Origin of the sequence: Candidatus Weimeria sp. HCP3S3_B5 (assembly GCF_052064335.1) — a bacterium.
Lineage (GTDB): Bacteria > Bacillota > Clostridia > Lachnospirales > Lachnospiraceae > Weimeria.
Map to the genome: position 1 here is coordinate 1 of NZ_JBQHVU010000007.1, position 115,343 is coordinate 115,343.

Annotated in this window: 100 protein-coding genes, 1 other RNA gene and 2 pseudogenes; 92 read left to right on the top strand and 11 right to left on the bottom strand. The window is 45.7% G+C overall.

Translation table 11 applies throughout. The features are described 5' to 3' along the window. The first annotated feature begins 37 nt into the window (after positions 1 to 37). The 18 genes from ACTNCK_RS04735 to ACTNCK_RS04820 all read left to right on the top strand — a co-directional run bounded on the left by ACTNCK_RS04735 (position 38) and on the right by ACTNCK_RS04820 (position 16,363). Positions 38 to 1,768 carry a hypothetical protein gene (locus tag ACTNCK_RS04735; protein WP_441081264.1) on the top strand — a complete coding sequence of 577 codons (1,731 nt, stop codon included), beginning with the start codon at positions 38 to 40 and terminating at the stop codon, positions 1,766 to 1,768. Between the two features lie 94 nt (positions 1,769 to 1,862). Further along, entirely contained in the window at positions 1,863 to 3,134 is a 1,272-nt protein-coding gene (locus ACTNCK_RS04740; protein ID WP_441081266.1) for an HlyC/CorC family transporter, read from the top strand. Between the two features lie 49 nt (positions 3,135 to 3,183). After that, positions 3,184 to 3,837: a tetratricopeptide repeat protein gene (locus ACTNCK_RS04745; RefSeq protein WP_441081268.1), complete on the top strand. Its 654-nt coding sequence runs from the start codon at positions 3,184 to 3,186 to the stop codon at positions 3,835 to 3,837. 34 nt (positions 3,838 to 3,871) lie between these two features. Next, the gene (locus tag ACTNCK_RS04750; RefSeq protein ID WP_441081269.1) at positions 3,872 to 5,149 is read left to right on the top strand and encodes a dihydroorotase; all 1,278 of its coding nucleotides are present in this window, start codon (positions 3,872 to 3,874) and stop codon (positions 5,147 to 5,149) included. A 4-nt stretch (positions 5,150 to 5,153) separates the two neighbouring features. Beyond that, positions 5,154 to 6,077, top strand: a complete 924-nt coding sequence (gene pyrF / locus ACTNCK_RS04755) for an orotidine-5'-phosphate decarboxylase (protein ID WP_441081270.1) — start codon at positions 5,154 to 5,156, stop codon at positions 6,075 to 6,077. Positions 6,078 to 6,095: 18 nt separating this feature from the next. Then, a complete protein-coding gene (locus ACTNCK_RS04760; RefSeq protein ID WP_441081271.1) occupies positions 6,096 to 6,875 on the top strand; it encodes a dihydroorotate dehydrogenase electron transfer subunit in 780 nt (259 codons plus the stop codon). After that, the gene (locus tag ACTNCK_RS04765) at positions 6,875 to 7,783 is read left to right on the top strand and encodes a dihydroorotate dehydrogenase (RefSeq protein ID WP_441081272.1); all 909 of its coding nucleotides are present in this window, start codon (positions 6,875 to 6,877) and stop codon (positions 7,781 to 7,783) included. Before ACTNCK_RS04760 ends, ACTNCK_RS04765 begins: the two co-directional genes overlap by 1 nt. A 9-nt stretch (positions 7,784 to 7,792) precedes the next feature. Continuing rightward, a complete protein-coding gene (pyrE, locus tag ACTNCK_RS04770) occupies positions 7,793 to 8,470 on the top strand; it encodes an orotate phosphoribosyltransferase (RefSeq protein ID WP_441081274.1) in 678 nt (225 codons plus the stop codon). Continuing rightward, positions 8,467 to 8,922 carry a VanZ family protein gene (locus ACTNCK_RS04775; RefSeq protein WP_441081276.1) on the top strand — a complete coding sequence of 152 codons (456 nt, stop codon included), beginning with the start codon at positions 8,467 to 8,469 and terminating at the stop codon, positions 8,920 to 8,922. Before pyrE ends, ACTNCK_RS04775 begins: the two co-directional genes overlap by 4 nt. Further along, positions 8,919 to 9,251 carry a hypothetical protein gene (locus ACTNCK_RS04780; RefSeq protein WP_441081277.1) on the top strand — a complete coding sequence of 111 codons (333 nt, stop codon included), beginning with the start codon at positions 8,919 to 8,921 and terminating at the stop codon, positions 9,249 to 9,251. The genes ACTNCK_RS04775 and ACTNCK_RS04780 overlap by 4 nt, the downstream gene beginning before the upstream one ends. Positions 9,252 to 9,265: 14 nt before the next feature. After that, positions 9,266 to 9,778 carry a 5-(carboxyamino)imidazole ribonucleotide mutase gene (gene purE, locus ACTNCK_RS04785; RefSeq protein WP_441081279.1) on the top strand — a complete coding sequence of 171 codons (513 nt, stop codon included), beginning with the start codon at positions 9,266 to 9,268 and terminating at the stop codon, positions 9,776 to 9,778. Between the two features lie 18 nt (positions 9,779 to 9,796). After that, on the top strand, positions 9,797 to 10,825 hold the full coding sequence (gene purM, locus ACTNCK_RS04790) for a phosphoribosylformylglycinamidine cyclo-ligase (protein WP_441081280.1): 1,029 nt from the start codon (positions 9,797 to 9,799) through the stop codon (positions 10,823 to 10,825). Further along, on the top strand, positions 10,819 to 11,532 hold the full coding sequence (gene purN, locus ACTNCK_RS04795) for a phosphoribosylglycinamide formyltransferase (protein ID WP_441081281.1): 714 nt from the start codon (positions 10,819 to 10,821) through the stop codon (positions 11,530 to 11,532). The genes purM and purN overlap by 7 nt, the downstream gene beginning before the upstream one ends. A gap of 10 nt (positions 11,533 to 11,542) precedes the next feature. Beyond that, positions 11,543 to 12,835 carry a phosphoribosylamine--glycine ligase gene (purD, locus tag ACTNCK_RS04800; RefSeq protein WP_441081283.1) on the top strand — a complete coding sequence of 431 codons (1,293 nt, stop codon included), beginning with the start codon at positions 11,543 to 11,545 and terminating at the stop codon, positions 12,833 to 12,835. A gap of 11 nt (positions 12,836 to 12,846) precedes the next feature. Continuing rightward, the gene (locus ACTNCK_RS04805; RefSeq protein ID WP_441081285.1) at positions 12,847 to 13,023 is read left to right on the top strand and encodes a DUF4250 domain-containing protein; all 177 of its coding nucleotides are present in this window, start codon (positions 12,847 to 12,849) and stop codon (positions 13,021 to 13,023) included. Positions 13,024 to 13,032: 9 nt separating this feature from the next. Beyond that, the gene (locus ACTNCK_RS04810) at positions 13,033 to 13,830 is read left to right on the top strand and encodes a hypothetical protein (RefSeq protein WP_441081286.1); all 798 of its coding nucleotides are present in this window, start codon (positions 13,033 to 13,035) and stop codon (positions 13,828 to 13,830) included. Between the two features lie 19 nt (positions 13,831 to 13,849). Further along, positions 13,850 to 15,802: an EAL domain-containing protein gene (locus ACTNCK_RS04815; protein ID WP_441081287.1), complete on the top strand. Its 1,953-nt coding sequence runs from the start codon at positions 13,850 to 13,852 to the stop codon at positions 15,800 to 15,802. A gap of 27 nt (positions 15,803 to 15,829) precedes the next feature. Next, positions 15,830 to 16,363, top strand: coding sequence for a hypothetical protein (locus tag ACTNCK_RS04820; protein WP_441081288.1), 534 nt, complete (start codon positions 15,830 to 15,832; stop codon positions 16,361 to 16,363). On the opposite strand, the gene ACTNCK_RS04825 is transcribed toward ACTNCK_RS04820, so the two are convergent. Then, a complete protein-coding gene (locus ACTNCK_RS04825; RefSeq protein WP_441081289.1) occupies positions 16,350 to 16,847 on the bottom strand; it encodes a CYTH domain-containing protein in 498 nt (165 codons plus the stop codon). The genes ACTNCK_RS04820 and ACTNCK_RS04825 overlap by 14 nt on opposite strands. A 59-nt stretch (positions 16,848 to 16,906) precedes the next feature. Here ACTNCK_RS04825 and ACTNCK_RS04830 point away from each other — a divergent pair, with 59 nt between their 5' ends. The 9 genes from ACTNCK_RS04830 (at position 16,907) to ACTNCK_RS04870 (ending at position 24,467) form a co-directional block, all read left to right on the top strand. Further along, entirely contained in the window at positions 16,907 to 17,458 is a 552-nt protein-coding gene (locus tag ACTNCK_RS04830) for a DJ-1 family glyoxalase III (protein WP_441081290.1), read from the top strand. 89 nt (positions 17,459 to 17,547) lie between these two features. Next, positions 17,548 to 18,897, top strand: a complete 1,350-nt coding sequence (gene tig, locus ACTNCK_RS04835) for a trigger factor (protein WP_441081291.1) — start codon at positions 17,548 to 17,550, stop codon at positions 18,895 to 18,897. Between the two features lie 22 nt (positions 18,898 to 18,919). Then, positions 18,920 to 19,507 (top strand): ATP-dependent Clp endopeptidase proteolytic subunit ClpP, encoded by a 588-nt coding sequence (gene clpP, locus ACTNCK_RS04840; protein ID WP_441081293.1) that lies wholly within the window; start codon positions 18,920 to 18,922, stop codon positions 19,505 to 19,507. Positions 19,508 to 19,509: 2 nt separating this feature from the next. Beyond that, the gene (gene clpX / locus ACTNCK_RS04845) at positions 19,510 to 20,817 is read left to right on the top strand and encodes an ATP-dependent Clp protease ATP-binding subunit ClpX (RefSeq protein WP_441081294.1); all 1,308 of its coding nucleotides are present in this window, start codon (positions 19,510 to 19,512) and stop codon (positions 20,815 to 20,817) included. Beyond that, complete coding sequence (gene yihA / locus ACTNCK_RS04850; RefSeq protein ID WP_441081296.1) at positions 20,814 to 21,419, top strand: ribosome biogenesis GTP-binding protein YihA/YsxC; 606 nt, start codon at positions 20,814 to 20,816, stop codon at positions 21,417 to 21,419. The genes clpX and yihA overlap by 4 nt, the downstream gene beginning before the upstream one ends. Positions 21,420 to 21,491: 72 nt before the next feature. Continuing rightward, positions 21,492 to 21,983, top strand: a complete 492-nt coding sequence (locus ACTNCK_RS04855; RefSeq protein WP_441081297.1) for a MarR family winged helix-turn-helix transcriptional regulator — start codon at positions 21,492 to 21,494, stop codon at positions 21,981 to 21,983. Continuing rightward, positions 21,949 to 22,833 (top strand): substrate-binding domain-containing protein, encoded by an 885-nt coding sequence (locus ACTNCK_RS04860; protein WP_441081298.1) that lies wholly within the window; start codon positions 21,949 to 21,951, stop codon positions 22,831 to 22,833. The genes ACTNCK_RS04855 and ACTNCK_RS04860 overlap by 35 nt, the downstream gene beginning before the upstream one ends. A 165-nt stretch (positions 22,834 to 22,998) precedes the next feature. Beyond that, positions 22,999 to 23,523: an adenine phosphoribosyltransferase gene (locus ACTNCK_RS04865; protein ID WP_441081300.1), complete on the top strand. Its 525-nt coding sequence runs from the start codon at positions 22,999 to 23,001 to the stop codon at positions 23,521 to 23,523. Between the two features lie 11 nt (positions 23,524 to 23,534). After that, positions 23,535 to 24,467 carry a nucleotidyltransferase gene (locus tag ACTNCK_RS04870; protein WP_441081302.1) on the top strand — a complete coding sequence of 311 codons (933 nt, stop codon included), beginning with the start codon at positions 23,535 to 23,537 and terminating at the stop codon, positions 24,465 to 24,467. Here ACTNCK_RS04870 and ACTNCK_RS04875 read toward each other — a convergent pair. After that, positions 24,453 to 25,112, bottom strand: a complete 660-nt coding sequence (locus ACTNCK_RS04875; protein ID WP_441081304.1) for an HAD family hydrolase — start codon at positions 25,110 to 25,112, stop codon at positions 24,453 to 24,455. The two genes, ACTNCK_RS04870 and ACTNCK_RS04875, sit on opposite strands and share 15 nt — an antisense overlap. A gap of 5 nt (positions 25,113 to 25,117) precedes the next feature. Beyond that, on the bottom strand, positions 25,118 to 26,014 hold the full coding sequence (locus ACTNCK_RS04880) for a LysR family transcriptional regulator (protein ID WP_441081305.1): 897 nt from the start codon (positions 26,012 to 26,014) through the stop codon (positions 25,118 to 25,120). A gap of 255 nt (positions 26,015 to 26,269) precedes the next feature. On the opposite strand from ACTNCK_RS04880, the gene ACTNCK_RS04885 reads away from it, so the two are divergent. The 3 genes from ACTNCK_RS04885 (at position 26,270) to ACTNCK_RS04895 (ending at position 30,160) form a co-directional block, all read left to right on the top strand. Further along, complete coding sequence (locus ACTNCK_RS04885) at positions 26,270 to 27,262, top strand: serine O-acetyltransferase (protein ID WP_441081306.1); 993 nt, start codon at positions 26,270 to 26,272, stop codon at positions 27,260 to 27,262. 81 nt (positions 27,263 to 27,343) lie between these two features. Further along, positions 27,344 to 29,074 carry a GspE/PulE family protein gene (locus ACTNCK_RS04890; protein WP_441081308.1) on the top strand — a complete coding sequence of 577 codons (1,731 nt, stop codon included), beginning with the start codon at positions 27,344 to 27,346 and terminating at the stop codon, positions 29,072 to 29,074. Between the two features lie 27 nt (positions 29,075 to 29,101). Further along, complete coding sequence (locus tag ACTNCK_RS04895) at positions 29,102 to 30,160, top strand: type IV pilus twitching motility protein PilT (RefSeq protein ID WP_441081310.1); 1,059 nt, start codon at positions 29,102 to 29,104, stop codon at positions 30,158 to 30,160. Positions 30,161 to 30,529: 369 nt separating this feature from the next. On the opposite strand, the gene ACTNCK_RS04900 is transcribed toward ACTNCK_RS04895, so the two are convergent. Next, on the bottom strand, positions 30,530 to 31,891 hold the full coding sequence (locus tag ACTNCK_RS04900) for an MATE family efflux transporter (RefSeq protein ID WP_441081311.1): 1,362 nt from the start codon (positions 31,889 to 31,891) through the stop codon (positions 30,530 to 30,532). Between the two features lie 171 nt (positions 31,892 to 32,062). Here ACTNCK_RS04900 and ACTNCK_RS04905 point away from each other — a divergent pair, with 171 nt between their 5' ends. From ACTNCK_RS04905 to ACTNCK_RS04935, 7 genes are all read left to right on the top strand, one after another. After that, a complete protein-coding gene (locus ACTNCK_RS04905; protein ID WP_441081312.1) occupies positions 32,063 to 33,166 on the top strand; it encodes an FIST N-terminal domain-containing protein in 1,104 nt (367 codons plus the stop codon). Between the two features lie 14 nt (positions 33,167 to 33,180). Further along, positions 33,181 to 34,152, top strand: a complete 972-nt coding sequence (locus tag ACTNCK_RS04910) for a methyl-accepting chemotaxis protein (RefSeq protein ID WP_441081313.1) — start codon at positions 33,181 to 33,183, stop codon at positions 34,150 to 34,152. Positions 34,153 to 34,295: 143 nt separating this feature from the next. Beyond that, positions 34,296 to 34,925, top strand: a complete 630-nt coding sequence (locus ACTNCK_RS04915; protein ID WP_441081314.1) for an esterase — start codon at positions 34,296 to 34,298, stop codon at positions 34,923 to 34,925. Positions 34,926 to 34,944: 19 nt separating this feature from the next. Beyond that, a complete protein-coding gene (locus tag ACTNCK_RS04920) occupies positions 34,945 to 35,313 on the top strand; it encodes a Rid family detoxifying hydrolase (RefSeq protein WP_441081315.1) in 369 nt (122 codons plus the stop codon). A gap of 5 nt (positions 35,314 to 35,318) precedes the next feature. Then, the gene (gene ispH, locus ACTNCK_RS04925; RefSeq protein ID WP_441081316.1) at positions 35,319 to 36,170 is read left to right on the top strand and encodes a 4-hydroxy-3-methylbut-2-enyl diphosphate reductase; all 852 of its coding nucleotides are present in this window, start codon (positions 35,319 to 35,321) and stop codon (positions 36,168 to 36,170) included. Continuing rightward, on the top strand, positions 36,158 to 37,237 hold the full coding sequence (gene rpsA / locus ACTNCK_RS04930) for a 30S ribosomal protein S1 (protein ID WP_441081317.1): 1,080 nt from the start codon (positions 36,158 to 36,160) through the stop codon (positions 37,235 to 37,237). Before ispH ends, rpsA begins: the two co-directional genes overlap by 13 nt. 64 nt (positions 37,238 to 37,301) lie before the next feature. Beyond that, positions 37,302 to 38,075, top strand: a complete 774-nt coding sequence (locus ACTNCK_RS04935; protein ID WP_441081319.1) for a CheR family methyltransferase — start codon at positions 37,302 to 37,304, stop codon at positions 38,073 to 38,075. On the opposite strand, the gene ACTNCK_RS04940 is transcribed toward ACTNCK_RS04935, so the two are convergent. Further along, positions 38,076 to 39,044, bottom strand: a complete 969-nt coding sequence (locus tag ACTNCK_RS04940; RefSeq protein WP_441081321.1) for a ribonuclease H-like domain-containing protein — start codon at positions 39,042 to 39,044, stop codon at positions 38,076 to 38,078. It abuts the gene before it with no gap. Between the two features lie 89 nt (positions 39,045 to 39,133). On the opposite strand from ACTNCK_RS04940, the gene ACTNCK_RS04945 reads away from it, so the two are divergent. From ACTNCK_RS04945 to ACTNCK_RS04975, 7 genes are all read left to right on the top strand, one after another. Beyond that, positions 39,134 to 41,689, top strand: a complete 2,556-nt coding sequence (locus ACTNCK_RS04945) for a hypothetical protein (protein WP_441081322.1) — start codon at positions 39,134 to 39,136, stop codon at positions 41,687 to 41,689. Between the two features lie 100 nt (positions 41,690 to 41,789). After that, positions 41,790 to 43,694 (top strand): acyltransferase family protein, encoded by a 1,905-nt coding sequence (locus tag ACTNCK_RS04950; protein ID WP_441081323.1) that lies wholly within the window; start codon positions 41,790 to 41,792, stop codon positions 43,692 to 43,694. Continuing rightward, the gene (gene glmM, locus ACTNCK_RS04955) at positions 43,691 to 45,025 is read left to right on the top strand and encodes a phosphoglucosamine mutase (protein WP_441081325.1); all 1,335 of its coding nucleotides are present in this window, start codon (positions 43,691 to 43,693) and stop codon (positions 45,023 to 45,025) included. Before ACTNCK_RS04950 ends, glmM begins: the two co-directional genes overlap by 4 nt. A gap of 109 nt (positions 45,026 to 45,134) precedes the next feature. Beyond that, positions 45,135 to 45,656, top strand: a complete 522-nt coding sequence (locus tag ACTNCK_RS04960) for a QueT transporter family protein (protein WP_441081326.1) — start codon at positions 45,135 to 45,137, stop codon at positions 45,654 to 45,656. Continuing rightward, entirely contained in the window at positions 45,653 to 47,419 is a 1,767-nt protein-coding gene (gene argS, locus ACTNCK_RS04965; RefSeq protein ID WP_441081328.1) for an arginine--tRNA ligase, read from the top strand. Before ACTNCK_RS04960 ends, argS begins: the two co-directional genes overlap by 4 nt. 1 nt (position 47,420) lies before the next feature. Next, complete coding sequence (locus tag ACTNCK_RS04970) at positions 47,421 to 48,491, top strand: GTP-binding protein (RefSeq protein WP_441081330.1); 1,071 nt, start codon at positions 47,421 to 47,423, stop codon at positions 48,489 to 48,491. A 9-nt stretch (positions 48,492 to 48,500) separates the two neighbouring features. Next, a complete protein-coding gene (locus ACTNCK_RS04975; protein ID WP_441081331.1) occupies positions 48,501 to 49,484 on the top strand; it encodes a TIGR03943 family putative permease subunit in 984 nt (327 codons plus the stop codon). A 258-nt stretch (positions 49,485 to 49,742) separates the two neighbouring features. On the opposite strand, the gene ACTNCK_RS04980 is transcribed toward ACTNCK_RS04975, so the two are convergent. Next, a complete protein-coding gene (locus ACTNCK_RS04980; protein WP_441081332.1) occupies positions 49,743 to 50,318 on the bottom strand; it encodes a hypothetical protein in 576 nt (191 codons plus the stop codon). A gap of 198 nt (positions 50,319 to 50,516) precedes the next feature. Between ACTNCK_RS04980 and ACTNCK_RS04985 the strand changes: the two genes are divergently transcribed. From ACTNCK_RS04985 to ssrA, 6 genes are all read left to right on the top strand, one after another. After that, a complete protein-coding gene (locus ACTNCK_RS04985; RefSeq protein ID WP_441081333.1) occupies positions 50,517 to 51,407 on the top strand; it encodes a sulfide/dihydroorotate dehydrogenase-like FAD/NAD-binding protein in 891 nt (296 codons plus the stop codon). Beyond that, positions 51,407 to 52,795: an NADPH-dependent glutamate synthase gene (gene gltA / locus ACTNCK_RS04990; RefSeq protein ID WP_441081334.1), complete on the top strand. Its 1,389-nt coding sequence runs from the start codon at positions 51,407 to 51,409 to the stop codon at positions 52,793 to 52,795. Before ACTNCK_RS04985 ends, gltA begins: the two co-directional genes overlap by 1 nt. 215 nt (positions 52,796 to 53,010) lie before the next feature. Then, the gene (gene secG, locus ACTNCK_RS04995) at positions 53,011 to 53,259 is read left to right on the top strand and encodes a preprotein translocase subunit SecG (RefSeq protein ID WP_441081335.1); all 249 of its coding nucleotides are present in this window, start codon (positions 53,011 to 53,013) and stop codon (positions 53,257 to 53,259) included. Positions 53,260 to 53,334: 75 nt separating this feature from the next. Then, positions 53,335 to 55,758: a ribonuclease R gene (gene rnr / locus ACTNCK_RS05000; protein ID WP_441081336.1), complete on the top strand. Its 2,424-nt coding sequence runs from the start codon at positions 53,335 to 53,337 to the stop codon at positions 55,756 to 55,758. Next, positions 55,718 to 56,191, top strand: a complete 474-nt coding sequence (gene smpB / locus ACTNCK_RS05005) for an SsrA-binding protein SmpB (protein ID WP_441081337.1) — start codon at positions 55,718 to 55,720, stop codon at positions 56,189 to 56,191. Before rnr ends, smpB begins: the two co-directional genes overlap by 41 nt. 124 nt (positions 56,192 to 56,315) lie before the next feature. Then, positions 56,316 to 56,658: a transfer-messenger RNA gene (gene ssrA, locus ACTNCK_RS05010) on the top strand. 228 nt (positions 56,659 to 56,886) lie between these two features. Here the strand turns inward: ssrA and ACTNCK_RS05015 are convergent. Both ACTNCK_RS05015 and ACTNCK_RS05020 read right to left on the bottom strand, forming a co-directional pair. Further along, the gene (locus ACTNCK_RS05015; protein WP_441081338.1) at positions 56,887 to 57,408 is read right to left on the bottom strand and encodes a hypothetical protein; all 522 of its coding nucleotides are present in this window, start codon (positions 57,406 to 57,408) and stop codon (positions 56,887 to 56,889) included. A 97-nt stretch (positions 57,409 to 57,505) separates the two neighbouring features. Beyond that, positions 57,506 to 58,411: a hypothetical protein gene (locus ACTNCK_RS05020; RefSeq protein WP_441081339.1), complete on the bottom strand. Its 906-nt coding sequence runs from the start codon at positions 58,409 to 58,411 to the stop codon at positions 57,506 to 57,508. Between the two features lie 506 nt (positions 58,412 to 58,917). Between ACTNCK_RS05020 and hflX the strand changes: the two genes are divergently transcribed. The 15 genes from hflX to leuD all read left to right on the top strand — a co-directional run bounded on the left by hflX (position 58,918) and on the right by leuD (position 79,086). After that, positions 58,918 to 60,141, top strand: a complete 1,224-nt coding sequence (gene hflX, locus ACTNCK_RS05025; RefSeq protein ID WP_441081340.1) for a GTPase HflX — start codon at positions 58,918 to 58,920, stop codon at positions 60,139 to 60,141. A 93-nt stretch (positions 60,142 to 60,234) separates the two neighbouring features. After that, a complete protein-coding gene (rbr, locus tag ACTNCK_RS05030; RefSeq protein ID WP_441081341.1) occupies positions 60,235 to 60,777 on the top strand; it encodes a rubrerythrin in 543 nt (180 codons plus the stop codon). Positions 60,778 to 60,815: 38 nt separating this feature from the next. After that, complete coding sequence (locus tag ACTNCK_RS05035; RefSeq protein WP_441081342.1) at positions 60,816 to 61,193, top strand: desulfoferrodoxin family protein; 378 nt, start codon at positions 60,816 to 60,818, stop codon at positions 61,191 to 61,193. A 136-nt stretch (positions 61,194 to 61,329) separates the two neighbouring features. Continuing rightward, a complete protein-coding gene (locus ACTNCK_RS05040) occupies positions 61,330 to 62,382 on the top strand; it encodes an SPFH domain-containing protein (protein WP_441081343.1) in 1,053 nt (350 codons plus the stop codon). Next, a complete protein-coding gene (locus ACTNCK_RS05045) occupies positions 62,382 to 64,148 on the top strand; it encodes a bifunctional homocysteine S-methyltransferase/methylenetetrahydrofolate reductase (protein ID WP_441081344.1) in 1,767 nt (588 codons plus the stop codon). Before ACTNCK_RS05040 ends, ACTNCK_RS05045 begins: the two co-directional genes overlap by 1 nt. Positions 64,149 to 64,165: 17 nt before the next feature. Then, entirely contained in the window at positions 64,166 to 66,589 is a 2,424-nt protein-coding gene (locus ACTNCK_RS05050; protein ID WP_441081345.1) for a homocysteine S-methyltransferase family protein, read from the top strand. A gap of 170 nt (positions 66,590 to 66,759) precedes the next feature. Continuing rightward, entirely contained in the window at positions 66,760 to 70,275 is a 3,516-nt protein-coding gene (gene nifJ / locus ACTNCK_RS05055) for a pyruvate:ferredoxin (flavodoxin) oxidoreductase (RefSeq protein ID WP_441081401.1), read from the top strand. A gap of 215 nt (positions 70,276 to 70,490) precedes the next feature. Further along, the gene (locus ACTNCK_RS05060; protein ID WP_441081346.1) at positions 70,491 to 71,933 is read left to right on the top strand and encodes a hypothetical protein; all 1,443 of its coding nucleotides are present in this window, start codon (positions 70,491 to 70,493) and stop codon (positions 71,931 to 71,933) included. Between the two features lie 4 nt (positions 71,934 to 71,937). Then, positions 71,938 to 73,611: a putative manganese-dependent inorganic diphosphatase gene (locus ACTNCK_RS05065; RefSeq protein ID WP_441081347.1), complete on the top strand. Its 1,674-nt coding sequence runs from the start codon at positions 71,938 to 71,940 to the stop codon at positions 73,609 to 73,611. A 23-nt stretch (positions 73,612 to 73,634) separates the two neighbouring features. After that, positions 73,635 to 74,261: a 4'-phosphopantetheinyl transferase family protein gene (locus ACTNCK_RS05070; protein WP_441081348.1), complete on the top strand. Its 627-nt coding sequence runs from the start codon at positions 73,635 to 73,637 to the stop codon at positions 74,259 to 74,261. Positions 74,262 to 74,500: 239 nt separating this feature from the next. Then, positions 74,501 to 75,022, top strand: coding sequence for an acetolactate synthase small subunit (ilvN, locus tag ACTNCK_RS05075; protein ID WP_441081349.1), 522 nt, complete (start codon positions 74,501 to 74,503; stop codon positions 75,020 to 75,022). Positions 75,023 to 75,068: 46 nt separating this feature from the next. After that, positions 75,069 to 76,094, top strand: a complete 1,026-nt coding sequence (gene ilvC, locus ACTNCK_RS05080) for a ketol-acid reductoisomerase (RefSeq protein WP_441081350.1) — start codon at positions 75,069 to 75,071, stop codon at positions 76,092 to 76,094. A gap of 86 nt (positions 76,095 to 76,180) precedes the next feature. After that, the gene (locus ACTNCK_RS05085) at positions 76,181 to 77,209 is read left to right on the top strand and encodes a glycoside hydrolase family 5 protein (RefSeq protein WP_441081351.1); all 1,029 of its coding nucleotides are present in this window, start codon (positions 76,181 to 76,183) and stop codon (positions 77,207 to 77,209) included. A 103-nt stretch (positions 77,210 to 77,312) separates the two neighbouring features. Then, a complete protein-coding gene (leuC, locus tag ACTNCK_RS05090) occupies positions 77,313 to 78,575 on the top strand; it encodes a 3-isopropylmalate dehydratase large subunit (RefSeq protein ID WP_441081352.1) in 1,263 nt (420 codons plus the stop codon). A gap of 25 nt (positions 78,576 to 78,600) precedes the next feature. Then, positions 78,601 to 79,086, top strand: coding sequence for a 3-isopropylmalate dehydratase small subunit (gene leuD / locus ACTNCK_RS05095; RefSeq protein WP_441081353.1), 486 nt, complete (start codon positions 78,601 to 78,603; stop codon positions 79,084 to 79,086). On the opposite strand, the gene ACTNCK_RS05100 is transcribed toward leuD, so the two are convergent. Together ACTNCK_RS05100 and ACTNCK_RS05105 are read right to left on the bottom strand one after the other, a co-directional pair. Next, on the bottom strand, positions 79,076 to 79,585 hold the full coding sequence (locus ACTNCK_RS05100; protein WP_441081355.1) for a DUF4364 family protein: 510 nt from the start codon (positions 79,583 to 79,585) through the stop codon (positions 79,076 to 79,078). The two genes, leuD and ACTNCK_RS05100, sit on opposite strands and share 11 nt — an antisense overlap. Beyond that, positions 79,585 to 80,748: an NAD(P)-dependent malic enzyme gene (locus ACTNCK_RS05105; protein ID WP_441081357.1), complete on the bottom strand. Its 1,164-nt coding sequence runs from the start codon at positions 80,746 to 80,748 to the stop codon at positions 79,585 to 79,587. The genes ACTNCK_RS05100 and ACTNCK_RS05105 overlap by 1 nt, the downstream gene beginning before the upstream one ends. Before the next feature lie 190 nt (positions 80,749 to 80,938). On the opposite strand from ACTNCK_RS05105, the gene rho reads away from it, so the two are divergent. The 10 genes and pseudogenes from rho (at position 80,939) to ACTNCK_RS05155 (ending at position 95,506) form a co-directional block, all read left to right on the top strand. After that, on the top strand, positions 80,939 to 82,687 hold the full coding sequence (gene rho, locus ACTNCK_RS05110) for a transcription termination factor Rho (protein ID WP_441081358.1): 1,749 nt from the start codon (positions 80,939 to 80,941) through the stop codon (positions 82,685 to 82,687). Positions 82,688 to 82,748: 61 nt separating this feature from the next. Next, positions 82,749 to 83,767, top strand: a pseudogene (gene plsX / locus ACTNCK_RS05115) (phosphate acyltransferase PlsX). After that, the gene (acpP, locus tag ACTNCK_RS05120) at positions 83,768 to 84,004 is read left to right on the top strand and encodes an acyl carrier protein (protein ID WP_441081359.1); all 237 of its coding nucleotides are present in this window, start codon (positions 83,768 to 83,770) and stop codon (positions 84,002 to 84,004) included. Between the two features lie 62 nt (positions 84,005 to 84,066). Continuing rightward, on the top strand, positions 84,067 to 84,753 hold the full coding sequence (gene rnc / locus ACTNCK_RS05125; protein ID WP_441081361.1) for a ribonuclease III: 687 nt from the start codon (positions 84,067 to 84,069) through the stop codon (positions 84,751 to 84,753). Positions 84,754 to 84,763: 10 nt separating this feature from the next. Next, on the top strand, positions 84,764 to 88,318 hold the full coding sequence (smc, locus tag ACTNCK_RS05130; protein ID WP_441081363.1) for a chromosome segregation protein SMC: 3,555 nt from the start codon (positions 84,764 to 84,766) through the stop codon (positions 88,316 to 88,318). Positions 88,319 to 88,339: 21 nt separating this feature from the next. Continuing rightward, on the top strand, positions 88,340 to 89,269 hold the full coding sequence (gene ftsY / locus ACTNCK_RS05135) for a signal recognition particle-docking protein FtsY (protein ID WP_441081364.1): 930 nt from the start codon (positions 88,340 to 88,342) through the stop codon (positions 89,267 to 89,269). A 63-nt stretch (positions 89,270 to 89,332) separates the two neighbouring features. Then, positions 89,333 to 90,544, top strand: coding sequence for a threonine ammonia-lyase (gene ilvA / locus ACTNCK_RS05140; RefSeq protein WP_441081365.1), 1,212 nt, complete (start codon positions 89,333 to 89,335; stop codon positions 90,542 to 90,544). A 2-nt stretch (positions 90,545 to 90,546) separates the two neighbouring features. Beyond that, positions 90,547 to 92,472, top strand: a complete 1,926-nt coding sequence (locus ACTNCK_RS05145; protein ID WP_441081366.1) for a DNA gyrase/topoisomerase IV subunit B — start codon at positions 90,547 to 90,549, stop codon at positions 92,470 to 92,472. Positions 92,473 to 92,495: 23 nt separating this feature from the next. Continuing rightward, a complete protein-coding gene (locus tag ACTNCK_RS05150; RefSeq protein WP_441081367.1) occupies positions 92,496 to 94,700 on the top strand; it encodes a DNA gyrase/topoisomerase IV subunit A in 2,205 nt (734 codons plus the stop codon). Positions 94,701 to 94,705: 5 nt separating this feature from the next. Beyond that, positions 94,706 to 95,506, top strand: coding sequence for a hypothetical protein (locus ACTNCK_RS05155; RefSeq protein WP_441081368.1), 801 nt, complete (start codon positions 94,706 to 94,708; stop codon positions 95,504 to 95,506). Between the two features lie 162 nt (positions 95,507 to 95,668). On the opposite strand, the gene ACTNCK_RS05160 is transcribed toward ACTNCK_RS05155, so the two are convergent. Next, positions 95,669 to 95,839, bottom strand: coding sequence for a ribbon-helix-helix protein, CopG family (locus tag ACTNCK_RS05160; protein ID WP_441081371.1), 171 nt, complete (start codon positions 95,837 to 95,839; stop codon positions 95,669 to 95,671). Positions 95,840 to 95,960: 121 nt separating this feature from the next. On the opposite strand from ACTNCK_RS05160, the gene ACTNCK_RS05165 reads away from it, so the two are divergent. The 17 genes and pseudogenes from ACTNCK_RS05165 to tagD all read left to right on the top strand — a co-directional run bounded on the left by ACTNCK_RS05165 (position 95,961) and on the right by tagD (position 114,840). Then, positions 95,961 to 96,689: a CpsB/CapC family capsule biosynthesis tyrosine phosphatase gene (locus ACTNCK_RS05165; RefSeq protein ID WP_441081374.1), complete on the top strand. Its 729-nt coding sequence runs from the start codon at positions 95,961 to 95,963 to the stop codon at positions 96,687 to 96,689. Beyond that, positions 96,665 to 97,699, top strand: a complete 1,035-nt coding sequence (locus tag ACTNCK_RS05170; RefSeq protein WP_441081377.1) for an LCP family protein — start codon at positions 96,665 to 96,667, stop codon at positions 97,697 to 97,699. The genes ACTNCK_RS05165 and ACTNCK_RS05170 overlap by 25 nt, the downstream gene beginning before the upstream one ends. Before the next feature lie 13 nt (positions 97,700 to 97,712). Next, entirely contained in the window at positions 97,713 to 98,579 is an 867-nt protein-coding gene (locus ACTNCK_RS05175; RefSeq protein ID WP_441081379.1) for a YveK family protein, read from the top strand. After that, the gene (locus tag ACTNCK_RS05180) at positions 98,579 to 99,343 is read left to right on the top strand and encodes a CpsD/CapB family tyrosine-protein kinase (protein ID WP_441081380.1); all 765 of its coding nucleotides are present in this window, start codon (positions 98,579 to 98,581) and stop codon (positions 99,341 to 99,343) included. Before ACTNCK_RS05175 ends, ACTNCK_RS05180 begins: the two co-directional genes overlap by 1 nt. A 184-nt stretch (positions 99,344 to 99,527) precedes the next feature. Next, a complete protein-coding gene (locus ACTNCK_RS05185) occupies positions 99,528 to 100,097 on the top strand; it encodes a leucine-rich repeat protein (RefSeq protein ID WP_441081381.1) in 570 nt (189 codons plus the stop codon). 284 nt (positions 100,098 to 100,381) lie between these two features. Then, positions 100,382 to 101,944 (top strand): sugar transferase, encoded by a 1,563-nt coding sequence (locus ACTNCK_RS05190; RefSeq protein WP_441081382.1) that lies wholly within the window; start codon positions 100,382 to 100,384, stop codon positions 101,942 to 101,944. Between the two features lie 190 nt (positions 101,945 to 102,134). After that, positions 102,135 to 103,340, top strand: coding sequence for a beta 1-4 rhamnosyltransferase Cps2T (cps2T, locus tag ACTNCK_RS05195; RefSeq protein WP_441081384.1), 1,206 nt, complete (start codon positions 102,135 to 102,137; stop codon positions 103,338 to 103,340). Positions 103,341 to 103,356: 16 nt separating this feature from the next. After that, entirely contained in the window at positions 103,357 to 105,024 is a 1,668-nt protein-coding gene (locus tag ACTNCK_RS05200; RefSeq protein WP_441081404.1) for a phospho-sugar mutase, read from the top strand. Between the two features lie 13 nt (positions 105,025 to 105,037). Next, the gene (locus ACTNCK_RS05205) at positions 105,038 to 106,375 is read left to right on the top strand and encodes a sugar phosphate nucleotidyltransferase (protein ID WP_441081386.1); all 1,338 of its coding nucleotides are present in this window, start codon (positions 105,038 to 105,040) and stop codon (positions 106,373 to 106,375) included. Continuing rightward, entirely contained in the window at positions 106,375 to 107,334 is a 960-nt protein-coding gene (locus ACTNCK_RS05210; RefSeq protein ID WP_441081388.1) for a type I phosphomannose isomerase catalytic subunit, read from the top strand. Before ACTNCK_RS05205 ends, ACTNCK_RS05210 begins: the two co-directional genes overlap by 1 nt. A 12-nt stretch (positions 107,335 to 107,346) precedes the next feature. Next, a complete protein-coding gene (locus ACTNCK_RS05215; protein WP_441081389.1) occupies positions 107,347 to 108,471 on the top strand; it encodes a glycosyltransferase family 4 protein in 1,125 nt (374 codons plus the stop codon). Beyond that, positions 108,468 to 109,391, top strand: a complete 924-nt coding sequence (locus tag ACTNCK_RS05220; RefSeq protein ID WP_441081390.1) for a glycosyltransferase family 2 protein — start codon at positions 108,468 to 108,470, stop codon at positions 109,389 to 109,391. Before ACTNCK_RS05215 ends, ACTNCK_RS05220 begins: the two co-directional genes overlap by 4 nt. Positions 109,392 to 109,552: 161 nt before the next feature. After that, complete coding sequence (locus ACTNCK_RS05225; protein ID WP_441081391.1) at positions 109,553 to 110,710, top strand: hypothetical protein; 1,158 nt, start codon at positions 109,553 to 109,555, stop codon at positions 110,708 to 110,710. Beyond that, positions 110,707 to 111,846, top strand: coding sequence for a CDP-glycerol glycerophosphotransferase family protein (locus ACTNCK_RS05230; protein ID WP_441081393.1), 1,140 nt, complete (start codon positions 110,707 to 110,709; stop codon positions 111,844 to 111,846). Before ACTNCK_RS05225 ends, ACTNCK_RS05230 begins: the two co-directional genes overlap by 4 nt. Positions 111,847 to 111,870: 24 nt before the next feature. Next, on the top strand, positions 111,871 to 113,319 hold the full coding sequence (locus tag ACTNCK_RS05235; RefSeq protein ID WP_441081395.1) for an oligosaccharide flippase family protein: 1,449 nt from the start codon (positions 111,871 to 111,873) through the stop codon (positions 113,317 to 113,319). 3 nt (positions 113,320 to 113,322) lie between these two features. Continuing rightward, a pseudogene (locus tag ACTNCK_RS05240) lies at positions 113,323 to 114,330 on the top strand (NAD(P)H-dependent glycerol-3-phosphate dehydrogenase); the annotation flags it as partial. Between the two features lie 60 nt (positions 114,331 to 114,390). Then, positions 114,391 to 114,840: a glycerol-3-phosphate cytidylyltransferase gene (tagD, locus tag ACTNCK_RS05245; protein ID WP_441081407.1), complete on the top strand. Its 450-nt coding sequence runs from the start codon at positions 114,391 to 114,393 to the stop codon at positions 114,838 to 114,840. Positions 114,841 to 115,343: the final 503 nt, after the last annotated feature.

A 115,343-nucleotide genomic window follows, 5' to 3' on the forward strand; every position in this document is an offset into this window, starting at 1 on the left:
CGCAGAAACCCTTGACACAGGGCATCCAACCAGCTAGTTGGCAGTCAAGCAGAACAAGGATAGGGTGTGTAGCCGAGGCTACTACTTACCCACACAAACTGATGAAGCCTCACATATAGACAAGGTTTCCAGGGATAGTCTGACAGAGGGATCAGTATGGACAGAGGAGGGATACTCTGCTCTTTTAGACCGGGCATTCAAGGCAGATGCCTACACCCAGAAATGGCATTTTTCAAATGACGATATAAAGGCCTCAAGGGAGCTTTTATATGGAAGTGGATCTGATGGAGCCAGGTGGCAGAGCAGGTTCATAAAAAACAGGGTATACAGTGAAATGCTTGCGGATAATGACAGGAATAAACCACTTTTTATAGAGGAGGGCCTCTCATCCTTAAAGGTGACATATGATCTGAAATCCGAGACAGACAGGATAGGTCTGACTTTGACATGCACGGATACGATGGAAAGGAAGACTATTTCACTTAACCGGGAAGCGGGAAAAAGGATGGCATCCTCAGTGATCATAGATTCCCTTCGCCCTGGGAAGAGATATGATGTCACAGCAGATCTCTACTACAGAGGAAGTTATTTAAGAACCATTTCAGGAAGTGCAAGGACGGAATCACTTCGAGCGCCAGGGTGCAGTATATCATCTGAGGACAGAGGTAAATGCTTCGAGGTAAGGATCTCAATAAAAGCCGATCAGTATGCAGAAGAATATATAGTTGAAGGACGAAAGTCTGGTAAGGACTCAGACTGGAGCCAGAAGGAAATCATAAGAAATACCGGTGACAAGGTCCTCACATTCAAAGAGACAACAGAAAAGGATGGCGTTTATCAGTACAGGATAAAAAGCAGAGGATCAAAATTAGGAAGTAAGGATCCTACGGAGGTAAGTGAGTATTCGAAGACTCTTGAGACAGGCTTTTTAAGGCAGCCGCAGATAAAGGGTATAGTTTCGGGATGCAGGTCCCTTGGAGTAGAGCCTGCTGATGATACAAGGGCTGATTATATACGTATTTTCTATCAGGCAGTCGTTGGTACTCTTATGCACTCGGATTTCAATGACAAGAAGAATATAGTGATCTCTGATCAAAGACTTAGGGATGGAGAAAAATACAGAATATGGGCACAAGCCTTTATCAGATCAGAGGACACAGGTCTTGTCTATGCCAGTCTTATTTCAGAGACAAAGGAGGGAATGACCCTTGATATAAGGTCTCCTGTGATCATAAGTACAAAACAGAAGGACATATATTCTGCAGCAGGAAACAGGATAGAATACTTTAGCGATCACCGTGCTGTTAAGACAGAGCTTTTTATCAGGAAGGTATTCCGTCAGAAGGGAGAAGAGGAGAGGATAATACTTGCAGGAAAGGAGCAGGATAGTGATACAGGTGAGTATCTACATTCGCCAGGTGAAAGCGGAGTATATTCTTATATGGTAAGGACAGAGTTTATGACTCTGGATGGAAAGAAATTTGATCTTGATTCAGACAGGATAGAGGCGGCCTATCTGCTCCCACAGCAGGCAATAGACCAGGAGATAAAGGAGGGAGATCAGAAAGAGATTTCACTCCTCCCGGATCAGGGCATAAGCGGATATATGATAATGATAGAAAGAGCTGATGGCTCAAAAAAGAAGGTTTATGTTCATGAGGGAGCAGAAGTCATTTCTATAAAGGCCACAGGAAATGACCTTGTCGTAAAAGGAAGATATCCGGTCATTTACTATAATGGAAAGGAGTACAGGGGAGAATGCGTATGAGAGTAAGGACTAAATTATTTTAAAAAGGATCGGTTTTGTGATATACTGTCTCCGATAAAGGTTTTCGTATTTTAAAGCGGTAAATGGAGACAGAATGATCGTAGTTCAGATAGTAATACTTGTAATCCTTATTGCTCTTTCAGGGTTCTTCTCTTCATCAGAGACGGCTCTTACGACAGTAAGCAGGTTTAAGATACGTACAATGGCAGATGCAGGAGATCAAAAGGCCAGGATGGTAGCTAAGGTGACCGGCAATACTGCAAAGATGCTTTCAGCTATACTTATAGGCAATAATATAGTTAATATTTCAGCATCATCTCTTGCAACAGTCATTTTCATGGATCTGTTCGGCAGTGCCGGAGCAGGAATAGCGACTGGAATAATGACCCTTCTGGTGCTTATATTCGGAGAGGTGACGCCTAAGAATCTGGCAGCGAGAAAGGCGCTTTCAGTTTCACTGAGGGTAGCAGGGATCATATACGCACTGACCATTGTGCTTACACCTCTGATCTTTGTGATGAACCATATAGTAAGCGGTATACTTTTCCTGATAGGAGCCAATAAATCAGAAAAGAGCCAGATGACAGAGGAAGAGTTCAGGACCATAGTAGATGTAGGAAACGAGAGCGGAGCAATAGAAAACGATGAGAAGGATTATATCAATAATCTCTTCGATTTCTCAGACACAGAGGTCAGGGAGCTGATGATTCCGCGGATCGATGTGACAATGATAAACGTAAACTGGTCATATGCCCAGATAAGGAACGTATTTATGCAGGATAAGTATACCAGGTTTCCGGTCTATGAGCAGGATACGGATCATGTAATAGGAGTCCTGAACATGAAGGACCTGCTTACGAGGGACGAAAGGGAGCCCTTTCTTATCAGAAAGCATATCAGAAAGCCATTCTTTACCTACGAATTTAAGAATGCTGATGACCTTTTCGATGAGATGAGGAAGAAAAGGATCCATATGGCCATAGTCTTAGATGAGTATGGATCAGTTTCAGGAATAGTTACGCTTGAGGATCTTCTTGAGGAGCTTGTCGGAGATATTAAGGATGAGTTCGATGAGACCGAGGAGGATGAGATAGTAGAGACGGGTCCCGGTGAGTATACGGTTTTAGGAAGCATGAACCTCGATGATTTAAGGGACGAGCTTTCCCTACCCTTTGAGTCGGATGACTATGATACGATAGGAGGATATCTGCTGGGACTCTTTGATCATCTTCCAAGAGTAGGGGAAAGCTATGTGACTAAGGAGGGCGTGATCCTTACTGCCTCAGTCGTCAGACGAAAGAGGATAATCAAGGTAAAGATCCGTATTCCGGAGGATAAGGAGACCAGGAAGGATAAAGATGAATAGTCAACAAGCCCTTTTATTCGGGGCTTGTTTTTGTTATAATTAGACTACTATGAAAAAATATAGCAGAGTAAGACTGATAACGGCAATGCTTCTTGTCACTATGTCCTTTACAGCTACCTCCTGCGGCAGGCAGAAGCAGCAGGATGAGTATAAAAGGCAGGGGATAGAGCAGATGGATACAAAGGAATACAGTAAGGCGCTGAAGAGCTTCAATAAGGCCCTTTCCCTTTCCTCCACGGTAGGAAGGAATGAGAAGGATATTGCACTTTATAAGGCTTCGGCCCAGCATAAGCTCGGTAAGAACGGGGATGCAATAAATACTATAAACGGCCTGATCGCATTTGATAAGGCGGATTACAGGCTTTATTTTCTTAGAGGCTTGATATATGCTGATATAGGAAAGCCCACTAAGGCTCTTGCTGATCTTAAGAAGGGCTGTGCTCTTTCAAAGAATAGCTCACTCTATGTAAGCGCCTACGAGACACTGATTTCACAGGGTATGGATAAGACCGCAGAGGATTTTTATCAGGAGATGCCAAAGGAGGCGAGGGCCCAGAAAAAGGTCATGAGGCTCAGGGTGATAGGCTATGAGAAGAAAGGCGATTTTGCAAGTGCGCTTCATTTTGCTAAAAGCTATCTGATCCAGTATCCTGATGATACGGATATGAAAAAGGAGGAAGCCTTTCTGAAGCTTCAGTCCTGATGATTTCATACAAGGCGGTTTTAGGAGAAGTACAATGAGATTATTGATTAAGAACGGACGGATAATCAATCCGGCAGACAGATTTGATGCGATTGCGGATCTTCTGGTAGAGGATGGAAGAGTAAAGCGTATCGCAACAGGAATTATGGATTCAGAGGCCGACTGTATAAAGGATGCAGAGGGCTGCTGGGTTATGCCGGGGTTTATTGATATGCATGTACACTTAAGGGATCCAGGCCAGACAGATAAGGAGACTATCGAGAGCGGATGTGATGCGGCGGCGGCAGGTGGATTTACGACTATAGTCGCAATGGCGAATACTTCTCCAGTCGTTGACAATCCGATTACATACCAATATGTGATCGACAAGGCTTTAAACTATGGCAAGGTAAGAGTCATGCAGGCAGGTTCGATCACAAAGGGCCTTAAGGGCGAGGAGCTTTCGGATATTGAGGGGCTTATGAGTGCCGGCTGCTTTATTTTCAGTGAGGATGGCAGATCGGTGATGGACTCCGCTCTTATGCGCAGGGCCATGGAGATCATAAGGGAGAATAACGGTATCATACTTGACCACTGTGAGGACAAGGCACTTGTAGAGGGAGGAGTGATCAATACCTCTGAGGCAGGAAGGCTTGGGCTCAAGGGCATTTCAAATGAAGTAGAGGATATAATAGCAGTAAGGGATATTATGCTTGCAAGAGAGACCGGAGTCTCGCTCCATCTGTGCCATTGCTCTACAGCCGGTGCGAGAGAATATCTTGCTTTGGCAAAAGAGAAGGGAATACATGTAAGCGGAGAGGTCTGCCCACATCATTTCACATTAAATGCCAGCAGCATAAAGTCCATTACTGAAACAGAATACAAGATGAATCCACCGCTCCGTACTGAGGAGGATGTCATGGCGCTTAGAGAGGGCTTAAGGGATGGGACATTTGACTGCATAAGCACCGATCATGCGCCGCATACCAGTGAGGAGAAGGAAAAGGACTTCACAAGGGCTCCTTTTGGTATTGTAGGCCTTGAGACAGCTGCTGCGCTTACGAACACTATCCTTGTCAGGGGAGGCTATCTGACTCCTATGGGTATGGCAGAGAAGATGAGCTGTAATCCTGCGAGGATACTTGGCATAAGTGGTGGAGATATAAGGATCGGCTCATGGGCGGATATAGCTGTCTTTGATCCTGACAGAAAATGGAAGGTGGATCCATCAGAGTTTAAGAGCAAGGGGAGAAATACTCCTTTTGAGGGCTGGGATCTTTATGGACAGGTTGTAATGACTGTAAGAAATGGAAAGATAACATCAGAAAGGTAAAAAAATGATAGGAAAGCTGATAGAAGAGATCAAAAAGAAGGGAGCTCCTATAGTAGTAGGACTGGATCCTAATCTGGTATTTATTCCGGAGTATATTCAGAAGGCAGCCTTCAGGGAAAGCGGAGAGACGCTTGAGGGAGCAGCAGGCGCAGTACTTGCCTTCAATCAGGAGATAATCGATGCCGTCTATGATCTTGTTCCTGCTGTAAAGCCTCAGATAGCAATGTATGAGCAGTTCGGCGTTCCAGGACTTTTAGCATATCAGAAGACTATAGAGTATGCTCATAAGAGAGGGCTTATAGTTATAGCAGATGTGAAGAGAGGAGATATAGGATCGACTTCGGAGGCCTATGCAAGGGCCCATCTTGGAAGGATCAGCATAGGGAAAAGGACCCTGCCGGTTTTTGATGCAGATTTCGCAACGGTAAATCCATATCTTGGAACAGACGGAGTAAAGCCGTTTATAGATACATGCATGGAGAACGATAAGGGTATTTTCGTTCTGGTAAAGACCTCCAATCCTTCAAGCGGAGAGTTCCAGGATCAGAAGATGGGAGATGCCACTCTCTATCAGAAGGTCGCAGATAAGGTGGAGGAATGGGGGAAGCCTTCAGTAGAGACTAGATATTCAGAGGTGGGCGCGGTTGTAGGCGCAACCTACCCTAAGATGGGCAATGAGCTAAGGAAGAGGATGCCGCATACCTTTATCCTTGTGCCAGGCTATGGAGCACAGGGAGCGACAGGTGCAGATCTCAAGGGCTTCTTTGATGAAAATGGAGAAGGAGCTATCATCAATTCCTCAAGAGGCATAATCGCTGCCTACAGAAAAAAGGAATATGAAAAGTACGGAGAAAGGAATTTTGCCGATGCAGCAAGAGCGGCAGTTCTTGATATGAGATATGACATCAGAACTGCACTTATGTCATAGGCAGCCGGAGAGGAAATTATGTCTGTAGAATTCAGAGAAAAGGAAAAAGCTGTTATCATCAGACAGGAGGAAGTGTCTGAGGGTATTTACAGCATGTGGATCAATACTCCCTCAGCTAAGAACGCGAGAGCAGGGCAGTTTGTAAATCTCTTCTGCGATGATTGCAGTAGGCTTATGCCCCGTCCGATCTCGATCTGCGAGATAGACAGGGAGAGAAGCTCGCTAAGGCTTGTATACAGGGTGTCAGGAGAGGGAACAAGAGAATTCTCGCAATATACCTCAGGCCATCAGATAGAGATGATAGGGCCTCTGGGAAACGGATTTCCAATAGATATACCGGAAAGAGATGTAATGGTGATAGGAGGAGGAATCGGGATCCCTCCTATGCTGCAGCTGGCAAGAGAGTTCCCTAAGAGCTGCAAGATAGTCCTTGGCTACCAGAATTTCCCCTTCCTTCTAAAGGAGTTCGAGCGGACAGGATCAAAGGTCTTTGTTGCGACCGAAAGTGGTAAATACGGCTTCAAGGGCAACGTAATAGAGGCCATAATGCAGAATTATCTTACCGCTGAGGTCATATATGCCTGTGGCCCGGCAGGCATGCTAAGAGCGGTAAAGAAGTTTGCTGAGGTCCGTAAGATAAGATGCTTTGTATCGATGGAGGAGAGAATGGCCTGTGGAGTCGGCGCCTGTCTGGGCTGTACAGTTGATACAGTAGACATAAATGACAGACTCAATGTAAAAAAGGCCAGAGTATGTAAGGACGGACCTGTATTTGATGCTTCGGAGGTGATGATCTGATGAAACCGGATATGACATGTGACCTTGGATTTGTAAAGCTTAAGAATCCGGTTATGACAGCCAGCGGAACCTTCGGCAGCGGAGAGGAATATTCCGAATTTTTTGACATAGGAAGGCTTGGTGCGGTCGTGACAAAGGGAGTTTCGGCAGTTCCCTGGGAGGGTAATCCGTCTCCCAGGATAGCCGAGACACACTCGGGAATGCTGAATGCGATCGGACTTGAGAATCCGGGTCTTGACAGGTTCCTGAAAAAGGATCTCCCTTTTCTGAAGAAAAGCAAAACCGCAATAGGTGTTAATGTCTGCGGACATACAGAGGAGGAATATCTTGAAGTGGTAAGGAAGCTTACTGACGAGGCAATATCCTTTCTCGAGATCAATATAAGCTGCCCTAATGTAAAGCAGGGAGCCCTTGCCTTCGGGACCGATCCTTCAATGGTAGAGAAGATCACGAGGGAGATAAAGGAAGCGACAGATAAGCCGGTCGTTATGAAGCTTACGCCTAATGTGACAGACATAAAGGAGATCGCAAAGGCAGCAGAGGCTGGCGGCGCAGACGGTATCTCTCTTATAAATACGATCACAGGAATGAAGATAGATATAGAAAGACAGTGCTTTGCCCTTGCCAATAAGACAGGAGGACTGAGTGGCCCGGCTATCCATCCTGTAGCAGTAAGGATGGTCTATGAGGCGTCGAATGCAGTAAAGATCCCTGTGATAGGCATGGGAGGAATAGAAAGCTGGCAGGATGCAGTAGAGATGATGCTGGCCGGAGCAGATGCAGTTGCGATAGGAGCAGCTAATTTTTATAACCCTGCAGCGGCACTTGAGATAATAGACGGAATAGAACGCTATCTGGACGATCATTGCATAGATAAGGTGAGCGATCTGGTCGGCGCGGTAAGATAAGGAGATATAATGGAACAGTATAAGGAAGACTTTATCCATTTCATGATAGACTGCAATGTCCTCAGGTTCGGTGATTTTGTTACCAAAAGCGGAAGGAAGACACCTTTCTTTGTAAATACCGGATACTACAGGACAGGTTCCCAGCTGAAGAAGCTTGGGCAGTACTACGCAAGGGCAATAGTTGACAGCTTCGGAAGTGACTTTGATATACTTTTCGGACCGGCATATAAGGGGATACCTCTGTCGGTAGCAGCAACTATAGCCTTAAGCGAGAACCATGGGATCGATGCAGGCTACTGTGCCAACCGTAAGGAGGCAAAGGATCATGGAGAGAAGGGAATACTACTTGGATCTCCGATAAAGGACGGCGACAGGGTCGTGATAATAGAAGATGTGACCACAGCAGGTACATCCATTAGGGAAACTTATCCTATAATAAAGGCACAGGCCCAGGCATCGGTGATCGGGCTGGTGGTATCGGTTGACAGGATGGAAAGAGGAAGCTCTGATAAGGCAGCTCTCGATCAGATAGCAGAGGAGTTTGATATGAAGACCACCTCTATCGTTACAATGGAGGAGGTCGTCGAATGCCTTTACAATAAGCCCTATAAAGGCAGCCTTATAATAGATGATGCGATGAAGTCAAGAATCGATGATTATTACAAGGAGTATGGCGCCGCAAGATGAGCAGGAAGAAATATGACGGAGCGAAAAAGGTAATAGGAATAATACTTTTCATCCTTTACCTTATCGCAATGTGCTACATCCTCTTCTTCATGGAGTGGCGGAGCAGGAATTTAGGAGGCGTGGTAAGATATAACGCGACACCGTTTCGAGAGATAAAGAGATATGCAGGACTGATAAAGACAATGCCATATGTGGCATTTACAAACCTTGCCGGTAATGTGCTGATATTTATGCCATATGGAGCTCTTATGACTTTTTTCCGTAGAAAGACAAGGGCAGTCATACTTTCAGTCACACTCAGCGGATTCTTTTTTTCCTGTGCGATAGAGCTTACACAGCTCTTTACGAGAGTAGGATGCTGCGATGTGGATGATGTGATCCTTAATACCATGGGGACGCTTTTGGGAAGCATAGTCTATTATATTCATTATCATCGGAGGAAAAAGAGATGAGCCGCGTTCAGCTGAAACGTAGGAAAAGAAGAGAGAGAGGCAATGTATCGGTAAGATCACTGGTCTGCGCTGGCATAGGTGCAGCAGGGCTTTTAGTAATTTTTACAGGGACATATCAGGTGGTGGCAGGAAGGCTTTCCCGCACAATGACAGGGATCACTATGATTTTCTTTGTTCTGAGTCTTGCAGCAGTATGCTTTGGAATAAGGTTCTTCAAAAGAGAGGGCTATTCTGCCTCATCAAGGTGGGCTGGAGTGATACTGCCGGTGGCGGCATTAGCAGGAAATGTTATATTATATGTAACAGGGTTACTTAAAGTATTACAATAGAAAGGATTATTAACATGGCACAGGTATCAGTAGTAATGGGAAGCGATTCGGATCTTCCGATCATGGCAAAGGCTTGCGGAGTTCTTGACGAGCTCGGCATAAGCTATGAGATCAATGTGATAAGCGCTCACAGAGAGCCTGAGGAGTTTTTTAATTATGCTAAAACAGCAGAGGAAAGAGGAGTAAAGGTGATAATTGCCGGAGCAGGGAAGGCAGCTCATCTCCCGGGAATGTGTGCAGCACTTTTCCCTATGCCGGTCATCGGAATACCTATGAAGACCTCTGATCTTGGCGGAGTAGATTCTCTTTATTCTATAGTACAGATGCCAAGCGGGATTCCGGTGGCAACGGTTGCCATTAACGGCGGAGTAAATGCAGGTATCCTTGCTGCAAAGATCCTTGCTGTATCAGATCAGGAGCTTTTGAAGAAGCTTAAGGCCTATGTGAATAATCTTAAGAAACAGGTCGAGGAGAAGAACGAGAAGCTTAATAAGATAGGTTACAAGGAATATTTAAAGGAACAGTAAGCCTGAGAAAGGAAGCAAATGGATTACAAGAATTCCGGAGTGGATATTGAGGCCGGCTACAAGTCAGTCGAGCTTATGAAGAAATATGTAAAGGAGACCATGAGACCGGAGGTCCTTGGAGGAATCGGTGGATTCTCAGGAGCCTTTGATCTGTCAGGCATCAGCAGGATGGAGGATCCTGTCCTCCTGTCAGGTACAGATGGATGCGGAACCAAGGTAAAGCTTGCATTCTTAATGGACAAGCATGATACGATTGGTATTGATGCAGTCGCAATGTGTGTAAACGATGTTGCCTGTGCTGGCGGAGAGCCATTATTTTTCCTTGATTATATTGCCTGTGGCAAGAACTATCCGGAGAAGATAGCTCTTATAGTAAAGGGAGTTGCAGATGGCTGCAAGCAGGCGGACTGTGCTCTTATAGGCGGAGAGACAGCCGAGCATCCGGGACTGATGCCAGAGGATGAGTACGATCTGGCAGGATTTTCGGTCGGAGTCGCAGACAGAAAGGACCTGATCACAGGCGAGCTGATAAGGGACGGAGATGTACTTGTAGGGCTTAAGTCTACAGGAATCCATTCAAATGGCTTCTCGCTTGTCAGAAATGTATTTGAGATGACAAGGGAATCTCTTGATACGGTTTATGATGAGCTTGGCGGAAAGAGTTTGGGAGAGGTGCTTCTTGCCCCGACAAGGATATATGTTCATGCGCTTAAGGCTATAAAGGCCGCAGGCGTAAGACTTCACGGGGTAAGCCATATCACAGGCGGCGGCTTCTATGAGAATGTACCGAGGATGCTGCATGACGGAGTAAGGGCAGTGATCAAAAAGGATTCATATCCTATGCAGCCTATCTTCCCTCTTATGCAGAAAAAAGGCAACATAGATTCTCATGTGATGTATAATACATTTAATATGGGAATAGGAATGGTCTTAGCTCTTGATGCAGCTGACGTTGATAAGGCAATGGAGGCAGCAAGGTCTGCCGGAGATGAGCCTTTCGTGATCGGAGAGATAGAGTCAGGAGAGAAGGGTGTCACACTATGCTGAGGATAGCAGTGCTTGTCTCCGGCGGCGGGACCAATCTTCAGGCCATAATAGATTCGATCGAGAGAGGAAAAAAGGGCCAGACAGGACTTTCAGGGCTCCTCGATAAGGATAAGGAGCGTACGGCCTCAGAGATCTGCGGATCAATGGAGGAGGGCGTCATAAATGATACCCAGATTGCTGTTGTAATAAGCAATAATAGCGATGCCTATGCATTAAAGCGCGCAGAGCTTTGCGGTATAAAGAGCAGATGCATTTCCCCTAAGTCATTTCAGGACAGGGCAGAATTCAACAGGGCCCTTCTCGAGGCGCTTTTGGAGGAAAAGGTAGATCTGATCGTTCTTGCAGGATTTTTAGTCGTGATACCTCCTGAGATAGTAGAGGCATTTCCTGACCGGATAATAAATATCCATCCATCCCTAATACCAGCCTTTTGTGGAAAGGGATATTACGGACTGCATGTTCACGAGGGAGTCCTAAGAAAGGGAGCAAGGGTAAGCGGAGCGACAGTCCACTTCGTGGATTCGGGAACCGACACAGGTCCGATCATAATGCAGAAATGTGTCTATGTAAGAGACGACGATACAGCCCAGACCCTGCAGAGAAGGATAATGGAGCAGGCAGAGTGGAAGCTTCTGCCGGGAGCTATTGATCTTATGGCCCATGACAGGATAAGAGTTTCTGACAATGTTGTTAAGATAGCCAGATAAAGGAGAACTGATGAAAGTACTTGTAATAGGAAGCGGCGGAAGAGAGCATGCAATCTGTGTTGCGGTTTCCAAAAGTCCAAGAGTTGATAAGATATATGCTGCGCCGGGGAATGCCGGTATCGCCTCAGTAGCAGAATGCGTACCGATTCCTGCAATGGATTTCAAGGGGCTTGTAGACTTCGCAAAGGAAAAGCAGATTGACTTTACTATCGTAGGAATGGACGATCCGCTTGTAGGCGGAGTAGTAGATGAGTTTGAAGCAGCAGGACTTAAGGTATTCGGACCAAGGAAGAATGCAGCCATACTCGAGGGCAGCAAGGCTTTTTCCAAGGATCTGATGAAAAAGTACGGTATACCTACAGCTTCATATGAGACCTTCACAGATCCAGAGGAGGCGCTGTCATACCTTAAGACAGCAAAGATACCTATAGTCTTAAAGGCAAGCGGGCTTGCTCTCGGAAAGGGAGTCTTAATCTGTGAGACCAGGGAAGAGGCCTTTGAGGGAGTAAGGACCCTTATGGAGGACAAGAAGTTCGGAGATGCCGGTGATACAATAGTGATCGAAGAGTTCATGACGGGACCGGAGGTCTCAGTCCTGTCATATACGGATGGAAAGACTATCCAGCTTATGAGCTCGGCGATGGACCATAAGAGAGCCGGTGACAATGATACAGGACTGAATACTGGAGGAATGGGCAATATAAGTCCTTCGCCTTATTATACAAAAGAGGTGGATGAGTTCTGCAGAAAGCATATCTATCAGAAGACAGTGGATGCCATGGCAGCAGAGGGAAGACCATTTGTTGGAGTGATCTTCTTTGGACTTATGCTTACTCCAGAGGGGCCTAAGGTACTCGAGTATAACTGCCGTTTCGGAGATCCAGAGGCTCAGGTCGTACTGCCGAGACAGAAGACAGATATAATAGATGTTATGGAGCATTGTGTGGACGGGACACTTGACCAGATAAAGGTTGAGTTCGAGGATAATGCTGCATGCTGTGTGATCCTGGCAAGTGACGGATATCCTGTTAAGTATGACAAGGGTTTCCCTATAACAGGACTTTCGGATCCTAGATTTGACAACAGGGAGTATTACTGCTTCCATTCCGGCACGAAATTTGCAGATGATGGAAAGACTATCCTTACAAACGGAGGAAGAGTCTTAGGAATAACAGCTGTTGGAGCTGATCTGGCCCAGGCAAGGGATAAGGCATATGCTGCTACCGAATGGGTTGACTTCAGTAATAAGTATATGAGGCACGATATAGGTCATGCGATCGATGAGGCTGCCTCAGGAAAATAAAGGAGATTTTTGTGGAACTACCAAAGGATCCTGCAATGCTTCTGTCAATAGTGAATATGCAGCTCAGGGATAAAGAGCCCGATCTGAAGATGCTTGCAGGCAAGTTCAGCATGAGCGAGGAAGAGATCAAGGCAAGACTTGGCGCTATAGGATATGAATATGATCCGGAAGTGAATCAGTTTGTCTGAGGGATACAGATGGCAGTCAGAGACGATATCAGAGAGCAATGGGAAAAGCAGAAAGGAAGCTCACTAAAGCACAGACTAGGCTACTTCATGCATTATTACCTGATCTGGGTCCTCGTGATAGCAGGATTGGCGATCTTTGCGGCAGTGCTTATCCATTCACAGCTGACAAAGAAGCCGCTTGCATATCAGGCTGAGATGATAAATACCGGCGCGGGTGATCAGGAAGCGATAGATGGGCTTATTCAGGAGCTTGCAAAGACAGCAGATATAGATATTTCGGCGAAGACCATAGAAATCAATGCGCATAGAATGCTGACCCCAGGAGGTTTGTATACCCAGCAGGATATAGGCAGCAATACAGCTATAAGCGCAGAGATGATGAAGGGAAGCCTCGATGCAATGGTCTGCGATGAGTGGAACTTCAGATATTATGTCAATCTGGCAAGCTTCTGTGATCTTAGAAAGGTACTTGGTCAGGACCAGCTTGAAAAATACAAAGATCAGCTTTATTATGTGGATATTACAGAGGTAAAAAAGCTTCAGAAAAAGACACAGGAATCTTCCGATGGAAGTAATGCTCTGGAGGAGGATCCGAATAAGGCAAGGAAGGAGGAGTCACTTGATTCCTTCGAAATGCCTGATCCGAATAAGATGGATGATCCGGTTCCTGTAGGAATAGTTTTAACTGACAGTCCTTACTTCAAGAAGAACGGGATCTATAAGGATACAGTCCCTGTATTCGGTATAGTAAACAACAGCAGACATATTATGACCTCAAAAAAGCTTCTTGATCTTCTTATGGATTAAGACCAGAGGGAGGAGCGATATGATCGGTATGATTTATACTCCGGGAAAGTATAATCTGAATTTTAATATAGCAGCATTCCTGATGGATGCGGTTATCCTTATTTTTTTCCTTAGCAGAAAGAAGGCCAGGGACAACAAATCAAGGCTTTTTGTCACGATCCTTGTCCTGATGATGACAGCAACTGTCGGACAGGACCTTGATGCCCTGATAAGGAACCGTATATGGATTACCGGTATGCAGGCAAGTACTGCGATTACTATACTGGCCCATTACTCAATGGAAACTCTGTACTATTTCATGGCTCTTTATCTGCTGCAGATACTTGAGAATTTCAGGAATGTCACCAGAAGGGACTTTGTCCTTATATCAATCCCTCAGATGATATTCACCCTGTTCGAGTTCGTTCCTCCTCTAAGGAAACTGCTTTATTTCTATAGTCCGCTCGGACTCTACAGACATGGTCCCCTGTATGGGGTTATATATTACGGATTAGTCATTGCCTATGTCGCTGTACTTGCGGGAATCATCATCTTTAACTGGAAGAACTTTGCCCAGAGAGACCTGAGATATGTGACAGAGGTTATGCTTGGATTTGTAGCGGCTATAATGATATCCTGCTTCAATGATCACCTTAGGATTACTCTCTTTCTTCAGTCACTATGTATGCTGATAGTTTATATCAACATAGAAAACGATATGCTGACATTCGAGGAGGGTACATCACTTATGAACAAGGCTGCCCTGATGCGGGAGACCAGGCTTCTGTTTGATGGAACCGACTATACCTCCTATATTATTTCTGTCCGTATCAGGAAGAATGACCTCTATGAGGTCACTATGGGAGAGGAGATAACCTCAGGCCTTATAAGGACCATAGGTAACTGGATGTCGCAGCTTTCCGGCGACAGGACTCATGTTTATCATCTTGAACAGCTGACCTATGCTGTTATGATGTTCAACAGTACAGAGGAGGCTGCGCTTGACAAGGCAGCATATATCCTTGACAGGTTCAAGCGGGAATGGATCTACAGGAATACATCGGCAGTATATACAGCTCAGGTTCTTATAGGATCGATGCCGTATGATATAAGCCGTATGGAACAGATGCTTGCTTTTGCAGACAGGGGATACGATGTGAAACTGCCTTCGAGCAAAGTGCTTTTTGCAGGAGAGGTCATGAAGTCGGATGCCAGAAGGACCATGGTCGAGGTGGCTGTAAACAGGGCTTTGAATGAGAATACCTTCGAGGTCTTCTATCAGCCTATATTTGATTCCACGACAAACAGGATACATTCTGCGGAGGCACTCGTCAGGATGAAGGACAAGGATCTTGGCTATGTTTCTCCGGAGGAATTCATAAAGATCGCCGAACAGGCTGGAATGGTAGGAAAGATCGGTGAAATAGTATTTGAAAAGGTGTGCAGGTTCATCTATGAGAATAATCCTAGAAAGCTGGGGATAGAGTTCATTGAGGTGAATCTTTCGACTATCCAGTGTATGGATACCAATCTCCCGGACAGGTTTGCCCGGATAATGGATAAGTACGGAGTTACATCCGATGAAATCAATCTCGAGATAACAGAGTCTGCGGTTATTAACAGTGAGTCTACAATGGAGAATGTACTTGGAAAACTTCTGGATATGGGATTTACATTTTCTCTTGATGATTTCGGTACAGGAAATGCCAACTATTCATACATTATGAAGTATCCGTTTCGGATCATAAAGGTAGACAAGAGCTTTCTCTGGAATTCATTCAAGAATCATGACAATGAGATCCTGTTCAATAATATGATCGAGCTGATACATGGACTGAGAAAGGAAGCGGTTGTAGAGGGAGTCGAGACGGAGAACCAGAAGAATCGTCTGGTAACAGCCGGGATCAGATATCTTCAGGGATATTACTATTCCAAGCCGGTCCATGAAGACGAATTCCTGAATTATGTCAGAAGATTCAACGGTGCAGCATGACAAGCTTTATAGAAAGAAGGAAGCATAATGAATCAGATTATTCCCGGAGAGAAATATAGGGATACAGGCGGAAGGCTTTATCAGGTGACCTGTACAGCCATTAGTGCCAGCGATGAAGGTGATCTGGTGATCATACAGCAGCTGTTCGGTGATTTTCTTAGGATAGCAGTTCCCAAGGATAGATTCCGGGAGAAAATGAAGGCGGCAGGCCATACAGGAAATGAGGCCCTTGTATCTGACAGCAGAAGCCGTTTAGAGTCAGAAACAGCCGGTGAAGTGGATGATGAGAAGGCTAAAGAGGATTCCATAGACACAGGGGAGGGATCACCTGAGCTTAATGATATGCTCTCCTTTCTCGACACTGATGATTTCGAGGAAAAATTCCGTATAGCAAAGCGGATGGCAGAGCAGAATGAAATAGATGATACTGTTCTTGACAATATGGCTGCATCACTCGACTTCATAATAGATGACGGCCCAATCGAGAATCGTATAGATGAGCTGCTGCATTGCATAGCCACCAGGAAAAGGTTCGAGACCACCAGGCTTAGGAATGGCTGAGTGACTGCGGGGCCCCGTAGAGAGAGAGGTCACTGTTGGAATAGCCTTTAATACCGGTAAGCTCACGCCCGAACCATTCAGGCGGATCATATGAGAGAGCACTCTTCTCGGAATCGAATTCTATCTCAGCATAGCAGAGCGGATCGAGATCCCCGTGGAAGATATCGAGCTCTATAGTAAGATCACGGCCTGTGGAGTCATCTCTGTTTCCAGACGGTATCAGATATCTGGTCTTTTCGATGATATGGCCGTCGCACTTGCCAAAAAGCTTCAGGCCGGCAGACTCAGGCAGAGTTACATTTATCTCTTCTCTTGAAAGCCCGCCGCTGTCCTTGTAGGTAAGGACATATTTTTCATTCTCCTTTCTTATTCTAAGAGCCGGTGAATGAAGGATATATCCCTGCTTCATAACAAGAGAGGGAAATGCGGTTATGTCAAAGGGAATACGATCCTTATCGATCATGAATTTGCGTTCTATTTCCATTGTGATGCCTCATCTGAAAATAATATTATCAATAATGATTATAATGAAAGGAGTCAGATATGTCAAAAGCAGCGATAATGATAGCCGATGGTTGTGAGGAATGTGAGGCTCTGATCCAGACAGACCTGCTAAGAAGGGCCGGGGTCGATGTGGATATGGTATCCATAAAGGCTTCAAGACAGGTAACTAGTGCAAGAGATGTGACCTTTATCTGCGACCGTACTATAGGCGACTTCGATGATGATGCATATGATGCAGTGATCCTGCCGGGAGGCATGCCGGGAACCCTTCATCTGAAGGAGGACTCAAGGGTAATCTCTGTGATAAAGAAATATGCGGCAGAGGGCAGGCTTGTTGCTGCGATCTGTGCAGCACCTACAGTTTTAGGAGCAGCAGGTGTCCTTAAAGGGAAAAATGCTACCTGCTTTCCGGGTATGGAAGCTGGACTTACCGGAGCCCATAAGAAGACAGATGAGGTAGTAAGGGACGGCAATGTGATTACAAGCCGCGGACTAGGAACAGCGATTCCGTTTGCTGGAGCCATAATAGAATATCTGTGTGGCAAGGAAAAGGCAGGGCAGATTCTAGGATCAGTAGTATATAAAGCTTGATATTTCATGTTCCCTGTGATAGAATATCTATTTGTCGCACGGGATTTTCATGCCCTGTGCATATAATATCCAGGAGGAATTAAGACAAGATGAGCGTAAAGGTAGAACAACTCGACACAAAAAATATGTCTAAGATGACAGTCACAGTTGATTCAGCAGAGCTGGACAAGGCCATCAAAAAGGCATATGACCGCACAAAGAACCGTATCTCTATCAGAGGCTTCCGCAAGGGACATGTACCGATGAAGGTAGTTGAGCAGATATACGGCGATGATGTCTTCTATGAGGATGCAGCCAATATCCTTATTGGCCAGGAGTATCCTAAGGCATATGAAGAGAGCGGTCTGGATATAGTTTCTTCCCCTAAGATCGATGTAGAGCAGATAGAGAAGGGCAAGGATTTTATATTCACAGCAGAGGTTGCCACAAAGCCGCCAGTCACACTCGGAAAGTATGATGGTGTCACAGTCACAAAGATCGACACCACGGTTACAGACGAGGATGTGGACAAGCAGGTTGAGGCTGAGCTTCAGAGAAATGCCCGCACGATCACCAAGGATGGTGCTATCGAGAATGGAGATACAGCTGTTATCGACTTTGACGGTTCAGTTGATGGAGAGCATTTCGAAGGAGGAAAGAGCGAGAACTATTCTCTCGAGATAGGGTCACATACCTTTATCGACAATTTTGAAGACCAGCTCGTCGGGCACAAGGCAGGGGATGAGTTTGATGTGAACGTCACATTCCCTGAGGACTATCAGGAGAAGAGCCTTGCAGGAAAGCCGGCAGTATTTGCCATTAAGGTCAACGAGGTAAAGACCAAGGAGATCCCGCAGCTCGATGATGAGTATGTTTCTGATACCACATCATTCGACACAGTTGATGAGTACAAGGCTGATGTGAAGGAAAAGCTTGAGAAGACCAAGGAGAACGAGGCAAAGCGCACCAAGGAGGATGAGGCTCTGACAAAGATCATCGAGAAGTCAGAGATGGATATTCCTGATGCAATGGTAGACACACAGGTCAATAATATAATAAATGACTACTCAAGAAACCTCGCCCAGAGCGGACTTTCGTTCCAGCAGTATCTCCAGTTCACAGGAATGACAATCGATAAGTTCCGTGAGCAGACCAGACCTGAAGCTGTAAAGAGGATCAAAACCTCTCTCTGCCTTGAGGCTATTGCTGAGAAGGAGGGCCTTGCTGCTACAGATGAGGATGTCGACAAGCGTATCGAGGATATGGCCAAGCAGTACAACATGAAGACAGAGGACTTGAAGTCCAATGTAACAGATGACGAGCTTGACACCTTAAAGGAGCAGATCAAGATAGAGAAGGCTGTTGACTTCGTTATGGATCATGTGAAGGAAAGAGCCAAGAGAAAGACCTCTAAGAAGGCTTCCGATGAGGACAGTCAGAAAGAGGAGTCAGAGGATTAATTAATAAAAGGAGGCAAAGCTAATGGCATCAATGCCTTATGTCGTAGAACAGAATTCAAGAGGCGAGAGGAGCTATGATATCTTCTCGCGTCTGCTTAAGGACAGGATCATCTTCTTAGGGGAAGAGGTCAATGAGACTACAGCCTCACTGGTTGTGGCACAGCTTCTTTTCCTTGAGTCAGAGGATCCGAATAAGGATATACATCTGTATATCAATTCTCCGGGTGGAATGGTGACTGCAGGCTTTGCCATCTATGATACAATGCAGTATATCAAGTGCGATGTATCAACGATCTGCGTAGGACTTGCTGCATCAATGGGAGCTTTCCTCTTAGCAGGAGGAGCAAAGGGCAAGAGAATGGCTCTCCCAAATGCTGAGATCATGATCCATCAGCCGTCAGGCGGAACGAAGGGCCAGGCGACAGAAATCGAGATCGCTGCAGAGAATATTTTAAAGACCAAGAAAAGACTCAATGAGCTCTTAGCAGCCAACACAGGAAAGTCAGTAGAGCAGATCGCTGCAGATACAGATAGAGATCATTATTTGTCTGCTGATGAGGCTCTCGATTACGGTCTTATAGATAAGGTCATCACCAACCGCGAGGAGTAATAATGGCAGGAAGAAAATATTCTAATGATATCCGCTGTTCCTTCTGCGGAAGAAGACAGAATGAGGTCAGGAAGCTGATTGAGGGTCCGAACGGTACCTATATCTGTGATGAGTGTATAGATATATGCTCTGAGATCATAGATGAGGAGTTCGGTGACGACTCCAGGCTTCCATTCAAAAGCATCGATTCGACAGAAGGAATGGAGATCAATCTTCAGAAGCCAAAGGAGCTCAAGGCCTTCCTGGATCAGTATGTCATAGGCCAGGATGAGGCCAAGAAGGTTCTTTCTGTAGCTGTCTATAACCACTATAAGAGAATTCTGTCAGGCAAGAAGACCGATGTCGAGCTGCAGAAGAGTAATGTCCTCATGCTTGGCCCCACAGGATCAGGAAAGACACTTCTGGCTCAGACGCTTGCAAGAGTTTTAGGAGTTCCGTTTGCGATAGCAGATGCGACTACTCTTACAGAGGCAGGCTATGTCGGTGAGGATGTGGAGAATATCCTTCTGAAGCTTATTCAGGCAGCCGATTATAACGTACCGAAAGCAGAGCTTGGTATCATCTACATAGATGAGATAGATAAGATCACAAAGAAGAGTGAGAATGTATCGATCACAAGGGATGTATCAGGTGAGGGAGTACAGCAGGCCCTCCTTAAGATACTAGAGGGTACCAATGCCTCAGTTCCTCCTCAGGGCGGGAGGAAGCATCCCCAGCAGGAGCTGATCCAGATCAATACTACCAATATCCTCTTTATCTGCGGCGGTGCATTTGAGGGTCTTGACAAGATAATAGAGTCAAGACTGGATACCAGACGTATAGGCTTTGCGACAAGTACATCGGATACAGCAGGCGAGGACAAGTCAGAGAGCGAGCTGTTAAAGCTTGCCCTACCTCAGGATTTCGTTAAGTACGGACTTATTCCTGAATTCATTGGAAGAGTACCTATAAATGTTTCTCTTGATCTGCTTAGCGAGGATGATCTGGTCCGTATTCTTACTGAGCCAAAGAACGCTCTGGTAAAGCAGTATCAGGCACTATTTGAGATGGATGGCGTTAAGCTTGAATTCGAGGATGATGCGATCAGGGAGATAGCTAAGAAATCTCTTGAGAGAAAGACAGGAGCAAGAGGCTTAAGGTCCATCATGGAAAATGTGATGATGGATTATATGTATGATATTCCGTCAGATGATGAAATCGACAAGCTTACTATCACAAAGGAGATAGTTGATTCCCATCTTCTGCTTGACCAGAAGATGGGAGAGCAGGACAGTTCATCTGACAAGGATAGCGATCAGGAAAGCGCATGAATATAAAAACCGTTGAACTTGAAACAGTCTGCGGGATTACCAGTGATCTGCCGGCGAATGTCCACCCTGAGGTGGCGTTCGCCGGCCGTTCTAATGCAGGGAAATCAAGTCTTATAAACTGCCTTATGAACAGGACAAAGCTGGCCCGCACCTCATCAAAGCCGGGAAAGACGCAGACTATCAATTATTATAACATAAATGATCAGATTTACCTTGTGGATCTGCCGGGGTACGGATATGCCAAAACCAGCCGCGAGACTGCAAAGGAATGGGGACGGATGATCGAAAGATATCTGACCAGCTCTTTGAAGTTAGCGGCTGTTTTTCTTTTAGTTGATATAAGACATGATCCGACAGAACAGGATCTTCAAATGATCAACTATCTTGCTTATCTGGGTATCGAGACAGTGGTAATAGCGACCAAGGCCGATAAGCTGAAACGCAGTCAGCTCCCGCGCGCTATAGAAAGGATTGAGCGCTTTATAGGGGATCATATCGAAATCAGGGATATAATAGTGCTTCCCTTTTCATCGGTGACAAAGCAGGGGAGAGAGGATGTCCTTGATATGATGGATCAGGTTATAGAGAATGAGGGTCAGTAGCTATTGATTTTTTAACAATTAAATGATAAAATAATTTTAATGATTTAGTTTGTTCAGAGGAGTCTGATGCTGATGGAATTGCAGGAAGAAATACATGATATATATTATAAGATTCGTCTGGGCCTTTCTCAGGCGGAAAATGCTGCCTGCGCAGCTTTTGATACTCTGACATCCGTAGAAAGGGTCAGCATGGAGACGATCACATCGCTTGGAAGCCCGACAGTAGCTGAGTTTGCAAGGGCTTTGAATATCTCGCCTCCAAATGCTGCCTACAGGGTTGCGGGGCTTATGAAGAAGGGCTTTCTGATGAAAAGTCAGGACAAGGAGGACAGGAGAAAGTTTTTCCTTGTGCCCAAAAAGAGGTATTTGCAGTATGTCAGGGCTAATGAGACCTATATAAGGGATCTGTCGGAAAGGATAAGGGAACGTTTTTCCGATGAGGATTATAACAGGCTCGTTGATATGCTAGGCATAATCGATAAAGAACTTATGGGCAAGAATGTGTATTCAGGAGAAGGGAAAACTAAAAATGGCACAGCAGAAGGACGCAGGTCTAAAGACTAGGGACAGGATAGGAGTTCTGTTCTACGGAGATGAGAAGGCAGATTTCTTTGACTCGGTAATAGAAGGGATCAAGGCGGTGCTGCCGTCTGTAAAGGCGGAGCCGGAGCTTGTTATCGGATTTTCACCAATGAATGCAGCCGCTCAGATCAGTATGATTGACGAGATGATGAAGAAGCCCCTGAAGGGACTTATCATTTCACCTATAGACGACGAGAAGGTTGCTGAAAGACTAAAGGCACTGTCTGTTAATGGGATTCCTGTCGTAACAGTCCATACCGATATAGCGGATTCAGGCAGGATAGCCTATGTCGGGACAGATCCATATAAGGCAGGGAGGGCTGCAGCAGCGCAGATGTGCCTTCTATGTGAGCCTAAGACAGAGGTCGGCATTGTCACCGGCTTTCACAGGATAAAGGGACATGAGCTCAGGATAAAAGGCTTCATGGATTATCTGGCTGAAAATGATAAGGCCCTTACAGTAGAGTGCATAGGTGAGTGCCGGGACGAGGATTACAAGGCCTATGAGCTGGTCCAGAAGATCCAGTCGGATCATCCGGGTATCTCCGCTTTTTTCTTTGCGACGACGGGCGGAGTATATGGCGGCTGCAAGGGAATATGGCAGATGACGACCAGGCTGTCCTTTCATGTCGTGACCTTTGATGTGTTCAAGGCCACAAGGGAGTTTATGAGAAAGGGACTTATAGATTGCGCCGTATATCAGAATCCGAAGCATCAGGGAGCACTGGCACTTAGGATTTTGACCAATAAGATCTATTCAAACGAGGATCCGAAAAAGGAGATAAACCTCTCCGAGCTTTCTATAAAGACAGCAGAATGCCTTTATCTGTAGGAATATCTTCTGTTAAGTGTTGACATGATCCTTGCAGATAAATAAAATAAAAGCATAGTACTTTCATTAGTCTATATGTTTTTCTGATGGAAACAGGAGGATATGAACGGGCATAAGGTAGAGGGTCACTATAGATAAGTGATCATTTCTGAAGGAGATTTTACAATGAAGAAGGTTGAAGATTACGTACGTACTATCCCTGATTTCCCGGAGAAGGGAATCATGTTCCGCGACATTACAACAGTCCTTAAGGATCCGGATGGCTTTGAGCTTGCGATAGACGAGATGCAGCATTTCCTTGAGGGACTTGATTTTGACGTTATAGCAGGAACAGAATCGAGAGGATTCATTTTCGGTACACCGATTGCGTACAATCTTCATAAGCCCTTCGTTCTGATCAGGAAGAAGGGCAAGTTACCGGCAGAGACAGTAGAGCAGACTTATGATCTCGAATATGGCACGGCCACGATAGAGATGCATAAGGACTCTATAGCTCCGGGACAGAAAGTGGTATTAGTAGATGATCTGATCGCTACAGGCGGTACTATCGAAGCAGCAGCTAAGCTTGTAGAGAAGCTTGGCGGCAAGGTGGTAAAGATGATCTTCCTTATGGAGCTTGCGGGTCTTGAGGGAAGAAAGCGCCTGAAAGATTATGATATCGATGCGGTGATCACTTACCCAGGAAAATAGGAGAAGATAATTTGAAGAGGATTTCTCTGGTAATAATGGCGGCGGGAATAGGTTCCCGTTACGGAGCAGGGATAAAGCAGCTGGAGGCTGTGGGAGCAGATGGAAGTATAATCATGGACTACTCTGTCCATGATGCGATCGAGGCCGGATTCAATGATATCATCTTTGTTATCAGAAACGATATAGAGGATGATTTCATGGAGATAATCGGCAGAAGGATCGAGAATATAGCTGGCCATAAGAATGTACATGTATATTATGTCAAGCAGTCGCTTTCTGCCCTTCCGGACGGCTTCAGGCCTCCTGAGGGCAGGGTGAAGCCCTGGGGTACAGGGAAGGCAGTCCTTTCCGGGGCAAGTCTTCTCGATAATCCATTTGCAGTGATAAATGCAGACGATTATTATGGCAAGGAAGCATTTCAGAAGGTTGCTGATTTCCTTAGGAACTCAAATGATCGTAATGAATACTGTATGGCAGGATTCTGCCTTGGCAATACCTTAAGTGACAATGGAAGTGTCACAAGAGGAGTCTGCAAGGAGACCAGAGACGGCTATCTGAGCTCCATAGATGAGATCACAGGTGTGCACAGGGATGGGGACAGGATTCTTTCTGACAGCGGAGCCCTGTCGCCAGATTCTCTGGTCTCTATGAATATGTGGGGATTTACAAGGGAATTTGTGCCTCTTCTTGAGGACGGCTTCAGGAAATTCCTGATAAGACTTCTGGAAAAGAAAACAGGGGACCCTATGAGTGATGAGTTCCTTATTCCTGTATTTGTTTCAGATCTGCTTAAACACAGGAAGATAAGGGTCAGGGTCTTACGATCAGATGACCAGTGGTATGGACTTACATTCAGGGAAGATGTAGAGCCGGTCAGGAAAGCCTTTGCTCATATGACAGAAAAGGGCATCTATAGACAGGAGCTCTATTCAGACCTCGATTAGGGGAATAATATCAGACAGGCTGTGCGCTACTGCGTACAGTCTTTTTTTCAGCTGATCGGAAGGATAAGTCAGATCAGGTACCATGCAGGTATCCATCCCGGCAGCGATCGCAGACATACAGCCATTAGGTGAATCCTCTACAGCAAGGCAGTCGGCAGGAGAGAGCCCGATGCGCTCCGCAGCCAGAAGATAAGGATCAGGGTGGGGCTTACCATGCTTTGCCTCATGAGCGCTTATCACCTGATCGAAGGATGACAGGAGGCCAGCCTTAGAAAGTCTCTCTCTTGCAGATTTAAGATTTGTAGCAGTTACTACGACAGCCATAAGCCCATTCTCGTGGCAGGCAGAAAGGACCTCGTTTATATCTGGCTTAAGTGGTACTGGGTGATCCTGTAAATAAAGGCTTACCCTGTCGGCGACGGTCCTGTGCAGGAGATCATAATCGACTGAGGAGCCGTGACGTTTCTGCATCAGGGCTTTGGAATCCTCGTGATTTAAGGAACGCAGATCCAGAGAATCCTGATAGGTGAAATCAGTCATTCCAAGTTCCTTAGAGCATGAGTTCCAGTATTTATTGTAGATACGCTCTGTATCTGTGATAGTACCATCCATATCAAAGAGGATGGCCTTCCATTTATTATTCATAGTGATTACCGTTTCTTCTCATCTTTTTTCATATATTCTGCGACAAAGTTTCTGATATGAGAGGCCATCTCTGTGGCAGCTGGAGACATGAAATCGTCAGATAAGGTGATGATCCCCAGCTTCCTGTAGTGTCTCGGATAGAGAGGGTAGATCTCCACATCCTTAGGCGGGTTAATAAGACCAAGACGGGGCATGAGCAGAAGACCAGTCCTGGCCTCTACCATGGCAATGGCTGACTGATCGTCAAGTATATGGCAGTTGGCTCTGACCTGAAGATGATACTCATCGAGATACTTTATAATGTCGATATCACAGCTGTCCTGCTGGATCACGAATGGCTGATCCTTGAGATCCTCAGGAGTGATCATCTTTGTAGACTTGGGCATATAGCCCCTGGGAACTACGGCCACCAGATCATCCTCTGTAAGCTCGGTGAATGGAAGTGAGTCAGATGCAGCCTCTGAGACTATACCCAGATCTATGGTTCCGTTTCTTACCCATTCCACGACATCGCTGTAGGAGCCCTGATATATCTCAACTGTGATCTGAGGATGCTCCTCACCAAAGCTTCGGATAATGTCAGGTATCCAGGCCAGGCATACTGAGTTGATGCAGCCTATGCTTACCTTTCCGGCGCCTAGCCCCTTCATCTGGGCAACAGCCTGATTCAGGGCATCCTCAGCCGAAACGATCTTCTGGATATAGGGGTTCACCTGTTCGCCGGCACTTGAAAGTCTTACTCCGTTTTTTCCTCGGATAAAGAGAGGAAAGCCTATCTCCTCCTCCATGGAGGAGATGGAATGGCTTATGGCAGAAGGCGTGAGATGCAGTATCTGCGCAGCCTTTGCGAATGACCCCTGTTCAAGGATAGTCTGAAATATTTCAAAAGAAAGTAGCGTCATTGATCTTTTTCCTTTTTCTATTAGTGAATCTTTTTCATTCGATAAATGAAAACAAAGAACTTTACTAACTGACCATATTCTAGTACAATACTAAAGAACAGTCAATGTTAAGTAATCTTTTTTCTTTTTCCAACCAGACCCGCGATCAGGCGGGTCTTTTTTGTGGATATTTTTGCAATTCAGCTTAAATCAATTGTAAAATTGCACAAAAAGCTTTATAATTTAATTAAAAGATTTTTACTGGAAGGCAAACTGATGAGCGAATTAGAGAATGAAGAAGTAAATAAACTAGTAAATAAGATCCTCTCAGATTATGGGAGAGGAAGGGCCATTGACAAGATGGCCCTGTTCAATCAGCCGGATGTCGAGAAGATAAAGCAGATCACAAATAAGCTTATAAGGCTTGTATTCCCGGGATATTACAGAGATCAGGTATATAAGAGCTATAATCTTGCAGGCAACCTAACTGTACTTATTGAGGATGTCCTGTATAACCTGAGCAAGCAGATAGAGATAGTCCTCTGCTATGATGAAATCTGCAGCAGACAGGAAAATGGAGAAGATGACACGCTTTCATCCTCAGAGGAGGCCAAGTTCAAGGACCAGGCCTATTGTCTGGCACTTACATTCTGTAACAGGATCCCTGAGATAAGGGAGTATGTACAGACGGATCTGGAGGCGACCTTTCAGGGGGATCCGGCAGCATCAAGCTTTGATGATATAATACTTTCATATCCGGGACTTCGTGCCACGACGATAAACAGGCTTGCCCATGCTCTTTTTCAGCTGAATGTACCTCTGATCCCAAGAATGATGACAGAGTATGCCCATTCAGTCACAGGTATTGATATTCATCCGGGAGCAAGGATAGGAAAATATTTCTGCCTTGATCACGGGACAGGTGTCGTTGTCGGATCAACGACTATAATAGGCGACCATGTAAAGGTATACCAGGGAGTGACGATAGGAGCGCTATCAACGGCGGCAGGACAGGCACTTCATGGTGTCAAGAGACATCCTACCATAGAGGATAATGTGACCATATATTCAGGAGCCTCTATTCTTGGCGGTCAGACCATAATCGGGAAGGGTTCTGTGATAGGCTCCAATGCATTTATCACAAAGTCAGTTCCGGCGGGAACGAGAGTAACCATCAAGAATCAGGAGCTGGTCCTTAAGGACAGGAATGGAATGATCATTGAGAAAAATGATCTGGATCAGTCGGAAGCCTGGTTCTATGTTATATAAAATGGTTGCAAGACAGGACAAAAACGTCTATAATTTTATCGAATATTTATATTCGGGCTATAAGAAAAGGGAAATAAATACATGCCAAGACAGAGATTAAAGATCGGCGATTTGCTGCTAAAAGCCGGGGTGATCACTGAGGATCAGCTTAAAGCAGCGCTTGATCACTCAAAGAAGGAGAGACAGGAGGGTAGAGCAAAGCGACTTGGAGATTGTCTGAAGGAGCTTGGATTTGTTGATGACAAGGCCATTGCAAAGGCTCTTGCGAGCCAGCTGGGCTATCAGATAGTCGATCTGAATGGATTTGCCTTGTCTGATGACATGCAAAAGCTTGTCTCAGGAAAGGTCCTTCGTAAGCATTCAGTACTTCCTCTCGGATATGATCCGGAGGATCCACAGGCTATATTTCTTGCCATGGCAGATCCGCTCGATATCGAGGCGGTAGAGGATATAGAGATCGTAACAGGCTGCAGGATCGAGCCTGTCATAGCGACCCAGCAGGATATCCAGGCTATCCTCGACAGATACTATGGTTCTGAGGAGGCCATGAGTGCAGCTCAGAAATTCACCCAGCAGCACAAGGAGAGGATCCGTGCTGAGGAGGATGCTGCCAAAGGAGCGGAAAGAGAGCTTGCTAATGCTCCTATAGTACAGCTCTTAAGGTCCATAGTCGAGCAGGCGGTACGTTCGAGAGCATCTGATATCCATATAGATGCGCTTGAAAGGCAGGTCCGTATCAGATTCCGTATCGATGGTGTCCTGGTCGAGAAGATGACCTATGATATCAGTATTCTCCCGGCCCTTGCCACAAGGATAAAGATCGTCTCAGGACTTGACATAGCAGAGAAGCGCAGGCCTCAGTCAGGACGAATGACAGCTATTGTTGATGATATCGAGTATGATATCCGAGTCGAGGTACTTCCTACTGTATACGGAGAGAAGACCGTTATGCGACTCACAAGAGCCAATGCTCTGACCAGGGCCAAGTCTGAGCTTGGTATCCAGCCGTATGAGATGGAGAAGTTCAACAGGATACTAAAGCATCCTAACGGCATAATTCTGGTTACAGGACCTACAGGATCAGGTAAGTCGACGACATTGTATACGGCTCTTTCAGAGCTTAATACTCCCGAGGTAAATATTCTTACAGTAGAGGATCCTGTCGAGGCCAATGTAGCAGGTATTAACCAGGTACAGGTCAATGCAAAGGCAGGGCTTACCTTTGCCTCAGCGCTGCGTTCTTTCCTGCGTCAGGATCCGGATATCATAATGGTGGGAGAGATAAGAGACTCAGAGACAGCACAGATAGCCGTACAGGCTTCTATCACCGGACATCTGGTTGTCAGCACCATCCATACCAACAGCTCGGCTGCAACGGTGACGAGACTTGAGGATATGGGAATAGAGCCTTATCTGATAGCGGATTCTGTGACTGGTATCATTGCCCAGCGTCTGGTACGAAGACTCTGTCCGAACTGCAAGGAGGTCAGACAGGCAACGGAAACGGAGGCCAAGCTTTTACACAAGGATCCGTCCAGACCTCCTAAGATCTGTGTGCCTCATCCGGGTGGATGCCCGAAGTGCAATAATACCGGCTATTACGGTCGAATCGGTATCTATGAGGTGATGGAGATGACCTCCAAGCTGAAGAGGATAGTAAGCAAGGGCTTAGGAACCGATGAGCTGGAGGAGGAAGCAAAAAAGGAGGGACTTAGGACCTTAAGAGACAATGCGGAGGCCTATGTCCTGCAGGGCGTCACATCAATAGATGAGATGCTCAAGGTGGCAACAATAGAGAGTGATGATGTATGATTCAGTTAAGGAGAAAGGGAATAAGAAATGATCACTGAATTTGATGAACTGGTAGAAAAAGCAAAGGATGTCAATGCATCCGATATCCATATCGGAGTAGGTCAGGCACCATGTCTTCGTGTAGATGGACGCATAACTCCTCTTGGCGAGGAAAAGTATGGCCCAAGGGAGATGCTTGATATCCTAAACAAGCTTCTGACAGGAGAGCAGGCCAAGGAACTAAAGGAAGTGGGAGAACTCGATATGCCTTACTCGATTCCGGGTGTGGCTCGTCTGCGTATCAATGTATACAGACAGAGAGGTACCTACGCTGTAGCGGGCCGACTCTTAAATCCTTCGATCCCAAAGCCATATGATCTGGGAATCCCTGATTCAGTTGTAAAGTGCTGTGACAAGAGAAGAGGACTGATCCTTTTTACAGGTCCTACAGGTTCAGGTAAGTCGACGTCTCTTGCATCACTTATCGATTATATCAATTCCAAGTATCCTTATCATATCATCACCTTCGAGGACCCTGTCGAGTATCTTCACAGGCACAAGAAATGTATCGTACATCAGCGTGAGATAGGAACCGATACCCATTCATATGCAGCAGCCCTTCGTGGAGCCCTCCGTGAGGACCCGGACGTTATCCTCGTAGGAGAGATGCGTGACCTTGATACTATAGCCCTTGCATGTACCGCAGCCGAGACCGGACATCTGGTCTTCTCGACACTGCATACTGTAAGCGCCGTTGATACCGTAAACCGAATCATCGATGTCTTCCCGCCTCATCAGCAGCAGCAGATCAGGACCCAGCTTGCCGACATACTTGAGTGCGTAGTCGCAGAGCAGCTCCTTCCAAGGATAGAGGGAAAGGGCCGTGTCGGTGTATTCGAGGTAATGCTCGGAAACAATGCTATTAGGAACTACATCCGTGAGGGTAAGACCTATCAGATCACCTCTACCATGCAGACATCCCGTGCACAGGGTATGATCACTATGGATGAGGCCCTTCAGCAGCTTTATAATAACGGTCAGATCACAAGAGATACAGCGATCCGATTCGCAAAGGATAAGGTAGCTCAGGAGTCAAGGATCCTGTGATATCTGAAAAGAGAGCAAATGAAAAGACGTGGCATATGCCACGTCTTTTTGGTTGAAGCTTATATGATCCTTATGCAGTCTTGTGCTTTCTGCTTAGGACAGCAAGCGTTAATACGATAATCAGGCCTGCAGCTACTATAATTCCATTTGATATTAAAACCATAGGCAAGCAGAAGAATCAGGTTGCTGTGAGCTGAAATAGTATTATGTTTTGGACAAGGAAGTGGACAGGAAAAATCATTTAAACCCGTTTACGCATACTGATCAAATGTGAGTGGTCAACAGTAACCCTATATTCTCGCACCTCGCACCTCACACCTCACACCTCACACCTCACACCTCACAACCTCTTGATATCCTACGTTTATGTTATAATGATCTCCTGGCGCGATATGCTCTTTTTATCACGATAAAGTAGAAGATGATCATTGCAGCTCCTGTGACTGCCCAGCTGATAGGATAGATAATGACCACCTGGTAAAAAGCTGTGAAGCTTTTGATCATGGCATGCATATAGATGATGCGGAGCAGACAACAGCCAAGCATTGTGATAATTGTAGGTATGATAGACCGGCCGATCCCGCGGAGAGAAGCCCCCGGTACCTCATACAGAGCGGTCATGGGTTCAAAGAGAGCGATAAATAGCATCCTGATCATGGCATAGTGGATGACCCTGCTGTCGTGTGTGAAGAGTATGAGGAGCGGATGCCTCAAAAGGAAAAAGCCAAGGCTTATTACGGCAGTAAAGCCTATAGCAGAAATGAAGGCTATACGGGTAGTCCTTCGGCATCTCTCATATGTTCCGGCAGCATAGTTCTGGCTCACAAAGGTCATTAAAGCCTGGCAGAATGCATATACCGTAAAGTAACATATGTATTCCAGATTAAGAGCAGCAGAATTGCCTGCAATGCATTTCGAACCGAAAAGATTTATGGCGGCCTGGATCACGACGTTTGAGATAGAAAAGATCATACCTTGAAGGCCGGCAGGAGCGCCTATCCAGAGGATCCTGCGTACATAATTCCATTTGAGTGAGAGCCTTCGAAGGTCAAGGTGCAGCATTCCATTCTCTTTAATTAGTGCGCGAAGTATAAGAGCTGCGCTCACGCCGTTTGAGATAGTTGTGGCTATAGCAACTCCGTCCGCATTTCTTTTAAGCACGACTACAAAGAAGAGATTTAGCCATACATTGATGAGCCCCGCGGTAAGCAGATAGTAGAGTGGTCTTCTGGTGTCTCCTATAGACCTTAGCACTGCCGATCCGAAATCGTAGACCATCAGAAAGGGCATGCCAAGGAAATATATACGGAGGTAGGCCTGGGCCATGGGGAGCACATGCGAGGGCGTATGGAGTAGCTGGAGAATGGGAACAGCTATCACCTGTCCGAGGAAAAGCATTATGAAGCCGCTTATAAGAGCGACCATAAAGCTGGTATGGAGCGCGTCATTTACCCTGTTCTCTTCATTTTTCCCTATGAAATGTGACAGCATTACATTGCTGCCTACAGAAAGACCGGTGAAAAATGTGACTATCATATTGATCACTGGAGCATTGCTGCCGACGGCTGCCATAGCCTCTGCCGATGAAAAATGGCCGACTATGGCTGTGTCAGAGGCATTGAAAAGCTGCTGCAGAGTGCTCATCAGAAAGATCGGAATAGTGATGTAGAGTAATTTGCGAAAGATCGGTCCATGGAGCATGTCCACGGCTCTTTTGTTTTTATCATTCATAATATTTATTTCCGGATGTCTGGACTACGGCCTTATTATAAGACTAAGATCAGGGATATGCAAGAACAGCTGTCTTTAGGAGAATCCTTTTCGTTAAAATCGGTTGACAAGAGGAGCGCAAAAAAATACAATAGTCTTATGTGAATCTTTTCAATAAGGAGGGAAACACGGATGAAGAGTCAGCTGGCTTCAAGCTATGCGGCGTCCGCTGCTCTTGCAGTGGATGAGATCAGAGAGAAACTTGCAGGAGTTCCGAAGGGCATCATTTTTTACTGTAATTATTCCTGGATCGAACAGGTTACAGAGAGTCTTAAGATGGCATATCCGGATACAGAGATCATAGGGACCTCAGGTATCTGGTATCATGATGATACGGTGGATGAGAACAAGGGCCTTACAGTTACAGCGCTTATGGATGGCTGTGAGGTAAGGGCCGGAGTTATTAAGCATCTGGCCACAGTGCCACTTTCGGATGTGATACATCTGGATACGGCAGTAAAGGAGCTCAGGCCATCGGGATCAGATTCGGTTATCTTTGAGTTCTGTACCAATGATGAGGAGGTACTGGTTTCTACTATCCATATGCAGCTGGATCATACACAGCTGCCATTACTCGGAGGAACAGTTTACGGAACACCGGAAGGGTCAGAACCCAAGGTATCAGTAAATGGCAGGGTTTATACGAACGCCTGCTCATTTATCCTGATAAAGAACACGACAGGCCGTGTCTATACTGCAAAGGAGACGATTTATGGAGCAGATCAGGATGCAGTAACACATGTGGCCACAAGGGTCGATCTTACGCAGAAGAGACTGATAGAGCTTGACAACAGACCGGCTGCGGAGGTTTACAGTGATGAGACCGGTGTCGCGAGGTCGAATATAATAGGAAATGTACTGAATTCTCCACTTGGAAGGGTGATAGAGGATGATGTGTTCATAGCTTCTATGAAGGAGATTGGAAGCGATGGTTCAATGGCCTGCTATAAGAGGATCAATCTGAATGACCGCATCCGTTTTCTTAAGCTTCTTGATTACAAGAAGATAAATCAGGATACATTTGATGAGACCAGAAGGCAGATACCATCGCCGTCTCTTGTACTCTCACTGAACTGCATTTACCGGTATACTCTTTTCTCACAGCAGGGATACATGAGTGAATACCTGCGTGGGCTTAAGCAGGGTGCTTTAGTATCAGCGGGATATGTCGGAGGCGGAGAGCAGTACAACACACAGCATGTAAATCAGACAATGGTCATGGCAGTTTTTGAATAACGGAGGAAATGGTTATGTTCGGAAAGAAAAAAAAGGATCTAGATCAGGCGCCTGTACAGGCAGTTGAGAAGATAGATATCTCAAAGGAAATGCAGCCGGTGCTTGACAGCGGGAAATATATCCTTGAGCAGAAGGAAAAGCTTCAGCAGGAGGAGCTCGATACCACCAATTCACTGAATGAGATAAGGGACTCATTCGAGATGGTAGAGAAGCGTTCGGATGAGGTTACTGAGTCTATGGAGCAGTTCAATGAGCGCTTCAAGGAGGTCACCTCAGTTACAGAGAACTTTGAGCAGATCATCAAGAAGATGCTCTCGACAGCTGATGATACCCATCGCAATATGAACAATGTCCGTACCTCATCATCATCTGTGAATGATACTATTTCCACAGTAGAGGAGGTATTCAAGGAGTTCCAGTCAAGCTTTGATGAGATCCTTGACAAGGTAAATGCAATAAACGGCATAGCAAACCAGACCAATCTCTTAGCACTTAATGCATCGATCGAGGCAGCCAGGGCAGGAGAGAGCGGAAGAGGATTTGCAGTCGTAGCAGATCAGGTAAATGAGCTTTCAAGCAATATCAAGACTCTTGTCGCATCGATAGGAGAGTCAATGGAGAAGCTGAACCAGAACAACAATCGTCTGATGAGCTCTATAAATGACACCAGAACCGCTATCCAGGATTCCATGACTCATATAAATGAGACAGAGGAGGTCGTAGACTCGATCAAGTCCGTAGCAGGAGAGATCGAGGAGGGCAATACTAACATGGTAGGCGTTATAGACAAGTGCTCAGATGATATGAACACTCTTCAGTCTACTATGGAGGATTCCAAGCCTTACTACCAGACAGTGGCTGATCATATCGATACTCTTTCTACGAATATCACAAAGAAGAGCCTTATCTTCGAGGATATGACCAATATCCTTCAGCAGTTCCCTGAGCTCGTGAAGAGAGTAGAGGACAGAGTCCAGAGGCAGTAGACCCGCAGATGGTGACCGCCACAGCATAACAGACCAGATGACAGCAGTGGGATTTATACCACTGCTGTTTCTGTTTATTTATCGGACGGTTATGGAAGAAAAAGCAATGATATCAGCATATGCAAAGATCCGTGGAGGAATATATGGACATATATAGATATGGCAGTGCAGATGCGCCTTCAGTACTGATACAGCCTGTAGATGAGCATGATCTCTCTCTTATGGACCAGGAGGCAGACCTTATAGGAGTGGGACAGACAAGGGATATCGGTCTGATCGCCATAAAGGTGGATGACTGGAACAGGGATCTCTCGCCATGGGAGGCTTCTGCTGTCTTCGGTGATCAGGCCTTTGGCGGAGGAGCACAGGAGACACTTATGGAGATAAAAAGGCTCTGCGATGATCCGGAAAAGAAATACTATATAGGAGGATACTCGCTGGCAGGACTTTTTGCGCTCTGGGCAGTTACAGAAACGGACATTTTTGCAGGTGCAGCCGCTGCCTCACCGTCGGTCTGGTTCAGTGGATTTACTGCCTATCTGGACCGGCATGATATCAGGACCGGATCGGTTTATCTAAGCCTCGGGGACAAGGAGGAGAAGACTAAGAATCAGGTGCTGGCTTGTGTGGGAGAGCAGATAAAAAAGACATATTCCATTATCAGGGGAAAAGGAGTAAACTGTATTCTTGAATGGAATAAGGGAAACCATTTTATGGATTCCGAGAAAAGGACGGCAAGGGCCTTTGAATGGGTTCTTGGGTCAGATGCTTGACATATCGAAAGGAGAAGACATGCAGACAATAAGCACAGATAAGGCGCCGAAGGCTATAGGACCATATTCTCAGGGTATGATAGTAAACGGGATAGCATATCTGTCCGGTCAGATAGGTGTGGACCCAAAAGATGGCAAGGCAGCAGAGGGTATAGAGGCTCAGGCAGATCAGGCCTGCAGGAATGTAGGAGAGCTTTTAAAGGAGGCTGGATCTGATTTCTCAAAGGTCATAAGGACCACATGCTTCCTTGCTGATATAGCTGACTTTGCAGCCTTTAATGCAGTATATGAAAAATACTTCGTATCAAAGCCTGCAAGAAGCTGTGTCGCAGTAAAGGACCTGCCGGCAGGCATGCTCTGTGAGATAGAGGCCACAGCAGAGGTATAATTATCTTGAGAATAATAGTAGCAAAAAGCGCTGGCTTCTGCTTCGGCGTAAAGAGAGCTGTATCTCTTGTTGAAGAACAGATAGAGAAAGGGACAAGGCCCATTTATACTTATGGACCTATCATTCATAATGAATCCGTAGTGAATGATCTGGCAGCAAAGGGAGTTGCCGTGATGGGAGAGGATGATGATCCTGGAACTTATGAAAGAGGCACCGTTATCCTCCGTTCACACGGTGTATCTGAAAAAATACAAAGATCCATAGAGGCAGCAGGCCACATACTAGTCGATGCGACCTGTCCCTTTGTAAAAAAGATCCATAATCTGGCAATGGAGGCTTCAGGCAAGGGAGACTACATTATAATAATCGGAGATCCGGATCATCCTGAGATCCAGGGGATCATAGGATGGATAAGAGGGAAGGACTATTCTGTCATCCGTTCAGCCGCGGAAGCAGAGCAATTTAACCTTGAGGAAAAGGATAAGAAGGTACTGGTACTTTCACAGACTACATTCAACTACAAGAAATTTCAAGATATAGTTGAAATCCTGAATAAAAAAGGTTATGATATTAGTGCTCTGAATACGATCTGTAATGCGACAGAGGACCGTCAGAAGGAGGCAGCACGCATCGCTGGGGAAGTGGACGTGTGTCTTGTGATCGGCGGCAGGAACAGTTCGAATACCCGTAAGCTGTATGAGATATGCAGCCAGAGGTGTGGGAGGACACACTTCATTGAGACAGCGGATGATCTAGATCCTGATATCTTAAGCAGTGCTGATGTCGTTGGTATTACAGCCGGAGCATCAACCCCAGCAATTATTATTCAGGAGGTCATTGGTAGATGTCAGAAATGAGTTTTGACGAAATGCTGGACGCGTCATTCAAGACGGTTCGCGCAGGAGATGTGGTAGAAGGAACGGTTATTTCCGTAAAGCCTGACGAGATTATCCTCAATATCGGTACAAAGGCAGACGGAGTGATCACAAGAAGCGAGTATTCGAATGACTCCAGTCTCGATCTCACCACAGTTACTTCTGTTGGTTCCACAATGGAGGCTGTAGTAGTCAAATACAGCGAGACAGAGGGACAGGTCACACTGTCTTACAAGCGTCTTGCACAGGAGAGAGGAAACAAGAAGCTCGAAGAGGCTTTCAATAACAACGAGGTTCTTACAGGCAAGGTAGTAAAGGTATTAAACGGCGGACTCTCAGTAGTAGTAGACGAGGCCAGAGTATTCATCCCTGCAAGCCTTGTATCAGATACCTTCGAGAAGGATCTTGGCAAATACAATGGCCAGGAGATTGAATTCATCATCACAGAGTTCAATCCTCGCAAGAGACGTATAATCGGAAACAGAAAGGCTATCCTCGTAGAGGAGAAGCAGAAGAAGCAGGAAGAACTCCTTGCAAACCTCAAGGTCGGCGATGTTATCGAGGGAACAGTAAAGAACGTTACCAATTTCGGTGCTTTCATCGATCTTGGCGGTATCGACGGACTTCTTCACATCTCTGAGATGAGCTGGGGCAGGATCGATAATCCTGGAAAGGTATTAAAGGTCGGTGACAAGGCAAAGGTCTTCATTAAGGAGATCCACGACAAGAAGATCGCACTTTCGATGAAGTTCCCGGATGAGAACCCTTGGAACAATGCTTCTGAGAAGTATGCCGTAGGCAATATCGTACATGGTAAGGTAGCAAGGATGACAGACTTCGGTGCATTCATAGAGCTTGCACCTGGAGTAGATGCTCTGCTTCATGTATCACAGATCTCAAAGGATCATGTAGATAAGCCGTCAGACGTACTGAAGGTTGGACAGGAAGTTGATGCAAAGGTTGTCGAGTTCAGAGAAGCCGATCACAAGATCAGCCTTTCTATCAAGGCAATGGATGACAACAGGGACAACAGCTCAGACGAGCAGTAATTTTCTAGCTATGCAAAGGAAGGCCGGGCAGAAAATGCCTGGCCTTTTTTGATGGAGGTTCATTATGGAGGGCTATGAGCAGTTCAAGACGGCGGTCTATGCACTTACAAAGATAGATCTTTCCTCTTACAAGGAAAAGCAGATGCGCCGCAGGATAGATTCTCTGATCACGAAGCACAAGCTTTCATCATATGAAGATTATATAAGGCTTTTAAGGGAGGACCGGAAGGCCTTTGATGAGTTCGTGAATTTTCTCACGATCAATGTTTCTGAGTTTTACAGGAATCCGGATCAGTGGAAGCTTCTGGATCAGGAGTATTTTCCTTATCTGATAGATAAGTTCGGACAGAGACTTAATATCTGGAGTGCGGCTTGCTCTACAGGTGACGAGCCTTATTCTCTGGTCATGTGTCTGTCAAGGCATCTCCCGCTGGAGAAGATCAGGATAATAGCGACCGATATCGACAAGCAGGTCATAGCAAAGGCAAAGGTCGGACTTTATAATGAGAAAAGCATAAAGTCAGTTCCTGTAGATCTTAGACAGAAGTATTTCAGCAGGGTAGGTTCCTCCTACCAGATTTCTGAGGATATAAGGAAGAGAGTGGAGTTTCGGGAAAACAATCTGCTAAAGGATCCGTATCCTTCGGGTCTTGATCTGATCCTCTGCCGCAACGTGGTGATCTATTTTACTGATGAGGCAAAGACACAGATCTATCAGAAGTTCAACAGATCCTTAAAGTCTGGCGGCCTGTTATTCATAGGCAGCACCGAGCAGATAATGGATTACAGGGAGCTTGGATTTTCCAGAAGAAGCTCCTTCTTCTACCAGAAGAAATGATCACATTTTTTCAAGACTTCTTATATAGCTTTCAAGCTGTTTCTTATCCTTGGGTATATCCGCAAGAGAGAAGCAGCTTTCTTTTGTTACCTTCTCATATGAGCTTTTGTCAAGCGAGGAGGCAAGCTCCTTAGGGATCAGTGATCCGTCAGAGCGCAGTCTGACATATGAGGCTGGATCTGGAAAATACATTCGAAGCTTCCCGCCACAGAGCTCGAAAACTGCATAAAACTCTTTCCCTATAAAGCTAAGCTCGATTCCAGGCAGCCTGAAGCAGAGCCTGATCGGGGATAGAATATCTGTTTTACCCTTTACCCTGAGACTGTTCTCATCACTTGCCATTTCCTCTATCGAAACAGAAGCACGGTTTATCCCGAGGCAGTCTTTTAATGTGAGGAGATTCATTATCCCGGTAAGCTTGAATATGCTGTGTTTATTCACAGGATCTATATAACGATCGCTACCTGTCTTAATAAATGTCTTATATAAAGTGACCAGAGTTTTACCGTCAGGGATAGAAGGGTCAGCTAATCCCATCTCCTCAAGCAGGCTGTAAAGTGAAAGCGAGCCGGACGGGAGCAGTCTTTTCAGGGGAGATATGGATTTTTTTATATCATATGACTCTCCGATTGCAAGCCTCTTTGCATATACTTCTGCCCGCCCTGAAATAAAGGCCAGATCAAACGTATCGCCGCCATAGGTCACTATCCGGTCAGCCCTCTTTATGGTTTCAATCGCCTTTTCTATGATAGATAGCTCGTCGTCATCGTTGGTGGAGGCGTAGATAAGTGTCATAATCTTGTCACCTTCTATCCATCCTGCACTAAAGGAGATTATTCGATTCCTCTCACTGCTTAGGCCGTTTGTCTCTATAGTTATATAGACATCGCCATTATGATGATAGCGTGCAAAGATTTCCGGATATTTTATTCTGTCTTTTATTTCAAAGCTTTGTGTGATTTCCTTCATGCCTATATTGTAGGGGAATGTGTTTTCTTTATCAAGTGGGTGTGGTATACTAAAAAAGGGTGGATGAGTTTTTGGCATGGAGGTTATCTATGTATAAAGGAATTATAAAAAGAATCGCAGCAGTGGGTCTTGGCGTGATGCTTGCTTTTTCATCGGGGACTCTTGCAGACAGCGCAGCTTATCTGGTGACAGCCAGGGCTTCAGAGACAGGGCTTATTAATGTTACTTATAATGTACAGGTCTATCAGAGTGATGTATCAGAAATCTATAGCAACATTAAAAAAACTATAAGCGAAGGCGAGCTTAAGTATAATTCTGGTTTCGAGAAGCTGGCTGTCGAAAGAGCAAAGGATCTGGCACTTTATTATGACAAGACTCGCCCGGACAGCAAGGCGCCTGAGCTTATAACGGATGATGGAAACACAGGAAATACAAGCAACTTTCTGGATGAGGAGATAGCAGATTCAAAGCCGACATGGACTGTAGATACCTCTAAGTACAATGCCTGTGGTATAGGCCATGTGAAGTTTAAGGATAAGGATTACTATTCTCTTGTACTTGGAAAATCTGATCAGCCAGCAGCATTACCTGATAATACTCTGACAGGCTATACCGATGTCAAAAGACAGATAATAAGAGCAAATGTCTCCGGCATTTATGCCGTATACGATTTCCGTGACGGCTCTGCTGATTCGGGAAGTACAGTCTTTACAGGTAATACTGCCACATGTGACAAGACCATGAGTCTTTCTCTGGGGACGACAAGAGAGGCCCCTTATGTGACTTATTCGGTAAAGACCACAAGTGGCGGAGAAAATACCTATGCCATTCAGGGAGCTTCTGGCAGCCTTAAGGCACAGTCAGGATCATACTATACAATAAACGGAAACAGGGTAACCGGTAATTCAATAGGAAAGGGCTCATACTTAAGCTATACGGCAAACATAGCCGGAGATGACATGACATTTAATGTGCCGCTCGAGGTGACTCAGGGGAACCTGAGCGATGCTGCTATGAGTCTGGCCGAAAGCAGGACATATTATGCTACAGGAAAGGCGATAACACCTAAGGTAAATCTGAGTCTGAACGGGAAGACGCTTACCGAGGGAGTGGATTACAAGCTGACCTATAGCGGAAATACAGCTGCAGCAACTATCACGGCACCTCAGACAGCTACTATCACAGCAGCCGGACAGGGAAATTATACCGGGAATAAGTCAATCACATTCAGGATACAGCCGTCCACAGGAGGAAATCTTTCTGACGGAAGCACGAGGATCAGTCTAGATCCTTCGGAAAAGACTCCTATCGTATATGATGGCAAGGAGAAGAAGCCTAAGGTGGTGGTGACCTATCATGATGCAGAGGTACCGGCGAGTGCCTATGATATCGCTTACTCAGACAATATCAATGCCGGCAAGATGACAGTCACAGTCACGGCAAAGGCACTTTCATCAGGAAGCAGCCAAGGCTCAGGGACAGTCAGGCAGTACAGCGGAAGTGCAAAGGCATCATTTGATATCACGCCTCTTGACCTATCTACAGCTGTATTTACATTCAAGGACAGTGACAGCGGCCAGAAGGGCTCGTCCCAATCATCGGCTGCTCCGACATATTCCTATACAGGAGGACCTATTACTCCAGAGCCGGAGATCAAGGTCGGATCAACAGTCCTTAAGGCAGGAACTGATTTCACTTATTCCTACAGCAATAATAAGGCTATAGGAACAGGAGCAGTCGTAACCGTAACAGGTAAGGGAAACTATACAGGGACAGCATCGAAGAGCTTTGAGATCACCAAGGGCAATATTTCAAAGGCTACAGTGACGTTGACTCCTTCATCGCCATATACCTACAACGGAAGCAGACAGTACCCGAATGTTGTTGTGGTCCAGATCGGAGGCAATACCCTAAGGCTTGGGACCGATTATACTATCTCAGCCTTTCCGGATTCGGTAAATGCAGGAGATTACAGCTTTACCATAACCGGTATCAACAATTTCAAAGGAACAGCTTCCAGCTCGACAGGTTCATCTACCGGGTCAACAGGCAGCTCGACCTCACAGAATAGCACTAACACGGGCATTCTTACAGTAAGCTACACGATTGAGGCAAAGGACGCAGGAAAGCTCTACAAGGAAACGGACGGCATATCAGTAAGCGGGCTTAAAACAATAACCTACGATGGAAAGACCCATAAGCCGGCGTTATCTGTTATAGACAACGCTATCGCAGCAGAGCTCGGTCAGGATAGTGACTATACCAGGGCTGATTCAGACAACAAGACACCTGGTACAGCTAAGGTGACGCTTACCTTCAAGGGAAACTATACAGGTACTATTACCGCGACCTACAAGATCGTTCCGAAAAAGACCACTATAAAAAAGGTCAGCGCCGGAAAGAAAAAGGCAACGGTAAAGTTCAATAAGGTTTCCGGTATAAGTGGATATCAGGTGAAGGCAGGCACCAATAAATCTGTAAGCAAGGGCACAAAAACAAAGACAACGAACAAAACATCATATACTATGAAGTCCCTGAAAAAAGGAAAGCGCTACTATTTCAAGGTCAGGACCTACTATCAGACCGCTAATGGAAAGAAGATCTACAGCTCCTGGTCCGGGGTAAAGAGTACAGTGGTAAAATAAGTTGTTAATATAATGTTTCATTTATTTCAAAAGAAAGTACTTGAAACTGTGCCTGAAAAATGTCAAACTATTACAGAGTAAAACGATAAGGAGAGGAAAATTGGCTGTTAATAGAAGTGCAGGTACAGCAGACAACAACGGACATATCTATGGTCTTGATGGACTAAGGGCGATCGCGATCATAGGAGTTATTTTCTATCATATGTTTCCCTATACGATCAAGGGAGGATTCTTAGGAGTCTCTCTCTTTTTCGTGCTATCGGGATATCTTATAGCACTGACAAGTGAAAGAAGCAGGATGAAGGGAGAGTTCTCGGTAGGAGGCTTCTATAAGAAGAGACTGATACGTATCTTCCCGCCTGTTATAATGACTGTTTTCGTTACAGTCACTGCCTTTCATTTCATTTATCCGAGAGCAGTTGAGGGCGTTCAGGGTGAGACAGTATCGATCCTGCTCGGATACAATAACTGGTGGCAGATAGCCCAGAATTCATCATATTTCACAAAGATAGCAAATGCCACACCATTTACTCATATCTGGTCGCTGGCTGTAGAGCTGCAGTTCTATCTGATCTGGCCTCTTCTATATCTGATCTATCTGATACTTTCTACACGCGGGAGAAAGGCAAGAGGACTTATCTTTTTCCTGATACTGTCTGTGGTATCCGCAGTGCTTATGGGAGTTCTCCTTCCATTCGGAAATGATGCGACAAGGGTATATTACGGGACTGATACAAGGCTGTATGCGCTTACGGCAGGAGCTCTTTTAGGATTCGCAGGAGCAGGCAGATCAGAGTTTACTCTTTTTAAAAACAGGAATGCAAGAAAGGCCTCACTGCCACTGTTTATCGGTGGACTGGCATTTGTGGTCATCTCATTTATATTCACAGACGGGATGGCAGATCCTACATATACAGGCTATATGCAGCTTGTGACGCTTGTCTTCCTTCTTCTCGTTATGATCACGGCAGAGCCGTCACTTCCCTTTGGAAGGATCCTTGAGAATCCCGTGCTTGATTTTATAGGCAAGAGAAGCTATGAGATGTATCTTTTCATGTATCCTGTTATCTTTCTATTCAATGTAAAGAAATGGACAAGGATCCCATGCGCTCCTCTGATACAGCTTGGCATTATTTTACTGCTTGCCATCTGGGAACATGAAATGACAAAGCTTGTAGTAAAGGGAAGACAGGCGCGTATTTCAAGAGCATCAGGGCCTGCGCTTTTTGCTGGCGCAGTTGCTGCTATCGTTCTTATAGTTCTTGGCATATTCTTTACAATTTTCTCTGGAAAGAAGAATTCCGATACCGGAGAGCTTGAAAAGCAGCTTGCTGCCAATCAGAAGCTCTTAGAGCAGCAGGAGACCAGGGGGAATAATAAAACTGGAGATACAGTCGGATCAGACAAGAAGCCTTCTGCATCGTCGAATGCTTCATCTGACAAGAAGCCGGAAGAGACACCGGATGACAAGAAAAAGCCGGAAAAAGAGGATGACTACAAGGTCCCTGTCACAACTATCGGTGATTCAGTGATGCTTGGCGCTTCGCCTGAGTTACTAAAGGTCCTGCCAAAGGATTCAGTCGTAAATGCACATGAGTCCAGACAGCTCTGGGATGCGAAGGATATAGTAAAGAATTACAAAAAGAAAAAGACCCTTGGCAAGATAGTGGTGATAGCTCTTGGAACCAATGGAGTCTTCAATGAAAAGGCCGGACAGGATCTTATAGATCTGATAGGAAGTGACCGTCACATATACTGGGTAAATGTTTTCGGTGATTCGATCCAGTGGGAGGATGACTCCAATAAGGTGATAAAGAAGCTCTGTGATAAGAATGAGAATGTGACTCTTGTTGACTGGCACAGCTTCGCTGCAGGGCATGACAGCTGGTTCTATCACGACGGCATCCATTTAAAGCCTGAGGGACAGAAAAAATACGCAGGAATGATAAAGGATGCGATCCAGGATGATCTGGATCTTATCAGGATTGAAAAGGAGAACAAATGAAGTATTTCGGAACCGATGGATTTCGCGGCGAGGCAGGAAAGGTCCTGACAGCGGATCACGCATACAGGATCGGAAGATATCTGGGATGGTATTACGGAAGAGAGAAGAGAGGCAGGATAGTGATCGGAAAGGACACCAGAAGATCAAGCTATATGTTTGAGTATGCTCTGGTGGCCGGGATCATCTCATCAGGCTCTGACGCATATCTTCTCCATGTGACGACGACACCTTCAGTTGCCTATGTCGTCCGTACTGAGGATTTCGACTGTGGAGTAATGGTAAGTGCCAGCCATAATCCGTTCTACGACAATGGTATCAAGCTTATGGATGGCAACGGACACAAGATGTCAGCTGCCATTGAGAGCCAGATAGAGGATTATCTCGATGGAAAGACTGGCGAGGTTCCATTTGCTTCAGGAGAGAATATAGGGGTGGCTATAGATTATGCGATCGGAAGAAACAGATACATAGGTTATCTGATCTCTCTTGCGACAAGGTCATACAAGGGAAAGCGGATAGGCCTTGACTGTGCAAACGGATCTACGTTTAACATAGCAAAGAGCGTATTTGACGCATTGGGAGCCAGGACTGTCGCTATAGGAAACGAGCCGAACGGACTGAATATCAATCTGGACTGCGGATCGACCCATATTGATAATCTGGTAAGCCTGGTAAAGGAAAAGGAGCTTGACTGCGGCTTCGCATTTGACGGGGATGCGGACAGATGCATAGCTGTAGACGAGATCGGACAGGTAATAGACGGAGACTACATTATATATATCTGCGGAAGCTATCTGAAGAAGCACGGCAGGCTTGACGGTAATCATGTCGTAGCCACCATTATGGCAAATCTCGGACTTTTCAAAGCGCTTGAGAAGAATGGTATCGAGTACGATGTCACGACAGTCGGAGACAAGTATGTGAATGAGGACATGGTAGAGCATGGCTATGTGCTGGGAGGAGAGCAGTCAGGACATATCATTTTCTCTAAGCACGCTACTACCGGTGACGGTATACTTACCGCCATCATGATAATGGAGGTCATAATGGAGGAAAAGACATCCCTTCATACCTTAGCCTCCGGTATGAAAAAGTATCCGCAGGTCCTTAAGAATGTAAGGGTAAGCGATAAGGAAAGGATACTAAATGATGCAGATGTCCTTAAGTGCAAGGAGGAGATAGAAGCTGAGCTCGAGGGGAACGGACGCATACTGCTAAGAGCCAGTGGTACAGAGCCTGTGGTAAGAGTCATGGCAGAGGCTGACACTAGGGAACTCTGTGAGCAGTATGTCGATCAGATGGTAAGGACGATTGAGAATGTACTAAATTAAGTACAAGACATCTGCTTTATATTGTGACAAGCCTATGTTACAATGAGAACATCGTGTGTTCGAGATTCCATCCACACGTTAAACAAATACTAGGAGGTAATTTAATATTATGAAGAGAAACACAGCCCTTTATGTAGCACATGGAGGCATCATTGCAGCACTTTATGTGGTACTTACAGTAAGTGCCGCCCAGTTCAATCTGGCAAGTGGTGCAATCCAGGTCAGGATATCGGAAGCACTTACAGTGATGCCGGTCTTTACACCGGCAGCGGTTCCGGGACTTTTCATCGGATGTCTGCTTGCGAATCTGATCACAGGATCTGCGGTCTATGATGTGATATTCGGAAGTCTTATCACACTTGCTGCTGCAGTCTGCACCAGGCTTTTAAGAAAGCACAGACTCATTTACACTATCCCGCCGGTGCTTTTCAATGCGCTGCTTGTGCCGGTGATCCTTATCGGTGCCTACGGAGTAGGAGATGCATATCCTTATCTTGTAGCCACAGTTGGAGCGGGAGAGGCGGTTTCAGTGTTTATCTTTGGATTTGTCCTTAAAAGGATTCTAGACAGATACAGAAATGTACTTTTCCCTGCAGAGGCAAAGGTACAGAGGGAAGCGGTCAGGAAATGAAGGAATTAATAGAATTGATATCTGATGAGGTAAAAGCCGGCTTTACAAGAGCCGGCTTAGACTCGTCTTATGGAAAAGTAACAGTTTCAAACCGTCCGGACCTGTGTGAGTACCAGTGCAATGGTGCTCTTGCAGCAGCAAAGGAGTATCACAAGGCACCGATTGTGCTTGCTGAGTCGGTAGCAGAGCAGCTTGCTTCAAGCAGCATGTTCAGCAGGGCGGAGGCGCTGAAGCCTGGATTTATAAACCTTGATCTAAGTCCCGAATTCCTGTCTGAATATGGAAATGATATGGCCGGATCGGACAGATTCGGGCTTGATCTCCCAAAGAGGCCTCTTACCATAATCCTTGATTACGGCGGCCCTAATGTAGCAAAGCCTCTCCATGTCGGGCATCTGAGGAGCGCTGTCATAGGAGAGTCGATAAAGAGGATAGCCAGATTCGCAGGACACACAGTAATAGGTGATGTCCATCTGGGTGACTGGGGCCTTCAGATGGGTCTTATCATCACTGAGCTTCAGGAGAGAAAGCCTGATCTGGTATATTTTGATCCGGATTACAGCGGAGATTATCCTGATGAGCCTCCATTTACCATTTCTGAGCTTGAGGAGATATACCCATGTGCCTCCGGCAAGTCCAAGGAGGATGAGAGCTATCATGAGAAGGCTCTTTTAGCTACAAAGGAGCTTCAGAAGGGCAGACGCGGCTACAGAGCACTTCTGTCTCATATCATGAATGTGAGCGTTAGTGACCTGAAGAAGAACTATAAGAAGCTTAATGTAAGCTTCGACCTCTGGAAGGGCGAGTCCGATGCGGCTGCTTACATACCTCAGATGGTCTCCGATATGAAGGAGCAGGGGACTGCATACGAGAGCGAGGGGGCTCTTGTCGTAGATGTAAAGGAGGATAGCGACAAGAAGGAGATCCCTCCATGCATGATATTAAAGTCTGACGGAGCAGCCCTTTATAATACGACTGATCTGGCTACCATGATCTGGCGGGTAAAGGATTATCATCCGGACAGGATAGCCTATGTGGTCGACAAGAGACAGGAGCTCCACTTCATACAGTGTTTTAGGGCAGCCAGAAAGTGCAACATAGTCCCTGACTCCTGCCAGCTTGATTTCATAGGCTTCGGTACAATGAACGGGACCGATGGCAAGCCATATAAGACCAGGGAGGGAGGCGTGATGCGTCTTTCTACACTGATAAATGAGGTCGATCAGAAGATGTACGAAAAGATCATCTCAAACGGCGACCTGCCGGAGGATGAGGCCAGAAAGACAGCCGATATAGTAGCTCTTTCTGCTATAAAGTACGGTGATCTTTCCAACCAGCCTTCAAAGGATTATATCTTTGATATAGACAAGTTTACCTCGTTCGAGGGAAATACAGGTCCATATATCCTCTATACCATAGTCCGGATGAAGTCTATAATCAGGAAATACGAGCAGTCTGGGAGGAAGCTTTCCGAGAAGAGGATCCTTCCTCCAAAGACCGAGAGTGAGAGAGGCCTTCTGTTAGCACTTGCGCCATTCCAGGACAGCATAAGGGCTGCCTATGAGGAGAATATGCCTAACCGCATCTGTCAGTATATATACGAGCTGTCAAATGCCTTCAATCATTTTTATCATGAGACAAAGATTCTCGCCTGCGAGGACTTAGACCGCCAGACGAGTTATATGTCACTTCTTGACCTGACTTTAAGGGTGCTTCTTACAGGGATAGATCTGCTTGGATTTGAAGCACCGGAAAGGATGTAGCATGACTGAGGTAGACATTATTTCAGGATTCTTAGGGGCCGGAAAGACCACATTTATGAAAAAGCTCGTATCCGATGTATTTTCGGACGAGAAGGTGGTGATCGTTGAAAACGAATTCGGTGAGATAGGTATTGATTCTGGATTTTTAAAGGATACCGGGATTCAGGTCTCTGAGATAAACGGCGGCTGCGTATGCTGTACTCTGGTCGGAGACTTCACGAAGAATCTTCATGATGTCATAAGGACATATCATCCTGACAGGATCCTTATCGAGCCATCAGGTGTCGCAAAGCTTTCTGACATCGAGGTTTCCGTACTTGAGGTAGGAGAGAGTGAGGAAATAAATGTCGGTGCTCTTGTGACGATAGTAAACGCCCTGAAGGCAAGAAAGCAGATTAAGGCCTTCGGAGAGTTCTTCAATGATCAGATAGAGCATGCGACTGCAGTCGTTCTTTCCCGTACCCAGAAGATGGAGGAGGATAAGCTTGAGGCTCTTGTCGATCAGATAAAGCTTTTGAATAAGGAAGCTGTAGTGATCACGACTCCATGGGATCAGCTCGATGGGAAGAAGATCTTCGACGCTATAACAGGAAAGGATAATCTGGCCGTCTTTGAGCTGGCTGCAAAACACCACGAGGAGGAAGAGGCAGAGCATCATCATGACCACGACGGACATTGCCACCATGATCACGATGAGCATGATCACCATGATCATGACGAGTATGACCACCACGATCACGAGGAGCACGACCATGAGCACGAGCATGGCGGACACTGTCATCACCATCATCACGCAGATGATATCTTTACTACCTGGGGCAGGGAGACAGCACATAAGTTTACGAGAGAAACGATCGAGAATGCTCTTAAGGCCATGTCGGAAAGCGATGAATACGGCTACATAGTCCGCTCCAAGGGAATCGTCCCTGCAGAGGACGGGACCTGGATATACTTTGACCTGGTAGACGGAGAATATCAGATCCGTAGCGGAGAGGCTGATGTCACAGGAAGGCTCGTTGTGATCGGAACCGACGTAAAGGAAGACAAGGTAGAGGAGCTTTTCGGTATTTGAGGATAAGAAATGAACACTGATGAAAAAAACGGCGAGATCCCCGTATATGTATTCTTCGGCTTCATGGATTCCGGAAAGACCACTCTTGCAAAGGAGACCATTTTCGATAATGGCTTTACGGATGATTTTGACAGATGTCTGTTCATATCATGCGAGGATGGAGATGTCGAGATGGATCCTGACGAGCTGGATAAGATCGGCGTCGATTATGTGGAGATCGACGACAAGGACGACTTCACACTTGAGAAGCTGCAGTCGCTGCAGGATCAGTATGATCCTGAGGCGGTCTTCATAGAATACAACGGTACATGGGAGTCAAGCCTTCTCTATGAGATGGATGGCCCTGCAGACTGGGTAATAGTCCAGAGCATATGCACTGTAGACGCTACGACCTTTGAGATGTACCTTAAGAATATGGGTACGATGATAAAGGAGCAGATGTTCCGTGCAGATGTGATAATCTTTAACAGATGCGATGATGCTACCCCTAAGGCCAAGTTCCGGGCAAATGTCAAGGGACTTAACCGACGCGCTCAGATAGTATATGAGAGAAAGGACGGCTCGATCGACAATCGTCCGGATGAGCTGCCTTTTGATATAAATGCTGACGAGCTCCATATCACCGATGCCGATTATGCTCTGTGGTTTATGGACTGCATGGACAATCCCAAGAAATACAACGGCAAGACAGTTGATTTCCTTGGCCTTGTCTATAATCCAAAAGAGGGCAAGGGCAAGCTTCACAAGGGCACCTTTGTAGCCGGAAGATTCGCCATGACCTGCTGCGTCCAGGATATACAGTATCTTGGTATGCCAGTCAGATACGATAATGCAGCTGACATAGGACACAAGAGCTGGATCCATCTGACGGCAAAGGTGAAGAACGAGTTTGCCAGAGAATACAGAGGAAAGGGACCGGTGCTCTATCCTGTAAGCATTGAGGAAGCCGAAAGGCCGGCAAGTCAGGAAGAGGAGCTGGTGTACTTTAATTAGAGGTGAGAGGTTAGAGGTGAGAGGTCAGAGGTTAGAGGTCAGAGGTGAGAGGTTAGAGGTCAGAGGTTAGAGGTGAGAGGTTAGAGGTCAGAGGTGAGAGGTCAGAGGTTAGAGGAATTATGGTTATAGCTTTCAAAAAGCTCAGACATCAGACTTCGTTACTGTTTGGACCCTATGTAGCCATAAATAAGACTCTGGCCATAAGGATTTATGATTGCCATTTTCTGACTTATTTCAGTACTTTCTCGGATTATATGGTCAGCAGATCCTGTGGGAGATATGGATAGCATATCCTGTGGGAAATATGGATAGCATATCCTGTGGGAAATATGGATAGCATATCCTGTGGGAAATATGGATAGCAGATCCGTGGAAAATATGGTCAGCAGATTCTGTGGGAAATATGGATAGCATATCCTGTGGGAAATATGGATAGCATATCCTGTGGGAAATATGGATAGCATATCCTGTGGGAAATATGGATAGCAGATCCGTGGAAAAAATGGATAGCAGATCCGTGGAAAAAATGGATAGCATATCCGTGGAAAATATGGTCAGCAGATCCGTGGAAAATATGGTCAGCAGATCCTGTGGGAAATATGGATAGCAGATCCGTGGAAAATATGGATAGCATATCCTGTGGGAAATATGGTCAGCAGATTCTGTGGGAAATATGGATAGCAGATTCTGTGGGAAATATGGATAGCAGATCCTGTGAGAAATATGGATAGCAGATCCTGTGGGAAATATGGTCAGCAGAGCCTGTGGGAAATATGAATAGCAGATCCTGTGAGAAATATGGATAGCAGATCCTGTGGGAAATATGGATAGCATATCCTGTGGAAAATATGGATAGCATATCCGTGGAAAATATGGTCAGCAGAGCCTGTGGAAAATATGGTTATGGTGATCTGGAATCTGGGTTATAAAATGGAGTGAACAGCACCCCCTATATCCTCACACCTCGCACCTCACACCTCACACCTCGCACCTCGCACCTCGCACCTTCTTAAAGAAAGGAAAAAGAAAGTCATGTATGAAATTGTAAAGAAAAAACAGCTGGCGGAAAACATCTACCAGATGGATGTCAAGGCGCCTATGGTGACACATTCGTGTCTGCCGGGACAGTTCATCATCGCGATCGCAGAGGAGGACGGAGAGAGAATCCCTCTTACTATCTGCGATTACGACAGACAGGCCCAGACCGTTACTATTGTATTCCAGCCGATCGGCGCATCGACAGAGAGAATGGCCCAGCTTGACGAGGGAGACTGCTTCCACGACTTCGTTGGACCTCTTGGAAATCCGTCAGAGCTTTGCCTCGAGGAAAATCTTGAGGAGACCCGCAAGAAAAAAATAGTATTCATTTCAGGAGGAGTAGGAACAGCTCCTGTATATCCTCAGGTAAAGTGGCTTCATGAGCATGGTATCGATGCTGATGTGATCCAGGGGTCCAGGACAAAGGACCTTCTTTTCTTCTCAGATGAGGTAAGCAAGGTAGCAAAGAATCATTATATCTGTACTGATGATGGTACATATGGTTTCCATGGTATGGGAACAGACCAGCTTAAGGCTCTCTGGGATGAAGGACATAAGTATGACTGGTGCGTAGCCATAGGACCTATGATCATGATGAAATTCGTCTGCAAGCTTACAGAAAAGCTTGGTATCCATACAGTGGTTTCCATGAACCCTATAATGGTAGACGGAACAGGAATGTGCGGAGCATGCAGACTTTTAGTTGATGGCAAGGTAAAGTTTGCCTGCGTTGACGGACCGGAGTTTGACGGACATCTTGTGGATTTCGACAAGGCAATGGAGAGAATGCAGCAGTACAAGACAGAGGAAGGCCGTAAGAAGCTCGAGTTCGAGGAGGGTGAGACCCATCACGGCGGCTGTGGTTTATGCGGAGGTGACAAGTAATGGCAGATATGATGAAAAGAGTGCCTGTTGCAGAGCAGGATCCGGCAGTAAGAGCTCATAATTTTGAGGAGGTATGTCAGGGATACACAGAAGAAGAGGCAGTAGAAGAGGCAAAGAGATGCCTTAACTGTAAGAATCCCCGTTGCGTAGGAGGATGCCCTGTATCTATAAATATACCTGCATTTATCCATGCAGTAACCGAGAGGGATTTCAAGAGAGCCTATGAGATCATCAGCGAATCCTCAGCCCTTCCGGCAGTCTGCGGTCGTGTATGCCCGCAGGAGACCCAGTGTGAGGGAGTGTGCATAAGAGGCATAAAGGGTGATGCGGTAGCTATCGGAAAGCTCGAGAGATTCGTAGCTGACTGGGCTAGAGAGAATGGTATCCATCCGCAGCCTCCTAAGGAAAAGAATGGACACAAGGTAGCTGTGATCGGTTCAGGCCCTTCTGGACTTACCTGTGCAGGAGATCTGGCAAGGATGGGATATGATGTGACTATCTTTGAGGCACTTCAGAAGGCCGGAGGAGTTCTTGTGTACGGTATCCCTGAGTTCCGTCTTCCGAAGGAAAGGGTAGTTGCAGCCGAGGTTAATAACGTAAAAGGCCTTGGAGTAGACATAGAGACAAATGTAGTCGTAGGAAAGTCGATAACGATTGACGATCTGATGGAGGAGATGGGCTTTGAGGCTGTATTTATCGGATCGGGTGCAGGACTTCCGAGATTTATGGGTATACCTGGAGAGCAGAGCAACGGAGTATTCTCAGCGAACGAGGTACTTACCAGATCCAACCTGATGAAGGCTTATAAGGACGGAGACACACCTATTGTACACGGCAAGAAGGTCGTAGTAGTAGGTGGAGGAAACGTCGCTATGGATGCTGCACGTACGGCTCTTCGCCTTGGCGCTGAGGTCCATATCGTATACAGACGTAGCGAAAAAGAGCTTCCTGCAAGAGCAGAGGAAGTGCATCATGCAAAGGAAGAGGGTATAAAGTTCGACCTTCTCCAGAATCCGGTAGAGATCATTCCTGATGAAAAGGGTTGGGTAAAGGCTATCCGTGTAGTAAAGATGGAGCTTGGAGAGCCTGATGCTTCAGGCCGCAGGAGACCAGTACCTATTGATGGCAGCGAGTACGAGATAGACTGTGATACAGTGATCATGGCACTTGGAACATCGCCTAACCCTCTTATAGCCTCAACTACAAAGGGACTTGATACCAATCAGAGAGGCTGCATCATGGCAAAGGAAGAGGATGGTGAGACCTCGAAGACAGCCGTATATGCCGGAGGAGACGCAGTGACTGGAGCCGCTACAGTTATCCTTGCAATGGGAGCAGGAAAGGCAGCAGCGAAAGGAATTGATGCGTTTTTTAAAGGTCAGAGGTGAGAGGTGAGAGGTCAGAGGTGAGAGGCCATAAGGCTTTATGATTGCCATTGTCTGACTCCCTTCAATACTTTCTCGGATTATTTGGTCAACAGTAACCCTATATTCTCGAACCTCGTACCTCACACCTCATACTCTCTTGCAATCTTCTATAAACTGTAGTATAATGTCATAGTTGTGACTTACGACATGACATTTAATTTTCGGAGGTATATACGATGACAGTGTTAAAGTATCTGTTCATGGTTCTGTTCATCATCGTATCCATCGTTCTTACCATCATTATCATGATGCAGGAGGGAGAGGATGCAGGTCTTGGTTCACTAAGTGGACAGAGTCTTGATACGTACTGGAGCAAGAACAAGGGACGTTCCCGTGAGGGAGTGATCATCAAGGTCACAGCTGTTCTTGTAGCAGTATTTTTCGTATTAGCATTACTGCTTAATATGAGTTCATTTAAGATCTAAAAGAAAGGTCATCGCGTAAGCGGTGGCTTTTTTTCGTTTTGAGATGCTTGCACAGTCGGAATGGCAGGATATTTTATGACTAAGAAACAGAGATGGGAGGATCAGAAGGCAGCTCTTCTTTTGCTGATGACTGATCCAAATTACAGCCCTATGACAGAGGAAGAGCTGAAGCAGCTTCTTCTGATCGATGATGACAGTGAGCTTTGCAATGCCCTGTCGTCACTTATTGCTGAAAAGAAGATAAGGAAAAACAGCTCGGCTGCTTATGAGAGATGCGAGGAAAAGGAGACATTCATTACTGATGCCTTTTCCGATACAAAAGAAAAGCCCGGGGAGCCAGCTGATGGCATAGCCAGGACAGACGATGCCTTTGAGGAAGCCTTACCAGAGGATATGGAAGAGAGCCAGACGCAGACAGACAGATATCTGACAGGTGTTTTTTCCAGCAATATAAAGGGCTTCGGATTCGTAACGGTAGAAGGCTATGACGAGGATTTCTTTATACCTGAGAAGTATACACAGATGGCCTTCCATAAGGATACGGTCCGGATCGAGCCGCTCGGCACCGGAGGCAACGGACGGGATGAGGCCAAGGTTGTCGAGATAATCGGGCATGAATATACGGATGTAGTCGGGACCTTTGAGAAGTCATCGAGCTTCGGTTTCGTGGTGCCGGATGACAGACATCTGACAAGCGACATATTTATTGCTTCACAGAATGTAAACGGGGCACCTGATAATGCAAAGGTGGTCTGCCATATATCTGATTACGGCAGTGCCAATAAGAAGCCTTCGGGAGAGATCACAGAGGTCCTGGGAATAAAGGGAGATCCCGGTGTCGACATCCTTTCTATAGTAAAGGAAAACGATATACCTTCAGAGTTCCCGGAAAGGGTCCTTGCCGAGGCAAAGAAGGTTGCAGGCAGAGGCAGGGTCAGGAAGTCTGAGATAAGGGGCAGGGAGGATCTGCGTGATCTTCTGATGGTAACGATCGATGGTGATGATTCCAAGGATTTAGACGATGCAGTTTCCCTTACAATGGATGGAGACGACTTCATCCTGGGAGTCCATATAGCAGACGTGTCCAATTATGTGACAGAAGGCAGCGCGCTTGATGATGAGGCTCTTAATAGGTCGACCTCTGTATATCTTCCGGACAGGGTTATCCCTATGCTTCCTGTAGAGCTTTCGAACGGGATCTGCTCTCTGAACGAGGGAGAGGACAGGCTTGCTATGAGCTGCATGATGAGGATCGATGATACAGGGGCTATAAAGGAGCACAGGATCGTTGAGTCAGTGATCAGGTCTGACCACAGGATGACCTACAATGATGTAAACGGTATTCTAGAGGAGGATGACAGAAAACTTATCAGGAAATACAATGATGTAGTTCCTATGTTCAGACAGATGGAGGAGCTTGCCATAATCCTTCGTGGCAGGAGGACATTTCGCGGCTCACTTGATTTTGACTTCCCTGAGACAGTCGTTGTTCTAGATGAGAATGGGAATCCCAAGGAGATCCATCCATATTACAGAGGTGTGGCCCAGAGGATGATAGAGGACTTCATGCTTGCGGCAAATGAGACAGTTGCTAAGCATGCCTTTGATCATAAGCTTCCTTTCCTTTACCGTACACACGGTTTTCCGGATCCGGAGAAGCTTGGTACTCTTAAGTCATTTATAGGAGGATTCGGATATTCTCTTTCCGGGGATACAAATCAGATCCATCCTAAGGAGCTGCAGAAGCTTCTCGACAGGGTTTCCGGAAGCCCTGAGGAGAATCTGATCCAGACGCTTACTCTCCGCAGTATGCAGCAGGCGAGATATACAACTGACTGCAGCGGTCATTTCGGACTTGCGGCAGGCTATTACTGTCACTTTACTTCTCCGATAAGGAGATACCCTGATCTATTTATTCACAGGATACTAAAGCTTGAGATTCATGGTAAGCTTAAGAAAAAGAAAAGGGCAGAGCTTGCCGAGAAGCTTCCGGAGATCGCAGAACGCACGTCCGATCTTGAGAGACGGGCTGATGGTGCGGAAAGAGATGCCGTAAAGCTGAAGAAGGTCCAGTACATGATGCCTCACATAGGAGAGGAGTTTACAGGCAAGATCTCAGGTGTCACCTCCTGGGGACTCTATGTGGCCCTTCCGAATTCTATCGAGGGCATGATCCCGGTGAGGACCATGACAGATGATTTCTATGAGTTCTCGGAGGAGACCTATGAGCTTATTGGCAAGAGCTTCAACAGACATTATACGCTTGGCATGCCTCTTAGGGTAAAGCTTGTCGATGCCAATCCTACAGCCCGTACCATTGATTTTGAGCTGATAGACGATTTCTGCGGCTACAGGAAGACAGACAAGAAGCACGGATTTTCTTCTGCTCCGCACAAGGGCAGGCTCTCTGGCCAGGCAAGGAAGGCTCTTAAGAAGATTTCAGGAGGAAGCGCCAGATATGACAAAGGAAAAAACAGGAAGAAAAATCATCGCAACTAACCGTAAGGCCAGGCATGACTTTTTTCTGGACGAATATATTGAATGTGGGATAGCTCTTGTCGGTACAGAAGTCAAGAGCATGAGAAGCAACGGATGCTCATTGAAGGAGGCCTGGGTAAGGATCCAGAACGGTGAGGTATATATTTACCAGATGCATATTGCTCCGTATGAGAAGGGCAATATAATGAACAAGGATCCCTTAAGGCCCAGAAAGCTTCTTCTTCATAAGAGCGAGATCAGGAAGCTTTCCCAGAAGATAAAGGAAAAGGGATACACCTTAGTACCGGTGGAGGCCTATTTCAAGGATTCAAGGGTAAAGCTTGAGATAGCCCTCGCGCGAGGCAAGAAGCTCTATGACAAGAGGGCTGACATAGCAAAGCGGGATCAGGAGAGAGAAGCCGCCAGGGATTTCAAGGTCAGGAACCTCAAATAACTGTCGCTTGATATTTTATTGAAAAATCAGCCAAAATAAAAGGGATTATGAAGATTTTTAGTGGAAAATCCACCTATTTCCCTTTTATTTCTGCTCACAGGGTGGTATCATATAGACAGCTGAAGGGGTAGTAAAGGTCTCGACAGGGATCTTGAAGCTTTAGAAGCGAGCCGCAGGATGATGCGTCAAATCTCAAATTAAATTTAAACGCTGAAGATAACGATTTAGCATACGCTGCCTAAGGGCAACGAGTCGCCTGAATGTCCCCATGCATTCAGTCACCGGCTTCAAACACATGGGACACGGCATCCGCAAAGCTTTGAGCTGATGTACGTATCATGAAGCTACTGAAACCGGAAGGACGTGCTCTTCCGTCCGGCAGAGGGAATGCCAAACAGATCACTACGCTCGTAGAAGGAGAGTGAATAGGTTTTTGGACGCGGGTTCGACTCCCGCCTACTCCAGATTCAAGGGATTGCCGTAAATATCGGCAATCCCTTATTTTATTTGGAGATGCAACATTCGATACGATGGTATCCAAAAATCTTACCGACACAACTGAATCGGGAACTGTTCTGTTCAAAGCGGGGAATTTGATATGACATGGAGAAAAACTCTCACAAGGAGATTCGGGACATTCTATTTATAAAGGGGCTCCGGTCTTCCGGAACCCCTTAAATTTCACAATCCTTATTTCAAAGCGTAGTAATATGCAACTGAGCAGCCAGCTTCCTTATCGCTGATTCCGGCAGTCTGCTGATCCTTGAGATAAACGAGACAGTATGGTTTCCGGCCTGAAGCAGTTCAGTAGCAACTTCCATGTTTCTTTCATCACGGCCTTCTTTTAGGCCTTCTTTTCTTCCTTCTCTTCGCCCCTCATCTACAGCCTTTTCAATAGTTTTTTCCTGATCGTATTCAGTCAGTACCATCTTCATCACCTCGCTTCTGTTGTCAAGCAGGAATGGCTTTATCATATAGTCTTCCGGCATCTGATCAATGGCGGTATATACCGCTGTTCCAAGATCGTTCTTATCCTTCTGTAGCGTGCGAACCCTGTCTATAAACCAGGCATACTCACCCAGCGGTCTGCAGGCCTCCATCAGTTCCTTGTTCTTGCCATAGTTGATATTAAGCATGGTGACGAGGACCTCGATATCTCCGTCACCCTCATATGCATCACTAAGCCGAAGGACACTGCTCTCAGGCTTATCCCGCATGCCATTGTAAAAGCAGACACATCTGGGACTTGGGATCTTCGATCTATAATAAGGGGCTCCGGTCTTCCGGAACCCCTTAAATTTCACAATCCTTATTTCAAAGCGTAGTAATATGCAACTGAGCAGCCAGCTTCCTTATCGCTGATTCCGGCAGTCTGCTGATCCTTGAGATAAACGAGACCGTATGGTTTCCGTCCTGAAGCAGTTCAGTAGCAACCTCCATGTTTCTTTCTTCACGTCCTTCATCTCTTCCCTTTTCTATTCCCTTTTCTATTCCAATCTCAATCCCTTCGTCTACAGCCTTTTCAATAGTTTTTTCCTGATCGTATTCAGTCAGTATCATCTTCATCACCTCGCTTCTGTTGTCAAGCAGGAATGGCTTTATCATATAGTCTTCCGGCATCTGATCAATGGCGGTATATACCGCTGTTTCAAGATCGTTCTTATCCTTCTGTAGCGTACGAACCTTATCTATAAACCAGGCATACTCACGGAGCGGTCTGCAGGCCTCCATCAGTTCCTTGTTCTTGCCATAGTTGATATTAAGCATGGAGACGAGGACCTCGATATCTCCGTCACCCTCATATGCATCGCTAAGCCGAAGGACACTGCTCTCAGGCTCATCCCGCATGCCATTGTAAAAGCAGACACATCTGGGACTTGGGATCTTCTGGATCAGGCTGCTGTACTCATAGTAGCTGCTGCTTTTTATGTACTTATCATAGAGATCTCCTGAGTAAAGCAGGAATCTCATCGGCATATTCGGGTTGATGGTGCTCTGATGCTCCCACAGCTCCATATCTGAGCTTATGATAAAGGATACATCATTCTTCATCCCCATATACACTGCGTCCTCTATCGTATTGAAGCTTATAGCTTCCGGATCGGTATAAGCTGATCCACGGATAGCATTGTAAAGTGATAGCGTCCAGGCCTTGTTTGCCGGATTGCCAAAGATAAACTTAAAGAGTCTGTCCTTATACTCCCTGTTCACATCTGCCATATTCTCCTCCTGTAAAAAACTGTTTGCTTTTGTGACAGTTACTTTCTGTCTCTATTATATCAGCCGGATAGAGAAATTACTATATCGATCGATCATTTTTTTGCATATTTCCAAATGACTTTCCGTACTTTGTCAGTACAGCCCGAGCAGGAAGAATCGCATAGATCCGATAATCGGAATATTTACGCGCTGCTTTTACGATTTCAATTTTTTATGGGATCTGCCGGATGTAATCACAATATGGAATGCTCTGGATCGGCTGAAACTCCTTAGACTTGCAAGAAGTCTGTTAATCATTTGTCACCGGGTTATGGTTGCCAGACCCGAACATATATGCTATAATTCTTTTAGGATTGCGGTAAATATTTATATAGCCAGATGAGCAGTGGTGGTCAGAGCAGCATTTGAGCTCATATGAAAACAGGAAAGGTTTGAGAGCTCAGGGTACAGGGGCTGGCAGGCAAACTACTACACCCTAATCCCTACCCCCTATAGAAGGAATACTAATGACAGAAACAGCAGAGAAAAAGGAAAGATACATAGAGATCGCAGTTAGCAGAGCGGAAGATCGGGCTGATACGGAGGAGTCCTTATCAGAACTATCAAGGCTTTTGGAGACAGCAGGCGGAGAGTGTGTATATAAGGTCATACAGCAGCTGGAGCGTCCGGTGGCCGCTACATATATAGGAAGCGGTAAGATAGAGGAGCTGAGGAGCTTTATCGATGCATTCGAGGCGGACGGAGTGATAAGTGATGATGAGCTGACTCCGGCCCAGCTGGGAAATCTCGAGGCAGAGCTTCATGTCAAGGTGATAGACCGGACCATGCTGATACTTGATATATTTGCCAGACATGCGGTCAGCAGGGAGGGAAAGATCCAGGTCGAAATGGCCCAGCTTTCCTATAAGTCCAGCAGGCTGTCAGGAAGTGCAGGAAAGGCCATGTCGAGGCTTGGAGGAGGTATAGGAACAAGAGGACCGGGCGAGACCAAGCTTGAGACAGACAGGAGAAGAATCAGGAACCGTATAGCATCACTTAGGAAAGAACTTCGCGTGATGAAAAAGAACCGTGAGAATACCAGGAAGGCAAGGGAGAAAAACGGCCTTCCGGTATTTGCGATAGTGGGATATACGAATGCAGGGAAGTCAACACTGCTAAATGCCCTGACCGGGTCGGATGTATTGTCAGAGGATGCTTTATTTGCTACGCTTGATCCTACGACAAGACGGCTGGAGCTTGAGAATGGACTTACAGTTCTGCTTACCGATACGGTCGGATTCATAAGCAAGCTTCCCCATGATCTGATAGATGCCTTCCACTCTACGCTTGAGGAAGCTGGATATGCTGATTATATAATCCATGTCGTGGATTCATCGGATCAGAGGGCAGAGAAGAATATGCAGGTTGTAAAGGAGACATTAAGCGAGCTTGGCATCTCAGGGAAGCCGATAATAACAGTGTTTAATAAGTCCGATAAAGGCGGTGGTCCCCGCCCCTTGTCTGATCGGGTTGCGGATATCACACTGAGAGCCTCGGCAAGGACGGGAGAGGGTCTTGATACCTTAAGGGATGCGATAAAAAGGGTGGTTACAGAGGATATGGAGCTTGTCAGCAGGGTTTTCTCATATACCCAGGTGGCTGATCTTGAAAGACTTCGTGACAGAGGAAGGATAGTGAAGGAGGACTATCAGGAGGACGGGATCCATGTGGAGGCCCTGATCAGAAAATAATATAAATTCTATTGGAAAAGACTCCACGCTATGATATAATCAGATTATGGGTGGGCATGGAAAATGAGTAAGTAATGGAAGGAGGTTTCTGTAATGTCAGAAAACAAGTACGCAGGAACAAAGACTGAGAAGAATCTTCTCGAGGCCTTTGCAGGAGAATCCCAGGCGAGGAATAAGTATACTTATTTCGCATCAGTAGCCAAGAAGCAAGGATTCGAGCAGATAGCGGCTCTTTTCTTAAAGACTGCTGACAATGAAAAGGAACACGCCAAGCTCTGGTTCAAGGAGCTGGGAATGCTGGGAGACACAAAGGAGAATCTAAGCGCAGCGGCAGACGGAGAGAACTACGAGTGGACCGACATGTATGAAAGGATGGCCCGCGAGGCAGATGAAGAGGGATTTACTGAGCTGGCAGCGAAGTTTCGCGGAGTTGCAGCGATAGAGAAGACACACGAGGAACGTTACAGGAAGCTTCTGTCGAATGTCGAGGCAAAGCAGGTATTTGAGAAGAGCGAGGTAAAGGTCTGGGAGTGCCGTAACTGTGGACATATAGTAGTAGGGACCAAGGCTCCGGATGTATGCCCGGTATGTGCGCATCCTCAGTCATTCTTTGAGGTTCATGCTGAGAACTACTGATAGATCCTGACGGAATAGTATTTGAAAAGGAGAAATATATGTTATTCTATAAATGCGATTTATGCGGGAATTTCGTAACCTTCCTCACAGAGAAGACTCCAGTCACACCTGTATGCTGCGGTCAGCCTATGACAGAGATAAAGGCTAATACAACTGACGCAGCAGTAGAGAAGCATGTTCCGGTCGTGAAGACCGATGGCAATAAGATCACGGTTCAGGTCGGAGCTACAGCTCATCCGATGACAGAGGAGCATTATATCCAGTTCATCATCGTTGAGACAGAAAACGGCTACCAGAAGAAGGACCTCAAGCCGGGAGATGCTCCATGCGCAGAATTCGAGCTTGCAGATGGTGAGAAGGCTGTATGTGCTTATGCTTACTGCAATCTTCACGGACTCTGGAAAGCTGATATCTGAGAGGCTGTTAACTGACAAGCATAAGGGGCGCGCTGTTTAGGCGCGTTCTTTTTTTACAAAAAAGTTGAGAATGCTTTAAGTAAATGATAGAATGGAAATGTAACTTAAGGCTGCTAAGAAAACAGGAGGATGTATAATGATAGCAGTTATTGTTATTGTAATAGTACTGATACTATTGCTCGCAACCATAAGGATCGTTCCGGAGTCGAACGAGGTGATAGTAGAGAGGCTTGGAAAGTACAACAGGACGCTTCATGCCGGTATCAATCTGATGATACCTTTTATCGAGACCGCCAGATCGAGAGTGTCATTGAAGGAGGCAGTCCTTGATTTTCCGCCGCAGCCGGTTATCACTAAGGATAATGTCACGATGATGATTGATTCTGTGGTCTATATGAAGGTCTTTGATTCTATGCTCTACACCTACAAGATCATGAATCCAAGACAGGGAGTCGAGACTCTTTCGGCGACCACACTGAGAAACCTTGTCGGAGCTCTTACCTTTGATGAGACACTTACATCAAGGGATACGATCAATGCAAAGCTCCAGACAGAACTTGATGAGGCTACAGATGCCTGGGGGATAAAGATCACGAGAGTCGAGGTCAAGAATATCCAGCCTCCAAAGGATATCCAGGAGGTAATGACCAAGCAGATGAGAGCAGAGAGAGAGAAGAGGCAGGCGATCACAGAGGCAGAGGCACATAAGCAGTCAGTAGTTACCACAGCAGAGGGTGACAAGGCAGCCAAGGTACTTGCAGCCCAGGCAGAGGCAGAGGCGGCTGTCGCAAGGGCAGAGGGAGAAGCAAAGGCAATAGAGCTTCGTGCCAATGCAGAGGCAGCAGCACTTCGTACACTTACTGAGGCCAATGTTTCACCAGAGGTAATAAGACTTAAGAGCTTTGAGGCAATTCAGGGAGTTGCAAACGGAAATGCTACAAAGATCTTTATGCCTACAGAGCTTCTTGATGAGGTGTCGAGATCGGAGATACTCGGAGAAGGGATAAAGAGTGGATTCGCAGAGGCTGCACCTAAGATGGCAAGGCCCGCAGACTTAAGCGATAAGCATATGGATATCGCAAGGTCAGCCAGACCAGACAGCAGTATCCATAAGAAGGCAGCAGCTGCTTCCAGACTCATGCAGTACGAGGAGGAAAGCAGAGACACAAAGGAAACCGGTAATTACTAATGGATTTTCTCAATGATATAAAGGAAAAGATAATTGTTTCGGATGGAGCCATGGGGACCTATTATAAGGCTCTCTACCCTGATGATAATGGAATAGTCGAGAGGGCGGTGCTCTCTCATCCGGAGAGGATAGAGGATATCCACAGGAGATATATAAAGGCAGGGGCATCCTTCATAAGGACCGACAGCTTCGCCTGTGCAGGACCATTCATTTCCTCATCCGGCGAGGCAGCAGAGATAGCCAGAGCTTCATACAGGATAGCAAGGAAGGCAGCAGGCAGCTGCTATGTGGCAGCTGATATAGGTACCATATTCGATCCTGCAATGGAGGGAAGTCTGCTTTCCGATATAAGGCCTGTAATAGATGCATTTCTGTCAGAGGGAGCTGAAATCTTTGATTTCGAGACCCAGACCCAGACAGAAGGACTCTCAGAGATCTTTTCCTATATCAGAGAGAAGAAAAGAGAGGCCATAATCCTTGTTTCATTTTCTATAAATAAAGCAGGGATGACAACAGGCGGCCTCTCGGTAGACAACATAATGCGTTACTGCGCAGAAGAAGAAAATATAGACGGATACGGCTTCAACTGCGGGGTCGGTCCGTCCCATATGGCTTCTATCATTGAGAGGGCGCATTTCTATTGCGATAAGCCTTTTATTGTCATGCCAAATGCCGGATATCCATATACATTAAGAGGCCGGCAGATATACAGAGGCGATAAGGAGATCTTTTCAGACAAGCTGGGAATCATCGTAAAAAGCGGAGCAGCACTTATAGGAGGCTGCTGCGGAACCGATCCTGATTTCATCAGCAGGATAAGCGAGAAATTTGGCCATAGTGCCCTGTATCCAAAGCAGATAATGGAGCTTTCCGGTAAAAAGAAAAGGACCCGTTCCTCATTCTATAAAAAGCTTATCGCAGGAGAAAAGCCTATAATAGTAGAACTTGATCCACCATTCGGAAGCGATATTTCAAAGGTCATGAAATCGGCACAGAGGCTTTCGGATGCGGGGATAGATATGATCACTCTTTCTGATTCCCCTATGGGAAGAAGCAGGATGGATCCTATGCTCCTAGGCACACTGATGCAGCAGCAGTGCGGAGTGGATGTGATGCCGCATGTAGCCTGCCGTGACAGGAATATAATAGGACTGCGCGGGGGCCTGCTTGGAAGCTATGCAGCCGGGATCAGACATTTTCTTATGGTTACAGGAGATCCGGTGCCGGCGGCCGACAGGAATCAGATCACACCTGTATTCGATTACAATTCGATCAGATTCATGAATATGGCAAGGCTTTTAAATGATGAAGAGTTTTCCAACGACAGGATCATATATGGGGGTGCGCTTAACTATCATGGCAGGAATCCGGATGCGATAGCTAAGCGCATGGGACTGAAAATAGAGCAGGGAGCCTCATTTTTCCTGACCCAGCCGGTCTACGGAGCTGATGATGCGAGAAGGATAGCCTATCTGAAGGAAAAGACAGGGGCAAGGATTCTTTGTGGACTTATGCCTCTCGTAAGCTATAGGAATGCTCTTTTCATGTCGACAGAGATGCCTGGTATCCATGTGCCGGATGAGATAGTAGGCAGATATTCAGCCGATATGACAAGAGAGGAGGCGGAGGAAACCGCCAGAGAGGTGACTCTTGACATCTGTGACCAGATAAGGGATGTGACAGACGGCTATTACTTCATGGTTCCATTCAACAGGGTCTCGCTTATATGCAGCATAATAAATGAGATAAGAGACAGATATTTCTGACAGGGAAAGCAGGTTATATGACTATCGCAGAATTTAAGAACTTATTTGAAGAAGGTCGTCCGGTCTACCTTGACGGTGCAGTCGGGACCAATATGATGAAGGCAGGTATGCCTATGGGAGTCTGCCCTGAGAAATGGCTTGTGGACAATCCTCTGCCGATAGGAGAGCTGCAGAAGGCATATGTGGATGCAGGAAGCGACATAGTCCTTGCGCCGACCTTTGCTGCAAACAGGATTAAGCTCCAGGAATACTCCCTTTCCGATCAGGTAGATCTTATAAACAGGACTCTGGCAGAGAATACCAGAAAGGCCACAGGAGGACGCTGCCTTGTGGCTGGTGATATGACCATGACAGGCCAGCAGCTTGCACCTATTGGAGAGCTTGATTTCGAGGAGCTTGTAGATGTATACAAGCAGCAGGCCAAAGCTCTTATTGAGGGAGGCGTAGATCTTTTTTTCATAGAGACGATGATGAGCCTGCAGGAAACCAGGGCAGCTCTTATTGCTGTAAAGGAGATAGCTGCCGAAATACCGGCTATCACTTCCCTGACCTTCAATGAGGATGGAAAGACACTGTTCGGATCATCTCCGTCAAATGCAATAGTCGTGCTCCAGTCACTAGGAGCTGATGCAGTAGGACTTAACTGCTCTACCGGACCTGACAAGATGGTCCCTCTTATAGAGGAGATGAGACGCTATGCGACTGTCCCTATAATAGCGAAACCAAATGCAGGCCTTCCTGAGCTTATTGATCAGAATACTGTCTACAGGATGACACCGGATGAGTTCGCGGCCGATATGGAAAAGCTTGTAGAGGCCGGAGCAGCTGTGATCGGAGGATGCTGCGGTACTACGCCAGAACATATAAGAGCAATGGTCGATAAGACCAGACAGATGAGGATACTGCCACCGGATCCAGTCTGCAGGAGAGTCATCTCATCAGAGAGAAAGGTCCAGGAAATAGATCCTGACGGGAATTTTCTCGTGATCGGAGAAAGGATCAATCCTACAGGCAAGAAGAAGCTTCAGGAAGAGCTTAGGGCAGGCTCTCTTGATATGGTAAATGACTTCGCCAGAAGTCAGGAGGAGAACGGGGCCGATATACTCGATGTAAATATGGGGACCAACGGTATCGATGAGAAGGAGATGATGCTTAGGGCTATAGACGAGGTGACATTTGCCTCAGATCTTCCTCTCTGCATAGATACCAGCTATCCAGAGGTCATGGAGGCAGCTCTTCGAAGATATCCGGGAAGGGCTCTTATCAACTCCATATCAGGAGAGGAGGAGAGAATGGAGGCCATGCTTCCTATAGCAAGGAAGTACGGAGCCATGTTTATCATTCTGCCTCTTTCATCTGAGGGATTGCCGAAGACACTTGAGGAAAAGCATGCAAACCTCGAGCGGGTGCTTGCTGCTGTTAAGGAGGCGGGCATGTCTTGGGACAGATGTGTGGTAGATGTCCTTACCGCGACAGTCGGGGCCGATCAGGAAAGCGCGATCAAGTGCTTTTCTACAATGGATTACTGCAGGAAAAAGGGCATACCTACAGTCTGCGGACTGTCCAACATATCATTCGGTATGCCTGAGAGAGCCTTTGTGAATACGGCCTTCCTTAATATGGCGATATCACATGGCCTTGCAATGGCAATAGCGAACCCTTCACAGAAGCTTCTTATGCTTACGGCAAAGGCTGCAGATATGCTTCTTTGCAGAAGAAATGCTACAGAAAACTATATAAAGACAGCACAGGAGGCTGACGTCGCTATAACCGGAAAGGAAAGCGCAGGGGCAGGGAAGGAAAAGGACAGTCAGGAGAAGCTTGATCCTGTGATGGAGGCAGTGGTAAAAGGAGATACCTCACATATAGAGGCTTTGGTAAAAAAAGAGGTTTCCGACGGCAGGAGTGCTAAGGATATCCTCGATAAGGATCTGATTCCCGGCATCAATATGGTAGGAAAGCTCTATGAGGAAAAGAAATATTTCCTTCCTCAGATGATATCCGGAGCCAACGCTATGGAAAAGGGAGTCGCAGTGCTTGAGCCTCTTATGAAGGAGGCAGCAGGCGGACAGACAAAGGAGACCATCTGCTGCGCTACCGTCGAGGGTGATATCCATGACATAGGGAAGAATCTGGTCGTCCTGATGCTTAAGAACTACGGCTACAATGTGATAGATCTGGGAAAGGATGTCCCGGCAGAGGAAATAATAGATTCAGCAATAGAGAACAAGGCATCTGTGATAGGTCTCTCGGCGCTTATGACAACCACAATGGTCCATATGAAGGAGGTCGTAGAGCTTAAGAATGAGAAGTATCCATCATGCAAGGTGGTCATAGGAGGAGCCTGCATAACACCGTCATATTCGGATGAGATAGGGGCGGACGGCTATTCATCTGATGCGGCAGAGTGCGTGAAGCTTGTCGGAAGGTTACTGTCGTAAGCTTACTGTATCGGATAAAGAACACCCGATTGTTGGAAAAAACATTGAATTTTATTTATGAAAATACTACACTTATTAAGGATAACGTAACGGCGTAAGGCCGTTTCTTTATGCCTTCGGGCTTAAGGAAAGTTATGACAAGTATAGTATAGGAGGAACACAGACACATGATCAAGAGATCAATGAAGACCATGGATGGAAACCATGCTGCCGCTCATGCATCCTATGCATTCACAGATGTAGCAGCCATCTATCCTATCACACCTTCGTCTGTAATGGCTGAGGCCACAGATGAATGGGCAACTGCCGGCCGTAAGAATATTTTCGGACAGACAGTTCAGATCACAGAGATGCAGTCTGAGGCCGGAGCAGCAGGAGCTGTTCACGGATCACTTGCAGCAGGAGCACTTACAACCACATTTACAGCATCACAGGGACTTCTCCTTATGATCCCTAACCTGTACAAGATCGCAGGTGAAGGACTTCCGGGAGTATTCAATGTATCAGCTCGTTGCGTGGCTTCACACGCTCTGAATATCTTCGGTGATCATTCAGATGTTTATGCCTGCCGTCAGACAGGTGTCGCAATGCTTTGCGAGTCATCAGTCCAGGAGGTCATGGATCTCACGCCTGTTGCTCACCTTGCTGCACTTGAGGGACATGTACCATTCATCAACTTCTTCGATGGATTCCGTACATCTCATGAGATCCAGAAGATCGAGACATGGGATTACAAAGATCTCGCAGATATGCTTGATATGAAGCAGGTAGAGGCATTCAGAGAGAATGCTCTTAACCCTGAGCACCCAAGAGAAATGGGAAGCGCTCAGAACCCTGATCTTTTCTTCCAGACACGTGAGGCTTGCAACAGCGCTTATGACGCTCTTCCAGCTATCGTCACCAAGTACATGGACAAGATCAACGAGAAGATCGGAACAGACTACAAGCTCTTCAACTACTATGGAGATCCGGATGCAGAGAGCGTTATCATCGCTATGGGATCAGTCAACGAGACCATTGATGAGACAATCGATTATCTCCGCAAGGAAGGTGAGAAGGTCGGCGTAGTAAAGGTAAGGCTTTATCGTCCGTTCGTAAAGGAAGCTCTCCTTTCAGTAATCCCTAAGTCAGTCAAGAGGATCTCAGTTCTTGACAGGACAAAGGAGCCGGGTTCAATCGGTGAGCCTCTTTACCTTGATGTTGTAGCAGCCCTCAAGGGTTCAGAGTTCGAGAGCGTTCCAGTTTACACTGGTCGTTATGGACTTGGATCAAAGGATACTACACCAGGACAGATTATCGCTGTATTCAGAAATACAGAGAAGCCAAGATTTACTATCGGTATCACAGATGATGTAACAAACCTTTCACTTGAGGTCAAGGAGAACCCTGTTACTACACCAGAGGGAACCACGAACTGCAAGTTCTGGGGACTTGGAGCCGATGGTACAGTCGGAGCCAACAAGAACTCCATCAAGATCATCGGTGACAATACCGACATGTATGCACAGGCATACTTCGATTATGATTCAAAGAAGTCCGGTGGTGTTACTATTTCACACCTTCGTTTCGGACATCAGCCTATCAGATCCACATATCTGATCTCACAGGCTAACTTCGTAGCATGTCACTGCACAGCATACATCTACAAGTACAATATGGTTCAGGATCTTGTTCCTGGCGGTACTTTCCTGTTCAATACACAGTGGAGCGAGGATGAGCTCGATGAGAAGCTTCCTGGACAGGTAAAGAGATACATAGCAGAGAACAACATCAACTTCTACATCATCGACGGTGTCAAGATCGGTAAGGAGATCGGACTTGGAAAGCGTATCAATACTGTCCTTCAGTCAGCATTCTTCTCACTGACAAAGCTGATCCCTGAGGAGCAGGTAATAAAGCTCATGAAGGATGCAGCAAAGGCTTCATACGCTCGTAAGGGTGATGACATCGTAAAGATGAACTGGGATGCCATCGATGCAGGTGCCACCGCTTATCACAAGGTTAACGTACCTGAGAGCTGGAAGAACTGCAAGGATGATGACCTTTCAGTTGCTGTTAAGGGCGACAGAGCAGATGCTGTTGAATTCGTAAAGGAAATCCAGCAGAAGGTTAACGCTCAGCAGGGTAACACAATCCCTGTATCAGTAGTAAAGAAATATGCAGATGGTTCAACACCTTCAGGAACAGCTGCATTCGAGAAGCGTGGAGTTGCAACAGACGTACCTGTATGGGATGTCACAAAGTGTATCCAGTGTAACCAGTGTTCACTTGTATGCCCTCACGCAGCTATCCGTCCGGTAGCTATGACAGCCGATGAGGCTTCAAAGGCTCCGGAAGGAATGAAGATGAAGGATATGACAGGCATGGACGGATACAAGTTCGCTATCAATGTATCCGCATTCGACTGCACAGGCTGCGGCTCATGCTCAAATGTCTGCCCTGTCAGCGCTCTTACAATGTCTCCGTTCGAGGAGAACGAGGGAGAGCAGGCCTTCTTCGATTATGCGGTATCACTTCCTGAGAAGGAAGATATAGTTGATAAGTTCAAGGTTACATCTGTAAAGGGTTCACAGTTCAAGAAGCCTCTTCTTGAGTTCTCAGGCGCATGCGGCGGCTGCGGTGAGACACCTTATGCTAAGCTTATCACACAGCTCTTCGGTGACAGAATGTATGTAGCAAACGCAACAGGATGCTCATCTATCTGGGGTAACTCTTCACCATCTACTCCTTACACTGTAAATGACGAGGGTAAGGGTGTTGCATGGTCCAACTCACTGTTTGAGGATGCTGCAGAGTTCGGTTATGGTATGCTTCTTGCTCAGAGAGCTATCCGTGACAGATTAAAGAGACAGCTCGATGACATGAACGCCACAGGCTCTCTTGCAGACGCTATCAAGGAGTGGAACGATACATTCGCAAGCGGAATCCTTAATGGACCTGCTACCGATAAGCTCGTAGCTGAGCTTGAGAAGGATGGAAGCGAGGCTGCAAAGGCAGTTCTTGCTGAGAAGGATTTCCTTTCCAAGAAGTCACAGTGGGTATTCGGTGGTGACGGCTGGGCCTATGATATCGGATATGGCGGTCTCGATCATGTAATTGCTTCCGGCAAGGATATCAATATCATGGTTTACGACACCGAGGTTTATTCAAATACAGGTGGTCAGTCTTCTAAGTCTACACCTTGCGGTGCTACAGCTCAGTTCGCTGCAGGCGGAAAGGACACAAAGAAGAAGGATCTCGCAGGCATGGCTATGTCATATGGCTATGTATATGTAGCTCAGATCGCCATGGGCGCAAACATGGCTCAGGCAGTAAAGGCTATCGCTGAGGCTGAGGCTTATCCAGGCCCTTCACTGATCATCGCTTATGCTCCATGTATCAACCATGGTATCAAGAAGGGCATGAGCAAGGCTATGACAGAGGAGAAGCTTGCGGTTGAGGCAGGTTACTGGTTCAACTTCCGTTTCAACCCTGAGCTTGCCAAGGAAGGCAAGGATGCATTCTCACTCGATTCCAAGGCTCCTACAGGAGACTATCAGGAATTCCTTAAGGGCGAGAACAGATACGCAGCACTTGCTAAGTTCAATCCTAACAAGGCAGCTAAGCTCTTCGCTGAGTCTGAGGAAGAGTCGAAGGAACACTATAAGTACCTTACAAAGATGGTAGATCTTTACAAGGCAGAGTAATTTCTTCACAGAATATAAATAAGGGCGGTGCCGGAAACGGCACCGCTTTTTTATTGAAATTTCTATTGCAACCGATAAAATGAAATGGTACAATATATAGAGATTTTATAAAGAACCTGAACTAGAAGTGCGAAATGGTGATAACTGATACCGGGAAGAAGAGAGTCAGTTATCTGATATCAACCTGCTTGAGAGAGGATATAGCTGGAGAAGTTATGAGTTTTTTTAAAAAAGTAAACGATAATGAAGACAGATCAGTATCGGAGAGTTCCAAAAGCAATACAACATCATTTTCAGATGTCAATACAGAGATCTCAGATCTGGACAGCTTACTAGATAAAGTACTGGCGGAGAAAAAGGCTGACAGTCGCAGACTATCATCTGATGATGAGATAAAGAGTGTAAAGGCATCCGATCTGCTTAAGGGGCATTCTTCTTCAGAGCCTGAGGAAGAAGAGCGACAGATCATTCTGAATCAGGATGATGATTATCCTGATCAGGAGACTTGGAATACAGATGATAAGACTTCATCCGATCCTGCTGCAGATTATGAGACCTCGACGGAGCCTGATACAGACTATGAGACTTCATCGGAAGCTGCTTTAGACTATGAGCCTTCAACGGAAACTGGTACAGACTATAATTATGAGCCCAAGACGGATGACTCATTTGATGATTCCGATCTTATGGGGACTGATGATTCCGATCATAATGAAACCGAATCTATTCTTGAGCAGGATAGTGGATACAAGGATAATAGTGCAGCAGACCTTCTCGGAGAGAAAAAGGCAGACAGAGGCCATGCAGCAAGCATCCTTTCTTCAGAGACACCATATGAGGACTCAGTAGAGGATTCCGTTAACGAAGCTTTTGATGGGGAAGAGGAAGAAGCAGAGGATCAGGAGGACTTTACAGCGCCATTCTCATCCTATACGGAGCCTGATCAGGATACTGAGGAGAAGTTCGATTATCAGGGCTCTTCATCTGATAAGACAGAGGATGCACTGCTACAGCAGATCGATGCCTTCAGGGATAAGGCAGTAAGGCTTTCAGGTCTTATCGATGCCAATCAGAAGAAGGTCGTATCCTTAGAGACCGAGGTCAGAAAGAAGGAAAACCAGATCTCCGATAAGGAGAAAAGAATAGCCGCCCTTCAGGACGAGCTGGTAAAGAAGCAGCAGGAGGCTGACTCTCTCGTCACTACTGTGGAAAGCCAGGTTGACAGAATGCTTAGCTCAGTTAAGAAGGAGGTAGCAGGACTTGGCGGAGGACTTTCGAGTCAGATCAGCAGAGAAAATAAAGAGGAATCGGCAAAGATTGCCGGAGTGATGGATAAGGTTAATTCATCAGTTACAGAGATCAAGGATTATCTGGCAAAGGCATCAGAGGACAAGAGCCTTCAGGAGATGAAGGAGGAGCTCTCAGAGAAGATCCATTCCGAAAATGTCAAGGTCTACAGGAATATTTCAGATACAATGAAGGAGATGGACCACAGTGAGCAGCTTGATATTTCGATCGATGAGAAATACCATTCACTGAAGGGACGCTTCGGAGTGCTTCTTATCGTTGCGATCTTAAATCTCGGAATCTCGGCCGTTCTGATACTTATGAAGATAGGTATATTACCTGAAAATATTTTAAATATATTTGGAATCTGAATTGATGGAAAAGCTTAAGAGAAAGCGCCCGGTATGGGTTATAGGTCATAAGAATCCTGATACGGATTCGATCTGTGCAGCGATAGCCTACGCGAATCTGAAGAATCAGACGGAGGAGGGAGATTTCGTACCCAAAAAGGCGGGGCCGATAAACGAAGAGACAAGATATGTCCTGAACAAGTTCCATGTAAGCGAGCCTGATACAGTAAGGAGCGTAGGGACCCAGATAAAGGACATGGATTACAGAAGAACAGAAGGAGTAAATGAGCATCTGTCGCTTAAGAAGGCCTGGGCCCTTATGAGACAGCTCGATGTAGTCACTCTTCCTGTGGTAAGGCCTGACGGCAGGCTCCTTGGCGTTATCGTAAATGGCGATATCGCCTATTCTTATATGGACGTATATGATAACAGGGAGTTAGGACGTGCCAGGACCCAGTACAAGAATATAATAGAGACATTAAACGGCCGTCTGGTCTGCGGCAATCCACACGCCTATTTTAATCATGGCAAGGTCGTCGTAGCATCAGGAGATGTTGAGACTATAAGGACTGAGGTCGATGGAGATGACCTTGTCATTCTTGGAAATGTCCTTGACAGTCAGAAGGCAGTCCTTGAGGAGATACCTGGCTGCATGATAGTGACAGGTGTCAAGGAGGTAGATCCTCAGATAGTAAAGACAGCAGAGGCCATAGACTGCGTGCTGATAACGACGGAATATGACAGCTTCACCACGGCCAGACTTATAAACCAGAGCATTCCTATTCGTTATTTCATGACAAAGGAAAATCTGATAACCTTCGATGAGACTGATTATCTGGATGAGGTCACAAAGGTCATAGGTAAGGTCAGACATCGTGATTTCCCTATACTTGATGCGCATCAGAGATATATAGGTATGTTCTCCAGAAGGAATCTTTTGAATCCCGAGAAAAAGCGGGTAATCCTTGTCGATCACAACGAAAAGAGTCAGGCAGTGGATGGAATTGCCGAGGCAGATATACTGGAGATAGTCGATCATCATAAGATTGGATCACTTGAGACCATATCGCCTATCTTTTTCAGGAATATGCCGCTTGGATGCTGCTCTACTATAATCTATCAGATGTATCAGGAAAGAGGAGTAAAGGTCAATCCTCAGATGGCAGGCCTTATGCTGTCGGCTATACTTTCCGATACATTGATGTTTCGGTCTCCGACATGTACAGATACCGACAGGGCTGCAGCCGCTGAGCTTGCAAAAATAGCAGGAGTCGATATCAAGCAGCATGCCATGGCTATGTTCGAGGCCGGCAGCAATTTCGCCAGCAAGACTATATCTGAGATCTTCTATCAGGATTTCAAGACCTTTTCACAGGGAGATATAGACTTCGGAGTATCACAGATCTCTGCGGTTTCAGACAAGCAGCTTAATGATATCAGGAAAAATCTGCCTGACTATATGAAGCAGGTTCTTTCGGACCGTAATCTGAACCAGGTATATGTGATGCTTACAAATATCTTAGACCAGTCGTCCAGACTGATCTGTGCCGGGGAGGGTGCGGATGTTACAGTAAAGGATGCTTTTCCAGGCAGAGAGGCGCTTTCTGATACGGCCGGAAGCTATATTTTCCTTCCGGGAGTAGTATCGAGAAAGAAGCAGGTCATTCCGGCGCTTATTCAGGCTATGGAAGAGCAGTGATGCAGGAGCATGACGGAGGAGAAATGATCAGCTGGTATAAGGAGTATCATATAGACGATATATGCATACTTATCTGTGAAAAAAATGATCTTACCTCGCAGGAGGTAGAGGAGACAGAGCCGATGATGAAGCCATACAGAAATCGCAGTGAAAGCTGGGATTACCGGAGCGCCTCGGCTCTTGTATATGCGATCTTTAATATTTATCATATCCCGCTTGAGCTGTACAGGGAGACCGGTGAGGGGAGACCTTTTTTAGCTGGCGGAAGAGGGGATATTTCTATCAGTCATAGCGGCAATTTCACAGCTCTGGCTTTCACAAGTGATTCATCAAAAAGCATAGGAATAGATATCGAGGAGATAGAGCGGGCCTTTAAAAAGGATGTAAGCAGGCTTGCCGACAGGTTTTTTTCAGAGGAAGAATATCTGGCCGTAAGGAAAAGCCATGCACCTATCCTGAAATTTCTCGAGCTCTGGACCAGGAAAGAGGCGCTTATGAAGTCGCTTAGGATCCCCTTATCAAGGCTTCTTAAGGAAGAAAAGACGGTTCTGTCAGAATGGACGGCCGGGAGACTTGTGGTAAAAAAGCTTTTTGAACAGGACCAATTCAGTGATAAGGTGGTTGGGAGCCTGTGCTATTACGAAATGTAATCTTTGCCCCAGAAAAGCTGTGTATATGATTGGCTATGGTTTATTATCAGAAACGCTTTTCAGTGGCTTAACTGTTTATTACAGCACTCTGTGACCGCAAGCGGTCATAAGGCCATGACTTGATGAACCTGCTGTAATAAATATTAAAGTTGAATGAAATTCACCGTATACTTGAAAAAAACTCTTGACATGAGAAAAAAGAGTGATAGAATGTAGACATCGAAAGAAAGGAAACTCAGATGCAGAAGGTTTTATCAATTCTGGTTGAGAATACTCCCGGACTGTTAAGCCATGTTTCGGGACTGTTTTCAAGAAGAGGTTACAATATCGATTCCTTTTCCTCAGGAGTTACTGCTGATCCCAGATATACAAGGATCACTATCGTGACTCACGGAGATGATATGATATTGGAGCAGATTGAGAAGCAGGTAGCCAAGCTTTGTGATGTGGTGGATATCAAGACCTTAGAGCCTAAGGATTCAGTCACAAGAGAACTCATGCTGGTAAAGATATCAGCAAGGGATACTGACAGACAGTCAGTGCTTTCTATCTGTGAGATCTTCCACGGCAAGTGTGTCGATGTGACCAAGGATTCAATGGTTATCGAGGTCACAGGTAAGGCAGACAAGCTTGACAGCTTCCTCGATATGCTGGAGGATTATGAGATACTGGAGCTGGCCCGTACCGGACTCACGGGACTCACCCGTGGCACTAAGGACGTGGTCATGCTTGACGAGGATGGTAAGAGGCGCTCCTTGTAGCACCATTCCATATATTTTATCAATCACTTTTAAGGAGGACTTTTTTATGTCAGAAGCAAAGATCTTTTACCAGCAGGACTGTGATATGTCATATCTTCAGGGTAAGAAGATTGCTATCATCGGCTATGGCAGCCAGGGACATGCTCATGCGTTAAACCTGAAGGATTCAGGATGCGACGTAGTAGTTGGTCTCTATGAGGGTTCCAAGTCAAAGGCAAAGGCCGAGAAGCAGGGACTTAAGGTCCTTACTACTCCGGAAGCAGCAAAGTGGGCTGACATCATCATGATCCTGACACCGGATGAGAAGCAGGCTGACATGTATAAGCAGGATATCGAGCCGAACCTTGAAGCAGGAAATATGCTTATGTTCGCTCATGGATTCAACATCCATTACAGCTGTATCGTTCCACCTGCAGATGTAGATGTGGCAATGATAGCTCCAAAGGCACCAGGACATACAGTAAGGAGTGAGTATCAGGCTGGAAAGGGAACACCTTGCCTTATCGCAGTACAGCAGGATGCAACTGGAAAGGCCTGGGACATCGCAAGAGCTTACGGCGCAGGAATCGGTGGAGCTCGTGCAGGACTTCTTGAGACAACCTTCCGTACAGAGACAGAGACAGACCTCTTTGGTGAGCAGGCAGTTCTTTGTGGCGGCGTTTGCAAGCTGATGCAGACAGGATTCGAGGTTCTCTGCGAGGCAGGTTATGATCCTAGAAACGCATACTTCGAGTGTATCCACGAGATGAAGCTGATCGTAGATCTGATCTATCAGTCAGGATTCCAGGGCATGAGATACTCTATCTCAAATACAGCTGAGTATGGTGACTATGTATCAGGACCTCGTATCATCACAGAGGACGTTAAGAAGAACATGAAAGCAGTTCTTTCAGACATTCAGGACGGAACCTTCGCTAAGGACTTCCTTCTTGACATGAGCCCGGCAGGACGTCAGGTACACTTCAAGATGCTGCGTCAGAAGAACTCAGAGCATCCTTCAGAGAAGATCGGCGAGCAGATCAGAAAGCTTTACAGCTGGAACGACGGCGAGGACAAGCTGATCAACAACTAATACGGTTATTTAGGATCGTGATTTTTATTCGCTCCGCAGGGCAGCAATGCCTTGCGGGGTGATTTTTTTAGAGAGGAGAAGGCCAGATGGATAATTTCTCAAAAAAACTGATAATTTTCGTTTTAGTTACTGTGCTTGCTGCCGGACTTGTCATGCAAAGTGGCTGTGTGGCAGAGGCCGGTAGCCGCTATTATGGAGCCCTTAAGGTCAGTGGAAAGCATCTTTGCGATAAAAATGGCAAGACAGTCCAGCTTCGCGGTGTAAGCACTCACGGTATCAATTTCAACAGCGATGACGGACAAATCTCGTTTGGTGATTATGTGAATGATAAGGCATTTAAAACACTTAAGAAATCTTTTCATGCAAATGTGGTCCGTATAGCCATGTACAGTGATGAATGGGGCGGCTACTGCGATCGGAATGCCGACAGAAAGAAGCTTCTTGCTACGATAGACAGAGGAGTTAAGGCGGCAGCAGCCAATGATATGTATGTGATCATCGACTGGCATGTGCTTAATGTACATCCGAATCCGCTCGATCATAAAAAGGCAGCAAAAAGTTTTTTCAACAAGGTTTCAAAAAAATATAGTAAATATGCCAACGTGATCTATGAGATCTGTAACGAGCCGAACAGCGGGACATCCTGGAAGGACATAAAGAAGTACGCATCGCAAGTGATCCCAGTCATAAGGAAAAATGCGCCCAAGAGCGTTATCATAGTAGGTACTCCTACCTGGTCGCAGGATGTGGACATAGCCGCATCAGATCCGCTCAAATATAAAAATGTCCTATATGCCTTCCATTTCTATGCCAATACACACAGAGATGATATGAGAAAAAAGCTGTCTGACGCCTACGATAAGGGCCTTCCTGTTTTTGTATCAGAGTATGGGACCTGTGATGCCTCAGGAAACGGCGGCTTTAATAAGCAGGAGTCGGATAAATGGATAAAGCTTCTTGACAGGCTTCATATCAGCTATGTCAACTGGAGTCTCTGCAACAAGAATGAGACAGCCTCTATAATAAAGAGCTCCTGCAAAAAGACCTCTGGCTGGAAGACCTCTGACCTTACCCAGTCAGGAAAGTGGCTGAAAAAGACCTTGAACAGCAGATGAGCATAAGCTGGATTTTTTTATGATGAATTGTTATAATATGATCTGTTACGTTAAAACGATAAAAAGATAATATCTGTATCTTTTGGAAAGGAAAAGTATAATTATGGGAATGACTATGACACAGAAGATCCTCGCAAGGCATGCGGGGCTTGATTCTGTCAGTGCCGGAGAGCTGATCGAGGCAGATCTGGATCTCGTGCTCGGAAATGATATCACGTCTCCTGTGGCTATTCATCAGATGAAGAAGCTCAAGAATCAGGAGGTGTTCGACAAGGATAAGATAGCCCTTGTAATGGATCATTTCGTTCCCAATAAGGATATCAAGAGCGCAGAGCATGTAAAGGAGGTAAGGGAGTTTGCCTGTGAGAAGTGCATCTCCAATTACTATGATGTAGGAGAGATGGGAATAGAGCATGCCCTGCTGCCAGAGAAGGGACTTGTAGTAGCCGGGGATGCAGTGATAGGAGCAGACTCCCATACCTGTACCTACGGTGCTCTCGGAGCCTTCTCTACAGGAGTGGGCTCTACCGATATGGCAGCCGGAATGGCAACAGGCAAGGCCTGGTTCAAGGTACCATCAGCAATAAAGTTCATCCTGGTAGGAAAGCCGGCTCCATTCATCAGCGGAAAGGATGTGATCCTCCATATCATAGGGATGATAGGAGTAGACGGAGCCCTTTACCAGTCGATGGAGTTTACCGGAGATGGAGTCGCAGCTCTTTCAATGGATGACAGATTTACAATAGCCAATATGGCAATAGAGGCCGGCGGCAAAAACGGTATATTCCCTGTCGATGACAGGACACTTGAGTATATAAAGGAACATTCCGACAGGAAGCCAGTGATCTACGACGCAGATCCTGATGCAGAGTATACAAAAGAGTATACTATAGATCTGAGCAAGCTCCGTCCTACAGTTTCCTTCCCTCATCTGCCTGAGAATACAAGGACAGTGGATGAGGCCGGTGATGTGGAGATAGATCAGGTAGTGATCGGTTCATGTACAAATGGCCGCCTGTCTGACCTTCGGATAGCAGCAGAGATCTTAAAGGGCAGAAAGGTAAAGAAGGGACTTCGTGTGATAGTTATCCCTGCTACACAGAAGGTATATCTCGATGCAATGGAGGCAGGATATATAAGGACATTTATAGAGGCAGGAGCAGTCGTTTCAACACCTACCTGCGGTCCATGCCTCGGAGGCTATATGGGGATCTTAGCAAGCGGTGAGAGATGTGTCTCGACAACGAACAGGAACTTCATCGGAAGGATGGGAGCTACCGATTCGGAAATCTATCTCGCATCTCCGGCAGTTGCGGCAGCAAGCGCTATCACAGGACATATCACGGATCCGGCAACGATAGCATGATCAGGGTGATAAAGAAAGGAAACATATGAAATCAGCAAAAGGATCAGTTCATAAATTTGGAGACAATATAGATACCGATGTGATCATTCCTGCCAGATATCTGAACTCCTCAGACCCATCTGAGCTTGCAAAGCACTGCATGGAGGATATCGACAGGGACTTTGTGAACAAGGTAAAGCCAGGAGATATAATAGTAGCAGAAAAGAATTTCGGCTGCGGCTCCTCAAGAGAGCATGCTCCGATCGCAATAAAGGCAGCAGGAGTAAGCTGTGTAATAGCAGAGACATTCGCAAGGATATTTTACAGGAATTCTATAAATATAGGACTTCCCATCATAGAGAGCAAGGAAGCCTCAGAGAAGATAAAGGAGGGAGATATAGTATCAGTCGATTTCGACAGCGGTATCATCACAGATGAGACCACAGGAGAGCAGTTCAAGGGCCAGGCATTCCCTGAGTTCATGCAGAAGCTCATAGATGCCGGCGGACTTGTAAACTATATCAATTCATAAGCTCATCCATAATAGCTTCATAGGTCCTGTTGTAACGGACCTTGAAGTTCATGCATATATTCTCGGCCTGCTCCTTTGTCATCACATGCATGTTGATCTCGAAGAGAGTATGCCGGGATTTTTTGCAGCTTAAATGCACGATGAAGCCTCTGCCCCCTGAAAGGGCATCATAGCGGGCTCTTATCGTGCTCTTTTTTTCATTTAATTCATTATTTTTCTTGTAGAAATCCTTGTAGTCAGCCTCCATGCCGGGAGTGATCCTGTCATGGAGACCCTCGAGGGTCTTATGGCCCTTTTCAGTAAGGGTAAAGCTGTCATGGCCGCTGTCATGGACAAGGCCGGCCTTCCTTAGGGTCTCAAGAGCAAGAACGGCCTTGAAATAATCGCAGTAGTCATAGTTTGTCATAAAGGAGATGATCGTTATACCTCTGACGGGATCGGCAGACTTTGAGATAAGGCCCAGCTCAGCCATCTCATAGATCAGGTCGAGCTCAGCCATCAGTCCCTGTCTCCGGTGTAATTATCACGGACAGCAGCAGCGACAACGTCTGCAACGTCAGGGTCAAAGGCCTCAGGCATTATATTGTCGGCGCTTAGCTTGTCATCAGGAACAAGGGAGGCAATGGCCTTTGCGGCAGCAAGCTTCATTTCCTCTGTGATTGCTTTTGCTCCGCATTCGAGAGCGCCTTTGAAGATGCCAGGGAAGGCAACTACGTTATTTACCTGGTTAGGGAAATCGCTTCTGCCAGTCCCGACGACAGCAGCACCGCCCTGCTTTGCCAGGTCAGGCATGATCTCAGGCGTAGGATTAGCCATCGCAAATATGATCGAATCCTTATTCATGGTTTTTACCATATCGGTGGTCACGATTCCAGGGGCGGATACACCGATAAATACATCGGCGCCAACAAGGGCATCGGCAAGAGAACCCCTCTTTCCGGACAGGTTGGTGACTTCTGTCATCTTCTTCTGCATCCAGTTGAGGTCACTGCTGTCCTTTGAGAGGATGCCGGACTTGTCACACATGGTGATGTCCCTGAAGCCATAGGTGAGAAGGAGCCTTGTGATAGCAATTCCGGCTGAGCCGGCCCCGTTTACCACGATAGAGGTATTCTCCACCTTACGTCCGGTGACCTTTAGGGCATTTATTATAGCGGCAAGAAGGACTATGGCCGTACCATGCTGGTCATCATGGAAGACAGGTATGTCAAGCTCTGCCTTAAGACGCTCCTCTATCTCGAAGCAGCGCGGAGCAGAGATGTCCTCCAGGTTGATACCGCCGAAGGTAGGAGCGATCGCCTTTACAGCGGCTATTATTTCCTCGGTGTCCTGGGTGGAAAGCACAATAGGAAAAGCATTTACTCCACCGAAGGCCTTGAAGAGGACGCATTTGCCCTCCATTACAGGTAGAGCAGCCTCAGGACCTATGTTTCCAAGGCCAAGCACAGCGGATCCGTCGGATACGACAGCAATAGTGTTGCCTTTTATAGTATAGTCGTAGGCAGCCCTTTTATTTTTGGCGATGTAAAGACATGGAGCGGCAACTCCGGGGGTATAGGTGACAGACAGGTCATGTCTGTCGGTTACCTTCATCCTGGGCTCGGTCGTAATCTTTCCATTCCATTCTCTGTGAAGCTTCATGGCTTCCTCATTGATATCCATTCTTATCTCCTTTGCATATGAACAGTCAATAATTCCGCAGATAATAATAGCAGAAAAAAATAAGGCTTGCAATCGGACGCATGTTTAGTTATAATTCGAATAAGAAACATTTTTTTAAAGATTTTCCCCATTTTCATGAGAATTCTGATTGATGCTATATCAGCAAGTAATCTTTCGCGAAAGGATATTTATGAAGGAAACAGACAAATACAGCTCGATGTCGGTCATTGAATTAAAGGACCTGGCCAGAGAAAGAGGCATAAGGGGTGTGACCGGAAAGAGCAAGGCAACTATCATTTCAGTCCACAGGAAGTATGATGCAGCGGTAGCGGCCGGAGAAAGCGATCCTGCCATGATAGCAAACCCGGCAAAGAAAAGAGGAAGACCTCCTAAGGATGCGAAGAAGGAGGGGCGGATAGATACAGCAGATGAGACTGCAGAGAAGGCTTTGCCAGCTGCAGCAGAGGCTATACAGACTAAAGAGATAGCAGATTCTCCTGAAGAAAAAAAAGAGGGAACAGAGACCGCAGTCCAGGACCAGAAGAGGGTCAGGCGTCCATATCACAGGAAAGATCAGAATAACAGGAATTCCCAGTACAGCGGTCAGGGACGTACCTATGCAGGCAATCAGAAATATTCCCGCAGCAGAAATACTGGAAATGAGCACAGGGCCTATAATAATAATCAGCACAGGTCATATACCCAGCACAGCTATCAGAATAATTATGATGAGGACCGTGAGAAGGTGAGAAATACTGAAAGCTCACAGCCAGTCCAGGTAAAGACCGAAACCAACGAGATTCCACATTATGACGATGCAAAGCCATGTCAGGGAATGCTTGAGATCATGTCAGAGGGATATGGTTTCCTTCGTACAGCCGGATATCTGCAGAGCGAAAATGATGTATATGTTTCCCAGTCACAGATCAGGAAATTCAAGCTCCGTACAGGAGATGTGATCACAGGGCAGACCAGACGCAATAATCCAAATGATAAATTCGGCGCGCTTTTATTCATAGAAAATATAAATGGAATAGACCCAGATGCCTGCACCAGACGAACACCGTTTGAGAAGCTCACTCCTATCTTCCCTAATGAGAGAATAAGGCTTGAGAGGCCGGGCGGATCTATAGCAGTAAGGATAATGGATTTCATTTCCCCTATAGGAAAGGGCCAGAGGGGAATGATAGTATCTCCGCCTAAGGCAGGAAAGACCACGCTCTTAAAGCAGGTCGCAATGTCTGTAATGAAGAATAATCCGGAGATCCATCTGATGATCCTTCTAGTCGATGAGAGACCGGAAGAGGTCACAGATATGAAGGAGACGGTCGAGAATTTCGGTGGACACTGTGAGGTCATAGCCTCTACCTTCGATGAGACTCCGGAGAACCACAAGAGACTTTCTGAGATGGTAATAGAGCATGCCAAGAGAAGAGTCGAGCTGGGACAGGATGTGATGATCCTTCTGGATTCCATTACAAGACTTGCAAGAGCCTATAACCTTACAGTACCGCCATCAGGACGTACACTCTCCGGTGGACTTGATCCTGCAGCCCTTCATATGCCGAAGAGATTTTTCGGAGCAGCAAGAAATATGAAGGAGGGAGGCTCCCTTACAGTCCTTGCGACAGCGCTTATAGATACAGGATCAAGGATGGATGATGTAGTCTATGAGGAATTCAAGGGCACAGGCAATATGGAGCTTGTCCTCGACAGAAGTCTCTCAGAGAAGAGAGTCTTCCCGGCAATAGATCTGGCCAAGTCATCCACAAGAAGAGACGACCTGCTCTATAATCAGGATGAGAGGCTTGTCACCGAGAAAATGAGAAGAGATCTCTCAGGCTTAAAGAGTGAGGAAAGCGCAGAGACCATAATCGCCACAATGCAGTCTACCTCTACCAACGCAGAGTTCGTAAGTAAGCTTATGAGCCAGATGTAGGGTGATGTTGCATTACAGGAACAGATATAGTATATTAGACTCTGTATTTTTGAGGTGAAAAATGAATAATACGAGAATAGTAGTGGATGCGCAAGGAGGCGACAACGCACCGGATGAGATCATAAAGGGAGCCTGCGCAGCGCTTCTGGCCAGAGATGATATTGAGATCATATTCACAGGACCCGAGGATACGATAAGGGAGAAACTTTCAGCCTTTAGCGATGCTCCTATGGATCGTATCAGGATCTGTAATACGACTCAGGTCATAGAGATGGCAGAGCCGCCGGTACGAGCCATAAGACAGAAGAAGGATTCTTCGCTGGTAAGAGGACTTATGCTTGTAAAGGAGGGTGAGGCCGATGCATTCGTATCAGCCGGATCCACAGGAGCCATTCTGGTTGGAGGGCAGCTTATAGTAGGAAGCTTCCAGGAGTGAAGCGGGCGCCGCTTGCTCCGGTCATCCCTACAAGGAAGGGAGTTTCCCTTCTCATAGACTGCGGAGCCAATGTGGACGCAAGGCCGGAGCATCTGCTGTCATTTGCCAGGATGGGTTCAGTCTATATGGAAAATGTCCTGAAGAAAAAGAACCCGACTGTGGGACTCTTAAGCATAGGGACCGAGGAGGAGAAGGGCAACGCTCTGGTAAAGGAGACTCTTCCTCTCCTGAAGGAATGTGACGATATAAACTTCATAGGGCCGGTAGAGGCCAGAGACCTTCCATTCGGAGCAGCAGATGTAGTCGTAACAGAGGCCTTCGCAGGAAATGTAGCCCTGAAGACCTATGAGGGTACAGCCAAAATGCTTGGATCGGTATTAAAGGAGACCCTTACATCCTCTGTCCGCTCGAAGGTCGGTGCAGCACTTATACTGCCGTCCCTAAAGAAGTCCATGAAGGCATACGATGCATCGAGGTACGGTGGAGCGCCTCTTCTGGGACTAAAGGGTCTAGTGGTAAAGGCCCATGGCTCAAGCAAGGCAGTAGAGATAAAGAATGCTATACTTCAGTGCAGCGCATTCTCAAAGGAAGATATAAACGGAAAGATTCTTGAAAGGATAAGTTCAAAAAAGGAGGAACAGTAAATGGAACTGGACCTGTTGAAGAAGATCATAGCCGATGTGCTGTCTGTAGACCCTGACGATATCACGTCTGATACCACATTTATAGACGATCTTGGAGCAGATTCACTTGACGTCTATCAGATCATAATGGCAGTCGAGGACGAGCTTGGGATCGAGATAGATGAGAATCAGGCTGAAAAGATAAGGACTGTAGGCGATGCAGTCGATCTGATCAGACAGACAAAGGGAGAAGACTAAGCAGATGCCCCCGTAAGGGGGCTTTTTAAGGAGTTATTTTGGAAACAGATCTTAATCTACTAATGGATAGGATTGGATATCAGTTTAATGATGCACAGCTTCTTTTACACGCGCTGACACACAGCTCATATGCGAATGAGAAGAATCTGAAGCCGTTTTCTGATAACGAGCGTCTGGAGTTCTTAGGCGACGCTGTTCTTGAAGTGGTATCCAGTGACTATCTCTACAGGACATATACGAATATGCCGGAGGGCGATCTCTCGAAGCTTCGTGCTTCCTTAGTATGCGAGCCTACACTGGCATTCTGTGCAAAGGACATAGATCTCGGCAGCTTCATCCGGCTGGGAAAAGGCGAGGAGGCTACAGGCGGCCGTACAAGGAAATCCATAACTTCTGACGCCTTTGAGGCAGTCATAGGGGCAATGTATCTGGACGGAGGCATGGAGAGCGCCGCCAGATTTATAAGGAGATTCGTTCTTACCGACATAGAGAATAAAAAACTCTATCATGACTGCAAGACAGCGCTGCAGGAGATAGTCCAGGCAAAGCACAACAGTACACTTGTCTATAAGGTAATCGATGAATCAGGACCTGACCATGCCAAGGTATATACAGCCGTGGCAATGGTAGGTGAGCGGATAATAGGAAAGGGCTGCGGAAGCTCAAAAAAGCATGCCGAGCAGGAGGCTGCCTTTAATGCACTTGTATCACTTCATGAGGAAGACAAGGCAGACGTGCTGAAGGATTAGGGGAGAGACAATGTATTTAAAAAGCATGGAGCTTATGGGATTCAAGTCCTTCGCCAACAAGATCGTACTTAAATTCCATAACGGAATAACGGGGATAGTGGGCCCAAACGGCTCAGGAAAGAGTAATATAGCTGACGCCGTCCGCTGGGTCTTAGGAGAGCAGTCAGCAAAGACACTGAGGTCATCGGCCATGACCGATGTGATATTTTCAGGGACCGAGGCCAGAAAGCCACTAAGCTATGCCTATGTAGCAATCACACTTGATAATTCAGATCATGTGCTTCCTATAGAATTCGATGAGGTGACAGTCGCAAGAAGGGTATACCGCTCAGGAGAGAGCGAATACCTGATAAACGGTGCGGTCTGTCGTCTTCGTGATGTAACCGAGCTTTTTTACGATACAGGTATCGGAAAAGAGGGTTACTCCATAATCGGACAGGGACAGATAGACAAGATCCTTTCAGGCAGGCCTGAGGAGAGGAGAGAGCTCTTCGATGAGGCAGTAGGAATAGTAAAGTACAAGAAGAGAAAGACCGAAACTATAAAGAAGCTTGGCGATGAGGAAGAATCTCTTGTACGTATAAACGATATCCTGGGCGAGCTGGAGAGACAAAGAGAGCCTCTAAAGAAGCAGGCCGAGCTTGCCCGCGAATATTTGAGCAAAAGAGACAGGCTGCGCCAGCTGGACATCGATTCCTTCATCCTTGAGTCGGATGCGATCGGGGAGGATCAAAGGAAGACAGAGGAGAACAGGGATCTGGTAAAGTCCCAGCTTGATGAGGGCTACAAGAAAAGCGAGCAGATAAAGGAGAGCTTCCATAGACTGAAGGAGGAAGCAGCCGAGCGTGAAAAGGAGCTTGACGGACTCCGTGAGAGTAAGCAGGCTCTCGATGTAGAGAATGAGAAAAAGGAAGGCCGGATAAATCTCTTAAGGGAGCAGCTCAAGTATCAGAAGCAGTCCTCACTTGACCTCGAGAAGAGGAAGAATGAGACGCTTGATTCGATAGCAGCTACAGAGGCCCTTATAAAGGAGCAGGAGGAAAAGCTGAATTCGCTTGAGGGTGATCTTTCACAGATAAATGAAAGAGAGCAGGAGACAGACAGACTTCTTACCAATGCGAAAAGATCAGAGAGTGAGCTTGCCAATGACATTGAGACAATAAAGAAGGCCTCTGATGAGGTAAGCTCCTTCATGTCCCGTCACCAGGCCATGGTCATGCGCAACAAGACCTTAAAGGAGCAGCTTACCCTGCAGAAGAGTCAGATAGCAGGCAGGATGCTTTCAAGACAGGCGAAGAACAAGGATCTTGCCGATCAGATAAGAAATACCTCAGATGAGGATCAGGCTCTTTTAGAAAAGCTGTCTGCCAGGAAGAAGGAGATTGATGAGCTTGTAAGTGGAAGGGAGGCCACAGAGAAGGAAAGGGAGGCTCTTAAGAAAGAGCTTAAGGAAAAGACAGAGGAATACAATGTAAGCCATGCCAGGCTTGAGTCGATAAGAAATATAGCTGAGAGATACGAGGGCTTCGGAAACACTGTAAAGAGTGTGATGGATAAGAAAAGAGAAAACCCCGGTATCTACGGAGTCGTAGCCGACCTCTTAAGCACAGACAAGAAATACGAGACGGCTATCGAGATAGCTCTCGGCGGCAGCGTAAAAAATATTGTCGTTGATACAGAGGATACGGCAAAGGGTCTTATCGCATATCTTAAAAGAGAAAGGCTCGGACGCGCCACCTTCCTTCCTGTAAGCATGGTCCATGGCAATGCAAGGGTGCCAGAGGCTGCCATGAGTGAAAGGGGAGTAATAGGGACAGCCGATGACCTTATAAGGACAGACAGCCGTTATAAGGGAATCTTTTCCTATCTGCTGGGAAGATACCTTGTAGTCGACAATATCGATTCTGCGGTAGCCCTGCAGAAGAAATACAGGAATGGACTCAGCATAGTGACTCTTGATGGAGATACTATCCGTCCGGGCGGAGCCATGACAGGAGGAGCCTTCAGGAGGTCTGACAACCTGCTCGGAAGGAAAAGACAGCTCGATGACTTAAGCGATAAATGCAGGAGCATAAAGGAGCGCCTCTTTATAATAAATGAGTCAATGGACGCCTCTACTAAGAAAAGAGAGGAGGAGGCAGCTCTCGAGAAGGAGAAAAGAGAAGAGTACAATGCACTTCTTATAGAGAAGAAAAATATAGAGCATGACCTTACTCTGCTAAAGGAGCAGCAGGCCGATCAGACCAAGGCATATGAGGACATTGTCTTAGAGGAGGAGGCAATAAAGAAAAAGCTAAAGGAGATGGAGGCCGAGCAGAGCTCATATGATGAAAAGCTTTCAGAGATCCATCTGAAGGAGAAGGATATATCTGTAAGATCATCAGAGCTCGAAAAGGAAAAGAGCCGGATAGCAGCAAGCATTGAGAGGCTGTCTGAAAAGATAGGACAGATAAGGATAGAGAAGGCCTCACTTACAGAGAGGATAAATGCAGCAGGCGAGAGGCTTTCCGGGCTTAAGGAGACAAGAGATACTGCCAGAGGGAAGATAGAGGAACTTGAAAGCAGGAAGGACTCGGGATCAAAGGAGACAGAGGCACATAATAAGGAGATAGAGGAGCTTTATTCTGCGATAGAGGAAGGCAGGAAGCAGAAGGATCAGATACTTTCTCAGATAGAAAGTACAGCCAGAGAAAAGGAGGAGCTCGACAGGAAGAGTCAGACCATATTTGACCAGAGCGAGGATATCTCACAGCAGATCTCACTTCTTGAAAAGGAGAGCGTGAAGATAAATACACGGCTCGAGAAGAACAAGGAGAGGTCAGATGAGCTTAATAACTATATGTGGGACCAGTATGAGCTCACAAGACATGAGGCCGAAAGGCAGAAGAGTGAGAAGATAGCAACTCTGTCTGATATCAGGTCAGAGTCAAAGGCATTAAAGAGCGATATCAGGAGTATGGGAAGCGTAAATGTAAACGCAGTCGAGGAATATGATGAGCTTTCAAAGCGCTATGACTTCATGAGCTCACAGCATGATGACCTGATGAATGCCAGGGAAAAGCTACTGGCCCTGATCGAGGATCTGGACAAGGGAATGACAGATCAGTTCAATGCAGGCTTTAAGGATATTCAGACTGAGTTCGACAAGGCCTTCAAGGAGCTCTTCGGCGGAGGACATGGACGTATCACGCTTGATCCGGATCAGAATGTGCTGGAGGCAGGGATCAATATCATAGCCTCACCTCCTGGCAAAAGGCTTACCAATATGATGCAGCTTTCCGGAGGAGAAAAGGCCCTTACAGCTATAGCCCTGCTCTTTGCCATACAGAATCTCCATCCGTCGCCTTTCTGTCTTCTAGATGAGATAGAGGCAGCGCTTGATGACTCAAATGTCGACAGATTCGCCTCATATCTGGGAAGGCTTACCTCCCATACCCAGTTTATCGTGATAACACACAGGAGAGGTACTATGAATGCTGCTGACCGCCTGTATGGTATCACAATGCAGGAGAAGGGAGTATCTACTCTCGTTTCTGTAAATCTGATAGAGGACCAGCTGACATAATAATTCTAAGGAGAAGCAGATATGGGATTTTTTCAGAAACTAAAGGATGGACTCTTTAAGACCAGAAGCACCTTTGTAGCTGACATGGATGCAGTCTTCATGGGACATGAAAGGCTTGACGATGACTTCTATGAGGATCTGGAGGAGACTCTTATAATGGGAGATATAGGAGTAAAGACCACAGAGGAGATAATCGACCAGCTGAAGACCGCCGCAAAGAAGGAGCATATCAAAAAGCCAGGACCCTTAAGAGAATACTTCGTCCAGTATGTAAAGGAGCAGATGGCTCTTCCTGAGGATGCCTATCATTTCACAGAGGTGACATCTGTCGTATTCGTGATCGGAGTAAACGGAGTAGGAAAGACCACCACTATAGGAAAGATAGCCTCAAAGCTCCATGATCAGGGCAAAAAGGTAGTCATAGCCGCAGCCGATACCTTCAGGGCAGCGGCAAAGGAGCAGCTTGCTGTCTGGTCAGACCGGGCCGGAGCAGAGATAATAGGAGCAGGTGAGGGGGCTGATCCCTCGTCTGTCGTCTATGACGCTATAGCAGCTGCAAAGGCCAGACATGCCGACTGTCTTCTTATTGACACGGCAGGACGACTTAATAATAAAAAGAACCTGATGGATGAGCTGGCAAAGATGAGCCGTATAATAGATTCAAGGTTTCCTGAGGCCTTCCGGGAGACTCTTGTTGTAGTTGATGCGACAACAGGACAGAACGCCCTTCACCAGGCAGAGGATTTCTCTGAGGTAGCCGACGTCACAGGCATAGTCCTTACCAAGATGGACGGGACCGCAAAGGGCGGTATCGCTATAGCGATAGCTACAGAGCTTCATATACCTGTTAAGTATATAGGAATAGGAGAGAAGGTAGAGGATCTGGAGAGATTTGATGCGGAGCAGTTCGCCAAGGCCCTATTTGAGCTTTCGGGAGAAGACGATTCTTGAATTTTTAAAAAAACTGGTTTAAAATACGCACATTGATGTGTTTTTATAAGGAGAAAAAAGATTATGCTGACAAGAGAAGATTTCGATGAAGCCTATAATGTAGTCCATCAGGTGACGCTTGAGACGAAGCTGGTTTACAGTGACTACTTCAGTCAGGTCACAGGGAACAGGATCTATCTGAAGCCAGAGAACCTGCAGAGGACAGGAGCCTATAAGGTAAGAGGAGCCTACTACAAGATCTCGACTCTTTCCGAGGAGGAGAGGAAGAAGGGCCTTATCACAGCATCAGCCGGAAATCATGCCCAGGGAGTGGCTTATGCCGCAAAGCATTTCGGCTGCAAGGCCGTCATCGTAATGCCTACCACCACACCTCTTATCAAGGTAAACAGGACCAAGAGCTACGGGGCAGAGGTAGTCCTGCATGGAGATGTCTATGATGACGCCTGCGACTATGCGCTTAAGCTTGCTAAGGAAAACGGCTATACCTTCATCCATCCGTTTGATGATCCGGTAGTGGCTACAGGACAGGGTACCATAGCAATGGAGATCATAAAGGAGCTTCCTCTTGTCGATGTGATCCTTGTCCCGATCGGAGGAGGTGGGCTTGCGACAGGAGTTTCCACATTAGCGAAACTTATAAATCCAAAGATAAAGGTGATAGGAGTTGAGCCGGCAGGAGCCAACTGCATGCAGGTCTCACTTAAAAACGGTGAGGTCACGACGCTTGATCATGTAAATACCATTGCCGACGGAACCGCAGTAAAGACTCCGGGAGAGCATATCTTCCCTTATATCAAGAAGAATATTGACGATATACTTACAGTTACAGATGATCAGCTGATCGTTGCCTTCCTCGATATGGTGGAAAATCATAAGATGATAGTGGAGAACTCAGGTCTTCTCTCAGTCGCTGCAGCCAGACAGCTTAAATGCAGGAATAAAAACGTAGCCTGCATATTATCAGGCGGCAATATGGATATAATCACCATGTCCTCAGTAGTCCAGCAGGGACTTATAATGAGAGATCGGATCTTTACAGTATCCGTACTGCTTCCGGACAAGCCGGGAGAGCTTGCTGCAGTAGCAGATACCATTGCTAAGGAACAAGGAAATGTAATAAAGCTCGAGCACAACCAGTTCGTTGCTGTAAACCGCAGCGCACAGGTGGAGCTTAGGATCACACTTGAGGCCTTTGGCAGCGACCACAAGAATCAGATAATGGATGCCCTTGAGAAGGGCGGCTACCAGCCAAAGATAGTAAGGACAGTATTGTAATAATGGCAAAAAAGAAGGAAGAATACGGCGCAGACAGTATAGCGGTCCTCGAGGGACTAGAGGCAGTAAGAGTTCGTCCGGGAATGTACATAGGCTCTACTACCCGCAAGGGCTTAAACCACATGATCTACGAGATAGTGGATAATTCAGTGGACGAGCATCTGGCGGGATACTGCGATACTATCCATGTCACCTTGAATGCGGACGGCTCATGCACGGTAGAGGATAACGGACGAGGTATACCTGTAGGTATGCATGCCAAGGGAGTCTCGGCAGAGAGAGTCGTGCTTACGACCCTTCATGCAGGAGGAAAGTTCGACCATTCTGTCTACAAGACCTCCGGCGGGCTTCACGGAGTAGGCTCCTCTGTCGTAAATGCACTTTCGCAATGGATGGATGTCAAGATAAAAAGAGACGGACATATCTATCACGACAGATACGAGAAGGGAAAGCCGGTCGAAAAGCTTGATGCAGGCCTCCTTCCTGTGATAGGGGACACAAAGGAGACAGGAACTACCATCACATTTCTTCCTGATCCGACTATCTTTGAAAAGACCAGGTTCAAGGAGGATGAGATAAAGAACCGCCTGCACGAGACTGCATATCTGAATCCGGACCTTACCATAATCTATGATGACGACAGGACCGATGAAAATGAGCATTTCGTCTACCATGAGCCTGACGGTCTTTCCGGCTTCATAAGGGATCTTAATGTAAACAGTGAGCCGGTTACAGATATTGTGACCTTAAGCGGTGAAAGTGAAGGCATAAAGGTAGATGTGGCCTTCCAGTTCGTAAATGAATTCCATGAGAACATAATGGGCTTCTGCAACAATATCTACAATGCGGAGGGCGGTACCCATATCACGGGCTTCAAGACCATATTTACGACTATCATAAATTCCTATGCCAGAACCCTTGGTATACTTAAGGATAAGGATCCGAACTTTACCGGTGCTGATGTAAGAAACGGTATCACAGCAGTCATTTCCATAAAGCACCCTGATCCCCGTTTCGAGGGACAGACCAAGACCAAGCTTGACAACCAGGATGCAGCGAAGGCAGTTTCATCTGTCGTAAATGAAAGGCTTGTCCTCTATTTTGACAGAAATGTCGATACCTTAAAGGCTGTTATAGAATGTGCCCAGAAGGCTGCAAAGATCAGAAAGACCGAGGAAAAGGCAAAGACCAACCTGCTTACAAAGCAGAAATACTCGTTTGATTCAAACGGAAAGCTTGCCAACTGCGAGAGCCGGGATCCTTCAAAATGCGAGATCTTCATAGTAGAGGGAGATTCTGCCGGAGGCTCTGCAAAGACTGCAAGGAACAGGATGTATCAGGCCATACTGCCTATCCGCGGAAAGATTCTTAATGTGGAGAAGGCTTCTATAGACAAGGTCCTTGCCAACGCCGAGATAAAGACCATGATAAATGCCTTTGGTTGCGGATTCTCAGAGGGCTACGGCAATGATTTCGATATTACCAAGCTTCGCTATGACAAGATAATCATAATGGCTGATGCCGATGTGGATGGAGCCCATATAGCGACTCTGCTTCTCACTCTTTTCTACAGATTCATGCCTGAGCTTATCTACGAGGGCCATGTCTTCATAGCCATGCCTCCTCTCTATAAGGCCATGCCAAAGAAAGGGAAGGAGGAGTATCTCTACGACGACAGGGCACTTGCCGAATACAGAAGGAAGCATAAGGGTGCCTTTACTCTTCAGAGATATAAGGGACTCGGAGAGATGGACGCTTCCCAGCTATGGGAGACGACCCTTGACCCGGAGCACAGGAAGCTTCGTATGGTAGAGATAGAGGACGGCCGTATGGCAAGCGATGTAACAGAGATGCTTATGGGAAATGACGTCGAGCCAAGACGGGTGTTTATACATAAGCATGCGAGGGAAGCGGAGCTGGATGTTTAGGTGAGAGGTGAGAAGGAGATAACATGCCACAAGAAATGATCCACTCGGAATATTCCGAGATCATGGAAAAATCATATATTGACTACGCAATGAGTGTCATAGTTCAGAGGGCCCTGCCCGATGTGCGTGACGGTCTGAAGCCGGTGCAGAGGCGAACACTCTACGATATGCATGAGCTGGGCATCAGATATAACGGCCCATACAGGAAGAGCGCCCGTATAGTCGGCGATACCATGGGTAAGTATCACCCTCATGGCGATTCGTCTATCTATGATGCTCTTGTCGTGATGAGTCAGGACTTCAAGAAGGAGCTGCCCTTAGTCGACGGCCACGGCAACTTCGGCTCCATAGAGGGAGACGGAGCTGCAGCCATGCGATACACGGAGGCAAGGCTCTCAAAAGTCACCCAGGAGGTCTTTCTTTCTGATCTCGACAAGGATGTGGTAGACTTCGTACCAAACTTCGACGAGACTGAAAAGGAGCCGTCTGTCCTTCCTGTCCGTATACCAAATATCCTGATAAACGGAGCCGAGGGAATAGCAGTAGGGATGGCTACATCCATCCCAACCCATAATCCGGGAGAGGTCATAGACCTGTGTATAAACTATATGAAAAACCCTGACATGTCTACAGAACAGGCCATGAGGTTTGTCAAGGGACCGGATTTCCCGACAGGTGGCATAGTCACAAACAAGGACGATCTCCTTTCTATTTATTCGACTGGACAGGGAAGGATAAAGCTCCGCGGAAGGGTAGTCACAGAGCCTGGAAAGGCCGGACACACAAAGGTGGTTGTGACCGAGATACCATATACCATGATAGGAGCCGGAATAGGAAAGTTCTTGTCAGACGTTGCTGCTCTTCAGGAAAACCATCTGACAAACGATATCTCTGATATATCAAACCAGTCCTCCAAGGAGGGCATAAGGATAGTCATAGACCTGAAGAGGGGAGCCGATGTAGAAAACTTCATCAACCTCCTATACAAGAAGACCAAGCTCGAGGATACCTTCGGAGTGAATATGCTCTGTGTCTGCGACGGGCGTCCTGAGACCCTTGGACTGATACCTCTTATCAGGCATCATGTGGACTTTCGCTATGAGCTATGCAGGAGAAAGTATACTACCCTTCTCAACAAGGAAAGAGAAAAGAAGGAGATCCAGGAGGGACTTATAAAGGCCTGCGACTGCATTGACCTCATTATTGAGATTCTTCGCGGCAGCAAGGACAGGAAGATGGCCTGCAACTGTCTGGTAAACGGAGTGACCGATGGCATCAGCTTCAAGTCAGAGAGATCAAGGAAGGCAGCGGCTACTCTTCTTTTCACAGAAAAGCAGGCGGACGCTATACTTGACATGAAGCTCTATCGTCTGATTGGACTTGAGATAGAGGCCCTTCGTGGAGACTATGAGAAGACCCTCAAGAATATCTCGACTTATTCTGATATCCTTTCGAACCGCACATCGATGACTAAGGTAATAATAGACGACCTTAAGAGTCTCAAAAAGGAATATTCGATCGAGAGAAGGACTACTATCGACAATGTAGCTGAGGCTGTAGTAAGAGAGAAGCCTATAGAGGAGATAGATCAGGTAGTCCTTATAGACAGATTCGGATACGCCAGAGGAATAGATATGGCCACATACGAGAGAAACAAGGAGGCGGCCATAAACGAAAGCCGTCGGGTCATTTTCTGCAAGAATACAGACAGGCTTGTCATATTTACTGACAGTGGAAAGGCTCATACCATAAAGGTCCTTGATCTGCCAATGGGAAAGTTCCGTGACAAGGGAGAGCCTGTCGATAACGTAAGTAATTATGACGGTACAAAGGAAAGAGGGGTTTTTGTCGCACCACTTTCTGAAATCATAGAAAAAGAGGTGTATTTTGTCACCAAAAGGGGTATGATAAAGAAGACAGGTGGAGATGAATTCGAGACGACGAGGAAGACTATTGCTGCGACAAAGCTCAAGGACCATGATAGTCTTGTAGCAGCAGGCTTTGCAGAGAAGGGATCCTCTGTACTTATCAGGACGGATAAGGGATACAGATTGCGGATAGAGTGCAGCGATATAGCCTCGATGCACAAGACATCTGTAGGAAACTGCGGGATAAAGCTCCATAAGGAGGATTTCGTAGAGGAGGCCCTTAACTATGATGATACGAGCGATCAGCTTGCAGGGATCGATCCGGGAAGACCCGGGAGCTATGGAAGCAGAAAAAGGTGACGTTTATGAGAAGAGCTATCAGTAAAAACTATACCGCGATGATGGCAGTAGTAGTACTTTCAGTGCTCCTTGTGATTTCAGGAGCAATTCTTTGTGCTTTTCCTTCATTTCCGGTCGCGGGATTTCTCTATGTGATAAGCGGCTTTTCTATAGTCGGCGGAGTTTGGCTTATCCTGCGTTTCTTCATGAAGGAGGAGTACAGGGCGGTTTCAAACTACGACTTTTCACTTGGGGTCCTGCTGGTTACAGCCGGAGTTCTTCTTATAATAACGGGTAAGAGTCTGGTACCGTATTTCATCTATGTGACAGCAGTGCTTCTGATCCTTCTGGGAGTTGTCACGCTGCAGTTTTTCCTCCAGTGCGCATTCATGAGAGGACCGTTTTCTGCGATAATAAATTTCCTGATAGCAGGCGCTGTTATGGCCCTCGGTATCTGTATCTTTATAGAGGATCAGGGGATAATAATAAAAAACATCCGTCTAATAAATGCAGGCGTTATGGGATCTGGAATACTGGGAATCCTTTCGCTTCTTATGACCTATATCAGAAGCGTAAGATACGACCGTTTCCTTGAGCTATCAGCAGCCCGCAATAAGGAAGATGAGCCATATGTTGAGACCTATCTCGATGTGAAGAGATCCCGTGACAGAAACCTTGAGGATCAGCCATTTACGGTAAAGGATCTCCCGCCAGAACCGAATCCAGGAAGACCTTGGAATGAGGCCGAAAGCACAGAGACGAGGACGAGCGAAGCAAAGTCCGAGTCCTGTGCGAGGCCGTCCTCTGAGATTGGTGAGAGCAAGTGAAACGCAGCTCGAACCTAGCGAAGAGGACATCCTTAGCGAAAGCACAGAGACGAGGACGAGCGAAGCGAAGCCCGAGTCCTGTGCGAGGCCGTCCTCTGAGATTGGTGAGAAATGATCGAGCCTTCGGGCTCTTTTTTTATTGGAGATTCGAGTCCCTGAATCCTACCCCTTTCCTTCCATATTCGATAACGAATAAATTATCATCTGATTGATCAGTTCATTCCTGCTGACGTCTGCTTCCTGTGCCTTGGTGTCCACAATCTGCAATAGATCAGCGGGTATACGGAGAGATATGACTTCCTTTTCGGGCTTACGAATTACAAATTTAGACATTTTGAGCTCCTTTGCTTGACATTATATTTCAAAAACTATAGAATAAATAGACGTCAGAAACAGATATCACCATTCGAATACAGAAACGATATCTGAAATGACAGTCATAAGGAGGTGCGCTTTGTCCGAGATATATGATTTCCATTGTCATATTCTGCCAGGGATAGATGATGGGAGCCGGGACATAGAGATGACAGATGCGATGCTTCGGGCAGAGGAGGAGCAGGGGGTAGACCATATCCTTTTTACTCCTCATTTCTACGCTCAGCAGCAATCCGGATCTGAATTCTTAAGGCACAGGGGAAATGCATTCGATAAGGTAAAGAGCCTGATCGATTCCAAGGGTTATGCGATAGAAACAAGGGCAGCCGCCGAGACCTATTTTTTCAAGGGTATCTCGGAGGCCGGTATTCTTGATGATCTCTGCATGCAAACGGATTCGGCGCAGGTCCTTTTTGTCGAGATGCCGTTTACCCAGTGGAGAAGGTCCATGTATCAGGAGGTAAAGGCACTTATCGAGAAGAGGCAGCTTACGGTCGTGCTGGTGCATATAGAGAGATTCTATAAGTTCCAGAAGGATAAGACCATATGGGACCAGATATTTTCCCTGCCGGTAATAGCCCAGCACAATGCCGGCATCTATAAGGGCCTTATGACAAGGGGGCTGGGGCTTCGTACCATTAAGGAGCACTGGCCAGTGATACTGGGCAGCGATGCCCATAATACTACGTCAAGACCCTGCAATATGGCAGATGGCAGAAGGGTGATAGAGAAGAAGCTTGGAGCAGCGGCTCTGTCACGGATAGATAACAGGAGCAGGAGGCTATGGACCGACGGCACGATAAACTGAATCTGATCGCTGCGGTAGTTGTAGCAGTCATAGCGGTCCTGGTTATTTTTCTGGCCTTTAAGGGGCTGTCAGAAAGAAATAAGGGAGTGGATATGACGACAGAGGATGCATCAGCAGATGCAGCCAGTACAGAGAAGACGCCTGTGATCACTCTTGGCCTGAATGACTATACCTATAAGGATGATATCACTAATTTCCTTATCATAGGTACAGACCACAGCGGAAGCTACAGCAATGACAAGGGAAAGGATTATCACGGAGAGATGGCCGACTTCCTTCTAGTCATTTCCATAAACGACACCAGGGGGACCTATACACTTCTTCCTATAGACAGGGATACCATGACAAAGGTCTATATGATGAACGACAAAGGCAAGTCATATGCCTCGACTACAGAGCAGATCTGCACGGCCCATTGGTATGGCGGAAATGAGAAGCAGAGCTGCAGGAATACAGTAAGGGCAGTATCAGACCTGCTCGGCGGCCTTCCGATAAAGGCATACTACAGTATAGGCATGGATCAGATCAAAAAGATAAACCATGCAGTAGGAGGCGTTACAGTAAAGGTCAAAGGTGACTTCAGCGCGATAGATCCGTCTCTTAAAGAAGGGGCGACCATCCATCTGAGCGACGATCAGGCCTTTACCTATGTCCATGAGAGACGTGATATGCCGGATGACAACCGTAACTCAGCCAGGATGGGCAGGCAGCAGCAGTATATGGATGCCTTTATCAGGGCAGCAAAGGAGAAGACAGAGGAAGAGCCGTCGTTTGCGAATGATTTGTATTCAGAGCTTACTGATCAGGCGGTCACGAACATGAACGGACATGAAGTGAGCTACCTGCTCAATACATTTGCGACAAAGGATCTGACAGGAAGCCTTCATATAGAAGGAAAGTACAAAGAAGGAAAGATACTTGACGATGACAGGCCTCACGGTATGTTTAGTGCGGATCAGTCATCCATATTCGATAATCTGAGCACAATGCTGGGACTTTCGGCTAAGTAAAAGGATAAGAGAAGTGAGCGACGAGCGGATAGAGAAAAAAGAAAACCTGATAGCGGATGAGGCCGCAAACGATGATGAGGTGGAGGTAGACCTTGGGGAGCTGTTTTATTTTTACAGATCCCACCTGGTATCCATAATCCTGGTATTCATACTCGGTGCCCTTGCAGCGGGAGCTATAGCATTTTATCTGGTGACGCCTAAGTATACAGCTACCAGTAAGCTCTATATGGTCTCATCATCGACCAAGTCAGTCGTAGATATTTCGGATTTTAATATAGGAACATCACTGTCTCAGGACTACGTGGAGGTTCTTAAGACAAGACCAGTATATGAGTCAGTGATCGATAAGCTCCATCTGGACTATAACTACAGACAGCTATCAAAGATGATAAAGACCTCTGTGGTAGGAGATACGAGAATAGTCCAGATAGATGTGACGGATACCGATCCGAAGGAGGCAAGGGATATAGCAAATGCCGTAGCCGATGCCGCAGTAGAGCAGGTGCCGCGTACCATGGAGACCTCGGAGCCTCATATAATAGAGCCAGCCATAGTGCCGGACGAGCAGTCATCACCTCATCTGCTTATAGATATAGTGGCCGGTGGTCTGGCCGGACTTGTAATAATGCTTGTGATGCTTACAGTATCATTTATCTCTGATGATACCTTCCAGTCAGGAGAGGATGTGGAGAAGATGTTCGGAGTCATGCCTCTTACAGTTATCCCTGAGTCGGATCTGGGAATCCTGAATGAGAAGAATGAGTCAGATGACGATGACAAAGCCAACCGAAGAAGGGCGAAGGCCATGGCAAAGAACCGAAAGGCAAATGAGAGGGCCAGAGCAAGGTCGATGAAGAAGGCAGCCAGGAGGAGAAGATAATGCAGGAAATAGAGATAAAGAACCTGGGCGAGCTGCCATATGCAGTCGAGGAGGCCATGAACCGGCTCAGGATCAATGTGGGCTTCATGGGAAGCGATGTGAAGAAGATAATGGTCACATCGACGACCCCAAATGAGGGGAAGAGCTTTATCGCTATGCAGCTTTTCGCCCAGATGGCAAGGTCAGGCATGAAGTCGCTCTTTATAGACTGTGATCTGAGGAAGTCTATACTCAGTGACAAGTACGGAATGACAGTCACAGGGGCAGATGGCTACAGCGCCTTCACTGCCAGACCGCAGAGGGGCACCAGCTACTGTCTGTCGCATGACGGAGAGTTTGATGACTGTATATACAGGGTGAAGGGCATACCTGATGCCTATATAATGCCTAATACTGACAATATAGTCAATCCCTCGATGCTTTTTGAGAAGAGCAGGTTCTCTGACCTTCTTAGGTATGCATCGCTTAAATATAAATATGTCTTTCTCGATGTGCCGCCGCTCGATCTGGTGGCCGACGGAGAACAGATAGGAAGCAAATGCGACGGGGCTATCCTTGTCGTTAGAGGAGGGATAACCTCGAGAAACATGGCAAAGCATTCTGCCATGCAGCTCGAGAGGGCCGGATGCCCACTGCTTGGGATAGTCTTGAACCGTGTCGAGGGAGCCAAGGGCGGCTACTATTACAAGAAGTACGGCGGCTATTATGGCAAGAGCAAGTACTACGGTAAGGACAAGCAGTACTATTACGGCAAGAATAAATGATCTGGTATCCACATGCCCATGCATGTTGATATATACCTCTGAAAAGAGGGCGTCACTAGAAGATGGCAGAGCCGGAGAGGAAGTATGTATTTTGCTGCGGCTTTGCCTCGGGCGGGGAAGCCCGCCCGGTTGCACCAGTCCCTATCGCCAGATAGAAACGGTTCGGACGGAAAGGAGTTTTTTCATGAAACTTTCTATCAAGAAGATCCTTGCAACAGCAATGGCAGCAGCAATGGTTCTTTCAGTATCTCCGGCTGTAGCAAACGCCGCTGATTCAAAGACCACAGCAACTGAGCCAACATCACAGACCAATGCAGAGGCTGAAAAGAGCAATGCAAAGGGAGTTGAGACAGTTGCAGCCAACACCAGCGCAAGTGGAAAGGCTACTGTAACAGAGATCACAGTTTCCAACAAGAAGGCTGTAACGGTTCCTTCTAAGGTTACTGTAAACGGTGTAGTATACACTGTTACAAAGCTCGGCGCTAATGCTTTCAAGGGCGAGACAGTAAAGAAGGTTACTCTTCCTTCATCAATCACTTCTCTTGGATCAAAGGCCTTCACAGGTGTCAAGGGCTTAAAGACCGTAAAGATCAGCACCACAAAGAAGGTATCAGTTAACAAGGCTGCCTTCAAGGGCGTAAACACCAAGGGAATCACCATTACCGTAAGCAAGAAGATGAGCAAGAAGAATCTCAAGGCTCTCAAGGCTTCTCTCAAGAAGGCTGGCTTCAAGGGTAAGGTAAAGGTTGCCTGAGAGGGATTTTTATCAAACCTTAAATCTTGAAAAGGATTTATAAACCCGTTCCGGGCATGGGCCGGAACGGGCTATATATTGGGATTTTTTCAAATACGCCGTTACAAAAGCTTATGGATGAGGTCGTCGCCAAAGCGCGCGCTGTCTGATATAAGCCGTAAGAAATTATAGTCAGTCTGGTTTCAGGACCTTTTAAGCAATTAAAGGGCGCTGAAAGCGGGATGGCGGAGCACGCCTGAAAGGAAAAGTAAATATGCCAATGCAAAAGAGTGGAGAGAGAGCAGATGTACAGTAAAAACAGATCCTGGATGCTGAAGCATCTGGATTTTATGATTATTGACATCATTACCTGTAAGGTCGCTTTTCTCCTGTCCTTTATGCTGAGGCAGGGAGGGGGAGCTGCAGAACTTCTAAGAGGTGTATATTTCTCAGATGCAGTAGATTTTAACAATATAATATTCAGAGATTTGTTCTTCGCGATTTTTTTCCTGTGCATTCTGGATGTGATATTTCAAAAGTCGCACACTAATATCTTAAAGAGAGGATTTCTGAAGGAGGCCAAGTCCTGTCTGAAGCTTAGCACTGCTATATTTATCGAGCTTCTTATCATCCTGTTCGCGCTGAAGATCTCGGCAAGCTTCTCTAGGCTCGTGCTTTTATACTTCTGGATCGGCTCTACGATTCTGATGCTCATATTCAGGAGCTGCTACAAGGTAATCCTAAAGGCCATCCTGGGACAGGATACCTACCACACGAGGCATCTGATCCTTCTGGCCACGGAAGAAGAGATGCCTTCTCTTGTGCGAGAGTTTTCTGAGAAACAACATGACATACGCCTTACGGGCTGTATGATCCCCGCTGCCAGTGCCGCAGATGCTTCAAGCGAGGCGGCAGCAGGTCACCATGGTGCAGGAAGCAAGACGGCATCAGGTCATCATGACACAGGAAGCGAGTCTGTGACTGGTATTCCCGTAGTGGCAAAAGATCCGTCAAGTGCGCTCGCATATCTAAAAAGCCACTGGGTGGATGAGGTCTTCATCTCTCGCGGGATGAGTGGCAAGGCAGTGGATGATTTCATCAGAGGCTGCCATGTGATGGGTATCACGACTCACCAGGAGATCAACGTCGAGGAGGATCACACTGCCGAGGTGGCTGTCGAGACGATGGCCGGTACTGTGGTGGTCACAGGATCACTACGGATCATAGACCCGATGCTTCTTCTGGTAAAGAGGATCATAGATATAATAGGCTCAGTTATCGGCATGGCTCTCTGCGCGTTGTTGACAGTGTTCGTAGCAATCCCGGGCATACTCATCTGTGATCCCGGCCCTGTATTCTACAAGCAGAAAAGGGTCGGAAAGAACGGCCGGGTGTTCAACCTGTACAAGTTCCGCTCCATGTATCTGGACGCTGACGAGAGAAAGGCTGCCCTGATGAAGAAGAATGAGATGCAGGGAGCCATATTCAAGATGAAGAATGATCCCCGCATCATAGGCAGCGGCCCTGACGGCAGCCGCCACGGCTACGGCTGGTTCATCCGCAAGACTTCTATCGATGAGTTCCCCCAGTTCATCAATGTCTTCCTCGGCCAGATGTCCCTCGTAGGCACCCGCCCTCCCACACTCGATGAATGGCAGCAGTACGAGGCTCATCACAGGGTCCGCCTGGCAGTCCGCCCCGGCATCACCGGCGTCTGGCAGACCAGCGGCCGCAACCAGGTAAGTGACTTTGAGGACATTGTAAACCTCGACCTCTCATATATCAACAACTTCTCGATCGGCAATGACATCAGGATAATCGCAAAAACAGTGAAGCAGATATTCAGAGGGGAAGATGGGGCGGAGTGAAGGCAGGTGCCTTCTCATCACTGGCCATGTCAGTATCATGCTTATGATTGTTTTTATTCCATACTCTGGCATTCATTCACGGGTTGGTCAGCGATTGACAGGCGAGAAAATGATTAGACCCGCAGGTGAATGGATGAGTGTGTTTCACGTTTTAAATGAAAAGATTTTTAATGAGGGAGTGTAGTGACAGGTGCAGGATGTATTTATTATCGGATCAAAAGGATTAGGAAATTACGGCGGCTATGAAACGTTCGTAATGAAATTAATCGACTACCACTCGTCTAATCAGAATATACGCTACCACATCGCGTGCAAGGCAAATGGATCCGGGTACATGGATGAGAAAAAGCTTCCAGGCGCCAAGACCGTAAGCCCACATCATTTCAAGTACAGAAACGCAATCTGCTATAAGGTTCCAGTGAAGGAGCAGTTTAAGTCTGCACAAGCAATTTTCTATGACATCGATTCTCTGAAATGGGCGATAAACCATATCAAGAAACATCATATCGAGCATCCAATCGTTTATGTTTTGGCGTGCAGGATCGGACCATTCTTTGAAAAATACGTAAAAGAGATTCACCATCTCGGTGGAAAGGTCTTTGTAAACCCCGACGGCCATGAGTGGATGAGAGCCAAGTGGTCTGCACCGGTTCGAAAATACTGGAAGGAATCGGAGAGAGGTATGGTAAAGCATGCAGACCTATTAATCTGTGATTCCGTCAACATTGAGAAATACATAAAAGAAGAGTACGGAAAATATAGCCCACACACAACATTTGTCGCTTACGGCGCGGATGTGGTAAAGAGCGAGCTGGAGGATACGGATCCGTTGTTCACAGGCTGGCTGAAAGAACAGGGGCTGAAACCGTATCAGTACTATTACTGCTGCGGACGTTTTGTTCCGGAGAACAACTTCGAGACGATGATCCGGGAGTTCATGAAAAGTAAGACAAAGCGTGATTTTGCGATCATCACGACAAAGAACGATGCGTTCCTTAATGAACTGGATGAGAAGCTTGGATTTAGGAAAGACCCACGAATTAAGTTTGTTGGTACAGTCTACAATCAGGAGCTTTTAAAGAAGATCCGAGAGCAGGCTTATGCGTACTTCCACGGCCATAGCGTTGGAGGAACGAACCCTTCGTTACTTGAAGCTCTGGGAAGTACACGCTTGAACCTCTTGTTTGACGTTGGCTTTAACAAGGAGGTCGGTCAGGATGCAGCTCTTTATTGGAGCAAAAAAGATGGCGACCTGGCGGGACTGATTGACCGAGTGGACGTGCTTGAAGATGCGGTACTGGAAGAGTACGGACGGAAGGCAAAGCAGAGGATCAGGGACGCATACAGCTGGCAGTTTATTGCTGATAGATATGAAGAGATATTTTGTGAGGAATAGGAAGAAGACATAGATGATTAGTGAAAAGATCCGTGAGGAGTATCAAAGATGGTGTCAGAAAGCAACGATAGATGCGGATCTGATTCCTGAATTAAAGAATCTAAACGAAGCAGGTATCGAGGACGCATTTTACAAGAATCTTGCGTTTGGTACCGGCGGTTTACGAGGCACGATCGGGGCAGGTACAAACCGGATGAATGTTTATACGGTTGCAAAAGCCACACAGGGCCTCAGTAATTATCTCCTTCGTAAATATGGTACAACGGCATCAGTCGTAATAGGTTACGATTCCCGTATCAAATCAGATGTGTTCGCCAAAATTGCAGCATCTGTCTTCTCATCAAATCACATCTCTGTGCATATCTGGCTAAAGCTAAATCCGGTTCCAACCGTTTCATACGCTACACGGTATTTACATACATCAGCAGGTGTGATGATCACGGCTTCTCACAATCCGTCCAAGTACAACGGATACAAGGTTTATGGGGACGACGGTTGTCAGATCACGACAGAAGCAGCAACGGAAATCTTGAAAGAGATCGAAGCCGTTGATGTTTTTGATGTGCGGATTCCGGAGTTCAAGGCAGGGGACAAGATCACTTATATCCCGGATGAAGTGCTGACATCCTTTATCGAAGAGGTAAAGAAACAGTCCGTCGTAAAGGAAGAGATCGACCGGAATGTTGCTATCGTTTACAGCCCTTTGAACGGCACAGGTCTGATACCCGTAACGAGGACATTAAAGGAGTCTGGATTTACCAATATCACCGTAGTGAAGGAACAGGAACAGCCGGATGGAAATTTCACGACCTGTCCATATCCGAATCCGGAGATACGCGAAGCAATGCAATTGGGGCTTGAGTACTGCAAGAAGGTTAACGCAGATCTGATGCTGGCTACGGATCCTGACTGTGATCGCTGCGGAATTACCGTAAGAAACAGTGAAGGTGAGTACCAGCTTCTGACCGGTAACGAAACCGGACTTCTTCTTCTTGACTTCATCTGCAGTCAGCGGATCAAGAACGGAACAATGCCGGAGAACCCGGTGATGATCAAGACCATTGTTACTACCGATATGGGGAAGCAGATCGCTGACCATTACGGCGTGATAACCATTGACGTCCTGACGGGATTCAAGTTCATCGGTGAGCAGATCGGCATCTTGGAGAAGCAGGGACATGTGAATGATTACATCTTCGGCTTTGAGGAATCCTATGGATATTTGACTGGTGGTTATGTCCGCGACAAAGATGCTGTGGATGCAGCGTTCATGATCTGTGAGATGTTCGCTTATTACAAGACACATGGCATCTCTCTTCTTGATAAGTTGGATGAACTTTACCGGACTTACGGATACCGGCTTAACATGCTCCATTCCTACGAGTTCGATGGATCTGCAGGCTTTGAGAAGATGCAGGAGATTATGAAGAGGTTTCACCAAGGGATGATAGAGCTTGGCGGTAGACAGGTGGAAAACATACTGGACTACAGTCAGGGTTTGGACGGCCTTCCGAAGTCTGATGTTCTGAAATATCTAATCGAGGGCAACAGTTCGGTGGTAGTCCGTCCTTCCGGAACAGAGCCGAAGCTCAAGGTTTACATTTCCATCTCTGCGAACTCTATGGAGACAGCGAAGGATGAAGAACAGAAGATTGCAGACCAGATGACAGAATACATGCAGTAAGGGGAGATAAGTCGTGAATATCATTTTACTTTCAGGCGGATCCGGCAAAAGACTGTGGCCGTTATCTAATGATGTAAGAAGCAAACAGTTCATCAAGCTCTTTAAAGATGAGGAGGGAAACTATGAATCCATGGTTCAGAGAGTTTTCCGTCAAATTTCCAGAGTGGATAAGGCTGCCAAGGTTACGATCGCAACATCCAAATCGCAGGTTGCTGCTATCCACAACCAGCTAGGCGATTCTGTGTCTGTCTGTGTTGAGCCGATGAGAAGAGATACTTTCCCAGCAATCGCACTGGCTGCAACTTATCTGCATGATGAACTTGGTGTTTCTGAGAATGAGGCAGTCGTAGTTTGCCCTGTCGATCCCTATGTGGATGACACCTATTATGAGGCAGTAGCAAAACTTGGGGCACTGGCTGAGAAAGATGCAGCAAATTTGACTCTGATGGGTATTCAGCCAACTTACCCTTCCGAGAAGTACGGATACATCATTCCAGAGACAAAAGACGTGATTTCCAAGGTTAAGGAATTCAAGGAAAAGCCGGATAAGGAGACCGCACAAAAGTATCTGGATCAGGGTGCGGTATGGAATGCTGGTGTATTCGCGTTTAAACTCGGCTATCTTGTTGAGAAGGCACACAGTATGCTGAATTTCAAGGATTACCGTGATTTGTATGCAAAATATAGCCAGTGTCCGAAGATCTCCTTTGACTATGCTGTTGTTGAAAAGGAACCTTCCATTCAGATGATGCGTTATGCAGGAGAGTGGAAAGATGTCGGTACCTGGAACACAATGTCTGAAGTTATGGCAGATCCAATCAAAGGTGATGCAACGGTTGATGAGACTTGTGAGAATGTCAACATTATCAACGAACTGGAAATCCCGATCCTTGTCATGGGAGAGAAGAACATGGTGGTCGCTGCATCCGGTGACGGAATTTTTGTCGCTGATAAAGAGCGCTCCGGATATATGAAGCCATATGTGGAGAAGATTGCCACAGAGGCAAAGTATATTGAGAAGTCATGGGGATCCTATCATGTACTGGACGCTGGAGAAGGATACCGTCTTCTAAAGGTTAAACTGACTGCCGGAAGACGAACGTCCTATCACTGTCATGAGTTAAGAGACGAGTCCTTCACAATTCTAAGTGGTAATGGAAAGACTGTCATCGACGGCATGGAGCAGATTGTCCGACCAGGTGACATCGTTACCATGGCAGCTGGATGCAAACATACTCTTATTGCTGAGACTGAAATCATTGCATTGGAAACACAAGTTGGGGAAGAAATCACTTTTGACGATAAGAAGAAATTTCCACTTGATAGCAGGTTTGTAGAAGGAAGAATTTAATGTCGCCTATTTTGCTGGCACCGTCAGGGAAGGATTATCTCTGGGGTGGTAACCGATTGAAAACAGAATATGGGAAGGACATTAAATTAACTCCACTTGCAGAGACATGGGAGTGTTCGGTTCATCCAAACGGCCCATGTTATGCCATCTCAGGAGAGTATAAAGGAATGACGCTCGCTGAGATCATCAAGATGCATCCGGAGTATGTGGGAAACAAGAATACCCAGATCCCTGTACTCATTAAGTTCATTGATGCAGCAAAGGATCTTTCTGTTCAAGTGCATCCTTCTGATGAGTATGCCAGAGAACATGAAAACGGACAAAACGGCAAGACGGAAATGTGGTATGTGCTCGAGGCAAAAGAAGGGGCAAAGCTCGTCTGGGGATTTGAGCACAAGGTTACAAAGGAGATCCTAGAGAAGGATATCGCAGAGGGCACTTTGCAGAACGATCTCCATTATGTGCCGGTTCATAAAGGCGATGTGTTCCTCATTGAGTCCGGAACGGTTCATGCGATTGGAGAGGGAATTCTTCTTGCAGAGATTCAGGAGAGTTCCGATCTGACCTATCGGCTTTACGACTACAATCGGAGAGATAAGAATGGAAACCTCAGAGAGCTTCACTTTGGCAAGGCGATGCAGGTTCTCAATATGAATCCCATCGGAGATACCAGTCAGAAACCACGCTATGTCCGGTATTTCTACGGATGCTCCAGAGAAATGCTTTGCCGGTGCAAGTATTTTGAAACAGAAAAAATTCAGGTTACTAAAGGATTTTCTTTCTCGGTGATGAAGAACTCTTTCCAGGTGCTTCTCTGTACAAATGGAGAAGGTGGTCTGGAGACAGACGGAAGCAACAGACCGTTGAGATTCCAAAAGGGAAGCTGCATTTTCCTTCCCGCAGGACTTGGAAGATGCCATGTGATTGGAGAGTGCGACTTGTTGAAAATAAGGTGTTAGAAGGAGAATAAAATGAGAGTTGTGCTACTTGATCAGATCACAAAGGTTAATTATAAATACACATACCCTTTAGCTAACGGCCTTCAAAATGCAGGAGTACATGTAGATCTAGTAATGGATCAAAAAAAAGAGGATGAAAATTGCACATGTGAGAAATATCGATTTTTTAATACTGACGAGAAAAATGTTGGAAAAATGAAGAAAGTACTAAATTATGTCCAATCCTATAAAAGGATAGGACGATTGCTTTCACAAGGAAACTATAGTGTTTTGCATACGGAATGGTTTAATTTCTCCCCCATTGATTATCACTATTTAAAACAATTGAAGGATAAGTATGGAATAAGATATGTGGCAACTGTACATGACATACTTCCTTTTAACCAGAAGTTTTATGATATGTATTTTCATAAAAAGCTCTATGGATTGGCAGACTCAATTATTCTTCAAGCTCCGGGAAATGTGAAAAGGTTTGTTGATTTATTTCCTGAGAATAAAGAAAAAATACATATGATACCGCATGGACACATGCTAGATTATGTTGAGATCGTAAATCAAAACGAAGCTAGAAAGCATTTGGATATTCCAAATGATAAAACAGTATTCCTATTCTTTGGCCAAATAAAGAGAGTTAAAGGTGTTGATATACTTTTAAAGGCATTTTTAAAGCTCCTTCAGAAGAGGGATGACATTTATCTCGTTATTGCGGGTAGTGTCTGGAAAGCAGATTTTTCTGCCTGTCAGGAAATTATCGATCGGAATGATTTTAAAGGCTGCTTACGAACAGACATTCACTATATTCCAGATGATGAGGTAAAATATTATTATTCAGCCACAGATGTTTGCGTTCTTCCCTATACGGATGTTTATCAGTCTGGTGTTATTCAATTGGCCTATGGATATCAAAAGCCGGTTGTTTCCTCTGACCTTCAAGCTTTTACTCAGTTTGTAAAAGAGGGAGAAACCGGGTTTATTTCAAAGGCATGTGATGTTGAAAGTCTTACTGGTGCAATGGACAAAGCAGCAAATTCAAATCAGTTGGTCGAGATTGGTAAAGCTGGTTATGAACTTGTGAAAAAAACTCTTAATTGGGATGACCTTGCAAGAAAAATAGTAGAGGATTGCTACAGCGAATGATAGAAACGAACAATATAAAAGAAAAATCTGTAGCTATTATATTAGTAAATTATAATGGCGCAAAAGATACTGTTGAGTGCATTAATAGTATTGAAAGATCTTTATATTCTAATTTTCATATAATTGTAGTAGATAATTGCAGCACTGATAATTCAATAGAAATATTAGAAGAACAAAAAAAGAAATATTTATTTGACTTGGTGATCTCTCCTGAGAATAAAGGCTTTTCTTCTGGAAATAATATAGGAATTATTTTTGCAAAAAGCAAATATTCGCCAGACTATTTCTGGCTGTTGAATAATGACACCCTTGTAAATGAAGATACGTTAAGAAAATTGGTTAATGGCTTTTTGCATGGCAATGGGATTGGAGTTACTACAGGAAAGATTTTCTATAATAGTAATAGATCTAAGATCTGGTATGCGGGGGGGAGTATAAGTGCCGTTACTGCGAGAACAGAACATTGGAATTTTAATCAATTCTGCTCCATGTCAAATTATGAAGATGCAGAAGAAGTAACTTTTGCTTCTGGATGTTGTATGCTGATATCAAAAGACGTGATAGCTTCAGTGGGCTTATTAGATGAAAGCTATTTTTTATATGAGGAAGACGCTGATTATTGTTTAAGGATATTAAAACATTCATTTAGTATTTTTTATTGTCCACAGGCGGTTCTATATCACAAAGTGAGTGCAAGCACAGGTGCGAATTCTCCTCTTACGCAGTATTATCTTGTACGTAATAAGTATAAATTGATAAACAAAAATTATAGTGGCGCAAATAAGGTAATGGCATATATATATTCTACATTACAGCTACTATTTCGATGCTTGAAGCATGAATTAAATTTGCCTAACTATTTAAAAGGCTTAGAAGGTTTTTGGCACAATGAGAATGGTAAGGGAAGTCTGTTCGAATAGCTCTGGATACAATATCCACAGTTTGCTGTACCAGGAAACACCACTTGCTTTCAGCTGTGATAGGAGAGCGGCTATTTCCTTTTATTTTTGTGACTATACAAAATTCTAACATTATTATGTTTATAAAATGGCAATGGCATTTGAAAAGGAGAAAACCACAATTGCTCGTAAAAAAAAGAGATATTATTGACTTTACTTATTGTTTTATTTGGGGATTCTATGTTTTGATAAATGAGCTTAATTATACATTATTGGTTGACCAAAGCTCATTTTCTATCTGGGTTCAAGTTTCAAGATATACTGCTATTATAGTATTATTATTGCTGACTTTATTTAATAATACAATTCCTCTTAGATATGGAATACTTGTTTCTATTGTGGTTCCACTTACAATTTATGCTACAAGAACAATTTATTCACTACCAATAATTGTGTTAGTATTATTTATCGTTTGTGCACAGCAAGCCAATTTTAAACATGTTGTATTTACAAGTTTAGTGGCACAATTAATAGTTCTAGCTTTATGCTTATTAGGAGTATTCACAGGGACAGTAAGAGACCTTGTTTATACTGCTGAAGAAGGAAGAATACGACATAGTTTGGGATATAATTATGCGACATATATTTCAAAAGTATTTTTATTTTGTCTGTGCTATTACTTCTTCCTGAGAAAAAAAGTCAGTTTGTTTGAAGTGATAATATTTGAAGGACTGAATTATTTAATCTTTATATATACAAATACTAGAACTGTGTTCTATTTGGCTTCAATTTTCATTTTAGCCATCTATCTTGTGAAAAGATTTAATATCAGTGATATAAAACAACCACTGAAAAGCTTACTTGTCTTTGTGTATCCGATATGTGCAGTCTTTAGTTTTTGGATACAGAGAATGTATAGTAGTGATCCTGCTAAATGGAGTTTTTTAAACTTAAATAACAGGCTATTAATGGGAAAAAATGCGTTACTAGAATATGGCATTAATTTGCGCGGAACAAATATAATATGGGTGGGAATGACAGCGTATACCCGAAATAATCTCTTGACTTATAATTACGTAGACAATTCCTACTTATATGTATTGATAACATATGGCGTAATTTTCTTTTCCATTTTAATGCTTTTTGAAATAATAATAATGCAATATGCTATTCATGAAAAGAATTTTACGTTGATAACAATATTGGCAATGCTGGCGGGATATTTTATCATTGAATCACAAATAATTGATTTAGCATATAATCCGTTTATTTTATTGGCTGGTTACTCATTCAGTAATACTATCCGAAGAAGAAAAAAAGTTGGGAGTACCAAACTATGAATATAAAAAAATATGTGAATTTATATAAAAGCTTTCTTGGACAAAGAGATAAAAACATTTGGCTATTCGGCTCTTGGTTTGGTGAAAAAATAGCAGATAATCCTAAATATTTATATTTATATTGTTTAAATTGTGGTATCAATGCTGTATGGATAACCAAAAATACAAATGTATATAATTTTTTGAAATCAAACAATTATCCTGTTGAAATGGCAGATAGTGAAAAAGGCATTGCTCTTTGCAAAACAGCAAAATATTATATTACTTGTACATCATTAAATGATATATGCGATGAATATTCCGGAGGAGCAGTTTTAGTTAATTTGTGGCATGGTATACCATTGAAGAAAATTGTCTATGATGATAAGTATGATTCATGGAGAAATACAAAAAAAGAGAAATTGCAGAGAATGATAAGAAAATTGCCTGACAGCAAGTCGTATGTTTGCTCAACGAGCGAGACGATTTCTAATATATATCTAAGTGCATTTAAATTATCAAAATCGCATGTTATTCAAATCGGACAAGTAAGGAATGACTGCTTTTTTGACGGCAGCATGAAGCATAGAACATATGCTAATATTCCATATAAACATCTCATTTCTTATCTGCCGACACATCGGAATGAAGGAAAAACAAAAATTGAAGATCATGTCATTTTTGACCTTGCGAAACTGGAAGGTTTTTGTAAAAAAAATGATTGCCTTTTTCTCATAAAGAAACATTTTTACCATAATAAAGAAAACTCGGATCTTTCTGCTTATCCGCATATTATTGATCTGACAACCAGAAATGATATTGATACGCAGGAGTTGATGTATAACACTGATGTGTTAATTACAGATTATTCTTCTTGCTACATTGATTACTTATTATTGGATCGTCCGATTGTGTTCTACTGCTTTGATTATGAACACTATTTAAAAGCAGATCGTGAGATGTATTTCAATTATGATGATGTTACCCCTGGTGCTCATGCGAGAAACTTTGACGAGCTTCTCCCAGCACTGCAGCATGCATTAGACGGGAATGAGAGATATAAAGATAGGCAAGAACAAGTTAAGAATCTTTTCTATAGTAAAGAAAATCAGGGAATCGTTGCACCAAGATTAGTAGAAGCAATCAAAAAACTATAAATTTACTCTTGGAACAAAGCCGTTATGAATAAACTATTAGCAAAATATAAATCTTTCCCAGTCCAGGTGAGAGCATCGTTCTGGTTCTTGATCTGCTCTTTTTTGCAAAAGGGCATTTCCATGCTTACGACGCCAATTTTTACTCGTTTACTGACAACCGGAGAATATGGCCGTTTTAATGTTTTTAATTCATGGCTTGGAATTGCCAGCATTATCGTGGGTTTGAATTTATGGGCAGGAGTGTATCAGCAGGGGCTAATTAAATACGATAAAGAAAGGAGAGTGTTTTCATCATCCTTACAGGGGCTGACGCTTCTATTAGTTTGTGCATGGACAGTAGTATATCTTGTCTCGCATCAGTTTTGGAATCATTTGCTCGGGCTAACTACGGTTCAGATGCTTGCTATGTTATGTATGGTATGGACTAGCTCCGTATTTAACTTTTGGTCTACAGAACAGCGAGTTTATTATCGTTATCGGGCACTAGTGGCAGTAACATTACTTGTTTCTCTTGCCAAACCACTGCTTGGAATCGTCCTTGTTATTCATGCGGATGACAAGGTTACAGCCAGAATCCTAGGTCTTGCTCTTGTTGAACTCGTGGGCTACTCATGGTGCTTTGTTGTGCAGATGAGGAAAGGAAAAAAGTTCTACTCTGCTCAGTTCTGGAAGTACGCGGTTGGATTCAATCTGCCATTGATTCCACATTATTTATCACAGGTGGTGTTGAATAATTCTGACCGCATCATGATTAATACCATGGTTGGGGATAGTGCCGCCGGGATGTACAGTCTGGCTTACTCACTTGCAATGATAATGACGCTGTTCAATACTGCGCTGATGAATACACTAACGCCCTGGATGTACCAGAAGATCAAGGATAAGGATATCAAAGCACTGGCTCCGGTCGGTTATATGTCTCTAGCAATTGTTGCGGTAGTAAATCTTCTGCTGATCATGCTGGCACCAGAAGCGGTGAGGATCTTTGCTCCGGCATCTTATTATGAAGCAATCTATTGTATTCCTCCGGTTGCAATGGGGGTGCTTTTCCTGTATTCTTATGATCTTTTTGCCAAGTTCGCATTTTATTATGAGAAAACTAAATTGATCATGTCAGCGAGCGTTTTAGGAGCAATACTGAATATTATCCTAAATTATTTCGGCATTAAGATGTTTGGATATGTTGCGGCAGCATATACGACATTAATCTGCTACATCCTTTATTCTGTATTCCATTACATCGTAATGACGAAGATCTGCAATACATTTCTGGGTGGTGCGAAGCCATATAATACCAAGTTCCTTATTGTATTTGCGCTTGTATTCTTAGCATTTGGATTCTTGATGTTATTCACATATACATTTCCTGTGATTCGCTATTGCGTTATCGCAGCAACAGTTATCGTTATGGTCTGGAAGAGAAAGATGATCATTGAATCTCTTCAGAAGATTATGACATTAAGAAAGAAGTAATTTATGAGTAGAATCGGAGTCCTTGGAGCCGGAACATGGGGAATGGCTCTAACCAGAATGTTAAGCAGGTCCGGGCATGATGTTCAGGTTTGGTCTGCACTTCCGGAAGAAATAGATCAGCTGTCCACAGCGAGAAGGCAAAAAAATATCCCGGACATGGTTATTCCGGAAGAAGTTGAGTTTACAAAGGATATCAGGGAAGTCTGTGCGAATAAAGACATACTGCTGTGTGCAGTTCCTTCTATATTTACAAGATCTACGATCAGAAGAGCAACACCTTACATTCCTGATGGCCAGATTATTGTTGATGTGGCGAAGGGTATCGAGCCGGGAACGTTGTATACCTTGACTCAGGTGATCCGGGATGAACTATCGAAAGATGGAAAGCATGAAAAAGTCCAGACGGTAGCGCTTTCTGGCCCAACTCATGCAGAAGAGGTGGCAAAGGATATTCCGACAACCATCGTTTCTGCCTGTGAGGATCTGGAAACTGCAGAAAAGGTTCAGGACATCTTCATGAATACCTGCATGCGTGTTTATACCAATACTGATGTGATGGGAGTTGAGCTCTGCGGAGCACTGAAGAATATTGTTGCTCTTGCATCTGGAATTTCATCAGGACTAGGATATGGTGACAATACAAGAGCTGCTCTTATTACCAGGGGTATTGCCGAGATTAAGCGTCTGGGTGTAAAGATGGGATGCTTGGAAGAAACCTTTAATGGTTTATCTGGTATCGGAGATCTGATTGTCACAGCCACAAGTGTTCACAGCAGAAACAATCGATGTGGATATTTGATTGGACAGGGGAAGACACCAGATGAAGCAAAAAAAGAAGTCGGCATGGTTGTTGAAGGAATTAATGCTATTCAAGCTGCTATGGAGCTTTCTGAACAATATAAGGTTGAACTTCCGATTATTTCAGCGGTTGATGCAGTCATAAATCATGGTGCGAATCCGCGTAAAACCGTTGACATGCTCATGAACCGGGATAAGAAATCAGAGCTATCAAAATCATTACTGGACATTAATTTTGAACACACACTACTTAAGAATGAGAGGCAAACTGGTATGAAACGAGTTATTACTTATGGAACATTTGATTTGTTGCATTATGGCCACATCAATCTGTTAAGACGGGCAAAGGCGCTGGGTGATTACCTGATTGTTGCTTTATCAACGGATGAATTTAACTGGAACTCGAAACATAAGAAAACTTACTTCTCATACGAGCAGAGAAAACAGCTTCTCGAAGCGATTCGGTATGTAGATCTTGTTATCCCAGAAGAGGACTGGCAGCAGAAACGAACTGATATGAAAGAGTATCATATCGACACTTTTGTTATGGGTGATGACTGGAAAGGTAAGTTTGACTTCTTAAAAGAAGAGGGAGTTGATGTAGTTTATCTTCCAAGAACACCGGAAGTCAGCTCTTCTAAGATTAAGCATGATTTGTATGATGCAGCAGAGGTAGCGGATAGCAAGACCAATCATGATGATCTGAATACGGATCCTCAGTAAGCTCTATCACCTCCACTTCGGCCTTTTATTAATTTTTATTAGACTGGGGGATTCCTGTACCAGTGTTCCAGATGATGATAAATTATTGGCGTCACATAATGGGAGGCACCGTTAAAAAAGTATTACAAATATTATGGAAGTGTTGCACCCACTGCCTAACAAAGAGAAACGCGGTGAGTATTTCGTGCTTGGGATACCAGCTTTCAGTTGAATGATACCGACATTCCACTTCATGATACCATTCAAATTTATTCTGATAATTCCGAAGTAGCGTACCACTGTTCCGCGGAAGCGTACCGCATTGAAAATCCGAAGTAGAATTGCCCTAGGAAGTCTCCCGATTCGGCGAAAGGAGGCTCATGTCAAGAGCACCATGGAATAACGCAGTGGTTGATTTAATCCGTCAAGAAAATGGTTAAAATAATACGACCCAAAATGGTCAGAATAACCCGGCGCTAACATGCGATATTTTATATAAGAGATATCAATTATATAATGCAGCT

Bases quoted from the DNA above. Each gene is read 5' to 3' on its own strand.
- leuC (WP_441081352.1), top strand. From the start codon at position 77,313: ATGGGAATGACTATGACACAGAAGATCCTCGCAAGGCATGCGGGGCTT.
- ACTNCK_RS04750 (WP_441081269.1), top strand. From the start codon at position 3,872: ATGAGATTATTGATTAAGAACGGACGGATAATCAATCCGGCAGACAGA.
- ACTNCK_RS04910 (WP_441081313.1), top strand. From the start codon at position 33,181: ATGTTCGGAAAGAAAAAAAAGGATCTAGATCAGGCGCCTGTACAGGCA.
- ilvC (WP_441081350.1), top strand. From the start codon at position 75,069: ATGTCAGAAGCAAAGATCTTTTACCAGCAGGACTGTGATATGTCATAT.
- ACTNCK_RS04880 (WP_441081305.1), bottom strand. From the start codon at position 26,014: ATGACGCTACTTTCTTTTGAAATATTTCAGACTATCCTTGAACAGGGG.
- ACTNCK_RS05215 (WP_441081389.1), top strand. From the start codon at position 107,347: ATGAGAGTTGTGCTACTTGATCAGATCACAAAGGTTAATTATAAATAC.
- ACTNCK_RS05185 (WP_441081381.1), top strand. From the start codon at position 99,528: ATGAAACTTTCTATCAAGAAGATCCTTGCAACAGCAATGGCAGCAGCA.
- ACTNCK_RS04960 (WP_441081326.1), top strand. From the start codon at position 45,135: ATGAAGAGAAACACAGCCCTTTATGTAGCACATGGAGGCATCATTGCA.
- purD (WP_441081283.1), top strand. From the start codon at position 11,543: ATGAAAGTACTTGTAATAGGAAGCGGCGGAAGAGAGCATGCAATCTGT.
- ACTNCK_RS05160 (WP_441081371.1), bottom strand. From the start codon at position 95,839: ATGTCTAAATTTGTAATTCGTAAGCCCGAAAAGGAAGTCATATCTCTC.
- secG (WP_441081335.1), top strand. From the start codon at position 53,011: ATGACAGTGTTAAAGTATCTGTTCATGGTTCTGTTCATCATCGTATCC.
- ACTNCK_RS05145 (WP_441081366.1), top strand. From the start codon at position 90,547: ATGGCAAAAAAGAAGGAAGAATACGGCGCAGACAGTATAGCGGTCCTC.
- ACTNCK_RS05050 (WP_441081345.1), top strand. From the start codon at position 64,166: ATGACTATCGCAGAATTTAAGAACTTATTTGAAGAAGGTCGTCCGGTC.
- pyrF (WP_441081270.1), top strand. From the start codon at position 5,154: ATGATAGGAAAGCTGATAGAAGAGATCAAAAAGAAGGGAGCTCCTATA.
- ACTNCK_RS05190 (WP_441081382.1), top strand. From the start codon at position 100,382: ATGTACAGTAAAAACAGATCCTGGATGCTGAAGCATCTGGATTTTATG.
- ACTNCK_RS04875 (WP_441081304.1), bottom strand. From the start codon at position 25,112: ATGAATAATAAATGGAAGGCCATCCTCTTTGATATGGATGGTACTATC.
- ACTNCK_RS04985 (WP_441081333.1), top strand. From the start codon at position 50,517: ATGTATGAAATTGTAAAGAAAAAACAGCTGGCGGAAAACATCTACCAG.
- ACTNCK_RS04890 (WP_441081308.1), top strand. From the start codon at position 27,344: ATGCCAAGACAGAGATTAAAGATCGGCGATTTGCTGCTAAAAGCCGGG.
- ACTNCK_RS05235 (WP_441081395.1), top strand. From the start codon at position 111,871: ATGAATAAACTATTAGCAAAATATAAATCTTTCCCAGTCCAGGTGAGA.
- ACTNCK_RS04895 (WP_441081310.1), top strand. From the start codon at position 29,102: ATGATCACTGAATTTGATGAACTGGTAGAAAAAGCAAAGGATGTCAAT.
- ACTNCK_RS04905 (WP_441081312.1), top strand. From the start codon at position 32,063: ATGAAGAGTCAGCTGGCTTCAAGCTATGCGGCGTCCGCTGCTCTTGCA.
- ACTNCK_RS04825 (WP_441081289.1), bottom strand. From the start codon at position 16,847: ATGGAAATAGAACGCAAATTCATGATCGATAAGGATCGTATTCCCTTT.
- clpX (WP_441081294.1), top strand. From the start codon at position 19,510: ATGGCAGGAAGAAAATATTCTAATGATATCCGCTGTTCCTTCTGCGGA.
- ACTNCK_RS04900 (WP_441081311.1), bottom strand. From the start codon at position 31,891: ATGAATGATAAAAACAAAAGAGCCGTGGACATGCTCCATGGACCGATC.
- tig (WP_441081291.1), top strand. From the start codon at position 17,548: ATGAGCGTAAAGGTAGAACAACTCGACACAAAAAATATGTCTAAGATG.
- ACTNCK_RS04940 (WP_441081321.1), bottom strand. From the start codon at position 39,044: ATGAAGGAAATCACACAAAGCTTTGAAATAAAAGACAGAATAAAATAT.
- rho (WP_441081358.1), top strand. From the start codon at position 80,939: ATGAAGGAAACAGACAAATACAGCTCGATGTCGGTCATTGAATTAAAG.
- acpP (WP_441081359.1), top strand. From the start codon at position 83,768: ATGGAACTGGACCTGTTGAAGAAGATCATAGCCGATGTGCTGTCTGTA.
- ACTNCK_RS05180 (WP_441081380.1), top strand. From the start codon at position 98,579: ATGCAGGAAATAGAGATAAAGAACCTGGGCGAGCTGCCATATGCAGTC.
- ACTNCK_RS04975 (WP_441081331.1), top strand. From the start codon at position 48,501: ATGAACACTGATGAAAAAAACGGCGAGATCCCCGTATATGTATTCTTC.
- rbr (WP_441081341.1), top strand. From the start codon at position 60,235: ATGTCAGAAAACAAGTACGCAGGAACAAAGACTGAGAAGAATCTTCTC.
- ACTNCK_RS04945 (WP_441081322.1), top strand. From the start codon at position 39,134: ATGTATAAAGGAATTATAAAAAGAATCGCAGCAGTGGGTCTTGGCGTG.
- ACTNCK_RS04830 (WP_441081290.1), top strand. From the start codon at position 16,907: ATGTCAAAAGCAGCGATAATGATAGCCGATGGTTGTGAGGAATGTGAG.
- ACTNCK_RS04855 (WP_441081297.1), top strand. From the start codon at position 21,492: ATGGAATTGCAGGAAGAAATACATGATATATATTATAAGATTCGTCTG.
- ACTNCK_RS05015 (WP_441081338.1), bottom strand. From the start codon at position 57,408: ATGCGGGATAAGCCTGAGAGCAGTGTCCTTCGGCTTAGTGATGCATAT.
- ACTNCK_RS05045 (WP_441081344.1), top strand. From the start codon at position 62,382: ATGGATTTTCTCAATGATATAAAGGAAAAGATAATTGTTTCGGATGGA.
- ACTNCK_RS04935 (WP_441081319.1), top strand. From the start codon at position 37,302: ATGGAGGGCTATGAGCAGTTCAAGACGGCGGTCTATGCACTTACAAAG.
- ACTNCK_RS04820 (WP_441081288.1), top strand. From the start codon at position 15,830: ATGAATCAGATTATTCCCGGAGAGAAATATAGGGATACAGGCGGAAGG.
- gltA (WP_441081334.1), top strand. From the start codon at position 51,407: ATGGCAGATATGATGAAAAGAGTGCCTGTTGCAGAGCAGGATCCGGCA.
- hflX (WP_441081340.1), top strand. From the start codon at position 58,918: ATGACAGAAACAGCAGAGAAAAAGGAAAGATACATAGAGATCGCAGTT.
- ACTNCK_RS05230 (WP_441081393.1), top strand. From the start codon at position 110,707: ATGAATATAAAAAAATATGTGAATTTATATAAAAGCTTTCTTGGACAA.
- ACTNCK_RS05155 (WP_441081368.1), top strand. From the start codon at position 94,706: ATGAGAAGAGCTATCAGTAAAAACTATACCGCGATGATGGCAGTAGTA.
- ACTNCK_RS05040 (WP_441081343.1), top strand. From the start codon at position 61,330: ATGATAGCAGTTATTGTTATTGTAATAGTACTGATACTATTGCTCGCA.
- ACTNCK_RS04740 (WP_441081266.1), top strand. From the start codon at position 1,863: ATGATCGTAGTTCAGATAGTAATACTTGTAATCCTTATTGCTCTTTCA.
- smc (WP_441081363.1), top strand. From the start codon at position 84,764: ATGTATTTAAAAAGCATGGAGCTTATGGGATTCAAGTCCTTCGCCAAC.
- purN (WP_441081281.1), top strand. From the start codon at position 10,819: ATGCTGAGGATAGCAGTGCTTGTCTCCGGCGGCGGGACCAATCTTCAG.
- glmM (WP_441081325.1), top strand. From the start codon at position 43,691: ATGAAGTATTTCGGAACCGATGGATTTCGCGGCGAGGCAGGAAAGGTC.
- yihA (WP_441081296.1), top strand. From the start codon at position 20,814: ATGAATATAAAAACCGTTGAACTTGAAACAGTCTGCGGGATTACCAGT.
- ACTNCK_RS04885 (WP_441081306.1), top strand. From the start codon at position 26,270: ATGAGCGAATTAGAGAATGAAGAAGTAAATAAACTAGTAAATAAGATC.
- pyrE (WP_441081274.1), top strand. From the start codon at position 7,793: ATGGAACAGTATAAGGAAGACTTTATCCATTTCATGATAGACTGCAAT.
- ACTNCK_RS04815 (WP_441081287.1), top strand. From the start codon at position 13,850: ATGATCGGTATGATTTATACTCCGGGAAAGTATAATCTGAATTTTAAT.
- ACTNCK_RS05210 (WP_441081388.1), top strand. From the start codon at position 106,375: ATGTCGCCTATTTTGCTGGCACCGTCAGGGAAGGATTATCTCTGGGGT.
- ftsY (WP_441081364.1), top strand. From the start codon at position 88,340: ATGGGATTTTTTCAGAAACTAAAGGATGGACTCTTTAAGACCAGAAGC.
- ACTNCK_RS04765 (WP_441081272.1), top strand. From the start codon at position 6,875: ATGAAACCGGATATGACATGTGACCTTGGATTTGTAAAGCTTAAGAAT.
- rnr (WP_441081336.1), top strand. From the start codon at position 53,335: ATGACTAAGAAACAGAGATGGGAGGATCAGAAGGCAGCTCTTCTTTTG.
- ACTNCK_RS04860 (WP_441081298.1), top strand. From the start codon at position 21,949: ATGGCACAGCAGAAGGACGCAGGTCTAAAGACTAGGGACAGGATAGGA.
- ACTNCK_RS05085 (WP_441081351.1), top strand. From the start codon at position 76,181: ATGGATAATTTCTCAAAAAAACTGATAATTTTCGTTTTAGTTACTGTG.
- leuD (WP_441081353.1), top strand. From the start codon at position 78,601: ATGAAATCAGCAAAAGGATCAGTTCATAAATTTGGAGACAATATAGAT.
- ACTNCK_RS04980 (WP_441081332.1), bottom strand. From the start codon at position 50,318: ATGCTATCCATATTTCCCACAGGATCTGCTATCCATATTTCTCACAGG.
- ACTNCK_RS04760 (WP_441081271.1), top strand. From the start codon at position 6,096: ATGTCTGTAGAATTCAGAGAAAAGGAAAAAGCTGTTATCATCAGACAG.
- ACTNCK_RS05100 (WP_441081355.1), bottom strand. From the start codon at position 79,585: ATGGCTGAGCTCGACCTGATCTATGAGATGGCTGAGCTGGGCCTTATC.
- argS (WP_441081328.1), top strand. From the start codon at position 45,653: ATGAAGGAATTAATAGAATTGATATCTGATGAGGTAAAAGCCGGCTTT.
- ACTNCK_RS04810 (WP_441081286.1), top strand. From the start codon at position 13,033: ATGGCAGTCAGAGACGATATCAGAGAGCAATGGGAAAAGCAGAAAGGA.
- ACTNCK_RS04970 (WP_441081330.1), top strand. From the start codon at position 47,421: ATGACTGAGGTAGACATTATTTCAGGATTCTTAGGGGCCGGAAAGACC.
- ACTNCK_RS05020 (WP_441081339.1), bottom strand. From the start codon at position 58,411: ATGGCAGATGTGAACAGGGAGTATAAGGACAGACTCTTTAAGTTTATC.
- purM (WP_441081280.1), top strand. From the start codon at position 9,797: ATGGATTACAAGAATTCCGGAGTGGATATTGAGGCCGGCTACAAGTCA.
- ilvA (WP_441081365.1), top strand. From the start codon at position 89,333: ATGCTGACAAGAGAAGATTTCGATGAAGCCTATAATGTAGTCCATCAG.
- purE (WP_441081279.1), top strand. From the start codon at position 9,266: ATGGCACAGGTATCAGTAGTAATGGGAAGCGATTCGGATCTTCCGATC.
- rpsA (WP_441081317.1), top strand. From the start codon at position 36,158: ATGTCAGAAATGAGTTTTGACGAAATGCTGGACGCGTCATTCAAGACG.
- clpP (WP_441081293.1), top strand. From the start codon at position 18,920: ATGGCATCAATGCCTTATGTCGTAGAACAGAATTCAAGAGGCGAGAGG.
- ilvN (WP_441081349.1), top strand. From the start codon at position 74,501: ATGCAGAAGGTTTTATCAATTCTGGTTGAGAATACTCCCGGACTGTTA.
- ACTNCK_RS05065 (WP_441081347.1), top strand. From the start codon at position 71,938: ATGGAAAAGCTTAAGAGAAAGCGCCCGGTATGGGTTATAGGTCATAAG.
- ACTNCK_RS05150 (WP_441081367.1), top strand. From the start codon at position 92,496: ATGCCACAAGAAATGATCCACTCGGAATATTCCGAGATCATGGAAAAA.
- ACTNCK_RS04865 (WP_441081300.1), top strand. From the start codon at position 22,999: ATGAAGAAGGTTGAAGATTACGTACGTACTATCCCTGATTTCCCGGAG.
- ACTNCK_RS05170 (WP_441081377.1), top strand. From the start codon at position 96,665: ATGGACCGACGGCACGATAAACTGAATCTGATCGCTGCGGTAGTTGTA.
- ACTNCK_RS04920 (WP_441081315.1), top strand. From the start codon at position 34,945: ATGCAGACAATAAGCACAGATAAGGCGCCGAAGGCTATAGGACCATAT.
- smpB (WP_441081337.1), top strand. From the start codon at position 55,718: ATGACAAAGGAAAAAACAGGAAGAAAAATCATCGCAACTAACCGTAAG.
- ACTNCK_RS05105 (WP_441081357.1), bottom strand. From the start codon at position 80,748: ATGGATATCAATGAGGAAGCCATGAAGCTTCACAGAGAATGGAATGGA.
- ACTNCK_RS05070 (WP_441081348.1), top strand. From the start codon at position 73,635: ATGATCAGCTGGTATAAGGAGTATCATATAGACGATATATGCATACTT.
- ACTNCK_RS04780 (WP_441081277.1), top strand. From the start codon at position 8,919: ATGAGCCGCGTTCAGCTGAAACGTAGGAAAAGAAGAGAGAGAGGCAAT.
- ACTNCK_RS04775 (WP_441081276.1), top strand. From the start codon at position 8,467: ATGAGCAGGAAGAAATATGACGGAGCGAAAAAGGTAATAGGAATAATA.
- ACTNCK_RS05220 (WP_441081390.1), top strand. From the start codon at position 108,468: ATGATAGAAACGAACAATATAAAAGAAAAATCTGTAGCTATTATATTA.
- ACTNCK_RS04745 (WP_441081268.1), top strand. From the start codon at position 3,184: ATGAAAAAATATAGCAGAGTAAGACTGATAACGGCAATGCTTCTTGTC.
- ACTNCK_RS05060 (WP_441081346.1), top strand. From the start codon at position 70,491: ATGAGTTTTTTTAAAAAAGTAAACGATAATGAAGACAGATCAGTATCG.
- rnc (WP_441081361.1), top strand. From the start codon at position 84,067: ATGGATAGGATTGGATATCAGTTTAATGATGCACAGCTTCTTTTACAC.
- ACTNCK_RS04915 (WP_441081314.1), top strand. From the start codon at position 34,296: ATGGACATATATAGATATGGCAGTGCAGATGCGCCTTCAGTACTGATA.
- ACTNCK_RS05035 (WP_441081342.1), top strand. From the start codon at position 60,816: ATGTTATTCTATAAATGCGATTTATGCGGGAATTTCGTAACCTTCCTC.
- tagD (WP_441081407.1), top strand. From the start codon at position 114,391: ATGAAACGAGTTATTACTTATGGAACATTTGATTTGTTGCATTATGGC.